This is a genomic window from Microcoleus sp. CAWBG58 (assembly GCF_020883045.1).
Lineage (GTDB): Bacteria > Cyanobacteriota > Cyanobacteriia > Cyanobacteriales > Microcoleaceae > Microcoleus.
In genome coordinates this window covers 42630-141880 of record NZ_JAHRFA010000008.1, presented here as the reverse complement: position 1 = coordinate 141880, position 99251 = coordinate 42630, and the positions used below count along the sequence as shown (strand labels likewise).

The 99251-nt window shown below is 46.3% G+C and carries 94 protein-coding genes, 4 tRNA genes and 2 pseudogenes; 56 read left to right on the top strand and 44 right to left on the bottom strand.

Annotation, left to right across the window (positions count from 1 at the left end):
• On the top strand, positions 1-1665 hold a 1665-nt coding region (locus tag QZ918_RS05540; protein ID WP_293332087.1), incomplete at its 5' end, for a CHAT domain-containing protein.
• On the opposite strand, the gene QZ918_RS05535 is transcribed toward QZ918_RS05540, so the two are convergent.
• The 5 genes from QZ918_RS05535 to QZ918_RS05515 all read right to left on the bottom strand — a co-directional run bounded on the left by QZ918_RS05535 (position 1597) and on the right by QZ918_RS05515 (position 7809).
• On the bottom strand, positions 1597-1791 hold the full coding sequence (locus QZ918_RS05535) for a hypothetical protein (protein ID WP_293332084.1): 195 nt from the start codon (positions 1789-1791) through the stop codon (positions 1597-1599). The two genes, QZ918_RS05540 and QZ918_RS05535, sit on opposite strands and share 69 nt — an antisense overlap.
• Positions 1792-2118: 327 nt before the next feature.
• Positions 2119-2541: a hypothetical protein gene (locus QZ918_RS05530; protein ID WP_293332081.1), complete on the bottom strand. Its 423-nt coding sequence runs from the start codon at positions 2539-2541 to the stop codon at positions 2119-2121.
• A gap of 339 nt (positions 2542-2880) precedes the next feature.
• Positions 2881-5151 carry an NAD-dependent DNA ligase LigA gene (gene ligA / locus QZ918_RS05525; protein ID WP_293332078.1) on the bottom strand — a complete coding sequence of 757 codons (2271 nt, stop codon included), beginning with the start codon at positions 5149-5151 and terminating at the stop codon, positions 2881-2883.
• A gap of 299 nt (positions 5152-5450) precedes the next feature.
• The gene (locus tag QZ918_RS05520; protein ID WP_293332075.1) at positions 5451-6515 is read right to left on the bottom strand and encodes a vWA domain-containing protein; all 1065 of its coding nucleotides are present in this window, start codon (positions 6513-6515) and stop codon (positions 5451-5453) included.
• Between the two features lie 307 nt (positions 6516-6822).
• The gene (locus tag QZ918_RS05515; RefSeq protein WP_293332072.1) at positions 6823-7809 is read right to left on the bottom strand and encodes an Npun_R2479 family HD domain-containing metalloprotein; all 987 of its coding nucleotides are present in this window, start codon (positions 7807-7809) and stop codon (positions 6823-6825) included.
• A 412-nt stretch (positions 7810-8221) separates the two neighbouring features.
• Between QZ918_RS05515 and QZ918_RS05510 the strand changes: the two genes are divergently transcribed.
• From QZ918_RS05510 to QZ918_RS05500, 3 genes are all read left to right on the top strand, one after another.
• Positions 8222-9979 (top strand): alpha/beta hydrolase, encoded by a 1758-nt coding sequence (locus QZ918_RS05510; RefSeq protein WP_293332069.1) that lies wholly within the window; start codon positions 8222-8224, stop codon positions 9977-9979.
• 174 nt (positions 9980-10153) lie between these two features.
• Positions 10154-11236 carry a photosystem II reaction center subunit D1 gene (gene psbA / locus QZ918_RS05505; RefSeq protein WP_293332066.1) on the top strand — a complete coding sequence of 361 codons (1083 nt, stop codon included), beginning with the start codon at positions 10154-10156 and terminating at the stop codon, positions 11234-11236.
• A gap of 325 nt (positions 11237-11561) precedes the next feature.
• Positions 11562-12143 carry a Uma2 family endonuclease gene (locus tag QZ918_RS05500; protein ID WP_293332063.1) on the top strand — a complete coding sequence of 194 codons (582 nt, stop codon included), beginning with the start codon at positions 11562-11564 and terminating at the stop codon, positions 12141-12143.
• Between the two features lie 92 nt (positions 12144-12235).
• Here the strand turns inward: QZ918_RS05500 and QZ918_RS05495 are convergent, their stop codons facing one another.
• The 9 genes from QZ918_RS05495 to QZ918_RS05455 all read right to left on the bottom strand — a co-directional run bounded on the left by QZ918_RS05495 (position 12236) and on the right by QZ918_RS05455 (position 17253).
• Positions 12236-12415: a hypothetical protein gene (locus QZ918_RS05495; protein ID WP_293332059.1), complete on the bottom strand. Its 180-nt coding sequence runs from the start codon at positions 12413-12415 to the stop codon at positions 12236-12238.
• A gap of 66 nt (positions 12416-12481) precedes the next feature.
• Positions 12482-13375: a pentapeptide repeat-containing protein gene (locus QZ918_RS05490; protein WP_293332056.1), complete on the bottom strand. Its 894-nt coding sequence runs from the start codon at positions 13373-13375 to the stop codon at positions 12482-12484.
• Between the two features lie 144 nt (positions 13376-13519).
• Positions 13520-14503, bottom strand: coding sequence for a hypothetical protein (locus QZ918_RS05485; RefSeq protein WP_293332053.1), 984 nt, complete (start codon positions 14501-14503; stop codon positions 13520-13522).
• Positions 14504-14649: 146 nt separating this feature from the next.
• Positions 14650-14946 carry a type II toxin-antitoxin system RelE/ParE family toxin gene (locus QZ918_RS05480; RefSeq protein WP_293332050.1) on the bottom strand — a complete coding sequence of 99 codons (297 nt, stop codon included), beginning with the start codon at positions 14944-14946 and terminating at the stop codon, positions 14650-14652.
• Entirely contained in the window at positions 14943-15173 is a 231-nt protein-coding gene (locus QZ918_RS05475; protein WP_293332047.1) for an addiction module protein, read from the bottom strand. The genes QZ918_RS05480 and QZ918_RS05475 overlap by 4 nt, the downstream gene beginning before the upstream one ends.
• 46 nt (positions 15174-15219) lie before the next feature.
• Positions 15220-15477 carry a type II toxin-antitoxin system HicB family antitoxin gene (locus QZ918_RS05470; protein WP_293332044.1) on the bottom strand — a complete coding sequence of 86 codons (258 nt, stop codon included), beginning with the start codon at positions 15475-15477 and terminating at the stop codon, positions 15220-15222.
• Positions 15478-15598: 121 nt separating this feature from the next.
• On the bottom strand, positions 15599-15973 hold the full coding sequence (locus QZ918_RS05465) for a DUF433 domain-containing protein (protein WP_293332041.1): 375 nt from the start codon (positions 15971-15973) through the stop codon (positions 15599-15601).
• 25 nt (positions 15974-15998) lie between these two features.
• Complete coding sequence (locus tag QZ918_RS05460; protein WP_293332038.1) at positions 15999-16520, bottom strand: hypothetical protein; 522 nt, start codon at positions 16518-16520, stop codon at positions 15999-16001.
• Positions 16521-16911: 391 nt separating this feature from the next.
• Positions 16912-17253, bottom strand: a complete 342-nt coding sequence (locus tag QZ918_RS05455; protein ID WP_293332035.1) for a hypothetical protein — start codon at positions 17251-17253, stop codon at positions 16912-16914.
• 176 nt (positions 17254-17429) lie between these two features.
• On the opposite strand from QZ918_RS05455, the gene QZ918_RS05450 reads away from it, so the two are divergent.
• The 6 genes from QZ918_RS05450 (at position 17430) to QZ918_RS05425 (ending at position 23229) form a co-directional block, all read left to right on the top strand.
• A complete protein-coding gene (locus QZ918_RS05450) occupies positions 17430-18164 on the top strand; it encodes a calcium-binding protein (protein ID WP_293332032.1) in 735 nt (244 codons plus the stop codon).
• Between the two features lie 589 nt (positions 18165-18753).
• The gene (gene truB / locus QZ918_RS05445) at positions 18754-19692 is read left to right on the top strand and encodes a tRNA pseudouridine(55) synthase TruB (RefSeq protein ID WP_293332029.1); all 939 of its coding nucleotides are present in this window, start codon (positions 18754-18756) and stop codon (positions 19690-19692) included.
• Between the two features lie 11 nt (positions 19693-19703).
• On the top strand, positions 19704-20351 hold the full coding sequence (locus QZ918_RS05440) for an NADPH-dependent F420 reductase (protein WP_527250387.1): 648 nt from the start codon (positions 19704-19706) through the stop codon (positions 20349-20351).
• 10 nt (positions 20352-20361) lie between these two features.
• Positions 20362-20592, top strand: coding sequence for a membrane protein insertion efficiency factor YidD (gene yidD / locus QZ918_RS05435; protein ID WP_293332023.1), 231 nt, complete (start codon positions 20362-20364; stop codon positions 20590-20592).
• A 220-nt stretch (positions 20593-20812) separates the two neighbouring features.
• A complete protein-coding gene (locus tag QZ918_RS05430) occupies positions 20813-22027 on the top strand; it encodes a response regulator (protein WP_293332020.1) in 1215 nt (404 codons plus the stop codon).
• Between the two features lie 203 nt (positions 22028-22230).
• A complete protein-coding gene (locus tag QZ918_RS05425; protein ID WP_293150609.1) occupies positions 22231-23229 on the top strand; it encodes a glycosyltransferase family 2 protein in 999 nt (332 codons plus the stop codon).
• Between the two features lie 125 nt (positions 23230-23354).
• On the opposite strand, the gene QZ918_RS05420 is transcribed toward QZ918_RS05425, so the two are convergent.
• The 5 genes from QZ918_RS05420 to QZ918_RS05400 all read right to left on the bottom strand — a co-directional run bounded on the left by QZ918_RS05420 (position 23355) and on the right by QZ918_RS05400 (position 26213).
• Complete coding sequence (locus QZ918_RS05420) at positions 23355-24200, bottom strand: class I SAM-dependent methyltransferase (protein ID WP_293332017.1); 846 nt, start codon at positions 24198-24200, stop codon at positions 23355-23357.
• A gap of 90 nt (positions 24201-24290) precedes the next feature.
• Positions 24291-24857 carry a Uma2 family endonuclease gene (locus QZ918_RS05415; RefSeq protein WP_363318802.1) on the bottom strand — a complete coding sequence of 189 codons (567 nt, stop codon included), beginning with the start codon at positions 24855-24857 and terminating at the stop codon, positions 24291-24293.
• Between the two features lie 11 nt (positions 24858-24868).
• Positions 24869-25195: a HesB/IscA family protein gene (locus QZ918_RS05410; protein WP_293150543.1), complete on the bottom strand. Its 327-nt coding sequence runs from the start codon at positions 25193-25195 to the stop codon at positions 24869-24871.
• A 142-nt stretch (positions 25196-25337) separates the two neighbouring features.
• Complete coding sequence (locus tag QZ918_RS05405) at positions 25338-25760, bottom strand: phosphomannose isomerase type II C-terminal cupin domain (RefSeq protein WP_293150540.1); 423 nt, start codon at positions 25758-25760, stop codon at positions 25338-25340.
• Between the two features lie 303 nt (positions 25761-26063).
• A complete protein-coding gene (locus QZ918_RS05400) occupies positions 26064-26213 on the bottom strand; it encodes a hypothetical protein (protein WP_293332014.1) in 150 nt (49 codons plus the stop codon).
• A 312-nt stretch (positions 26214-26525) separates the two neighbouring features.
• On the opposite strand from QZ918_RS05400, the gene gltB reads away from it, so the two are divergent.
• The 7 genes from gltB (at position 26526) to QZ918_RS05365 (ending at position 33883) form a co-directional block, all read left to right on the top strand.
• The gene (gene gltB / locus QZ918_RS05395) at positions 26526-31109 is read left to right on the top strand and encodes a glutamate synthase large subunit (RefSeq protein WP_293332011.1); all 4584 of its coding nucleotides are present in this window, start codon (positions 26526-26528) and stop codon (positions 31107-31109) included.
• 78 nt (positions 31110-31187) lie between these two features.
• Positions 31188-31415 (top strand): hypothetical protein, encoded by a 228-nt coding sequence (locus QZ918_RS05390; protein ID WP_293332007.1) that lies wholly within the window; start codon positions 31188-31190, stop codon positions 31413-31415.
• A 21-nt stretch (positions 31416-31436) separates the two neighbouring features.
• The gene (locus QZ918_RS05385) at positions 31437-31640 is read left to right on the top strand and encodes a hypothetical protein (protein WP_293332005.1); all 204 of its coding nucleotides are present in this window, start codon (positions 31437-31439) and stop codon (positions 31638-31640) included.
• Positions 31640-32005, top strand: a complete 366-nt coding sequence (locus tag QZ918_RS05380) for a hypothetical protein (RefSeq protein ID WP_293332002.1) — start codon at positions 31640-31642, stop codon at positions 32003-32005. Before QZ918_RS05385 ends, QZ918_RS05380 begins: the two co-directional genes overlap by 1 nt.
• 1076 nt (positions 32006-33081) lie before the next feature.
• A complete protein-coding gene (locus QZ918_RS05375) occupies positions 33082-33366 on the top strand; it encodes a hypothetical protein (RefSeq protein WP_293331999.1) in 285 nt (94 codons plus the stop codon).
• Positions 33356-33724, top strand: coding sequence for a type II toxin-antitoxin system RelE/ParE family toxin (locus QZ918_RS05370; RefSeq protein ID WP_293331996.1), 369 nt, complete (start codon positions 33356-33358; stop codon positions 33722-33724). Before QZ918_RS05375 ends, QZ918_RS05370 begins: the two co-directional genes overlap by 11 nt.
• A gap of 24 nt (positions 33725-33748) precedes the next feature.
• Entirely contained in the window at positions 33749-33883 is a 135-nt protein-coding gene (locus QZ918_RS05365; protein ID WP_293332099.1) for a DUF4926 domain-containing protein, read from the top strand.
• A gap of 61 nt (positions 33884-33944) precedes the next feature.
• Here QZ918_RS05365 and QZ918_RS05360 read toward each other — a convergent pair whose 3' ends face one another.
• A complete protein-coding gene (locus tag QZ918_RS05360; RefSeq protein ID WP_293331993.1) occupies positions 33945-34658 on the bottom strand; it encodes an aspartate/glutamate racemase family protein in 714 nt (237 codons plus the stop codon).
• Positions 34659-34912: 254 nt separating this feature from the next.
• On the opposite strand from QZ918_RS05360, the gene QZ918_RS05355 reads away from it, so the two are divergent.
• The 4 genes from QZ918_RS05355 to QZ918_RS33060 all read left to right on the top strand — a co-directional run bounded on the left by QZ918_RS05355 (position 34913) and on the right by QZ918_RS33060 (position 36602).
• Positions 34913-35161, top strand: a complete 249-nt coding sequence (locus QZ918_RS05355) for an AbrB/MazE/SpoVT family DNA-binding domain-containing protein (protein ID WP_293190694.1) — start codon at positions 34913-34915, stop codon at positions 35159-35161.
• Positions 35155-35433, top strand: coding sequence for a type II toxin-antitoxin system PemK/MazF family toxin (locus QZ918_RS05350; protein ID WP_293331990.1), 279 nt, complete (start codon positions 35155-35157; stop codon positions 35431-35433). The genes QZ918_RS05355 and QZ918_RS05350 overlap by 7 nt, the downstream gene beginning before the upstream one ends.
• Before the next feature lie 136 nt (positions 35434-35569).
• Entirely contained in the window at positions 35570-36427 is an 858-nt protein-coding gene (locus tag QZ918_RS05345; protein WP_293331987.1) for a hypothetical protein, read from the top strand.
• Between the two features lie 115 nt (positions 36428-36542).
• Positions 36543-36602, top strand: a complete 60-nt coding sequence (locus QZ918_RS33060) for a hypothetical protein (protein ID WP_367275251.1) — start codon at positions 36543-36545, stop codon at positions 36600-36602.
• A gap of 7 nt (positions 36603-36609) precedes the next feature.
• Here the strand turns inward: QZ918_RS33060 and QZ918_RS05340 are convergent, their stop codons facing one another.
• Positions 36610-37398: a class II glutamine amidotransferase gene (locus tag QZ918_RS05340; protein ID WP_293331984.1), complete on the bottom strand. Its 789-nt coding sequence runs from the start codon at positions 37396-37398 to the stop codon at positions 36610-36612.
• 308 nt (positions 37399-37706) lie between these two features.
• On the opposite strand from QZ918_RS05340, the gene QZ918_RS05335 reads away from it, so the two are divergent.
• Together QZ918_RS05335 and QZ918_RS05330 are read left to right on the top strand one after the other, a co-directional pair.
• A complete protein-coding gene (locus tag QZ918_RS05335; protein ID WP_293331981.1) occupies positions 37707-38264 on the top strand; it encodes an O-acetyl-ADP-ribose deacetylase in 558 nt (185 codons plus the stop codon).
• Positions 38239-38844, top strand: coding sequence for a transglutaminase-like domain-containing protein (locus tag QZ918_RS05330; RefSeq protein WP_293331978.1), 606 nt, complete (start codon positions 38239-38241; stop codon positions 38842-38844). The genes QZ918_RS05335 and QZ918_RS05330 overlap by 26 nt, the downstream gene beginning before the upstream one ends.
• Positions 38845-38995: 151 nt before the next feature.
• Here the strand turns inward: QZ918_RS05330 and QZ918_RS05325 are convergent, their stop codons facing one another.
• Positions 38996-40207, bottom strand: coding sequence for a class I SAM-dependent methyltransferase (locus QZ918_RS05325; protein WP_293331973.1), 1212 nt, complete (start codon positions 40205-40207; stop codon positions 38996-38998).
• Between the two features lie 248 nt (positions 40208-40455).
• Here QZ918_RS05325 and QZ918_RS05320 point away from each other — a divergent pair, with 248 nt between their 5' ends.
• Positions 40456-41121: a hypothetical protein gene (locus QZ918_RS05320; protein ID WP_293331970.1), complete on the top strand. Its 666-nt coding sequence runs from the start codon at positions 40456-40458 to the stop codon at positions 41119-41121.
• A 188-nt stretch (positions 41122-41309) separates the two neighbouring features.
• Here the strand turns inward: QZ918_RS05320 and QZ918_RS05315 are convergent, their stop codons facing one another.
• Positions 41310-42494, bottom strand: coding sequence for an NAD(P)H-quinone oxidoreductase subunit H (locus tag QZ918_RS05315; RefSeq protein ID WP_293331967.1), 1185 nt, complete (start codon positions 42492-42494; stop codon positions 41310-41312).
• Between the two features lie 58 nt (positions 42495-42552).
• Here QZ918_RS05315 and rsmH point away from each other — a divergent pair, with 58 nt between their 5' ends.
• The 3 genes from rsmH to QZ918_RS05300 all read left to right on the top strand — a co-directional run bounded on the left by rsmH (position 42553) and on the right by QZ918_RS05300 (position 45503).
• On the top strand, positions 42553-43455 hold the full coding sequence (rsmH, locus tag QZ918_RS05310) for a 16S rRNA (cytosine(1402)-N(4))-methyltransferase RsmH (RefSeq protein ID WP_293331964.1): 903 nt from the start codon (positions 42553-42555) through the stop codon (positions 43453-43455).
• Positions 43456-43675: 220 nt separating this feature from the next.
• Positions 43676-45349 (top strand): SpoIIE family protein phosphatase, encoded by a 1674-nt coding sequence (locus QZ918_RS05305; RefSeq protein ID WP_293331961.1) that lies wholly within the window; start codon positions 43676-43678, stop codon positions 45347-45349.
• Positions 45315-45503, top strand: a complete 189-nt coding sequence (locus QZ918_RS05300) for a hypothetical protein (protein ID WP_293331958.1) — start codon at positions 45315-45317, stop codon at positions 45501-45503. Before QZ918_RS05305 ends, QZ918_RS05300 begins: the two co-directional genes overlap by 35 nt.
• 167 nt (positions 45504-45670) lie before the next feature.
• Here the strand turns inward: QZ918_RS05300 and QZ918_RS05295 are convergent, their stop codons facing one another.
• Positions 45671-45799: a hypothetical protein gene (locus QZ918_RS05295; RefSeq protein WP_293331955.1), complete on the bottom strand. Its 129-nt coding sequence runs from the start codon at positions 45797-45799 to the stop codon at positions 45671-45673.
• 465 nt (positions 45800-46264) lie between these two features.
• On the opposite strand from QZ918_RS05295, the gene QZ918_RS05290 reads away from it, so the two are divergent.
• Positions 46265-46687, top strand: coding sequence for an ATP-binding protein (locus QZ918_RS05290; RefSeq protein ID WP_293150468.1), 423 nt, complete (start codon positions 46265-46267; stop codon positions 46685-46687).
• Between the two features lie 731 nt (positions 46688-47418).
• Here QZ918_RS05290 and QZ918_RS05285 read toward each other — a convergent pair.
• Both QZ918_RS05285 and QZ918_RS05280 read right to left on the bottom strand, forming a co-directional pair.
• Complete coding sequence (locus QZ918_RS05285) at positions 47419-47850, bottom strand: nuclear transport factor 2 family protein (RefSeq protein ID WP_293331952.1); 432 nt, start codon at positions 47848-47850, stop codon at positions 47419-47421.
• A 338-nt stretch (positions 47851-48188) separates the two neighbouring features.
• The gene (locus tag QZ918_RS05280; RefSeq protein ID WP_293331949.1) at positions 48189-49151 is read right to left on the bottom strand and encodes an orange carotenoid protein N-terminal domain-containing protein; all 963 of its coding nucleotides are present in this window, start codon (positions 49149-49151) and stop codon (positions 48189-48191) included.
• Between the two features lie 218 nt (positions 49152-49369).
• On the opposite strand from QZ918_RS05280, the gene queG reads away from it, so the two are divergent.
• The 7 genes and pseudogenes from queG to QZ918_RS33055 all read left to right on the top strand — a co-directional run.
• Complete coding sequence (gene queG, locus QZ918_RS05275) at positions 49370-50335, top strand: tRNA epoxyqueuosine(34) reductase QueG (protein ID WP_293331946.1); 966 nt, start codon at positions 49370-49372, stop codon at positions 50333-50335.
• A gap of 183 nt (positions 50336-50518) precedes the next feature.
• Positions 50519-51646, top strand: coding sequence for a pentapeptide repeat-containing protein (locus QZ918_RS05270; RefSeq protein ID WP_293331943.1), 1128 nt, complete (start codon positions 50519-50521; stop codon positions 51644-51646).
• A 36-nt stretch (positions 51647-51682) separates the two neighbouring features.
• Positions 51683-52858, top strand: coding sequence for an SDR family NAD(P)-dependent oxidoreductase (locus QZ918_RS05265; protein ID WP_293331940.1), 1176 nt, complete (start codon positions 51683-51685; stop codon positions 52856-52858).
• A 330-nt stretch (positions 52859-53188) separates the two neighbouring features.
• A tRNA-Glu gene (locus QZ918_RS05260) sits at positions 53189-53264 on the top strand.
• Positions 53264-53335: transfer RNA gene (locus QZ918_RS05255), tRNA-OTHER, on the top strand. Before QZ918_RS05260 ends, QZ918_RS05255 begins: the two co-directional genes overlap by 1 nt.
• Positions 53336-53411: 76 nt before the next feature.
• Positions 53412-54050: an HAD-IA family hydrolase gene (locus QZ918_RS05250; RefSeq protein WP_293331937.1), complete on the top strand. Its 639-nt coding sequence runs from the start codon at positions 53412-53414 to the stop codon at positions 54048-54050.
• 270 nt (positions 54051-54320) lie between these two features.
• Positions 54321-54459, top strand: a pseudogene (locus QZ918_RS33055) (RNA-guided endonuclease TnpB family protein); the annotation flags it as partial.
• 249 nt (positions 54460-54708) lie between these two features.
• On the opposite strand, the gene QZ918_RS05245 reads toward QZ918_RS33055, so the two are convergent.
• Positions 54709-55536 carry an SWIM zinc finger family protein gene (locus QZ918_RS05245; RefSeq protein ID WP_293331934.1) on the bottom strand — a complete coding sequence of 276 codons (828 nt, stop codon included), beginning with the start codon at positions 55534-55536 and terminating at the stop codon, positions 54709-54711.
• Between QZ918_RS05245 and QZ918_RS05240 the strand changes: the two genes are divergently transcribed.
• Positions 55510-55686, top strand: a complete 177-nt coding sequence (locus QZ918_RS05240) for a hypothetical protein (protein WP_293331931.1) — start codon at positions 55510-55512, stop codon at positions 55684-55686. The two genes, QZ918_RS05245 and QZ918_RS05240, sit on opposite strands and share 27 nt — an antisense overlap.
• Positions 55687-55813: 127 nt before the next feature.
• On the opposite strand, the gene QZ918_RS33050 is transcribed toward QZ918_RS05240, so the two are convergent.
• Together QZ918_RS33050 and QZ918_RS05225 are read right to left on the bottom strand one after the other, a co-directional pair.
• Positions 55814-60571 (bottom strand): sll1366 family intein-prone helicase, encoded by a 4758-nt coding sequence (locus tag QZ918_RS33050; RefSeq protein ID WP_367275247.1) that lies wholly within the window; start codon positions 60569-60571, stop codon positions 55814-55816.
• A 129-nt stretch (positions 60572-60700) separates the two neighbouring features.
• A complete protein-coding gene (locus QZ918_RS05225) occupies positions 60701-60856 on the bottom strand; it encodes a hypothetical protein (protein WP_293331928.1) in 156 nt (51 codons plus the stop codon).
• 80 nt (positions 60857-60936) lie between these two features.
• Here QZ918_RS05225 and QZ918_RS05220 point away from each other — a divergent pair, with 80 nt between their 5' ends.
• From QZ918_RS05220 to QZ918_RS05200, 5 genes are all read left to right on the top strand, one after another.
• On the top strand, positions 60937-61104 hold the full coding sequence (locus QZ918_RS05220; RefSeq protein ID WP_293331925.1) for a hypothetical protein: 168 nt from the start codon (positions 60937-60939) through the stop codon (positions 61102-61104).
• Positions 61073-63226: a polyribonucleotide nucleotidyltransferase gene (locus QZ918_RS05215; RefSeq protein WP_293150437.1), complete on the top strand. Its 2154-nt coding sequence runs from the start codon at positions 61073-61075 to the stop codon at positions 63224-63226. Before QZ918_RS05220 ends, QZ918_RS05215 begins: the two co-directional genes overlap by 32 nt.
• Positions 63227-63327: 101 nt before the next feature.
• Positions 63328-63459, top strand: a complete 132-nt coding sequence (locus QZ918_RS05210; RefSeq protein ID WP_293331922.1) for a hypothetical protein — start codon at positions 63328-63330, stop codon at positions 63457-63459.
• A 223-nt stretch (positions 63460-63682) separates the two neighbouring features.
• Positions 63683-63910 carry a hypothetical protein gene (locus tag QZ918_RS05205; protein ID WP_293331919.1) on the top strand — a complete coding sequence of 76 codons (228 nt, stop codon included), beginning with the start codon at positions 63683-63685 and terminating at the stop codon, positions 63908-63910.
• A gap of 4 nt (positions 63911-63914) precedes the next feature.
• Positions 63915-64292 carry a hypothetical protein gene (locus QZ918_RS05200; protein ID WP_293150431.1) on the top strand — a complete coding sequence of 126 codons (378 nt, stop codon included), beginning with the start codon at positions 63915-63917 and terminating at the stop codon, positions 64290-64292.
• A gap of 64 nt (positions 64293-64356) precedes the next feature.
• On the opposite strand, the gene QZ918_RS05195 is transcribed toward QZ918_RS05200, so the two are convergent.
• The 7 genes and pseudogenes from QZ918_RS05195 to QZ918_RS05165 all read right to left on the bottom strand — a co-directional run.
• Complete coding sequence (locus tag QZ918_RS05195) at positions 64357-65667, bottom strand: Rid family detoxifying hydrolase (RefSeq protein ID WP_293331916.1); 1311 nt, start codon at positions 65665-65667, stop codon at positions 64357-64359.
• A gap of 135 nt (positions 65668-65802) precedes the next feature.
• Positions 65803-66297, bottom strand: coding sequence for a peptide-methionine (R)-S-oxide reductase MsrB (gene msrB / locus QZ918_RS05190; RefSeq protein ID WP_367275246.1), 495 nt, complete (start codon positions 66295-66297; stop codon positions 65803-65805).
• A 324-nt stretch (positions 66298-66621) separates the two neighbouring features.
• Complete coding sequence (locus QZ918_RS05185) at positions 66622-71919, bottom strand: hybrid sensor histidine kinase/response regulator (protein ID WP_293331913.1); 5298 nt, start codon at positions 71917-71919, stop codon at positions 66622-66624.
• 51 nt (positions 71920-71970) lie between these two features.
• Positions 71971-72789 carry an HNH endonuclease gene (locus tag QZ918_RS05180; protein WP_293331910.1) on the bottom strand — a complete coding sequence of 273 codons (819 nt, stop codon included), beginning with the start codon at positions 72787-72789 and terminating at the stop codon, positions 71971-71973.
• Between the two features lie 140 nt (positions 72790-72929).
• Positions 72930-76010, bottom strand: coding sequence for a methyl-accepting chemotaxis protein (locus tag QZ918_RS05175; RefSeq protein ID WP_293331907.1), 3081 nt, complete (start codon positions 76008-76010; stop codon positions 72930-72932).
• Between the two features lie 145 nt (positions 76011-76155).
• The gene (locus QZ918_RS05170) at positions 76156-76689 is read right to left on the bottom strand and encodes a chemotaxis protein CheW (RefSeq protein WP_293150599.1); all 534 of its coding nucleotides are present in this window, start codon (positions 76687-76689) and stop codon (positions 76156-76158) included.
• 221 nt (positions 76690-76910) lie between these two features.
• A pseudogene (locus QZ918_RS05165) lies at positions 76911-77072 on the bottom strand (transposase); the annotation flags it as partial.
• 338 nt (positions 77073-77410) lie between these two features.
• Between QZ918_RS05165 and QZ918_RS05160 the strand changes: the two are divergent.
• Both QZ918_RS05160 and QZ918_RS05155 read left to right on the top strand, forming a co-directional pair.
• Complete coding sequence (locus QZ918_RS05160) at positions 77411-77650, top strand: hypothetical protein (protein WP_293331904.1); 240 nt, start codon at positions 77411-77413, stop codon at positions 77648-77650.
• 24 nt (positions 77651-77674) lie between these two features.
• Complete coding sequence (locus QZ918_RS05155) at positions 77675-78886, top strand: RNA-guided endonuclease InsQ/TnpB family protein (protein WP_293331901.1); 1212 nt, start codon at positions 77675-77677, stop codon at positions 78884-78886.
• An 11-nt stretch (positions 78887-78897) separates the two neighbouring features.
• Here QZ918_RS05155 and QZ918_RS05150 read toward each other — a convergent pair whose 3' ends face one another.
• Both QZ918_RS05150 and iscB read right to left on the bottom strand, forming a co-directional pair.
• A complete protein-coding gene (locus QZ918_RS05150) occupies positions 78898-80124 on the bottom strand; it encodes a response regulator (RefSeq protein WP_293331898.1) in 1227 nt (408 codons plus the stop codon).
• Between the two features lie 150 nt (positions 80125-80274).
• Positions 80275-81546, bottom strand: coding sequence for an RNA-guided endonuclease IscB (iscB, locus tag QZ918_RS05145; protein WP_293331895.1), 1272 nt, complete (start codon positions 81544-81546; stop codon positions 80275-80277).
• A 773-nt stretch (positions 81547-82319) separates the two neighbouring features.
• Between iscB and hmpF the strand changes: the two genes are divergently transcribed.
• Positions 82320-84125 carry a pilus motility taxis protein HmpF gene (gene hmpF / locus QZ918_RS05140; RefSeq protein WP_366665039.1) on the top strand — a complete coding sequence of 602 codons (1806 nt, stop codon included), beginning with the start codon at positions 82320-82322 and terminating at the stop codon, positions 84123-84125.
• Positions 84126-84127: 2 nt separating this feature from the next.
• On the opposite strand, the gene tilS is transcribed toward hmpF, so the two are convergent.
• The 3 genes from tilS to ccsB form a co-directional block, all read right to left on the bottom strand.
• Positions 84128-85246 (bottom strand): tRNA lysidine(34) synthetase TilS, encoded by a 1119-nt coding sequence (gene tilS / locus QZ918_RS05135; RefSeq protein WP_293331892.1) that lies wholly within the window; start codon positions 85244-85246, stop codon positions 84128-84130.
• A 245-nt stretch (positions 85247-85491) separates the two neighbouring features.
• On the bottom strand, positions 85492-85923 hold the full coding sequence (locus QZ918_RS05130) for a KGK domain-containing protein (protein WP_293331889.1): 432 nt from the start codon (positions 85921-85923) through the stop codon (positions 85492-85494).
• Between the two features lie 358 nt (positions 85924-86281).
• Positions 86282-87352 carry a c-type cytochrome biogenesis protein CcsB gene (ccsB, locus tag QZ918_RS05125; RefSeq protein WP_293331886.1) on the bottom strand — a complete coding sequence of 357 codons (1071 nt, stop codon included), beginning with the start codon at positions 87350-87352 and terminating at the stop codon, positions 86282-86284.
• 211 nt (positions 87353-87563) lie between these two features.
• Here ccsB and QZ918_RS05120 point away from each other — a divergent pair.
• From QZ918_RS05120 to QZ918_RS05105, 4 genes are all read left to right on the top strand, one after another.
• Positions 87564-87645 (top strand) — tRNA-Leu (locus QZ918_RS05120).
• Between the two features lie 74 nt (positions 87646-87719).
• Positions 87720-88496: a TrmH family RNA methyltransferase gene (locus QZ918_RS05115; RefSeq protein WP_293150398.1), complete on the top strand. Its 777-nt coding sequence runs from the start codon at positions 87720-87722 to the stop codon at positions 88494-88496.
• Positions 88497-88506: 10 nt separating this feature from the next.
• Positions 88507-88845, top strand: a complete 339-nt coding sequence (locus QZ918_RS05110; protein ID WP_293331883.1) for a hypothetical protein — start codon at positions 88507-88509, stop codon at positions 88843-88845.
• Positions 88846-89092: 247 nt separating this feature from the next.
• Entirely contained in the window at positions 89093-90052 is a 960-nt protein-coding gene (locus QZ918_RS05105) for an RNA polymerase sigma factor, RpoD/SigA family (RefSeq protein ID WP_293331880.1), read from the top strand.
• A 64-nt stretch (positions 90053-90116) separates the two neighbouring features.
• On the opposite strand, the gene QZ918_RS05100 is transcribed toward QZ918_RS05105, so the two are convergent.
• The gene (locus QZ918_RS05100) at positions 90117-90359 is read right to left on the bottom strand and encodes a hypothetical protein (RefSeq protein WP_293331877.1); all 243 of its coding nucleotides are present in this window, start codon (positions 90357-90359) and stop codon (positions 90117-90119) included.
• A gap of 36 nt (positions 90360-90395) precedes the next feature.
• Between QZ918_RS05100 and QZ918_RS05095 the strand changes: the two genes are divergently transcribed.
• Positions 90396-90737 (top strand): DUF760 domain-containing protein, encoded by a 342-nt coding sequence (locus QZ918_RS05095; protein ID WP_172187001.1) that lies wholly within the window; start codon positions 90396-90398, stop codon positions 90735-90737.
• A 187-nt stretch (positions 90738-90924) separates the two neighbouring features.
• Positions 90925-91329, top strand: coding sequence for an 8-oxo-dGTP diphosphatase MutT (gene mutT / locus QZ918_RS05090; RefSeq protein WP_293150390.1), 405 nt, complete (start codon positions 90925-90927; stop codon positions 91327-91329).
• A 204-nt stretch (positions 91330-91533) separates the two neighbouring features.
• Here the strand turns inward: mutT and QZ918_RS05085 are convergent, their stop codons facing one another.
• Complete coding sequence (locus QZ918_RS05085; RefSeq protein ID WP_293331874.1) at positions 91534-92772, bottom strand: histidine kinase; 1239 nt, start codon at positions 92770-92772, stop codon at positions 91534-91536.
• 89 nt (positions 92773-92861) lie between these two features.
• Here QZ918_RS05085 and QZ918_RS05080 point away from each other — a divergent pair, with 89 nt between their 5' ends.
• The 3 genes from QZ918_RS05080 (at position 92862) to QZ918_RS05070 (ending at position 97459) form a co-directional block, all read left to right on the top strand.
• Positions 92862-94550, top strand: coding sequence for a DUF2079 domain-containing protein (locus QZ918_RS05080; RefSeq protein ID WP_293331871.1), 1689 nt, complete (start codon positions 92862-92864; stop codon positions 94548-94550).
• A 234-nt stretch (positions 94551-94784) separates the two neighbouring features.
• Entirely contained in the window at positions 94785-95972 is a 1188-nt protein-coding gene (locus tag QZ918_RS05075) for a glycosyltransferase family 4 protein (protein ID WP_293331868.1), read from the top strand.
• Positions 95973-96214: 242 nt separating this feature from the next.
• Positions 96215-97459: an MFS transporter gene (locus tag QZ918_RS05070; protein ID WP_293331865.1), complete on the top strand. Its 1245-nt coding sequence runs from the start codon at positions 96215-96217 to the stop codon at positions 97457-97459.
• 216 nt (positions 97460-97675) lie between these two features.
• Here QZ918_RS05070 and QZ918_RS05065 read toward each other — a convergent pair.
• Positions 97676-97749 (bottom strand) — tRNA-Arg (locus tag QZ918_RS05065).
• A 117-nt stretch (positions 97750-97866) separates the two neighbouring features.
• Between QZ918_RS05065 and moaC the strand changes: the two genes are divergently transcribed.
• The 3 genes from moaC (at position 97867) to QZ918_RS05050 (ending at position 99098) form a co-directional block, all read left to right on the top strand.
• A complete protein-coding gene (gene moaC, locus QZ918_RS05060; protein ID WP_293331862.1) occupies positions 97867-98388 on the top strand; it encodes a cyclic pyranopterin monophosphate synthase MoaC in 522 nt (173 codons plus the stop codon).
• Positions 98389-98475: 87 nt separating this feature from the next.
• Entirely contained in the window at positions 98476-98733 is a 258-nt protein-coding gene (locus QZ918_RS05055) for a 2TM domain-containing protein (protein ID WP_293157023.1), read from the top strand.
• A 62-nt stretch (positions 98734-98795) separates the two neighbouring features.
• A complete protein-coding gene (locus QZ918_RS05050; protein ID WP_293331859.1) occupies positions 98796-99098 on the top strand; it encodes a DUF3181 family protein in 303 nt (100 codons plus the stop codon).
• The last annotated feature ends 153 nt before the right edge of the window (positions 99099-99251 follow it).

Sequence of the window (99251 nt, the reverse complement as noted above, 5' to 3'; positions counted from 1 at the left end):
GTAACCCCAACTCCAAGTGCAACTCCGACTCCGATCGCAACTCCAACTCCGATCGCAACTCCAACTCCAATTGCAACTCCAACTCCGATCGCAACTCCAACTCCGATCGCAACTCCAACTCCAATTGCAACTCCAACTCCAAGTGCAACTCCAACTCCGATCGCAACTCCCACTCCAAGTACAACTCCCACTCCAAGTGCAACTCCCACGCCCGCACCTATCGCCTCAACCCCCGACGATCCAGAAGATCCAAATCGCCGCAAAATTCCACCGTTAGACACTCCGGGCGCTGCTGCGGGTCAAATTTTAACGCTCGATTCAAGCATCACCAGTCAGCTACCCCCCAACCAATCGTCAGTAGCTCCCCGCCGCGAAACACCGCCAGAAGTCAACCGTAGTGCTAATTTAGTGCTGGGATACTTTCCGCCTCCCGATCGACTTTTTGAAGGTAACGACATCGAAAAAGCAGTCTGGGGAATCGAACAAATTAGGAATCAAGAGTTTGGAGAATACCTAGGCGTCAAAGCCAACCTTCCCAACCAAAAAGTGATGGTGGCGCAATTCCAACAAACATTGAAAAATATAGAACAGGAAACTCGCAAGCGGTCTGGTATTATCTATATAATCTCGCGAGTCGATCGACTGGAATTAATTTTAGTTCCTCCTGTAGGGCAGCCGATTCACTACAGCGTTCCCGAAGCCAACCGTCAAGCTCTCGAACCAATTGTTAAGGAGTTCCGCGAACAAGTCACCAATCTCGGAAAAGTCGGCACTATCAGTTATCTTCCCTCGGCCCAAAAACTGTATCAATGGGCGATCGCACCTCTAGAAAAAGACTTGCAAAACTTAGGAATTCAGACTTTGTTGCTGTCAGTCGATCCCGGATTGCGGAGTTTACCCTTTGCCGCTTTGCACGACGGTAAAGGCTTCTTGATTCAAAAATACAGTTTCAGCCTAATTCCGAGTTTTAGCTTGACTAATCGCGAATTTAAGACCGTTAGAGACGCCACAGTGCTAGCAATGGGACGGTCAGAATTTGTTGATAATAAGCCTTTGCCCAACGTGCCTCTAGAATTAGAAACAATTTCTACCCAGTGGCAAGGGCCATCTTTCCTCAATTCGAGTTTCACTATTAACAATCTCCAATCGCAACACGCCAACAAAGGATTTCGGATTGTTCACCTAGCAACCCATGCTAACTTCATCTCGGGACAAGCGAGCAATTCTTACATTCAACTCTGGAATTACAAATTGCAGCTCAGTGACATGGAGAGTTTAAATTGGCGCAATCCGCAGGTAGACTTGTTAGTGTTGAGTGCTTGTAGAACTGCTTTGGGCGATCGCGAAGCAGAATTAGGTTTTGGAGGTTTAGCGGTCAAATCCGGCGCCAAATCTGCCCTGGGGAGTTTGTGGTATGTTGATGACGGAGGCACTTTGGGACTGATGAGCGAATTTTACCAGCAGCTTCGAGGAGGCAAAACCAAGGCAGAAACTCTGCAACTTACTCAACAGGCGATGATTGCTCGTCAAGTTCGGATTGAAAATCGGCAATTAGTAACAACAGCGGGCAAATTAAATTTACCAAATAACATCAAACTACAAACCAACGATTTTTCTCATCCTTACTACTGGAGCAGTTTCACCCTCATCGGAAATCCGTGGTAAGAAGAGTTGACAGTTGACAGTTGACAGTTGACAGTTGACAGTTGACAGTTGACAGTTGACAGTTGACAGTTGACAGTTGACAGTTGATATCAAATCCGGTTGCATAGGAATTATTAATCTCTGCATTCCCTCTCTGTGTCCTCTGTGCCCTCTGCGGTTAAATCATTCCGATACAGAAACGGTATGCCAGTTGAGAGTTGACAGTTGACAGTTGACAGTTGACAGTTGATATCAAATCCGGTTGCATAGGAATTATTAATCTCTGCATTCCCTCTCTGTGTCCTCTGTGCCCTCTGCGGTTAAATAATTCCGATACAGAAACGGTATGCCAGTTGACAGTTGACAGAGTAGGGTGCGTCAGGAAAGGTAAATTTAAATCACCCCCAATCTAATTCTGACGCACCATTTATGCTTGACATCAGCATCATATTTTTCGGCAAAGCTAATCAAAAATTATCTCAAAGCAGCTCTAGGCCCAAGCTGTTTCAAATTAGGTGCCGCAGTTCCATAATTGACACGACAACCGATATTTAACAAACTAGAACTGCATTCAAGAGGGACAATTTGCTGGTCGAGGAGAGCGCTGCAACTTACATACTGGTCATCATTAGTATCTCTTACCATACATTCGATCGCTCTAGCGCCCGATCGACTCGCCCAACTGTTCATACCTACAACTGCAATCATGTGCTGCCAGAAAAACGACAACACTAAAACTCCCAACAATGCAGCCACTCCCAATCCTGCTTTCAACTTCCAACTGCTCAGGATGTTTCCCACGCTACTTTTTACATTTTCCGTCCAAGAAATAGAGCTTTCGGAAGTTGTTTCTGGAGCCGATAAATTTGTTTGTGTTTGTTCTGGGATTTCCGACATTACGTATCTCCTCTGATTGCTGGAACTTTGTTCGGTTGGCAGTTACGCGCGATCGCAAATGCCAGCTATATCAAATTTTAGCAAAACTAGCCTGTGCCGACAACCGATTCGGGGGCCCAGGGTAGGGAAGTATGTATATTGACGAATTGCGAGCGCGTTTTCTATGCCTTTTGAGGTATTGTGCGATTTGCGATCGGCTATTTTGCACCTACGGCATTAAAATTGTTGTCGGTATATTTTGAAAACTGCTTAACTGAATAAGGTTTTTTTTTGAACCACAGAGGGCACAGAGAGCACAGAGAAAGAGTATAGAGAGAGATGTTGAGTTTTACCAATATTTTATGGTTTGGATAGTAGTTCTAACAACTCAGCTTCCGACAGTAGTTTGACACCTAAAGATTGAGCTTTTTCTAATTTGGAACCTGCATCTTCGCCCACAACGACATAATCGGTTTTAGCACTTACAGAACCTGTGACTTTTCCTCCAGCTTTGACAATCAAATCCTTAGCTTCATCTCGTTTTAGAGTCGGCAAAGTTCCCGTAAGTACAAAAGTTTTGCCTGCAAGTTGTAGATTTTGGGCTGCTAAGTTCTGACTTTTTACTTCTGAATGCAATTGCAATCCCGCAGTTTGCAACCGTGCAATTAAACTTTGATTTGCCGGAACTCGAAACCACTGATAAACCGCTTGTGCAATTTCCGGGCCGATGCCGTAAACTCCCTCAATCGATGCCGCCGATGCCGCTGCTAACTCTTCCACATTGGCAAACCTTTCAGTCAGCAATTGAGCGTTGACACTGCCGACGTGGCGGATGCCCAAGCCGTAAAGTACCCGCGCATAAGGTTGATTTTTCGATCGCGCGATCGCACTTACCAACTTTTCTGCTAACTTTGTACCCATGCGTTCCAAACCCATCAATCTGTCAGCAGTCAAATCAAACAAATCCGCCGCCGACTGCACCAGATTGCTATCCACCATCTGCTGCACCAATTTTTCCCCAACACCATTAATATCCAGAGCATCCCGGCTGCAAAAATGAATCAGGGAACCCCTCAAAATCGCCGGACAAGACGTGTTGATGCAGCGAGTCACGGCCTCCCCTTTTTCGCGAACCACAGGCTGCGTGCATTCGGGACAGCAGCTAGGCATTTGAAAAAGTTGAGCATTTTCGGGACGAAGTTCTGCTAAAACTCGGACAACTTCTGGTATAATTTCTCCAGCTTTTCTGACAATTACAGTATCGCCGATATGGAGATTGAGATCGGAAAGTCGATCGCTATTGTGGAGAGAAGCCCGCGAAACCGTCGTTCCAGCCAACTGCACCGGTTTGAGTTCCGCTACGGGAGTCAGAGCCCCGGTTCTCCCGACTTGTACAGTTATTGCTTCTACAATTGTAGGGACTTCGGCGGCCGGATACTTAAGTGCGATCGCCCAACGCGGAAACCTCTGAGTAAAACCCAACTGTCGTTGCAGTGCGATCGAATTAATCTTAACAACAACCCCATCAGTCATGTAAGGTAAATTTCGCCGTTCAGTATCCCAATATTCGTAATACTCCCGCACCTCATCCAACGAAGAGCAAACTTTCCGATTGGGATTCACTTTAAATCCCATCCTTCGCAACAATTCCAAAGATTCCCCTTGCGTCTTTTCCTCATTACCCTCATCTAAATGTAGAGTATAAGCAAAGAAATCCAACCGTCGCTTATCGACTATCTTAGAATCCAACTGTCGCAGCGTACCAGCCGCAGCATTGCGAGGATTAGCAAACAATTGTTCCCCCGCTTTTTCCCGTTCCCGATTAATTTCCTCAAACACAGCCAAAGACAAAAAAGCCTCACCCCGCACTTCCACCACAGGCGGCGGATTATCTAAATTAAGTTTGAGAGGAATCGATCGAATAGTCTTAACATTTTGAGTGATATCCTCTCCCGCAATCCCATCTCCCCGCGTTGCACCGCGAACCAAAACCCCATTTTCATAGGTTAACGCTAAAGCAGAACCATCAATTTTTAACTCGCAAACATAGGAAACCCCCCCCAGCCAGGGCGGGCACGGGGGCACCGCCCCTACCATGGGGGGAGTAATTTCTTGGTTAGAAACCCCCCCCAGCCCCCCCTTGCTAAGGGGGGGAGTAATTTCGCTGTTTTCTTCATTGCTAAGGGGAGGTGCATTTCCCTCTTGTCCCCCCCCTTGATAAGGGGGGGTTAGGGGGGGTGCATTTCCCTGTTGATAAGGGGAGTTTAGGGGAGGTGCATTTCCATCTTGTCCCCCCCCTTGATAAAGGGGGGTTAGGGGAGGTGCTATTCGCTGCCAGCGTTCCTGCCATTTGGTCAATTCCTCAAAATTAAAAGCATTTTCCAAACTGTAGAGAGGAATATTGTGCTTGACGCTAAAAAATTGAGTAGCTGGCTTTTCTCCAACACGCTGAGTCGGACTTTCAGCAACAATCAAGTCAGGATAATCTGATTCTAACTCTTGCAACTGTCGGTAAAGGCGATCGTACACCTCATCAGCCATAATCGGCGCATCAAGAACATAATAAGCATAGCTAGCTTCCTGTAGCTGCTGCCTCAATTGTTTAACTCGCTGCTGAATTTCTGGTTGCATATTAATTTAAAAGCGTATATTGTCTAACCGCAAAAAGCTCTGGTACGTAGTTGGGCTTTAGCCCCCCTAATTTAAGCAATTCTCCAAAAGTCAGGTACGTAGTTGGGCTTTAGCCCCCCTAATTTAAGCAATTCTCCAAAAGTCAGGTACGTAGTTGGGCTTTAGCCCCCCTAATTTAGTAGTTATATTAAACTATCAGTCATACCTCATTTTTTCGAGAAATGCTACAAACACAAACCATAAAAATCTTAGCATTATCTGTCCTGCTCTGCGGTTGTAGTTAGAACATTTAAAATCGATTAACGATCCCAATCTTCAACTTCATAAAGGAAACGAGTTCCCCCCATCAGCTTGCGATTGGCCGAAGTACTTTGCACAAAAACCGCATACTTTTCTAGATTGCTCGGCTTGATGCGAACTGTCTCACCCATTGGCAAACCCAACATTTCTCGCGCCGCTTCTCCCTCAAATAAATCGCCTGTTGAACGGTTCATCAGCACAATTTCTTTCTTGCCTTGAATAGTTTCTGTTTTGGTAAATTCATAAAACCCGCGCCCGGTTTTAAAAGCCAAACCATTTTCCAGAACAAAAGCTTTAATCGATATCTCGTTGTCTACTTCGAGAATCTGAAATCTCCCAGATTTGACAGCGCGTAATTCTGCTGACTCATAAACAGCAGTCCCTTCCCGCTGCATCATGGTATCAAACATCTTGTTTAAGCCGCGACTCATGCGACCTTGACTGACAACTTCTTGTTCGTAAGCTTGTAGTTGTTCGTCAGATGATTGTTGGTAACAAACTGCTAAAAACAAATCTGTGATGTATGAAAACTGGTCAAGATTGAGGTGAAAACCGCCAGATTTTTCCGCTAGTTCTTTGTAGAATAAAGTAGCATGGGGACGGTTGAGAGCTTGGATGCCATAAACGGCAATTCCCATCTGTGCTAACTTATCTACTTCTTGACGCCAGTTAAGTTTTTGGGGAGTTTGAGCGGGTGCGTGGGGGATGTCGTCGCCAATTAGTACGAATGTTTTGGAATTAGTAGCAGTCCAGGAAAGTGATTGAGCTTCGTGCAAGACTAATTCATAACATTCTGGAGCATCGCCGCCACCAGTAGGTTCGACATTTTCTACAAAATTGCAAATCTTGCCGACATCGCCGGATAAATCGAGGTGTTTAGTCACGTAGGTACTCCCGGCATCGCAATAGTCTCCGTGAGCAATAATGCCAATGCGAATGCCAGGAATTTCATCAAGCAATCTTGTTACCGTTTCTTTGATTTTTCGACGAACTTGCGTCAAGCAAGGGTACATACTGCCAGTTGTATCAAAGCTAAAAACGACTTCAATGTTGTTGGTTGCCATGACCTGAATTTCCCTAAGGGACAACGATTTCTTTATATTATTATAGCTCAATTTATAGCTCAATACATTTTACTTAAGATTGTCCTACAATAGCAAGAAAGCAGATGAGGTATGTTGTTGGGCTTTAGCCCTCTTAATCTATATGCGTAAAGAGGGCTAAAGCCCAACAACGTACCTAATTTGTATTACAAATCAAGTAAACATTATCGTATTATAGCTCAAACAAAAAGGAGCCAGCAAGTAGAAAATCTTAAAACTTTCTAATGATGACTCGCGTCGATAAATCATGAATTATGCGAAAACACTCTCACAAATTCAGGTCGGAAAAATCGCTAAACTTCTTGTTGTTATCTCCCCCGGACATGGAAGGTTGAAGATTATCACCATTTTTTTCGCCATTCGAGTTGCCGTTGGTGCGGGACTTGAGTGAATCTTGAGAGTTCGGTTTGGTGAAAGCAAGCGGTTCAGCGTGTTCTACTTGAAACACGTTAGCGTATAGGTTGGCAATAATCTGTTTGCCACCCTGGGTCAATTCCAAGTAGTTCAAAGCTGCTGGAATGTATGGGAAAACTCCGTTCCAATAAAACTTGGCGTAATTTTGGCGCAAATCTCCTGGGGATTTATAACCCAAGATTTTATTAGTGCCGACTTCCTCAAATTCGTAGAATAGGGCGCTGATTTTGCGGAGGTAATTTGGGTCACTCAACTGACCGATCAAATCGGCTGCCCTGGCGAGTCCAGAATAGTTGTTTCTGTCTTGATGGGTTTCGCTAGCAGGAACTGGGAAGCGTGTCAACTCAATATTGCGCTTGATTTGTTCGGCATCAATTAATGTGTGGCCGCCGAAGCGTTCGTCAATTACGAGTTTTCCTCGATCGACATGATAAGGAGTTAGACTAGCAGAAGTGGCACCGATCGCCACAGAAACCATGCCTCCATCAATACCAGTAGCATAGAGTCCCACAGATTCTTGGTCTTGGCGGCAAACACCTTTGACGTAGCCAATATCGTGGCACAGCAGCGAGATGAGGTAGTGCAGCCAATCTTCCGGTGACACACCTCCTTCGCGAATATGCTTGCCCCGGAGAATCTCTTGTCCCACCAAGGCCACGAGCATTGTGTGTTCCACGTTGTGGTAAAGAGCATCGCAGTTAGCGATGTTTTCCAGAGCCATAGTCCCCGCCCAGGCGATAATTTCAGGGTAGTCAGGCTTGTACTTGCCGTAGGTGCGGCGGTAGCCGGCCTGTAGCTCTTGTACAAAAGCGTCAATCAGGATGGCAGTTGCATTGAACATGATAAATTCTCTCACTCAGGCTATAGTTGCAAACTCGATCGCAAATATCTGGGATAGCTGAAACAATAATCAATGGGCATTAGAATAGGTTTGACCCCTCACCCAAAGACGGATACAAGCGTCGGCTTAAGTCCTAGATGCTCCCCAAATTTTAGACCCAAGTTTCAGCCTCCAGATTCATCTGCCGAGTAAATCTCAAATCTCAACTCTCAACTCTCAAATCCACTTACCCCTCGGTGTTGAATTGTCAAGTTTAGCTAGTCTTGTTAGGTCAGAAAATTGCTCTTTTGGATATACTTCCCACGATAACCTAATTTCCCATGTAAAAGATCGATTTTTTGGTATTAAATATTAGTGAAACAATTTAGATCGTTTCACCGACTAATGATTAGAAGTCCTAGGTGTTAAAGTTATGAACTGTCTGTTTCCGAGTCTCCACACTGCGGCAATTCGCGCTCGGCGGTCGATCGCCCCAAAATACCTAGGATTGTTTGCATTCACGGCTGTTTGCACCGCTGCACCGGCCCTGGGAGCAGAACGAATCTATATAACCTACGGGCCGCTAGAAGTGTCAGTGCCGATCGAGTCCCTGACACTCTTCGCCAAAGAAGGCAAAATCGATTCAAACTTGGACGGCTTTGCTCAGTACGCCAAAGAATCACAGCTAGCGGAGATTCGCAACGGGCTGCAAGCGAAAGCAGAAATCAGCCACGTGACGATCGCCCAATTCCTCTACACGCCTCAAGGAGAAGTGCTGCTGGAACGCTTGGGGCGAGTAATTCAAACCAAAGCTCGGCAGCCCGGATTTTATGCGATCCGAGCGGCCCTAATTTTAGCTGCCTCAGATCCAGAAGGCATGACAATTCTCAACGTGCTGCGGAAGTTCCCGACTTACGGCATCAGGATTGACATTGCGCGCGGCTTGGGCATTGCCAACGAACTGACATCGCTGATCAACCGTTCCAATCGGACGATCGCCGGAGTCGCCAAGTTGTCGGAAACACTAGCAGCCGAGGAGCCTGGGATACCGCCCGCTGAAATGCTACAGATCCAGGAAAAGGGCCCCTATAATTGGAAAAAATCATCGGTAACTCTGACAAGTCCAAATCGCGATCGTACCTTTGATATCGACATTTACCTGCCGCTCAAAAGTCCGCAACCGGCTCCTGTGGTAGTCATTTCTCACGGTTTAGGTTCCGATCGCATTTCCTACGAGTATTTAGCCAAACACCTAGCCTCCTACGGCTTTGCCGTCGCCGTCCCCGAACACCCCGGCAGCAACGCCCAACAAATCCAAGATCTAGTAACAGGCAGAGCCAGCGAAGTAGCAGAACCAGCAGAATTTGTCAACCGCCCCCTCGACATCAAAGAGCTGCTCGATTATTTAACCAAACTTTCGACAACCAATCCGGTGTACCGAGGACAGCTAGACTTGCAGCGAGTCGGCATCATCGGCCAATCTTTCGGAGGCTATACGGCTTTAACATTAGCGGGAGCCGAGATTAACTTTGCACAGCTAGACAAAGACTGCAAGCTAGAAAACGAAACTTGGAACCTCTCGCTGCTATTGCAGTGCCGCGCCCGCAGCCTAGAGCGCAACCAGTACAATTTCGGCGATCCGCGCGTCAAAGCTGCGATCGCCATTAACCCGATCGCCAGCAGCATTTTAGGAGAAACAAACCTCAGCAAAATCCAAATCCCAGTCATGGTAATCGCAGGCACCGCCGATACCGTCGCCCCCGCTTTGCTGGAACAAATTCAACCCTTCACATGGCTGACATCGCCCAACAAATATCTGGTACTGATGAACAACGGGACTCACTTTTCCACGATCGACCAATCCCCTCAAAGCGTATTTTTGCCACCCTCACAGGCGATCGGGCCCGAACCCGCCTTAGCCCGCCGCTACCTCAACGGACTTAGCCTAGCCTTCATGGAAAGCTATTTGAACAACAAATCAAAGTTCCGCCCGTATTTAGAGCCAAACTACGCCCTAAGCATTTCCCGAAACACTCTGGGACTGAGAATTTTGCGATCGCTCACCCCCCAGCAACTGCAACAGTTCAGCAGTGCTCCACCTCCTCGCAGCCCTGTCCCTGCACCTGCGATCGCTCCAGTTGCTCCACCTTCTCCAGTTGCTCCACCTCCAGTAACTCCAGTTCCCCGTTAGGGTTAAGTGCGATCGAAGCGGTGCACTCTTTTTTCGGCTCTCGATCGTTTCATCAGCTTTCCTGATGACCCTCATCAGTTAAGCTGTCGTTACACCCCTTTACAAACCTTAACGATACCGTTAATAATAGAGACATCATCCGAACATTGAAAAACCAATAGCAATCATAAACACATGACGGCAACCTTACAACAGCGCGAAAGCGCCAATATCTGGTCGCAATTCTGCAACTGGGTAACATCAACCGACAACCGCATTTATGTAGGTTGGTTCGGAGTCTTGATGATTCCTACCTTGCTGACTGCAACAATCTGCTACGTAATCGCCTTCATCGCTGCTCCTCCAGTGGACATCGACGGCATCCGCGAACCAGTTGCTGGTTCCTTGATGCTGGGTAACAACATCATCTCCGGTGCTGTTGTTCCTTCTTCAAACGCGATCGGTTTGCACTTCTACCCAATCTGGGAAGCTGCTTCCTTGGATGAGTGGTTGTACAACGGCGGCCCTTACCAATTGGTAATTTTCCACTTCTTGATCGGTGTATTTTGCTACATGGGTCGCGAATGGGAATTGTCCTACCGCTTAGGTATGCGTCCTTGGATCTGCGTAGCATACTCTGCTCCAGTAGCAGCAGCTACCGCAGTATTCTTGATCTACCCGATCGGTCAAGGTTCGTTCTCCGACGGTATGCCCTTGGGTATCTCCGGTACATTTAACTTCATGATCGTGTTCCAAGCCGAGCACAACATCCTGATGCACCCCTTCCACATGTTGGGAGTTGCTGGTGTATTCGGTGGTAGCTTGTTCTCCGCCATGCACGGTTCTTTAGTTACATCTTCTTTGGTTCGCGAAACAACTGAAACCGAGTCACAAAACTACGGTTACAAATTCGGTCAAGAAGAAGAAACCTACAACATCGTTGCAGCCCACGGCTACTTCGGTCGTTTGATTTTCCAATACGCTTCCTTCAACAACAGCCGTTCCTTGCACTTCTTGTTAGGTGCATGGCCAGTAGTTGGCATTTGGTTTACCGCTTTGGGTATTTCCACAATGGCATTCAACTTGAACGGTTTCAACTTCAACCAATCGATTATCGACTCACAAGGTCGCGTCATCAACACCTGGGCTGATGTTATCAACCGCGCTAACTTGGGTATGGAAGTAATGCACGAGCGCAACGCTCACAACTTCCCACTTGACTTGGCCGCTGGTGATACAACTCCAGTTGCTTTGGTTGCTCCTTCTATCAACGGTTAATTTTTAACTTGAGATAATCAAAAAGCGCTCCTAGAAATAGGGGCGCTTTTTGTTTGGGCTTTTGCTAAAATCCAAGAAACCGGGTTTCTGCGACAATCTTCGCATCCCCACCAAGGTTTAGGAAGAAACCCGGTTTCTGACTCCCCACCCAAATTCCCAAATCCAAGAAACCAGGTTTCTGCAACAATCTCGGAATTCCCACCGAGATTTTAGAAAGAAACCGGGTTTCTGACTCCCACGCGAGACTAAAGAATAGAATATTAGGATAGGCTCCAAGTTTTGGAAGTCGTATATTATGGAAGAGCGATCGTAAAAGGTAAGTCAAATGGTTGTCGCAATTTCTAAAGCAGGATTGGGTACAGGTGCGGCTTTCCTGTCAAACGTGACATGGGAGACTCTGGAAAAGTTGGATGCAGATTTGGCGGAAACTGGGGCGCGTTTAACTTATTTGGATGGGTGTTTAGAAATTATCGGTTCTTTTTCTGAGGAACATGAAGAATCTAGAAACACTTTAGACCAGCTTTTAGAAATGTATATGCGGACAAAAGACATTCGTTTCTACGGGCGCGGTAGTACAACTATCGGGATGAAGGAGTTGGGTGCACGGAAAGAACCAGATGAGTCTTATTGTTTGGGTACGCGCAAGTCAATTCCAGATTTGGCAATTGAAGTGACAGTGACGAGTGGTGGAATTGATACGCTGGAAATCTATCGTCGGGTGGGTGTGCGGGAGGTTTGGTTCTGGGAGGATAGTGTAATTTCGGTTTATTGTTTGCGTTCGACGGGGTATGAGTTGGTGAGTAAGAGCGAACTGTTGCCGGAGTTGGATTTGCGATCGATCGAGTTTTATTCGCGGATGGCGGATCAATATGATGCGGTGAATGCTTTTATGCGATCGATGATTTAGTTGAAACTGCTACTATATAAACCCGGCGGTTGAAACCGCGTCTACAAAAACAAAGTCTGCCTCCGCAGACTAAGAAATAAATGGGTGGAATGTTACTTGGATTGAATATATTTTTTAAATACAGGATTAATCTGAAATTGCGATCGCCCTCCTACTAACACTTTTTCCACTAAGCCGCGTCGGGCTAAAGATTGTATGGCTTGCCAGAATTGCGATCGGGATAATTCGCGATCGGTTGATTGTAAAGAATAACCAGTATTAGTAGAGTACATCACCTTTATAGGAATTTGCGATCGAACAGATACATTTGAGCAGGTGACACACTCTACCAAGTAAAACTAACGTCGATAGAGAGTGCCATCAGGCATTTTTGCCCCATTTAGATTTGCTTGTCTCAAGTCTGCACCACTCAGGTTAGCTTGCTGTAAGTTGCTACCAGTAAAGTTGGCTTTTTGTAAGTCAACCCCACTTAAGTCTACTGCACTCAACTTGTTTGCTAGTAAATTTAGTAAGTCTTGGCTATTTAGCGTGGAACTTCGCCATAAAGCGCTGTTATTTAGATGTAGCTGAATTAACCCTAGTAATTCGTCCTTACTAAGATTTACCTGATTAGGATCGCTTTTGATTAAGTTAATTAAATCATGCTGATTTAGCTTAGAGTTGACTAGCTTCTGTACATCTTGCTGGCTTAAGTTAACTTTATTCCAGTCTAACCCGCTGAAATCCAAGTTACTAGCGTCAGCTTTGATGAAATTGACTAAATCTTGCTTGCTCAAGTTAACTGTCAATATTTTGATGGAATCTTCCTTACTCAATCTAATTTTACTCCAGTCAAATCCCTGGAAATCTAAGTTGCCAGGGTTTTTAACTTTGCTGATTTTGACTTCACTCAAGTCAGCACCTGTTAAGTCTACGCCAGTCAAATTTGCACCACTCAAATCGGATCTTCTCAAATCAGCATTATGCAGGTTAACACCTTGTAGATTCTTCCCACTGAGGTTAGCACCTGGTTTGATTTCGGTTTCAGTGGCTACTGCATTGCTTGTAGAGTCTTTACTGCCACAAGTTCCTTGTCCGAAAACTAAAAAGCAATCAGTTTTTTTAGTGACATTAGGTGGACTTCCTTCTGCTCTGACTTGAGCCGGGTGCATTAGGAGGATTCCAAAACATAAAAATGCGACAATTAAAAACTTGCTAATCAACTTGTTAGCGATTGTAATTTGAGGTAGCATCGTAAACTTTATCCTACAGTGAGTTTGACAGAGATTGAGACAGATATAATATTTGCTAGTCTAACAGCAAAATAGGGAAACGGCGCGATCAAGCGCGCTACTTTTTTAAAGTATAGTTTCCCTAACTGTTATCTCCACTTTTAGCTAGCGAGGCCCAGCTTCAATTGCAGAATTGGCTATCTGAACGAGCATTTTCTCTTGCCCATTCTTCATCGTTACTCGGTACAAAACACCTTGATACTGCCATTCAACTAAAGCCGTGCAGTAAGCACCACAACCATTAGAAAAAACTCCTTGTGTTCTGCCAGCTAATTGAATAGTTTTGAATTCACCCCTAAATCCTCTAGGCGCTGGTGTTGCTGCTTGTCCACCTCTTTCTGCTGAGATACTCCCGATGTAGCACGGCGTACCGCTGCAATTAGGTATGGAGCTCATTACAACGCTATAGCTCTGCGTTTCGACTCGGCTTTCCAAGTAAATTTGTTTTGGGAATGGAAGCTGACTGGGTAGAAAAATTGGGACTCTCGTCTTACCTTCCATGTGCGAAAGAATTTCACGAACTGGAAAAGAAATACTCGATTGAGAATTACCAGCTTCAGAATTAGCAGACTGAGGGCGAAACCCTTGCACAAAATTAGTCCACCGCTGAATTTTATTACCAGTAATATCTAAAATTGGAATAGAACGAGTCCTTGATATTGGCCGCCCAGCCTCCTCCTGAGAATATTCGATCGCAGTACGCTCTGGTTTCCCTAAACCATAAGTATTAGCAATCTCGCTAGCCAACTGACAGTTGATTCTAAATTGCCCCATGTCAATTTTACCATTTCCAGCGAAGTAATACCAAGTCCTACCGCCAGCGTTGGGTATCTCCTGACAGTCCGAATATGTCACCTCAAACATCTTGGCAATATGCACGTCATAGAGGCGCAATTGACCCCCATAAGCAGATTTTGTGGTATTGGTTTCTGACACCGTAAGGGTATAGGTTCCTTCTGCGTGTTGTAATCTCATTGGAACTTGTGTTTGAGCGATCGCCTCTGGTATCCTCTGAATGGGAGTTACAGCTCCCCAACTTAAAGTAATAGCACCTAAACTTGTTAGCAATAATTCTTTTGTGCCTCTCATTTGTCCCTTGAAAACTATTGGATAGTTGTATTATAGAGCTTTAGTTTAGCTAAAGAAAAAAGTTTTGCTTCTTCCTTGGTTACACACGCTATATTTGTTGGTAATCAAATAGCGATCGCACCTCATTAACATCTGATTTTAGATTGCTACTTTCGATCAACCCAGTATTGTGTTCTACGCTTGTGATGTGCAACCGCTAAAATGCGAATCAGATCGCCTTCTAAAATACGATAAAGCAGAGAGTAGGAGAACTTTGGTAAAATCACCCGACGAACAGAACTTTTAACCTTTGAACCAGCTTCAGGATATAGCATGAGGAAGTTTACTGCGTCTTCTACTTCTCCCAAAAACTCTAACCCAAGCCCAGGTTTTTGTTCTTCGTGATAGGCAGTGGCATCAATTAATTCTTGTTCGGCTAGTGGATGAAATATCACGTTTTTCATTGCAGAAGCCCACGAATCTTCTCAAACACTTGTTCAGCCGGAATACCAGTGACTTGGCCGCCATCCATTTCTCGATCGCGCCTTTGGGCTTCTTCGACCCAGACAGATGCCACTTCTGGATCGATTTCACTACTTTGTCCCAAGTGCTTTAGGAGTCGCGATAGCAATATTGCTTGAGAATCCCTTGGCAATGCCATAACCTCAGCTTCAAGATTTTCAATGGTCATAATATTTAAGGGTTTTATGATACATTAATTCTATCATACTTTGGAATCAAAGGGGGCATCTGGCAACATCTTTGGTGATTGTAAGATCGATATTATCGAGGATCGGTAAAGGAAGATTCATGGTGAGACCGAGTAAAATCCAGTCTTCCAATACCTCTTGCAATTCTTCACGGGCAACTTCGAGACTTACAGCATTTGCATAGACTCCTTCACAGATAGGAATTTCTCCGTAGAAAGTCCCATCATCAGGGAAAATTTCATACTTAGCTTGCTTCATGGCAGCTTGGATGTATTTAGTTAACATATTAAAGCAATCTCCTTTAAGGTGACAAAACGAATTGGGATGATATCAAGCCAACATTGATTAGCAATAGAAAGAAAGAAACTTATAGTGTGTCTTTTGAGATTACGATCGCCCAAAAAATTCATGACTGAGACTTAAGCTTGGCCTTGGCCGCTCGCAGCTTTTCCCAAGCAGCTTCGGTTCCTGGTCTTGGTGGTAGGGCGGCAATTCGAGCAATCAGATCGCGATTTTTTTCTTCGTAGTACAGCCGCAGTTCCTCAGCTTCCTTAAGCACCATTTGATACTCGGCTTCAACATCAGCGCGATTTGCCTCAATGTAAGCTAAAGCTGCATTAATTTGTTCCTCTGTCAGATCGAACAATCCCCTGATAAACTTGGGCGGATATTGAGCCGTCACGTAGTCCATGATGTCGTAGATCGTGATGCGCGTACCTGCGATCGACAGTCCTCTTTCTGTACGGATGATAGCTGTTTGTTCGTTGGATACGGTTGTCATTTTTATAGCCTCCTAGAAGTTATTTTTAAATTGGTCGAAAACTCTGCACAAAATTCAGCCAGCGATCGACTTTATTGCCAGTAATGTCTAAAATTGGGATAGAACGAGTTCTGGATATTGGCGGCCCTGCTTCTTCCTGAGAATATTCGATCGCACTACGCTCTGGTTTGCCTAAACCGTAAGTTCTCGCAATATCTCCCGCCAACTGACAGGTTATTCGGAATGTTCCCATGCTAATTCTGCCATTTCCGGCCCTGTACTCCCAATCTCTAAAGCCAGCCCTAGGTATCTCCTGGCAATCGGCATACGTCACTTCAAACATCTTAGCGATGTGCACGTCGTAGAGGCGCAACTGACCCCCAAAGACAGATTTTGTGGTGTCCGTTTCTGGCACCGTCAGGGTATAGGTTCCTTCCCCGTGTTGCAGTCTCATCGGAACCTTTGTCTGGGCGATCGCCCCCGGTATCCCCTCAATGACGCTGACAGAGCCCCAACTCATAGTAATAGCGATCGAGCTGGTGAGGAATAATTCTTTCGCGCTTCTCATTTATCTCTTAAAAGCTATAGCCTATTTGTAGCATATATTTAATTTTACTATAACTGTAATTTTTAAGAATAATTTTACGGTTATACCTCAATAGGGTTTACTTAACGCTTTTGATGAATTTCATCTGACGATTTTTGGATTATAAAGAGGTGAAGTAGATATTAAGAAGATTTTACCGCAGAGAACACAGAGAACACAGAGAGGGGAGGGATAAAAGGTTTTTTACGACATCCAAAACCCTCGCAATACTCTTCCCTCTGCGCCAAGAACGCCCCAATACGGTTCAAAACTCTTCTCTTGATGGAGTGGATTGTATTTCAATACGGTTTACTTAATGCTTTTGATGAATTTCATCTGACGATTTTCTGGCAATATAGCCATTTTTGGCAAGTCAGATTTTTCTTAAGTCCACTGAATGAAGGTTATACCTAAATTTTATGTATTGAACCAACTGCCAAACTATACGATCGTAAATAGTGATGGGCAGATTTATTTCGTCAAAGGCGATCGGCTCGCTCGGCACTGAAATTGGACATCCAGAAATAATCAAACCAGGAGTAAGCAGTTCCTCAGACGCCGCTCCAAATAGGCAATTTAGATGCACAATAGTTTGCCAGCCAAGGCTACTTGAATTTATCCTCAAACAAGCAATGCTGCTGACAGATTTTTTACCACAAATAATTAGTTGAAAGCCTTGCTTGTTTAGCGTAGAAATTAAAATCAGACGATTCATTAATCCAATCATCGGACTTCCAGGTAGAGGTTGCCCTCAACTGTCAATTGTCAACTGTCAATTGTCAACTGAATGAACACTTCCCCGCCTGAAGACACCTGGTGTTCGTGGTACTTTCTGTAACTTACGCTTTTAGGCTAAGTTAGAATGGCAAATTTCTACCACTATTCAAAACCATGCCATCAGCAGTACCAGTTAAGATCGTAATCACAACCCCAACCCCAACCAGCGCGGGTACTAGGCCCGGAAGCTCTGCTACCGCTCGCAATGGCACCAGCGGCCCTGATTCCCTCAGCGGTACTGCCGGCGCTGACTTGATCTTCGGTTTGGGAAGCGGTGACAGCATTTTAGGTTTGGGGGGAGACGATAGCCTTTACGGCGGTGACGGCGACGACTCAATACAGGGCGACGCTGGTAATGATTTGCTTTTCGGCGGTGCAAGCCGCGATAGCGTTTTGGGCGGCGCAGGCGACGATACTTTCTACGGAGGCAAAGGTGCTGATTCGGTAAGCGGGGATGATGGCAATGATTTGTTGTTTGGCAACCAAGACAACGATACTTTGTTGGGTGGTGCGGGCAATGATACGTTTTTTGGCGGTGCCGGCGATGACTCGCTGTTTGGTGGCGTGGGCGATGATTGTTTGTCGGGCGATCGCGGCAGAGATACTTTAACTGGTGGCGCAGGGAATGATATTTTTTCGATCGGGCGATCGGCAGATGGCGATGTGATTACCGATTTTACTGTTGGTACGGATAAAATTCGCTTGAGAGCTGACCTCACTTTTGCCGAACTCACCATTTCTGCTGGGCCCGGAACCGTGCCGAGTACAATTGTTCAGTTTACAAGTACCAAGGAAACTCTGGCTACTGTATTGGGAGTTACTATCTCTCGGACGGACTTTATTTTTTAATTGGGAATGGTTCAACAGTTGACAGTTGACAGTTGACAGTTGACAGTTGACAGTTGACAGTTGACAGTTGACAGTTGACAGTTGACAGTTGACAGTTGACAGTTGACAGTTTGAGAGGAACCTCTACTTATAAGTCCGAGGATTGCATTAATGAATCGTCTGATTTTAATTTCCCCCTATAACGGAGAGGCTTTCAACCAATTATTTCTGGTAATGGGGATTGAGAATTTGGTAATTGGTAATTGGTAATTGGGTTTGCGGGTAGTTTTGAGTTTTAAATTTTTAACGTTGAACTTTTTAACTCAAAACTGGGAAGCGTTGCGACCAACAAAGCAATGTCAAAACTTTTCTTTTTCCTTTTTTCTTTTCCCTTGTTCCATCTTCTATTGAACTGATTTCCATTAAATCCGTTACATCTGAGAACTTGCACCAATGTCAATAAGTCCTTGATGAACAGGCAAGATGCCTGTTCCACAAGAAAATTTATCTTTTGTGGAACAGGCATCTTGCCTGTTATTGAGAATGGTACAAGATGTAAGTTACATCCGTTATACAATGCCTTGCCAAACTTTTCTCTTCCTTCCTACTAATGACTATTGACGGTTTTCTCAATCTCAACAAACCTGCGGGAATGACTTCTCACGACTGCGTGGGGCGAGTGCGCCGAATGTTGAAACTCAAACGAGTGGGACACGGAGGAACCCTCGATCCGGCTGTGACTGGCGTTTTGCCGATCGCCCTGGGAAGAGCAACCAGACTGCTGCAATTCCTCCAACACCACAAAGCTTACCGAGGTACGATTCGGTTTGGCTTAACTACCGCTACGGACGATTTAGAAGGAGAAATCCTGAATTCTCAACCTGTTCCGGAGTTGAGTTTAGAACAAGTGCAAGCTGCACTGCCGAATTTTATCGGCAAAATCGAGCAATTTCCGCCGAGTTTTAGTGCAGTGCAGGTGGGAGGAAAACGGCTTTATGAGTTAGCTAGAAAAGGCGAAACTGTGGAAGTTGCGGCTAGGAATGTTGAGGTGTTTCGGCTGGATATCTTGGATTGGCGGCCTGGGGATTTTCCAGAATTGGATTTGTCGATCGCCTGCGGGGCGGGTACTTACATTCGGGCGATCGCCCGGGACTTGGGCGCACTCTTGAATGCAGGCGGTACTTTGGCCCGTTTGACTCGCACCGAAAGCAGCGGTTTCTCGATCGACCAAAGTCTCACTTTTGAAGAATTAGAAGTGCAATTGCAGGAGAATACATTCAGCCCGATTTTGCCATCGGCGGTTTTGGGACACTTAGGTGCGATCGTCCTTTCTCCTGAATATACCAAACGCTGGTTTCAAGGACAGCGCCTCCCGATTCCCGAAACGGCAATAGAAGCCGAGAAAAGTAGCAACAATCCCCCTGAAAACTTAATACCCGAACCTCCCTATCCCTTGCAAGTTTACGATCGAGATGGTAATTTTTTAGGTATCGGTCAAGTAGCAAACTCAGATACAACTACCATATTATCTCCTCAAATTGTCTTTTAGCTATCCAAGAGGTGAAAATGAAAATAGGTATAATTGGTGCTGGAAATGTTGGCGGAACTCTGGGACGCATTTTAACTCAAAAAGGTCACTCCATCGTATTTGGCGTTAGAGATCCGCAGAGTGCAAAAGTGCAGTCGGCGGTGGAAGCGACAGGAGGAAATGCGGGAGCAGCTAGCGTTGGGGAAGCTGCAAGTCACGGTCAAGTTTTGATCTTAGCTACGCCTTGGAATGGCACGCAAGAGGCGATCGCCGCTGCGGGAGATTTGACTGGCAAAATTATAATTGACGCCACTAACCCGATCGAGCTGACACCCGCTGGACTAGCTGCTGGACTGACAATCGGACACACTACCTCCGCAGCCGAAGAAATTGCTAAATGGGCGATCGGATCGCAAGTTGTGAAAGCGTTTAACAACATTGGTGCAAGCTGTTTTCAAAACTTGCAGTTCGGTTCGCAAACAGCAACTGCTTTTATTTGCGGAGACAGTGCAGATGCGAAGAAAATTGTCACCAATCTTGCCGAAGATATCGGATTTGAAGTTGTAGATGCAGGGACACTCAAACAAGCTAGATTGTTGGAACCTTTGGGGATGCTATGGATTAATCTAGCTTTCAGTGGTATGGGACAAGATTTTGCGATTAATTTAATCAAACGCTGAGGTTAAGATTGTGAAAATATTGCTAATCGGATTAATTCGAGGCTACAAAATGGGGATTTCTCCTTATTTGCCTAACGCCTGTAGATTTCAGCCAACTTGTTCCCAATACGCGATCGAAGCCATAGAAAGATTTGGGGCAGCCCGCGGTGGCTCGATGGCAGTTAAGCGGATTTTGCGCTGTCATCCTTTTCATCCAGGCGGTTACGATCCCGTACCTCCCAAAGATAGTCAGGGAAATTAGTCATTAGTCATTAGTCATTAGTCGTTAGTTATTAGTCATTAGTCGTTAGTCAACTGTCAACTGATTAAGACTGTCAACTGTCAACTGTCAACTGTCAACTGTTTAAACTAGCATCAGGTAATTTGTTATTTTGAACGCAATTCAGTAATATTACTGTTTTTTTCCCAAACTCAGCAGCGATATAATAGGGAAAACAGGAGTACAGGGAATGCGAGTTGATATGTCTGCTACCGCAATCGGGTACAAAATGCTTTCTCATACTTTGGCAGTCCTCAGCCAGAAACAAGCAACGGGAAAACTGCTATTAGAGCAAGGTGAGCAACAGTGGCAACTATACTTTTTTCAGGGTAGTTTGGTTTATGCCACAGGAGGAGCGCACAGAGCGAGGCGCTGGTACAGGGCTATTGGACAACACTGTCCCAACTTTCAAGTGGATCTTAGAGATCTGGAGGCTCGGGAACTGTGGGAATATCAACTGATTCAGCAAGGGCTAGCTGCCAGCGAAATGAGTTTGCAACAAGCTAAGGCGATCGTCCACAGCAGCATTTCCGAAGTTTTGTTTGCTCTGATCGGTCAATCGGGTTTGCGTCGGGAGTGGCGTCCGTCGGAAAAATATTTTTCTAAAATAATATCTTCTTTGCTGCTGTCTGTAACGGAAGTAGAACAAATTCTGTACTCTACAGAACTAATTTGGCAGAAGTGGAAAGGCATGGGTTTGTGGCTGGTAGAACCAGAACAAGCACCCCTTTTAAAAGCGTCTGCCCAGTTGCAGGAAAATCGATTTAGTTCTAACTCTTTGATAGCTTTGGCTAACGTATTTAACGGCGAGAATACTCTTTGGGATATTGCATTGAAGAAAAAGCAGTGCGTGACAGTCGCAACTCGCGCTTTAGTTAATTACATGAAGCAGGGTTTAGTAAATTTCCGCACAGTACCAGACTTACCGTCGCCTATAGAACAGTGGCGCCTTGCTGCTTCGATGGCTGGGCTGGTTCGCCCTTTGATTGCCTGTATTGATGACAGTCCGACAGTATGCGAATTTTTACAACAAATTTTATTGCCGGCGGGGTATCGAGTTCTAAAAATTCAAGATCCGATGGATGGAGTGGGCATCATTGCCAAACAAAAGCCTGCTTTAATTTTTATGGACGTGGTAATGCCGAAGACAAACGGCTTTGCTTTGTGCAATTTTTTGCGACAAACACCTAGTTTTCGGGAAACTCCGATCGTATTTTTGACTGGTAGAGACAGTATAATCGATCGCACGCGAGCCAAACTTACAGGTGCTTCCGATTTTTTGAGCAAGCCGCCCAATCCGGAACAGGTTTTGCAAATAGCTCAGAAGTATTTAAAGGTAAAAGGCGATCGCAACCCTTTAGGAATTCGCCCCGACAATTTACTGAATTCGCGGCAACTTACTTTGGCAAATTCTTGAACCAAATTTATGCTCAAAAAGCATCCCTTATCCGGTGCGTCAGTCTCTGTCGCACCTTAAACGTATTATAATAAAGACGCAACTAGATTTGATAAATAAATCTTTGAGGGGCGAGTGTATAATTTTTCTGGATTTCACAGCCAGCATTTTAGTAAATCCGCCCAGCCTATATAGATTCTAATGCTTCGGACTTGATATTCATGATGAGCGATCGAACTCCGCAGGTAAGCGTGGTGATTCCGGCTTACAACTGTGCTGCTTACGTCGGCCAAGCCGTAGATAGCGTGCTGCGCCAAACCTATACTGACTGGGAAATTATTGTAGTAGACGACGGTTCCCGAGACGACACCAAATTAGTTTTAGAGCAATATGGCGATCGCATTCGCTACATTTACCAACAAAATCAAGGAGTTTCCATTGCCCGAAATCGCGGCATCGAACTAGCGCAAGGAGAATTCATCGCCTTTCTCGATGCAGATGACTACTTTTTACCCGAGAAATTAGCAGCACAAATTGCTGTATTCAGAGCGCAACCAAATCTAGGAATAGTCCACAGTGGCTGGCGTCAAGTCAACAGTATAGGCGAACGGATTAAAGATGTCAAACCCTGGAAAAACGTCCCTAAATTAGACCTAGAAATGTGGCTGCGGTGGAAACCAGTATTGCCCAGCGCAATGATGTTTCGCCGCGAATGGTTAGAGCGCGCTGGCGGTTTCGATCCTCGATTTCCCCCGGCTGAAGATACAGATTTAGCGCTGCGTTTAGCATTAATGGGATGCGAAACAGAATGGCTGCGGCAAATAACAGTTTGCTACCGCCAGCACGAACAAAGTGCCATGTACAAAGGTTTACCGCAGGCTAAATCCTTGGCGGCGGTAATGGACAATTTTTTTGCGCGGCCCGAAGTGCCGGATAAAATACGTTTGTTGGAAAAGCAAATCAAGTACAGTACGTTGGTTTGGATTGCTTGGTATTTGCACCGCACCGGTCATCCTGTTGAGATGGCAGAATTTTTGCAGCGTTCTTGGAATTATACGCCTTATTTGCCAGTGGAAACAGTAATTAATTGGGCGGAGTGTTTTACGGAATTTTCGCAGGATGCGGGCAATGAATTGGATGCAGATTTATTAACTCAATCTCCAGAATGGCAGCAGTTAATGCAGTGGGTTATTCTCAGCAGCTATACTACAATAGGTTTGTAGTGAGGACTTTAGTCCTTCTTAGAGGACTAAAGTCCTCACTACGAACCTTCTTAGATTGGTAAATAAGGTTTTTTTAACGAACCGCGAAGGCGCAAAGGACACGAAGGAAGAGAAGAGAAAAAGTGCTAAAGTTTTTTGGCAATGTGAAATGCTGAAATATAGGAAGCTTTGATGATATTTACGCAGTTTTTTGCGAGCGCTTCCCCCAAATTTGTTAACAATGATTTTCTTTTTTGCTCGTCTAGCGCGATGTACTCCGAGTAAGTCTGCAAAAGATTCAGATAATCCTCAATACTGTAGGTAATTTCACATACTAACTGTTCGTAAATTAAATCTTCGTACAGGCCTGAGTCGATGATATTTTGTCCGATTTCTTTGATACTTTCTGCTTGATTGACTCTTTCTTTGGCATGATATACTGCTAGAGATGGAGCTTGAGTTTGACAAACTTCATTTAAAACTCGGTAAACTTCATCTTCTGGCAAAACTCCGGCATTCCAGAGCAAAATCAATGAACCTTTATCTTTTAATGCGGCGGCCGTTTTTTGATAGCGAATCTCTGGTGACACCCAATGAAAAGAAGTCGCCGCCAGCACAGCATTGAATTTATCAGTTTCTAATTCCCACTCTTCCAAAGTTTGATTTTTAATCTTTACAAATGGATAAGTTGCACAGTTTTGTTGTGCTAGCTGACAAGCTGGCTGACTGGGTTCGAGACAAAGCATTGCAAAACCTAATTCCGCAAACGGAACAGTGGCTATTCCGGGGCCGCATCCGATTTCAAGAATGTTGGCGTTTGAGGGAAGTTCGGCTAATTCGACAACGCGATTAATTAGTTGTTGAGGATAGCGCGGTCTAGTTTTGTTGTAGAAGCCTGCGATTTCGCTGTACCAATTTTTTCGCTGTTCGTAACTGTAGGTAGTGGTATATTCACTATACCAATCTTGAGTTTCTTCTGATTTATTAGCCATTGTTAAATCTTTCTTTTCTCTTCTCCTCTCTTCCTTCGCGTCCTTTGCGCCTTCGCGGTTCGTTCAAACTACTTATATTAAAATGCGAGATTATCCTTCAGTTTCAGCTTCAGTATAAATTGGCGGCCAAAGTTCAGCAATGGGCAATTCCCAACCAGGAAAAAGTTCGGATACCGTCAAAATATCTCCATTACCCAGCACAATTGGTTCGCCTTCGGGACGGTAAACTGTAACAGTTTCTTCATCCGGGTCGATCAGAATGCCTACTTGTGCACCGAGTTGGATAAAATTGAGAATCTTTTTTTCGAGCGGTTTAATACGATCGCTCTGTGATTTAATTTCTACTACCAAGTCTGGGACTAATTCTGCGAAATAACGGGTACTTTGCCGGATCCGGGCGGCCCGCACAAAGGAAACATCGGGTGCTGTGAGCGTCGCGTCAGGCAAAATAAAGCCACCTGCGGAGTCAAAAATTCGGCCCAAACGCCGGGGATAAACCCAATTGGCAAGCAGCCAAATGAAAAGTACACCAATTTCACTTGATACAATATCTGAGGGGCCCACAATGATAATTTTCCCGCTTTCTAGTTCAAGTTGGTAGTCTTGACCGGCTTCTTTGAAGGTTTTTTGGACTTTTTCTAAGTCTTTGAGTGTCATCATATTAATTTTTACCTCGTAGAAAAGGAGTTACCGCAGCTACAGCTTTGGGCTGCATTGGGATTGTGGAACCGGAAACCTCCGCCCATCAAGTCTTCTGAATAATCCAAGGTTAGCTCATTGAGATATTTTAAGTGCTGGGGGTCGATCGCAACTTGAACTCCCTCGGACTCGCAGAGAGTGTCTTCTGGGACGGGTGCATCGTCAAATGCCATTGTATAGGACAAACCGGAACAGCCGCTCGATTCTACGCCCAGACGAAACAAAGCATTGGGATTGGGATACTTTGACTTGAGGCGCTTTACTTCTGTGGCTGCTGTTTTGCTTAGATGAATCATTAATTTTATTGGTTATTGGTTATTGGTTACTGGTTATTGGTTACTGGTTATTGGTTACTGGTTACTGGTTATTGGTTACTGGTTACTGATTGGTGCGAATAACAAATAACAAACAACAAATAACAAATAACCAGTTTATAGGTTATTTAGCCTTAGATTCTGTCCGCGCGTAATCGTCTTGAAAGCGCACAATATCATCTTCTCCTAGATATTCACCATTCTGCACTTCAATTAAAATCAGGGGAATCACTCCCGGATTTTCCAGACGGTGAGAAATGCACTGTGGAACATAGGTAGACTGATTTGTAAATAGAACTTCTTCGGTTTCGCCACAAGTAACTTTAGCAGTACCGGAAACTACGATCCAGTGTTCGCTGCGGTGGTGGTGCATTTGCAGGCTGAGGCGGTGTCCCGGCTTGACTTCGATCCGCTTAATTTTGTATCCCGGGCCTTCTTCAAGTGTTGTAAAAGAACCCCACGGGCGTGATTCTGTAGCGGAAATTCCGTTGGGTGCAGCAGATGCAAGCAGAGTTAATGTTTGAGAAAGTTCTTGAGTTTGAACCATGATTTTTTACTCCTTCGGGATTGCTTGTTGAAGCCTTTAGTAAACGATGTTGGTTTTTGAGGTGAGCTAATTTGTTGTTAAAATCTAACCTCACCTGCGCGGAAGGGTTAGCGAACTGTACATTTTACTGTGAAATCTGCTCTTCCCGATCGACCAGCCTTAACAACCATAGCAAAATCACTATAGTAGTTGTCACCTGTGATGGGTGCGATCGACCAAATCTACATCAAATCTTCATCTGGGGCGGCTGGTTCTTTATTTAATGGGAACATTTTATAAGATTTATGGTTGTTTTGGATTTTTTTAACCGCAGAGGGCGCAGAGGGCGCAGAGGAAGAGCGGATGTAGCGATTTTATCCTATCACTGTTCAGATCCCGATCGTGTCCAGCTTCATTCGGCGCGATCGCAGCTTGAATATCCTCTAGATGTGAGTCGCTATCACAATTACTCATCTCTCTTCTCTTCCTCTGCGCTCTCTGTGGCCTCTGCGGTTAAAAAAAAATCCAAATATCTAATTTATCAATTAATTACCAACAAACTATTTTTTACTTATTTATGAACAGGCAAGATGCCTATTGCTGACAATGGCGTAACATCTCAGCTTTAACTATTTTTTCACCGTCACTCGATCGCACAAGCCTTGATTTTTTGATGGATCTACCCAATGCAGTAGATCCACATATAATACATGATACTAGGTCGATCGCCATCCCACGCTCAACTCTAGATCAAAATCTTTTCGTCACTTTGAGAGACACATCAAAATGAACAACCACGGACTGCCACAAAAGCAAGGCCTGTACGATCCCCAGTTCGAGCACGACGCTTGCGGAGTCGGATTCATTGTACACGTCAAGGGTAACAAATCTCACGAAATAGTCGAACAGGCACTGACAATTCTACTGAATCTCGATCACCGAGGTGCGTGTGGCTGCGAGCCCAATACCGGAGATGGCGCGGGCATTTTGATGCAAGTGCCCCACAAGTTTCTCAAAAAAGTCGCAGCAGCCCAAAACATCGAACTTCCAGAAGCGGGCGAGTACGGGGTTGGTGCAATTTACTCATCGCGAAATCAGACTCAACGGGAAAATGGGCAACGCATTTTTGCCGAAATCGCCGCCGAAGAAGGTTGTCCCGTGCTCGGTTGGCGTCATGTGCCCACTGATAACTCATCCCTGGGCGATACCGCCAAAGCCAGCGAACCTTTCATGCAGCAAGTGTTCCTGGAACGCGCCGCAGGTATGGACGAGGCGGCTTTTGAGCGCAAACTCTATGTCATCCGCAAACGAGCTCACAATGCGATCCGCAGGCAGAAAGTAGACCCGTACTGGTATAATTCTACGCTGTCATGCCGGACGATCGTCTACAAGGGAATGCTGATGCCGGTGCAAGTCGGAGATTATTATCCCGAACTGCATGACCCCGACATGGAAAGCGCTTTAGCACTGGTTCACTCGCGCTTCAGCACGAATACTTTCCCAAGTTGGGAACGATCGCACCCTTACCGCTACATCGCCCACAATGGCGAAATTAACACGATGCGCGGCAACATCAATTGGATGAACGCGCGGCAATCGATGTTCGAGTCGGAATTGTTCGGCGATGATTTAAAGAAAATCCCCAATTTAATCAATGTCGAAGGTAGCGACTCAACTATTTTTGATAATGCTTTAGAATTGCTGACTTTGGCCGGGCGTTCTTTACCCCACGCCGTAATGATGATGATTCCCGAACCGTGGACGGCCCACGAGTCGATGAGTGATGAGAAAAAGGCTTTCTACGAATACCATTCTTGCTTGATGGAACCTTGGGACGGGCCTGCTTCGATCGCCTTTACAGATGGTACATCGATCGGCGCTGTTCTCGATCGCAATGGTTTGCGTCCTTCTCGCTATTGCATCACTAAAGATGACTTAGTAATTATGGCATCGGAAGCGGGAGTTTTGCCGATCGCACCGGAAAGAATTGCATCCAAAGGCCGTTTGCAACCGGGCCGGATGTTTTTAGTTAATACCGCCGAAGGCCGGATTATTTCTGACGAGGAAATCAAACATCAAATCACTTCGGAACATCCGTATCGCGAGTGGATTGACAAGCACATGGTCGAGATTGCCAAACTGCCAGATGGGGAAGTAGCAGAATCCAAACCCGAAACATTATTGCAGCGGCAAATGGCTTTTGGCTACACCTTTGAAGAACTGCGGTTGCTGTTAGCACCAATGGCACGCGACGGAGTGGAAGCTGTCGGTGCAATGGGCGCGGATACGCCACTTGCTGTTTTGTCGAACAGACAAAAGTTGCTTTACGAATATTTCCAGCAACTGTTTGCCCAAGTTACAAATCCACCCATTGATTCGATCCGCGAAGAGATTGTTACTTCTGCGGAAACAACAATTGGTTCAGAACGCAATTTGCTGAAGCCGGAACCAGAAAGCTGTCATTTAATCGAACTGAAAACGCCGATTATTACCGATGAAGAATTGGCAAAACTCAAACAGGTAAAAACTGGCAATTTCCGCTCTACTACAATACCGATTTTGTTCGACCCCAAAACTGGTGTAAAAGGTTTGGAACAAGCCTTAGAAGATGTGTTCGCAGCAGCCGATCGCGCGATCGCCTCTGGGGTGAATATCCTGATTTTGTGCGATCGGGGAATCGATGCCGAAAACGCTCCAATTCCGGCATTGCTAGCAGTTGCAGGCCTGCATCACCACCTGATCCGCAAAGGTACGCGCACGCGGGCGGGATTGGTGCTCGAATCCGGGGAACCGCGCGAAGTCCATCACTTTGCGACTTTAATCGGCTACGGTTGCGGTGCGATCAATCCCTATTTGGCTTTTGAGACGATCGCCGATTCGATCCGCGAAGGTTTGCTGGTAAATGTTGATACTAAAACAGCTTGCAAAAACTACGTGAAAGCCGCAACCAAAGGCGTGACGAAGGTTGCGTCGAAAATTGGGATTTCCACAATCCAAAGTTACCGTGGTGCCCAGATATTTGAGGCGATCGGCTTAAACAAATCCGTAGTCGATAAATACTTCACTTGGACTGCATCGCGAATTGCCGGAGTTGACCTCGAAGTCATCGCCCAAGAAGCGATTTTACGCCATACTCACGCCTTCCCCGATCGCCCATCCAGCGGCAACACCCTCGATGTCGGCGGCGAGTATCAATGGCGCAAGGAAGGCGAAGCCCACTTGTTCAGCCCGCAAACCATTCACGCCCTGCAAAAAGCCGTCCGCGAAGGAAGTTACCCGCTTTTCAAACAGTATTCCGGCCTGGTTAACGAACAAAATCAACAGCATTTTACCCTGCGCGGTTTGCTGCAATTCAAGCAGCGGGAATCGATTCCCCTTGAAGAAGTTGAACCAGTGGAAGCTATTCTCAAACGCTTCAAAACTGGGGCGATGAGTTACGGTTCGATTTCCCAAGAAGCCCACGAATCTCTAGCCGTCGCCATGAACCGCATCGGTGGCAAATCGAACACTGGTGAAGGCGGCGAAGATCCAGAAAGATATACTTGGACGAACGATCGCGGTGACTCGAAAAACAGTGCGATCAAACAAGTTGCTTCCGGGCGTTTCGGTGTCACCAGCTTGTACCTTTCCCAAGCGCGGGAATTGCAAATCAAGATGGCGCAAGGGGCAAAACCCGGAGAAGGCGGGCAGTTGCCCGGTAAAAAAGTATACCCGTGGATTGCCAAAGTCCGGCACTCAACTCCCGGTGTCGGATTGATTTCACCTCCTCCCCACCACGACATTTATTCGATCGAAGATTTGGCCGAATTGATTCACGACTTGAAAAATTCCAACCGGGAAGCGCGAATTAGCGTCAAACTCGTGTCGGAAGTCGGAGTCGGGACGATCGCGGCTGGTGTCGCCAAAGCCCACGCCGATGTCGTGCTCATCTCCGGGTACGACGGCGGTACGGGCGCGTCGCCGCAAACTTCGATCAAACACGCCGGTTTACCTTGGGAGTTGGGATTGGCCGAAACTCACCAAACCCTGGTACTCAACAATCTCCGCAGCCGCATTGCGGTGGAAACCGACGGACAACTGAAAACCGGCCGCGATGTAGCAATTGCTGCACTGCTTGGCGCAGAGGAATTCGGTTTCGCTACCGCACCGCTGGTAACATTGGGCTGCATCATGATGCGCGTCTGCCATCAGAATACTTGCCCCGTAGGCGTTGCCACCCAAGATCCCCTGTTGCGGAAAAACTTCACAGGAGATCCCCAACACACGGTAAACTTTATGACATTCATCGCCCAAGAAGTCCGGGAAATCATGGCGCAATTGGGCTTCCGCACGCTGAATGAAATGGTCGGGCGCACCGATGTTTTGGAAGCGCAACAAGCGGTAGAACACTGGAAGGCTAAGGGTTTGGACTTTTCCAACATCCTGTATCAGCCGGAAGTTGGGGCGGATGTCGGGCGCTACTGTCAGATGCCGCAGGATCACGGTTTGGAAAAGTCGATCGACCTTAGTGTACTGCTGGATTTGTGCAAAAGTGCGATCGAAAACGGCGAACCAGTCAAAGCCACTCTCCCTATTACCAACGTCAACCGCGTTGTGGGCACAATTCTCGGCAACGAAATCACCAAACGCCACTGGGAAGGCTTGCCAGATGATACCGTGCGCCTGCGCTTCCTAGGCAGCGCCGGACAAAGCTTTGGCGCATTCGTACCCAAGGGAGTCACCCTGGAGCTCGAAGGCGAAGCCAACGACTATTTAGGCAAAGGCCTCAGCGGCGGCAAAATCGTCCTGTACCCGTCCCCAGCTTCCACCTTCGTCGCAGAAGAAAACGTGATTGCAGGCAACGTGGCGCTTTACGGAGCCACATCTGGCGAGGTTTTCATCCGGGGGATGGCCGGCGAACGCTTCGGAGTGCGGAACTCCGGCGTGAATGCAGTAGTCGAAGGCGTCGGCGATCACGGTTGCGAGTACATGACAGGCGGCAAAGTTGTAGTTTTGGGTGCCACCGGGCGCAATTTTGCTGCGGGAATGAGTGGCGGCGTCGCTTACATTTTGGATGAAGCCGGAGATTTTGCTACTCGCTGCAATAAGTCGATGGTGGCGCTGGAAAAACTGGAGGATGCGGAGGAAATTGCTGATTTGCGGCAGTTAATTCAGACTCATTTCGATTTGACTAGAAGTGCGAAAGCGGCGAAAGTCTTGGCAAATTGGGATGCGATGTTGTCCGTGTTTGTGAAGGTGATGCCGATGGATTATAAGCGGGTGTTGCAGGCCATTGAAAGGGCGATCGCTGCGGGTTTAAGCGGTGATGATGCGCTGACGGCGGCATTTGAAGAAAACGCTCGCGATGTGGCCCGGATTGGGGGTAGCTAGGGTTCTGCGTTAGAATTGTACTCAAGTAGCAAGGGGCTTTAAGCCCCTTGCTAGGTGACAGAGAAAGAGGATTATTGAATGGTAGACAAAGAATGGGAAACCGATGAAGATGAACTAATTTATCATTTAGAAGCTCACAAAAATTTGATTGGATGGGTTATGGATAAATTGCAAGCAGCAGGAATTCCCTGCGAAAGAACCAGAGGACGTAACCCGCATGGAGATATTCTTTACTATAGAGCAGAAGATGAAGCACAAGTCAAGGAAATAGTTCGCGAAATCAATGCCAAGTACAATCAATTGTAAATACCAGACAAAAATACAGGGATGCCATACATTGAAGTCAAAACTCGTAAAAAGATCGGTCTGACTTTAGCGAGAAAAATAGTGAATAAAGGCAATGTATCTGCTGTTTTGACTACGGGAAAAATTACAGACAGAGCTAAAAAAATGTTTAATGAAAATGACATCGCCTATGCCGAAAATATTCCAGACACCGAATTTATGAGCTGTGAAGCTGAGGAGGACTAATGTTAGATATTGCATTTTACTCACAGGATAAAGAAGAAGCCGAAGCTATTGAGGTTTCAAACGATTTTTACGAATGGCTAGCTCGTTCCGAGTTTGCTAGAATTGGCAAATCTGAAGTAAAGGAAATGAAAATTGACGGAGAACCCGTAGAAGTTCCTGTCATCGTATTAGAAGGAATCAATCGCCGCCAGCTTAGCGACTTCTTTCGCAATGCAATTGTTGAGGAAAGCGATGCAATGTTGGAGCAATTAAGTAGCTGTTTATCTAAGGAGGAATACCAAGACGTTACCCACAGATTGTTCCTGCTGCAACAGTTGCGAAAGCAAATAGAAAACGAGCAGTACAAGTATCTACAACGCTATTGAACGCCATCTATTATGAGGTAATTTAGCAAACTATGACTACAGCAGCTATAACAACAAAACAGTACGTTGAATAACGGGAAAGTTGCTACCGATTGTAATGTCACTGGTTAAAAACAGATGAGTGTGTTAAAATAGAAACTATACTTCTCTCTTTAGAGGTAAAAGCTATAGTGTACAGGGCTTTAAAGCTTTTTTACCTTAGTTTTTCGTCCAAGTCCCGTCAAGTGTAAAGTAAGGAGGTTTCAATAATGCAAAAGATATTGCTTAGAACCTTAATGTTCGGAGCATTCCTTGTACCGGCGCTCTTTGACATTCCAGGCGTTCACGCTCAAAACGTCCAATGTGATCCTTATGGGAGATGTTTCGCATTGCGAGTAGTTTGTGACCCTTTTGGTCGTTGTTGGCAACAGTGGCAACAGATTTCTGCTCCTCAGACTAATTATCCCCGGCAGGGTTATCCCCAACAACAAACAACTCAACTGCGTTGTAATCAAGTTGGTAGTACATGCGATTATCTTCGCAACCCCAATCAATACCAGCAATTGCGTAATAATCTAAGAAACCTAAATTAGATTGAGTAGCTTCTTTTTCAAGTTGCGATCGCGCAAAACTAAGGGTTTAACAGTACAACACGCGAACCCATCAGAACCAATAAACCCCCGGCACAAAACTGGGGGTTTTAATTTGCCCAGTCCAAGAAACCGGGTTTCTGCGACAATCTTCGCATCCTCACCAAGATTTACGAAGAAACCCGGTTTCTCACTCCCCACCAATCGCCCCAAAATCCCAGAAACCGGGTTTCTGCGACAATCTTCGCATCCCCACCAAGATTTTAGGAAGAAACCCGGTTTCTCACTCCCCACCAAGAATGACTAGAAACAGGTTATAGCGTTGAGTTCTTCGATTTGTTGGGAAACACTGTAGCAGTTGCGACGCTACCTGGAAGTTATGTGCGATTTAATTGAGCGTTCCACAACCGATCGTAATTGCACTCACCCTCAAATTGCTGTTGCCCCACCCGTTTGATATAATCTAGTTACTAGATTGTAAAACAACAATCAAAAAAAGGGATAATTATGACCGTCGAACAAACCATTTTGGAAAATGTTAAGGTCTTATCGCCAGACCAACAACAAGAAGTCTTAGCTTTCATCAAACTCTTGCAGTCCGAGAAATGGGAAGATATCTATAAAGGACGGTTCAAAGAACTGCAACAAAAAATTCGTCAAAACACTGACATCGATCCCGATGATGACCCCATTGAAACTGTCATCGAAGGGATTCAGCAAGGCTTCCACGAAGCCATTACCGGACAAACTCTCCCCTTATCTCAAATGTGGGACGGAATCGATGACAATTGACCCCCAACCGATCGCCATTGAACTCACCCCCCGATTTCAACGAGATCTGCGAACTTTAGCCAAACGCTATCGCAACATTCGCAAAGACATTGAGCCTGTAATCGCACAACTTCAAGCGGGGGAACTTCCGGGCGATCGCATTCCGGGAATGGAGTACGAAATTTTCAAAGTCAGAATTAAGAACAGCGACATTCAAAAAGGCAAAAGCGCTGGCTACCGTGCTATTTATTACCTCAAAACTAGCGATTCGATCGTTTTGGTGACTATCTATTCTAAATCAGACCTATCAGACATCGCGGCCGAAACAGTTCGAGAAATTCTAGGCCAATACGAGCAACAATTTCCAGAATCAGAATAAGGAACTGCGAGGACTGGTAAATCAATAGCACTTGTTGAAAAACTAAAAACAGGTTATAGCGTTGAGTTCTTCGATTTGTTGGGAAACACTGTAGCAGTTGCGACGCTACCTGGAAGTTATTTGCGATCGCAAATAAGGAATGGCAATTTAATAACTTAAGCAATCTCGATCTTTCAATCCTTGCCTGCAAAGCTAGCGGGCGTAAAGATGCTGAAATTATTTAATTTTCATTCCTAAGTACGGCAGTTGTTGCTTTTTCTACTGCTGCTTCTGCATGAATCCTCGTTGTCGGAAACAATCCAACCGTAGCATCTCCAGTATGAATTAGTAACTCAATTTCTGTGCAGCCTAAAATAATGCCTTCTGCACCGGATTCAACTAAGCTATTCATAATCTCGATATATTGCTTCCTCGATTCTGGATTAATAATTCCCAGACACAATTCTTGATAAATGACTCGATGCACTACCTCTCGCTCATCATCATTTGGAATGAGCACCTCTAGCCCATGTTTATCTACCAGTCGCCCTCGATAAAAATCCTGCTCCATCGTAAAACGAGTACCCAACAAGCCGATCTTTTGAATGCCACTGGACTGAATCTTCTCAGCCGTCGTATCCGCAATATGTAGAAATGGAACTTGAATATTTGCCTCAATCTCATCCGCAAGTTTATGCATTGTGTTAGTACAGAGAACGATAAAATCGGCTCCTGCCCGTTCAAGGCTTTGTGCTGCTGCAACCATCAAACCTGCTGCTTCTTGCCAACGACTTTGATGTTGCAAAGCCTCGATTTCTGCAAAATCAACTGAGTACATTACGCTTTTAGCAGAATGCAATCCCCCAAGCTTGCTCTTGGTGACCTCGTTAATGATGCGGTAATACTCAATAGAAGACTCCCAACTCATTCCCCCAATTAGCCCAATTGTTTTCATGGTGGCTCCTCAAATGACTAAGACGATCGGCTACAATCATTATAGATTGCCGCAACTTAAGGTTAAGGGAAAGATTGTAGCAATTGCGACGCTACCTGGAAGTTATTTGTGATCGCCCACAAGTGCAGACCAACCTACAGTCATAATATTGTCCGAAGGCGATCGCCCTTAAAATATTTACAAAACTAAACCTGGTATACGATTTATATCTAGCTGTTATAATAGATAAACCTGAGCATTAAAATCGCAAATGTATGACAGCAAAAATACACCTCAGTAACTTGGGTAATTCCTTAGCTTTGCCAATACCGGACTATATTGTAAAATTGTTCAACCTGAAAGCAGATGATTCCGTAATTTGCAGTATAGAAAATGGAAAAATGGTCATAGAACCTGTCAATCAGAAAATTTCAAAATATACCCTAGATGAATTATTGGCAGGCGAAATAGAACCCAGCGAAGAAATCTCTTGGGGAAAACCAGAAGGAGAAGAAGTTTGGTAAATTATATCCCCGAACGAGGTCATTTCATTCGCCTCAATTTCGATCATCAAGCCGGACACGAACAAATGGGTACTCGACCTGCACTGGTTGTGAGTCAAACTAAATTTAACCGAAAAATGGGGTTTGTATTTGTCTGTCCGATTAGCACCACACAACGCAAAAATCCGTTTTATGTTCCCATTCCAGAAGGTGAAGCGGTGACAGGTGTAATTATGACAGATCAACTGCGTTATGCAAGATTACCGCGCAAGGCAAGCAAGTTTGATTGGTGAATGTCCAAAAGATTTGCTTGAGGAAGTATTGAAACGAATTGAACCTATTTTGTTTGAAGATATGACTGTTGATGAGTAGTTAATCATCATAAAAAACCTAACTCAATTTATAAAATTCTGAAAGTCAACAAGCAAAATGATTCAATTCATACCGCAAATATCCATCAAACCTGGATACCGTGCCCAGTCAGAAGATAAAACCCCTGAAGCTGATGCAATTGATTTCTACCTACTGCGGCAACTCACTAATTCCCAACGATCGCAAATGGCGGCAAAATTAAATCGTTGGGCAAAGACTGTTAGCTTGCGCGGCATGAAAAAAGCTTGTCCCTCAACCTATCAAGAGCGATTTGCCCGATCGATCTTACGCAGCAAATGGTTGCCAATTTTAACCCCTACCAGTGACCCATCTATGTGGACGCAAGACCCCAGCGAAATTGCTAGACTGTTGCACCCTATTTTTGAAACATTATCTATCCCTTATTATATTACAGGAGGCGTTGCCGCTTCTGTCTATGGCGACCCTAGAACAACACGCGATTTAGATTTAGTAATTGAATTGCTGCGGGACAATATCTTTCAATTAGTTGAAGCACTAGAAACGGCAGGTTTTTACTGCCCTCCGGGCTCAGTAGAAGATATTCAAGAGGGCAGAGGAATGGTGTTGAGCGTCACTCACATGACTTCAGTATTAAACGCCGATATTGTGCTGAATTCTGATACTGAATTCGATCGCTCAAAAATGGCAAGACGGCGATTAGAAGCCCTTGATGAAGCTGGTGTAGAACAATTTTGGATTGCTTCTCCTGAAGATATTGTGTTGGCAAAACTGCTCTGGCGACAACAGTCTCAGTCTCAAAAACAATGGACTGATGTTTTGGGAATTCTGAAAGTCCAAGCTGAGATTTTGGAGCGGAGTTACTTAACAGAGTGGGCACAACAATTGGGGTTGATTGATGATTTGAATTTAGCTTTTACTGAAGCAGGCATTTGATGCGATCGCACCGCGCAAATTCCCCTCTAAAAAAAGGTCGATCGATAGTAGAGGAAGACTGGACAGAAGATGTAATTGCAACGGATTTGGTGCAGGGGTTCCCAAGGAAGATATTGTGTTGGCATTTCACGAGCCTGGAATGCGGCAATGCACAGATTTTCCAGGCATTTCGTAGCATTCATTTAAGTTAAATCCAGCCGTTCAAAATTGATTGGCAAACCCTCCTGAAATACCAGCAATTCTCCCGGCTGAATCTTCTGCCAAACTTCGTTATCTGTAAGTGGAAAAGTAGCAATCACAGCCACGCGATCGCCTTCTTTGGTCAATTCCCTAAAATCGACAGTCACATCCTCATCGATTGAGTGAGCGCTAGCAAAAGGTGCTTGGCGTACAATGTAATGTAGATTAGTAGAACAATGCACGAACAAGTGTTCTCCATCCGAAAGTAAATAATTAAAAATTCCGTACTCTGCTAAACTTTTAGTTATTTCATTCAATACCGTGTAAAGTTCCGTCAAATCAGGCTTATTTTGAGGAAAACTTTCTCGGAACTTTTCCAATATCAAACAAAAGGCTTTTTCGCTGTCAGTTTTGCCTACAGCTTTGTAACATCCCGTACTTTCAGGATTAAAATTTTCCAGATTTCCGTTGTGAGCAAACACCCAATAGCGCCCCCAAAGCTCTCGAATGAAGGGATGGCAGTTTTCCAGAGCAATTTCGCCTTGAGTAGCTTTGCGGATATGAGCGATGACGTTAGTTGAGTGGATGGGATAGCGCCGCACCAAATCAGCAACTGTCGAATCAACCGCAGGTTTGGAGTCTATAAAAATACGGCATCCCAAGCCCTCAAAGAAAGCAATTCCCCAACCGTCTTGATGAATATCTGTTTTACCGCCCCTTGCAGAAAAACCTTCAAAAGAAAAGCAAATATCTGTTGGCACATTGCAGTTCATTCCTAGTAATTGGCACATAATTTTTAGTTTTATAAAGTTTTGACTTCGGATTCATGTAACATACTATAGCAATCCTAAATCATTTTCAAGATCGGGGAATTCTGAAATCCTTGCTATAAAAAGAGTCTAGGAAAACGAGATGTAGTTATACCTTGAAACTCAGATAGGATTGCTATAGATCCAACAATTGGGGTTGATTGATGATTTGAATCTAGCTTTTACTGAATCTGGGATTTGATACGATCGCAAATTGTTCATTTCGTGGCGATCGCACGCAATCCATCTGTATCATTATAAGTATGGGCTTTTAAAGCTGAATTATTTTTATGCAAGTTATTTTAGGCAACATCACACAACTGAAAGTAGATGCGATCGTCAATGCTGCAAATACCAGTTTGCTGGGAGGTGGTGGAGTAGATGGCGCCATCCACAAAGCAGCGGGCCCGGAACTTCTAGACGAATGTCGATCGCTCCGAGGATGCAAAACCGGGGATGCTAAACTCACAAAAGGATATCGCTTACCTGCGCGCTTCATCATCCACACCGTAGGCCCCGTATGGCAGGGAGGCGATTGCGGAGAAGCCGAACTCTTAGCCCAATGTTACCGCAAGTGTATGCAAATCGCGATCGAGCAAAAGTTCGAGAGTATCGCATTTCCTTGCATTAGCACCGGCATTTACAAATATCCCAAGGATTTAGCAGGTGAGATTGCAGTCAAAATCTGCTACGAACAAATGCAAAAAAATGGCGCTCCTCAAAACATAACTTTTTGCTGCTTCGATTGGGAGAATCATCAGGTTTATGAGAATATTGTAGCAGTTCTCAGGCAGAAAGGCTATCAGAAAAATCATTCCAGAAATGAAAACCTATTTAGCAGCGACTGACATTATCGATTGCGATCATCCCGCAATTTTAGCACTCGCGAACAAGATAGCATCACAACATCATACATCAGAGGCGATCGCCCAATCTAGTTTTGAGTGGGTTCGAGACGAAATTCGCCACAGCTACGACTATCAGATGAATCCCGTCACCTGTCGAGCATCCGATGTACTAAACTACAAAACAGGTTATTGTTTTGCCAAAAGTCACCTATTAGCAGCATTGCTGAGGGCTAACAACATTCCCGCAGGTTTTTGCTATCAAAGATTGAGCTTTGACGAGAAAGGTGCGCCCTATACCTTGCACGGTTTCAATGCCATTTACTTACCCAAAGTAGGCTGGTATCGCGTTGACGCAAGAGGAAATCGCGATAATGTTAATGCTCAATTCACACCTCCTCAAGAGCAATTAGCATTTAAAATTCAGTTTCCTGAAGAAGCAGACTTTCAAACCATTTTATCTGAGCCGCTGCAAGTAGTTGTAGATGCTTTACAAAATCACATTACATGGGATGAACTGCTGCTCAACCTTCCAGACGTTTCTCTAGATTCAGCACATAAATACGGCCTTGCCATTCACTAGAAATCACTCAGGAAGTTAAATTACATTAATTCTCAGAAAGATGAGGTACGTTGTTGGGCTTGGGCCCTTTTACTCTATTAGTTGACTGTAAATCAAGATTTTTGGAACCAAATTAAGTCCAAATATCAACTTAAAAAACTAATCTAGATAACTAATCTGGCACTTTCAAGCCTTTAAGCTTTTCCCCTTTCTCCTCCTCACTCAACCCCTTACACTGCACCAAAACCCCAAACCCCCCCAAACCAATCGGATCGATCAATTGATACAGCGCTTCCCGCCTGCGTAAAAAGGTTGCCAAATCCAATACTTGTGCATCATTTGCAGATAGAGAAGCAATTCTATCGCCCACACCCAGCACCATCAAAAACCAAGCCTGCTGAGTAAAACCCATCATCTCCAAACCGCACAATTCACCTTGTTTTTCCAGCGCCGTAAAATCAGCGTGGGCCGTTAAATCCTGCCACCCCACATTAATATAAGGATTGCTGTGATAGCGGTGGCGGTAATAACATTGCAGCGTTCCTTCCGTGCGTCTTGGATTGTAATAGCGGTGCGCCGGATGGCCGTAATCAATTGTCAACACATAACCGCGCTGCAATTTTTCGGCAACTGTTTTTATCCAGTCTAAAGCTGCTAAATTAACTTCGCTGCGATAACCATCCGCATAGACACTAGCCGATAAATCAATTCCTACTAAATCAAAATATTCGGCAATCTTATGATTTGAAAGTTCGCCTACTACCTCAACAAACTGGCTCCCAGATTGTTTGTTTTTTTTGGCGGCTGCGGTAACGTAAATTTCCCGAAGTTGCCCTTGTTCGACGATAAATTGATGAACTGGAAAAGCATCTACTAACTCGTTAGAAAAGAAGCAGCCGACAATCGAGTTATTAGCTATTTCATCCCACTTGCACCACTTGACTTTGAATTCAGCTAAGTTTTGCTGCTGCACCGCTTGCTGTACAGGGGAAATTTCAACAATAATGTATTCTAAAACTTTAAATAAATCGGGATATTGTCGTTGCAGGTATTGCAGTAAATGTGTGGCAAATGTTCCTCGCCCCGCACCCATTTCTACGATAGTAAAAGCATTAGGTTTGCCGAGAATTTGCCACATTTCCAGAAATTGCTCGCCCAAAACCTCAGCAAAATCTGCACTCCAATGAGGGGATGTGATAAAATCGCCTTGTTTGCCGATGTTGGGGCGATCGCCATTATAGTAACCATACTGCGGGTGATATAGTGCCAAATCCATATATTCCGCAAAGGTAATGCGCTGCTGGGGACTTGCGGCAATTCTTTCGCTGATTAAATCGCAGAGTTCTGGGTTGCTGTCGTTAATATCTAATTGCTGCACTGTCATAGTTTATAGTTGATGTTATTTTATTGAGGAAATAAAGATTTTTTTAACCGCAGAGGGCGCAGAGGGCACAGAGGAAGAGAAAAGAGAGAAATTTTGATGTTCATAAATTTGGCATTCATTCTATAACATCTCTGTTTTTCAAAATTTATTATATCATTTTGGAGCCGATCGCAAAATTGAGATTTGAGATTGGCAATTTTCTATCGCTGTGATAAGCTAGCCTTAGCTTTTAAATATAATGCTTCTGTATGTCGAGAGAGTCATTTTTAGAAGAGTTCAAAAAATCGAGCGAGTTATTATTACCAGCTTATTTAGTTATCTTCGATCTTGCAGACACAAAAAGACGCAATAATTACTTAGGTCACGATGAAGTAGACAAAGATATCATCGCCTTCGATAATTTGTTGAAAAGTTGCGTTTGTTTAGAAAGATGCAAAAGAATTGCCGGCGATATATGGGTGGCTTGTTTTACAGAACAGCAACTAAACGATATCCCGGCTTTGATAGTGAATTACGCACAAGAAGTTCCTATAGTATTAACATTGTGGAAATGCGAGGCGATCGACCCCAAGGGAAATTCTATATTTATTGAAGAAGAGAGAAACGTTTCGATCTGTCGTGCTGTCCGCTGCGGCTATTTGTGGGTTGAAAATGTTAATGAATTAAGTTTCAAAGTCAATGAATTACTAGATAGGGTATGGAGTTTACCTGTTAATACGTTAACTTCTCTAGAGTCAGAGGTAGCTGTTAATTTACCAAAATGGCAGTGTATCCCCACTGAAAGTTTATCTGTCACTCAGTATTGCCCCTACTGCAACAGCACAAACTTGCGCTGGTTAAGAGTAGATGAGGATATTACTGAGTATATTTGCACGCAGTGCAAAACTGAGCTCATTTTTAGCTGCGATTATTAACCTTCTTTTGTCCAACTGAGGTGAAACCTCGATCTTCAGTGGATTGTATCCTCACAAAATCGTTAATTTTCCCAATAGTGACAAAACAGAGATTAATATACTGCTAACAAGTAGCGATCGCACTTTTGAGCAAATAGCCCAAAAATACGATCCTCTTCGAGGGCTTCGCTAACGCCCTTTTCCTCTACCTACCTATCCACCGAACCCATGATAATGTCGATACTGCCCAGAATTGCCACCAAGTCCGCAATCTTTACGCCGCGCACGATGTGGGGCAAAATCTGCAAATTATTGAAATCAGCAGCGCGAATCTTCCAGCGCCAAGGAAACACGCTGTCATCGCCGATAATATAGATTCCCAACTCACCCTTGCCGCTTTCAACACGCACGTAATGTTCGCCCTTAGGAATCTTGAAAGTTGGCGCTACTTTTTTGCCAATAAACTGATAGTCGAAACTGTTCCACTCAGATTTTGGCCCGCTTTCTAAGCGCTTGGCTTCCAAGTTTTCGTAAGGGCCGCCGGGGAGTCCTTTTAAGGCTTGATAGAGGATCTTAACTGACTCGCGCATCTCGCGAATTCGGACTAAGTAGCGGGCCAAACAATCGCCCGCAGCTTCTGTACAAACTTCCCAGTCGAATTCGTCGTAACATTCGTAATTGTCAACTTTCCGCAAATCCCAATTTACGCCGGAACCGCGCAACATGGGCCCGGAGAGTCCCCAGTTAATCGCTTCGGCGCGAGAAATCGTACCCAGTCCTTCAATCCGGCGGCGGAAGATAGGGTTGTTGGTGATTAAACGTTCGTATTCGTCAATTTTGGGAACGAAATAATCGCAGAAATCTTGGCACTTGTCTACCCAACCGTAGGGTAAATCTGCTGCGACTCCGCCGATGCGGAAGTAGTTGTTGTTTACCATGCGGTAGCCGGTGGCTGCTTCCCACAAGTCGAGAATTGGTTCGCGATCGCGCATAGTGTAGAAAAAGGGAGTTTGCGCGCCCACGTCTGCCAAAAACGGCCCCACCCACATCAAGTGGTTGGCAATCCGGTTCAACTCCAGCATAATTACCCGGATATAGCTAGCCCGTTTGGGGACAGCAATATTCGCCAATTTTTCCGGTGCATTGACTGTCACCGCTTCATTAAACATCCCCGCAGCGTAGTCCCAGCGGCTCACGTAGGGGACGTACATCACGTTGGTGCGGTTTTCGGCAATTTTTTCCATGCCGCGGTGTAGATAGCCCAAAACAGGCTCGCAGTCCACTACGTCTTCGCCGTCGAGGGTGACAATCAACCTCAGTACGCCGTGCATGGATGGGTGGTGCGGGCCCATGTTGAGCACCATTGGTTCGGTTCTAGTCTCGATTCTTGACATAATTAAATGACTTAATGATTACTGACTATTGTTGATTTTTGTTTCACTTTTATTGATTATGAAGGATATCGAGCTCTCTGAGAAGGACACCCCTGGATCGGATGTCTGCGCTGACACCTATCACGTTCCAGTTTTAGGTAATGAATTAATTACGGGTTTGGGTGTACGTGCCGGCGGGCGCTATTTGGATGCGACGCTTGGGGGCGGCGGACACACGAGTTTGATTTTGGCAGCCGCCCCTGATGTGACGGTGGTGGCGATCGATCGCGATGAAGAAGCCATCCGTTTTTGCCAAGCCCGATTTGCTAACTCGCCCGTCGAGTTTTGGCACGGCAATTTTGCCCAATATCAGTCTCCTGATGCCAAATTTGATGGTATTATAGCAGATTTGGGTGTTAGCTCGGCTCAGTTCGATACACCGGAACGAGGCTTTAGTTTTCGCCACCCCGCTCAACTAGATATGCGTATGAACCAGCAGCAATCTTTGACCGCAGAAGAGATTATCAATCACTGGGAAGAAGTTAAACTAGCAGATATTATTTACAAGTACGGCGAGGAACGACTGTCCCGGCGCATTGCGAGGCGGATTGTGCAATCGCGTCCTTTTGAAACTACTACAGAGCTCGCAGGTGCGATCGCGTCTACCTTCCCACCCAAGCAGCGCAACGGTAGAATCCATCCCGCCACCCGCACTTTCCAAGCTTTAAGGATAGCTGTCAACTCCGAACTTGCGTCTTTAGATACTTTCCTCAACCAAGCGCCTAAATGGCTAAAACCCGGTGGGAGAATTGGAATAATTACTTTTCACAGTCTCGAAGACAGGCCGGTCAAGCACCAGTTGAGAGCAACCGAGTGTTTGCAGGTACTGACAAAAAAGCCGATCGTCCCCCAATCCGACGAACTAGCTAGAAATCCCCGCTCTCGTTCTGCTAAGCTCAGACTGGCAGAAAAATTAACTTGATTCGGCAGTAAGCGGAATAAAGGACGAGCTCTCAAAGGCGGCGAGGTCTGGCAAGGCCGCGACCGGATGCAAGTTCCGAACTTCCTTGTAGTATCACGCGTCATGGCACTGACCTATGAAACCCAAACCCCTCACGCAGATTCGGCTCCGCTGAATCCGCCAAGGGTACTTGACAAGCTAGTTTTAGACCTGATTAATTCGCCCAGGAGTAGGGAATAGCATGAGTCGGGGAGATGGAAGCAAACTGAAACTAATGGTAGTCGATGACGAACCCGACAACTTGGATTTGCTGTACCGGACGTTTCGACGCGATTTTCAGGTTTACAAAGCAGATAGCGCCCTCAGCGCCCTGGAAGTTCTAGACGAACAGGGCGAGATGGCGGTGATTATATCTGACCAGCGGATGCCAGAAATGAATGGTACCGAGTTCTTGGGGAAAACAGTCGAACGTTATCCGGATACAATTCGGATTCTGCTGACGGGATATACCGATGTTGAAGACTTGGTAGAGGCAATTAATGCAGGTCAAGTTTTCAAATACATCACCAAACCGTGGAATCCTGAAGAACTGAAATCAGTTATCAATCAAGCGTCAGAAACTTACAAATACTACAAGCAGCGCAGCGTTGCACTGCGTCGCGCTTTACGTAAGGAATCTCTGTTTAATGAGGTGATGAGCGTGATTCGCGGGTCGCTAGATTACTCTAGTATGGTACAAACTATTGTTCAAACCGTAGGTCAAACTTTTGAGGCCAACTATTGTATGCTGCGGCCGGTAGAGGTCGATCGACTATTACCCAGTACCTTTCCCTACCAAGCCCAAAACGCCGAACCTAGCAGCTTTTCTTTTGATGAAAATTTGCTGGTTCAAGCCGTAGCCAGCCGCCAAACTCAAGTCAGCGCCAACAGTGGGGCTGACGGTAACTCGGTTGAGATTGCTGTGCCCCTAACTTATCAGCAAGACTTGTTGGCGGTACTAGCCCTGTGTCAGCAAGGTGGCACTAACCCTTGGTCGGGAGAAGAGATAGAGTTAATAGAAGGTGTAGCAGCTCAAGCTGCTCTCGCCCTGTCTCAAGCTAAGCTCTATCAGCGCACTCTGGATTTAGCCAATCAGATGCAAAACGAGTTGGAGGTGGCCCGCCAAATCCAAACAAACTTGTTGCGCCAAAGTTGGCCGGATTTTGAAACTGTCAGGGTGCAAGCTTGTTGCTATCCCGCACGGGAAGTTGGCGGTGACTTTTTTGAGGTCTACGTCCACTCTCAAGGGGATATTTGGATAGCTGTGGGAGATGTTTCCGGTAAGGGTGTTCCGGCTGCTCTATTTATGGCTAGCGCGATTTCGGTGATGCGGCGCGAACTTTCTCAAGAAGTTTCTCCCGAACCCGAGAGAGTGATGCAGAATATGAACAGCAGTATGGCTGACGATCTGATCGGCAACAACCATTTTATTACCATGGTTGTAGCTCGTTACACTCCGTCAACGGGACACCTGGCTTTTGCTAATGCCGGTCACATTTATCCCATCGTTTGGTCTAACTCAGAGGTGAAAGCTCAAGCAGCTAGCGGTGGAACACCAGCAGAGCCGAATTTCCTCAAAGCTCGCGGTATTCCCTTGGGGATATTGCCAGTCTGGAAAGGTAAAGCTGGTGCGATCGAATTAAAGTCAGGAGATGTATTTCTGCTGACAAGTGACGGGATTACTGAAGCTAGCGTGACCACTAAGGCGGTCGCAGGGGGCGAAGAAACCCGTTCTATGCTACAACAAGAAGGGCTTTGGCAACTTTTGATTCAAGAGCCTGGTTCCTTCAACTTGGACAATTTGTTGGCTTACATCCGAGCTGACAATCCTGTTCAGGAAGATGACCAAACCATACTCTCTCTGGAGGTTCTCTGAATCTGTCAGTCATCCCGACGCAGAGTCGGGGGCTTTGGATCTCAAAAACTCCAGCCGTCAGTTGAGGGCCTACAGATTAATACAGAGAACGCGGGCGATCGTCTTCGTTGGCGTAGCCCCCGTAGGGGCGGGCTTCGCTAACGGCAAAAGTTAGAGAACTAGCACGTCAGTCGATTTTAGATTTTAGATTTTAGATTTTAGATTTTAGATTTTAGATTTGACTCTCGCATTGAATCTGGGAGCTTGAACTTTCCTCTAAAATTTGGATCTCTCCACGACTGAAGTAGGTGGCACGGTATCCGTTTTTGGGCGGGTCAATGCCTAACTTTTAACTGATGCTTTGCGATCGACGCTTTCAAAAAAGTCTATTGCATCGATCGCCCGCCATTGAGTATCCTCTATGTAGTGGCAAATATTAACGCCAGATAAATTTGGTGCGTCATGTTTCATAAAACTAATACGGGATGCGGGAAACGAGCGAGACTTTAGTCCTTCCTAGGAAAGCGACGCGGAGGACTTTAGTCCCCGTGTTCTTCGTAGTATGATACAATTTAGATTGTGAGTAAGAACAAAAACATCTACGTGTTGAAACATCCTAGTATCGGAGAAATCCCTGCAACTTAGTACGCAAGAGTGAGAGGCAACACAAAAAGAGCTAATAATGGCAGGATGTCGAGCGTACCGCGTCTTGGCAAGCGTGATGGATTCTGAAAGCATTAGAAACAACAATCATTAGCTAGTAACTATCGCTTGACGATGAGTGACTAAGTAGACGGCGCTTGACGGTCGTAACGAGATTAGATTTAGGTCACACCCTTTGTCTAATTCTGTCAGTAGAATCTCAGCGGCTTTAGCCCGCTTGAGTGTCAAACCTGGTCTGAAGACACAGGGTTTTCAAACTTACGGGATTTTTTTATGAATACTGAGCTTCATGTGCCAAGCGACTTGCGGTTTTTAACAATAGTTGAAAATTGGTTGCTGAGCAGTTTGGAAGTTGAGCTAGGAGAGCACGTCGATTGGCCGCGTCAGTCGAATCGTTTGCGCTTGGTGTTAGCAGAAGCCTATTCTAACGTGATCCGCCATGCTCACAAAGATCAACCCAATCTGCCAGTTTTAATTCGCTTGAATTTAAAAAATCGGGATATTGGTTTAGAAATTTGGGATTACGGTAAAGGTTACGAAATGGATACTTACAGTCCCCCGAGGCCGGAAGCTAAACAAGAAAGTGGCTATGGCTGGCTGATTATGAGCCGACTTATGGATCGGGTGGACTACACTTTGCAATTAGACGGTCGTAACTGTCTGAAGTTGGAAGCGAGTTTGCCGGAAAAATCTTAATTAGTCATTAGTCATTAGTCATTAGTCATTAGTGATTGACAATGTTTTTGATTCTAGTGGTTGTCTGTCGCACCGTTTAGTCATTAGTCATTAGTCATTAGTCATTAGTGATTGACAATGTTTTTGATTCTAGTGGTTGTCTGTCGCACCGTGCGGTGACAGCCACTTTTTCTTGCAATCTCGTCCCTCTCTAACCAGACTCTAAGATTGTAGAGCCGAAGGAAGAAGAAAGAATTAAGAAGAAACAAGCAACAGTAGCTGTAGGGTGCGTCGCTATTAAAAATCCGTAAAGAAAAGCGACTTTTAGAGTAGCGACGCACCTCTATCGCGAGTTAAGCAAACAACTCCTCGTTTTACTCATCCCCAACAATTATGTACCAATACTTTTTATAAATCGTATAACATAACAACGTTTTAGCTGTCGGCTGCGGTTGCTCTAGGTACTGTTGCGGGCTGATAAATACTGAAAAAATCGGCTTTCTATAGCGTTGGCTATGCTTAGATAGATGGGAGCCTCTTAGTTTGGATTTTATAGTGCTGTCCCCGAAGAGCGATATATTCAACACTCGCTTTTCGGGGATAGCACTGTAAAAAAATTGCTTTTTTGCATTCATTGGGATGCTCCCTCTGGAGATGAGGTTATTCCTCACTATCAAACAATTTCATTGCGGTCGCTTTCTTGGCAATTACCAATTACCAATTTGTGCCTCACTCCCTGGATAATTCCTATATTAAGAACCGAATTTCTTAGGTCGCAGAGTCAGCAATTCTTGGGGAGATGCTAAGAGTTTGACGGTAACAGAAACAATTTCTTGCTGAAAATTGAGCAAAAAAAACCATCCGACATTAATACCAAATGCGGGAGTTTGCACCCGACCGCTGACCTGAATTTCAACTGTTCCATCTTCTAAAATTTTGCTTACACTTTGCTGGGGTTCGAGATGCATTCCTGGCGCTTCTGTTTTTAGATAACTGGCGATCGAGCTTTTGCCGATAATTGGCTCTTCAAAGGGCGCGTGCAGAACTCCGTCCTCAGCAAACAGATTAGCGGTGGATTCAAAATCACCCGCGTTAAAAGTTTCAAAATATTGCTGTACCGCAGGCTTTGTGACACCGACGATATTTATAGAGCGAGTTAAAATAGGTCGAGTTGTGGCGGTCATATAAGAAGTGATTTGAGATGAATAAATCTAATGTAATCATTCTCTCGGTCGCAGGAAATCCATCAAAAGATATAACTAGGGTCATAAATTTTATCTAAAAAATCAATAATGCTATGCGCCTCCTGGAGCTTTGAGGCCGATCGACCGAAATTGTACCAATTACCAAAAATAATGCAACTGTAGGCAAGTCGCAAACCCTTATGCCATCAGCCATTCCCAATCCTTGAATCCTTCAAATCTCAAATCAAAAATCGAAAAATCTCAAATCTCAAATCAACTAAACCCAGACACCTCGTGGCATCTGGGTTGCTGTAGAGTCTTTGTTAAACAAGAAGATGCTATTTCCGCATCAAATTCATCAATTCCTTAGGAGAAGCCAACAAGTCGATCGCCACAAAGAAAATTTGACCTTGAGGATCGAGCATAAACCGCCACGCGATGTTCATACCCACATTGGCGCCGAACCAAGGAGTTTCGACTTTACCCGTGACTTTGACTTGGCGGTAGCCATCTTCAGCCGGCTCCGACACACCTCGCTCGGGCAGCATTTTCAGGCCGATGCACTCTTCCCGCATATAGTTGAGGATAGCTTCGCGACCGACGATCGGCTTTTGGAAAGGCGGTTGGAGAGCACCATCTTCAGCAAATAAACCGACGGCTGGGGTGAAGTCGAAGGCGTTCATGTTGTCGATGTAGCTGAGCACAGTTTTCTCGCTGATACCCTCAATCTGGGTTTTCACCCGCTCTGCTACAGCGGTAGGAGTGCTGCGAGGAGCAGAGCGTTTGCCGTATTCTTGGCTGAAATCGGGATCGTAGCCCATGTGAACTACAGTGTTGCGAAGTACAGTAATTTGTTGACCCGGATCGAGCTTCTTGATGTTTTCAAGGACTTGGGTTGCTTCGGGAGACATTTGATAGCCAGCAGGGATGGGAGCGACAACGCCCTGTTTCATCAACTGTCCCAATTCGTACCAGAAACCGAGTTTAGTGTTGACGCGCAAGGAAGTGTAAATCCGGCCGATGGTGGTGTCGGCATTGCTTGCTAGGTCAAACATGGTTTTGCTTTGAGCAGCCGGCGACATCTGTTTGATTTCGCCCAGCACGCCTTCGACAAGCGCCATGCTGGCTACTCCGGGGGCTGCTGCGGTGATAGAAATGCCCATTTCGGTGTAAGCATACCAGAGCAGTGCTAGTTGGTCTTCGACGCTGAGTTTGTAGAAAGCGTCGGTAGTAGCCGGAACAGCACTAGCAATCTCGGTGTTGGAGAAGATAGATTGAGCGGATTGAATACTAACTGCCATGTGTATACTATGCGATTCGCTGTGGGTTTTACTTGCGTACTTGAATAGGCGAATCGAATTCTCCCTTGATTACATTATGTAACGTTATGTGAAATTTTTAACATTTTAGAGTTCAAATTTATAAATATAAAGGTTGCAAAAGTATTATCAATGCTGTCCGAAATTAAGCTGAAGATTGCTAGACTTATGGCGCATTTTGTGCATTAGATTCTAATCCTATGAAAATATCAATTAATAGCGATCGCATTAAGCAAAAAGCCCTAGAGTTAGGATTTCACAAGATTGGGATCGCCTCAGCACAAACCCAAACCCAGGTAGATGCACAAAGATTGCAGGCTTGGCTGGACAACGGTTATCAGGCGGATATGGCATGGATGACCAACCCGAAACGGCTGGATATTCGATCGCTCGTGCCAGACGTGCAGTCATTAATATGTGTCGCCCTCAATTACTACACGCCTCACCAACGCCCCGAGAATCCCTCGTTGGAGGGAGACGATGCAGTCAGAGAGTATGCTAAAATCTCCCGCTACGGTTGGGGGCGGGATTACCACAAAATTCTGCACAAAAAACTGAAGCTGTTAGCAAATTGGGTGCGATCGCAAGGCGAAGGAATTGAAGCACGGTATTATGCTGATACCGGGCCTGTTCAGGATAAAATATGGGCCCAGCGTGCGGGGATTGGCTGGATTGCTAAAAATGGTAATGTAATTTCGCGGGAATACGGTTCTTGGATGTTTTTGGGCGAAATTTTGACTAATATCGAGTTAGAGCCGGATGCGCCACACACTCAACATTGCGGTACCTGCACTCGCTGCATTGAGGCGTGTCCGACGGCAGCTATTACTGAGCCTTTTGTCGTGAATGCCGATCGGTGCATAGCTTATCATACGATCGAGAATCGGGCCGAAAAACTGCCCGACGAAATAGCATCTAATTTACAAGGTTGGGTAGCAGGTTGCGATATTTGTCAAGATGTTTGTCCTTGGAATCAGCGATTTGCCAAACCAACGGATGTTGCAGAATTTGAGCCTTATCCTGAAAACATAGCACCAACGCTTGCAGAATTAGCCACAATTTCCGATGAAGAGTGGAACCGCCGATTTACAGCTTCGGCACTGCGGCGAATTAAACCCGAAATGCTACGCAGAAATGCCAAAGCAAATCAAATAAAAGGTTCGTAGTGAGGACTTTAGTCCGCATCCAAGAAAGGACTAAAGTCAAAAGGTTCGTAGTGAGGACTTTAGTCCGCATCCAAGAAAGGACTAAAGTCCTCACTACGAACCAATATTATTATAGGAATTATCGAAGGACATACTATCATTAGTAGTTACCGTATTTTTTTCTTATTCCTGCTTCTCAAATTTATGTCGGCCCATGAACCCACACAATACGATGCAATTTTGGGCGGTAAAAATCCACCTCCAATTAATGCTGCTGTCTTGGGCGGCATAGCAGGAGTCAAGCAACGCTTAGCCAGCCCCCTAGCTGAAGCAAGGTTAGCAGCACTTTCGGATGCTTTCAACTACCCAGAAGCAGGTTTAGAAGCAGCAATTACAGTTTTTGACGATGCTGACGAGCGGGTGCGAGCTGCCGCCGCTGCGATGTTTTGTCGGGAAGAACAAATTAGCTTGCTTGAAAAAGGTACAACAATCTGGAATAAATGGAGAGTGCAAAATTTACTTTTATTGGGCGGATTTTTAGATTTGAGTTGGGCAAATTTGAGCGGATATAATTTGAGTCGAGCCAACTTGAGAGAGTCTAATTTAGCAGGAGCAAGTTTTGAAGGCTGTAATTTACAAAATGCTAAAATTTTTCAGAGCAACTTAGAAGTAAGCAATCTGAAAAATGCCGATTTGAGTCGAGCCAACCTGAATCGCTCGAATCTCAGCGGGGCTGATTTGCAGGGAGCAAATCTGAGTCAAGCAAACCTCCGTTTAGTTAATTTGCGGGAAGCTAATTTATGTCAAACTATCCTGAAAAAAGCTAAACTCGGTGGGGCTGATTTGAGCGGCGCGGATTTGACTGGTGCTGATTTGACTGGTGCTGATTTGAGTCTGGCAAATTTGGAGGGAGCAAAATTGACAGGAGCAAATCTGGCGGGGATTAAATTAATTCGCTCTAACTTGAATGGCTGGAATTTTAAAGGATTTGTTTTTGCAGGAGCTAATCTGCGGTGGAGTACCTTCGCAGGTGCTTGTTTTGCAGGAGCTAATTTGCGCGGTGCTAATTTGGAGAAAACTGATTTGACAAATGCTGATTTTTCTCAAGCAGATTTTACGGGAGCTAACCTGTGCGATGCTGATTTTAATAAAGCTAATTTAGCTGGTGCTAATCTCAGCGGTGCTATTGCCAAAAGAGCAAATTTCCTGAAAGCAAATCTCAGCGGGGCTAATTTCACACAGGCTAATCTGAGCGGTGCTATTTTGAAAAAAGCTAATATTGATGGGGTGATTTTTGATCGAGCTAATCTTTGGCGATGTGCTTGGAGATGATAATTAGTCTTGTTTGATTTCTATGAGGGATTGAATATGGATAAACTGCAACGCTGTTTTGTCTGCAAGAATAGTTTTCAACAGCCGCATTTTTTTTATAGCGGTTTGTGTTGTGATTGTGGCGAAGTGAATTATGTAAAACGCAACGAAACGGCTAATTTGCACGGGATGTTTGCTTTGGTGACGGGAGCGAGGGTAAAAATTGGCTATGCTGTAACTTTGAGGTTGCTGAGGGCTGGTGCTTCGGTAATTGTGACTACTCGTTTTCCTCGCGATGCTGCTAAAAGGTATGCTGGAGAATTGGATTTTGGCGATTGGGGCGATCGCCTGCACGTTTACGAGTTAGACTTGCGGTATATTGCGAAGGTTGAGCGTTTTGCAGAATACCTCACCTGTTCCTATCCCCGACTCGATATTATTGTCAACAATGCGGCTCAAACCGTTCGTCGTCCTCCGGCATTTTACCAGCATTTGAGGGATTTAGAGGCTCTGCCCTTCGAGGTTTTGCCTGCGGAAATTAAGCCGCTGTTAGCGCTAACGCACTTTTTGGCTGATAATATTGGTGGCGATATGTCAAAAAAGTCGATCGCACCCGAAGATTCAGACAGTAAAACTCTCAGCACTTTAGCTGTCTCTTTGGATGGAGAAAACTTGATATCAGAGGAAGATAACCCTAGTTGGTTTCCGGTGGGGATGTACGATAGCGACGGACAGCAAATAGATTTGCGCCCTTTCAACAGTTGGCTGATGAAAGACGATGAGGTGAGTATTTTGGAGTTATTAGAAGTTCATGTAATCAATGCAATCGCTCCTTTTGCAATCAACAGCAGGCTCAAGCGACTAATGAACAATCTTCCAGACAACTGCAAATATATTATCAATATTTCTTCAAAAGAAGGGCAGTTTGACGGTAATAAATCTTGGCGTCACCCGCATACTAACATGGCAAAAGCCTCACTGAACATGATGACTCGCACCTGCGCCAAAGAGTACGCCAAACACAAAATTTTTATGAATGCAGTCGATCCGGGATGGGTGAGTTTTCTACACCCTCATCCTCAAGTTTTAACGATGCAAGCACGGGGCGTTCAACCTCCTTTTGATGCGATAGATGCGGCGGCACGAATTTGCGCCCCGATTTATGCGGGCATAAATGAGAAACGCTATGTTTATGGTAAATTATTTAAAGATTATGCTGATTCTCCCTGGTGATAAGTAGAAGGAAGAAGAAAGTTCGGCAACGGATTATGTAGCGGATGTAGCGGATGTCACGAATTCTGTTGGATGAAAGTCGCAAGAAGGAAAAAGGAAGAAGTTGTGATTTATGATTTATTTGTGGGGTGCGTCAGCTAGAAAAAATTTGAGATAAATGAAATATTTGAAAACTGACGCATCGGGAAAAATTGGTGCGTCAGTTTTGAGATTGTTAGCAGGAAATAACAATTATCGCAACTGACGCACCCTACTTTATAGTTATTTATGTCTAGGTGCATCAGTTTTACGATTCTCAAATTGTGGCATTTAAAATGTATAATGCAATGGGGCAGTGTAGCTTAGTGGTAGAGCGATCGCCTCTTCAAGGCGAGAGACAACCGTTTGATTCGGTTCGCTGCCACCAGCAACGTAGTTTAAATGGTAGAATTCCCTGGAGTATACCGGGAGATGCGGGTGCGATTCCCGCCGTTGCTATCTTTTTTTGCGTTAACAATCAAAAGGCAATGAGTAATATAGAAGAGATTTCCCCCTCGTGATTTAATCTTCCCCAATGACGAAAGTAATTATTTTTGATTTTGACGGTACTTTAGCAGATACAATCGATATTCTCCTGAATATCACCAACCGTTTGTCAGTAGAATTCGGCTTTAAGTCTGCGACAAAAGATGAACTGGCTCAATTGAGCAACTTAACTTCTTGGCAAATCCTCCGGTATTCTGGAATTTCTCTCTTCAAATTCCCGCTGCTGATTAGAAAATTGAAAGCAGAGTTGCACAGCGAAATGCCTAATATTGAATTATTTGCGGGAATTAAAGAAGTTTTGCTGGAGTTAAAGAACCTTGGCTTTCAACTAGGCATTATCACCTCTAATTCCCAAGAGAATGTCTTAGCCTTGCTAGAAATCAACGGGTTGCAAAACACTTTCAGCTTTATTTACTCTGGTTCAACTTTTGGCAAACATAAAGTTATTAATAAATGGCTGAAAAAAGAGCATATAAATCCTGAAGAAGTCGTGTATGTAGGAGATGAAATCCGAGATATAGATGCTGCCAGAAAAACTGGTATTAAGGTAATTTCGGTAAGTTGGGGTTTTAATTCTCAGGAAGTTTTGGCTGCACACAATCCCGATTTTTTGATTGAACGGCCTCAGGAATTGCTCGATATTATGAGTAATCTGGGAAGACTGTAACTTTTTGTAAAGAAATATTTTACATTGTAAAGTAGTAAATACTTTATGTCCGGACAGGTTGAAGAAATTGATTGAGGCTGATATAAAGAAAAAGGAAAAGATTTACTCGATCGCTCAAAATAAAGAGGAACAGTATTATGTCTGCCTTTGAAACTTTCTTGACGTTCGGCTTTGCTTCAGTTTTCGCCGTAGCTACTTTAGCAACTTGGTTGCGTTTCACCAACCCGCCTTCTGCCAAGCGCAATTAGTTCTCTTATTTTTTGAATTTGGTATAATATTTTGAGAAAAGCAATCCCAAATGCTTTTAGCGATGGGATAGGTCGTGGGCGTAGCTCAGCCGAGGCGGGTCAATCCGCTCGAAGTGAAAGCGAAAGGGGAGGGACTTGATGCCTCCCACGTCATGTCATAGATGACTATACTTTTACCAGCTATTAGAGTCGGGTTTCTTAACCTGATGGATAATTCGCCGAAACCATGTTTCTCGGGAAATGTTTTGCCATCCAATAGATATTTTCTCAGAAACCGGGTTTCTCAGACTTTGCATAATTCCCAGAAACCGGGTTTCTCTCGAAATGTTTTGCTACCCAGCAGATATTTTCTCAGAAACCGGGTTTCTTAGACTTTGCGTAATTCCCAGAAACAAAGAAAGAATAATCTTTTAGTCTGCTTCACTTCGTTTCAGTGCGGCTAAAACTGCTTGCTGGCTAACTGTTTGGTAGATTTTACTCAAATGCTGTTTGATGGCGTCTGATGCGGGGGAGGATTTGGTAGTTGTGAGTTTGCCGTCGGTTGCGAGGGGAATGGGGCCTAAAATATCTAATACTGTTTCGCTGCTGGGCGGTGGCACAATCACGACTAGAGATGATTCTAGCTGCTGGTTGTATTCCCAAAAGCGATCGACCTTTGGCACTTTAGCATTCGCGGCGGGGGAATTGTCATCGGCGTTTGGCTGGGAATTTTCCTCTGCTTGGGTACCCCGTCTCTGACGGAGTGCGGTTAAAATTTGTTCTTTGGTTCTACCGCGCAGTTGAAACAGTACAAAGGGGTCTTCGCCGAAGCGATCGCCCAATAAGTAGTATACTGCACTGATGTGTTTGCAAGGATTTTTCGGGTCAGGACAGCTACAGCGCGATCGAATATCTGACAAACTTAACGGAAATAGGGTTTTTCCGGCCGCGGCAAATACATCTTCAATATTGTGAGGCATTTCTCCTGCTAATAGTTTAGCTGAAAAAACCGCTCTTTGCGACATATTTTCAATCACGTATTCCCAATCTTCATCGCTCAAGGTATCGAGTCCCAAAGAAACTTGATAGGGTTTTGGTTCGCTACCTTGAACTATGGCAATTACTTCTTGATTGGGAAATTTAATACTGAGAACCTTACCTTCGCGAGCATATTGCCACCCACGTTCTAATCGCTTTTTGAAGCGGTAGGTATTGATTAAATCGAGCCACTGTTGCGTCCACCATTCTCTGTCAATCATAAGCCGAAGGAAGAAGGAAGAAGGAAGAAGGAAGAAGGAAGAAGGAAGAAGGAAGAAGGAAGAAGGAAGAAGGAAGAAGAAGAAGGAAGAAGGAAGAAGAAGAAGAAGAAGAAGAAGGTTTGTAGTGAGGACTTTAGTCCGCAAAAATAAGGAAGAAGGAAGAAGATTTGTAGTGAGGACTTTAGTCCGCAAAAATAAGAAAAAAATAATAAGGTTTGTAGTGAGGACTTTAGTCCGCGTTTAAGAAGGACTGAAGTCCTCACTACGAACCTAAAAATTATTCTTCTTCTGTTTCTATGATAGCATTGCGATCGAGAATTAGTAAATTGCGAAGTTGGTCAGTATCGAGTTCAGTCAGCCAGTTTTCGCCCGCGCTGACTACTTGTTCGGCGAGAGCTTTTTTGCTTTCGATCATATCGTGAATTTTCTCCTCTAAGGTGCCAGTACAGACAAATTTGTGAACTTGCACATTTCTCGTTTGACCAATGCGAAATACCCGGTCAGTTGCCTGATTTTCTACTGCGGGATTCCACCATCTATCGTAGTGGAAAACGTGAGTAGCTCTAGTTAAATTTAAGCCTGTACCGCCAGCTTTCAACGATAATATCATAATCGGCGGGCCTTGCGGATCGTGCTGGAAGCGATCGATCATTTCTTCCCGCTGCTGCTGCTTAATGCTGCCGTACAAAAACAAAACTTCTCGCCCCAAATGCTGTTCTAGATACGGTTTCAGAAGTTTTCCCCATTCAGCAAATTGAGTAAAAATCAAAGCCCTATCGCCCTCAGCGACAACCTCTTCCAACATTTCCACCAACCGCTGCAATTTTCCCGATTCTTGGCTGTTAATGCTCAATTCTTTCGGCTTACCTTCTGCTTTTACCAGGGCAGGGTGGTTGCAAAGTTGCTTCAGTTTTACCAGCAAAGCCAGAATCATGCCCCGGCGCTGAATGCCTTCGGCTGATTCTAAATTAGCGATTGACTCTTCAACTACTTTCTGATATAGTGCAGCCTGTTCTGACGCGAGCCCGCAAAATACAGTCATTTCCTGTTTTTCCGGCAAATCTTGGATGATTGATTTGTCGGTTTTGAGGCGGCGGAGGATGAAAGGCTGCACGAGCGATCGCAAAGCGTGCAATGATTCTCTATCGCCATATTTCTCGATCGGAATTGCAAACCGGCGCTGAAAGAAATTGCGCGGGCCCAAATAGCCTGGATTGAGAAACTCCAAAATTGACCACAATTCTTGCAGTCTGTTTTCCACCGGAGTTCCTGTCAGCGCAATTCTAAAAGATGCCTCGATTTGCCGCACCGCCTGCGACTGTTTCGCCTCAGAATTCTTAATATTTTGCGCTTCATCTAAAACCAATCCCTGCCATTTAGTGCTTTGAATTTCTTTAGCATCGCGAAACACCAGGGAGTAACTGGTAACTATTAAATCTTTTCCCTTAATTGCGGCCGCAAATGCTTTGCCTTTAGCGCGTTGGTCTCCATAATGTAGTAATACTTTCAACGTCGGGCCAAACTTCTTGACTTCGCGTTCCCAATTCCCCAAGACTGATGTCGGACAAACCAGTAATGTCGGCGCTTTTAGGGCATCTTGTTCTTGCAAGTGCAGGAGAAAAGCAATTAGCTGAATAGTATTGTGGCACAAGATATTGTTGGCAACAAAATTGTGATGTTCGCTTACCTCGAAGTCATAAACCCAGCCACTGTACTCAAAATCCTCAATTTCCTCTATTCGGCAATAAAATACTTCGCGATCGAGTATCAGTTGCAAATTTTCTCGAACAGTATCTAGTTGTGGTACATTGAGATTTGCATAGGCATCTAACGTCTGATTCGTCCATTTAGAAGGCTTGAGCTGACGGTATTCCTGTTCTGCCGAACCAGCCAGCACATTTTCCATACCTGCGATTACCTTTCCCAGACTGATGCGCGAAAACTGTTGAGAACCGTTAATATAAACAGGATTGTGCATCCCGAAATGTCGCAGCGGTAGTTTTGTCATCTCTACTGCATCAGCAACAAGATCCGAAACCGGAATTCCTTCGACATTTGTATTGGCAGTAACTTCGCAAATCTTCTCTAATTTTTGCTGTTTGTCTGGATAGCCAAAGCCGATTTCCTGCAAAAATATCCGCGCTGAGTTACTGCCAAAAGTTCCGATATAATAAGTGCGAAAAATTCCGCTACCATTAGTAGCACGTTTCTGTTTTGTGCAGATTCGCAGCCAAATTCCAAAACGGCGCAGTAGTGTAGAAAGTTGTTGGATAATTAAAGGTGAAGCGGTGCTGATTTCGACCCTCCGCACTTTCGTATCTACAGAACTTTCAGCATCAAAGTAATTTTTTAGGAAAATTCGTATGCTATCCAGATTGGCTTGCATGATGAATTTTGGGAAACTTTTCTCGGCTGACAATTTCCCCCACTGATAGCCCTTAGATTCTAGAAAGCTTTGGTATTCTCGACTAGATATAATCAAGTCTGATGCTGCTTGCTTAGCACGAGCACGAACCACAGGATTATTGATTTTTATCCCATACTTTTTGCTAATTCGGTGGACTGCAACACGTAACTCTTCCAGAACAGTCGCATCTTTTTGTGCTATTTTGAGCGCAGCTTGATTCCGCTGCTCGTATCCCTCTGCAATCTGCCAAGCCAGAAACTTAACTAAATCGGGATCTTCGGGTTGTCCTTCCCAATACAATTTTGCAGGTACACAAACATAATCTCCAACTTTGAGCTCATTTGTCCAGCCATCGCGTCCTAACAATTTGTGGCGGCGGGTAATTGTGATGCTGCTACCGTCTTGCAGTTTGATTGTTCGCAACTTTTCTTGTACTTGCTGACGGTAAAGCCGTCGAACATTCCCTTGTACAATCTTGCCCGTTTCCCGATGGATGGAATTTACAATTAATTGCTCGGTAGGTTCAGACCAAAACCCCTCACCGTCGAAGTCTATTTTGTTAGAATAAGCTTCCCAGATTTTTTCAGCTTCTTGTAAAAAACCATTGACAAAAAGCAAGCTCTGCGGTAGCGCGCATTTACCGGCTCCCATATCGTCCGCGAGACAAGCACCTAAACCCCAGCGTTCTAAAAATGCTAACCAGCCTGCACCTAGGGCTTGATAAGGCCGCAATTCTCCTCGGAAAGTGGCTGGAGTTACGATCGCACTTACTGCCTCATTATTATTTAAAGTATTCAACAATTCCTGAAGTTGACCAGTTGCTTCAAAATTCACCACCGGCAACTTTTCAATCATCTGAGAATCGCCCGAAGCAAGCCGCAAAGCATCTTCCAAAGAAAGAGTCATTTGCTCTTTGCGACTAGCAAAGAAACTTTGAGCAGCCCTGACATCGGTTGCGCGCAACTCCACCCACTCGCCGTTAATTTCCACCAAAGGCGAATTCAACGCGATCAATCGGTCAAATTCTGCCTTAGAAATGCGCTGTCCGCCGATCGACAATTCCCACTTAAAACTTAACAGACTTTGCAACCCCAGCCCGCCGCCACTTTCTCCTGCTCCCCCCCTTGTAGGGGCGGTGCCCCCGCGCCCGCCCTGGTTGGGGGGGGGTGTTTCCGCTTGAATGCTCAAACCCAAACGACTCGCCCAACCATCAGCCTTTGTCAAACTCGGCGGCAAAACCACGCCCAACCCGCTATCAGCAAACCGCCAAGCCACAGACTTAATAAACTCGTAAGCTTGCAGTGGATTTAGTTGACAAGATTGCGGTCGTTGTGCTTGCAAACTCGGTTCAATTAACGGATAAAGTTTCGAGGCTAAGCCCAAACCGCTGAGTAAAGTTTCTTGAGGCAATTCAATTGTCCGCCCCGCATAATTCAAACGTTCGACTGAGTTGTTCCAAACAGTTGTCGCATCTACCAAAAAATCGGTTTCATCTACTGCTTGCAAGCAATAATTTAAACTCCAGTTAACTTTCCCTGGGGACGGCGGTATTAGTTGAAAACAAGTGTGAAATTGATTTTGCTGAGATAGTTGATTTTGCAGCGGTGCAGCCCAAGCAGTCAGCTTGGTTGCCAACTTTTCCAAAGCGGCTGATTCTGCTTGTACAATCCCAGATTCCTGCTGCAAAGCTTGCAACCATTCGCGGGTTGGAGAAACTGTTTTGATATCTAAAGTTGAGCCAGCAGCCGTTAGCGCAGCCCTCGAAGCCGATCGCACTTCACAATCTACCACACTACTCAAAAACCCCAACACCAAATCCTCCGCCCCCACCGGCAAATCCACCGCAACATCCCGTACCTTTATTACATCCGTTACATCCGCTACAAAATCCGCTGCCGAACCTTCCTTCTTCTGATATATTCGACAAGCCGCCGGCATTTGCTTGGCAAAAGTAGCGAGGCGGAGTGTATCTGTAGAACTATCTAACAAAGGTTGCCATTTAGCAATAGCCGAACCGTCGGATTGTGTCTCCAATGCTGGCAAAAATTTGCACCTCGCCAACAAATCCAAACTCCACCTAGCAATATGAGACCAAAAACGCAAATCCGATCCGACAAAAGAGTCTGGTTCTGTGCTATTGAGTGGCAGTGATTGCAAAAAAACAAAAGCTGCTTGAGGGTTGAGCAAATAACCTTCGACTTGCCAGGGATAAAGATAAATTTCCTCAGTTTTAGCTGGTTCATCCAGTGCTGCCGCTGCTGAGTGCTGCGGGATTAGTGTGATGTTGTCTGCCGAAATTTGGGTGGGAAGTGCGATCGCCCGCCCTTGCTTCTGAATCGATAAATCCCCGGTGGGAGGGGCTGCGGTGGTCGTTTTGGGCGATCGTCTAGTTTTCTTGCTTTTCTCCTGAATATCTGCGGTTTCGGGTAATTGCCAGTTGAGTTTGCCCGACTGCTGCAAGGAAGTTAGAAAAGTCTTCAGTTCAGCTTCCGTCATTGCCAAAGGATGCTGTAGAGTTATCCCCGATTTAACGGTATCTATCGCCCCAATTTTTCGCCAAGTTTCTCCCCAAATAAATAAGCCACTTTTGTTATGTTCTAATAACCAACTACCGTGTAAAATTCCCATTTATTCAATCCTGATAATTTATTTAATTGCGAGACTTCTTAAAACAGTTCTATTTGATTTATGAATGATATTTTTTTAACAAGCCGCATAAAAGTGAGTCATCAGTCATCAGTCATCAGTCATTAGTCATCAGTTATTAGAAACAATTCCCAATTCCCAATTCCCAATTCCCAATTCCCAATTCCCAATTCCCAATTCCCAATTCCCAATTCCCAATTCCCAATTCCCAATTCCCAATTCCCAATTCCCAATTCCCAATTCCCAATTCCCCAATCGAAAATTCATAGTACCATCTATGACAGGTGTTTGGCGGGCGATCGACCGGAGAATCGACTGGAGAACATGAAAAAAATTAAAGAGTATAAATGCTTACAATCAAGACACTGACAGTCGATCGCCCGCCGATTATCTCTGTCTTTTGGCTGGTTCCTCTCAAACCTCCTGTGGTAATGTTACGATCCCGACAGAGAAAGAATGTGGTAGATAAGGAAGCAGTGCTACATGGTAGAGATAGACAAGTCAATATCTTTTGATGGACGGGATATTAGACTGAAGATCGGTTTACTGGCGCCTCAAGCAGGCGGTGCAGTGTTGATTCAGTCAGGTGACACGGCGGTTTTAGTGACAGCGACTCGATCGCAGGGGAGAGAGGGAATAGATTTCCTGCCCCTGTTGGTGGATTACGAAGAGAGACTCTACGCTGGCGGTAAAATTCCCGGTGGATTTTTGCGCCGGGAAGGGCGTCCCCCAGAAAAAGTGACTTTGACTGGGCGTTTGATCGATCGACCGCTGCGTCCGCTATTCCCTAGCTGGTTGCGAGATGACATCCAAGTTGTAGCCACAACGCTGTCGATGGACGAACAAGTGCCCCCAGATGTGTTGGCCGTGACGGGCGCTTCCGTAGCGATTCTGCTAGGAAAAATGCCGTTTTACGGGCCGATGGCGGCCGTGCGAGTTGGTTTGGTAGGGGACGATTTCATTATCAATCCCACCTACAGCGAAATCAAAGAAGGTGAGTTGGATCTCGTGGTAGCCGGTTCTCCAGACGGAGTAATCATGGTGGAAGCCAGCGCCAACCAATTGCCGGAACAGGATATCATCGAGGCGATCGACTTCGGCTACGAAGCAACCTGTGACTTGATTCAAGCCCAGCGCGAAATCATGGCCGAATTGGGCATTGATTTAGTGGTAGAGGAACGGCCATCCCAAGATTCCATCCTCGAAAACTTTATTCGCGATCGCGCCCAAGAACCCATCCGCATCATTTTGTCAAGATTTGAAAAAGACAAAACAATACGGAATGCAGCTTTGGACGAAGTTAAGGCAAATGAAGTCGAAGCTGCGATCGCCGAATTGGCCGAAGACGATCCGGTAAAACTAGCCGCCACCGCCAACAGCAAGACAATTGGCAACGTTTTCAAAGACGTTACCAAGAAAATGATGCGGAAGCAAATCATCGAAGATGGCGTCCGTGTAGACGGCCGCAAGCTAGACGAGGTGCGACACGTTTCTTGTCGTGTAGGGGTGCTGCCGTCGCGAGTACACGGCTGTGCGCTGTTCAATCGCGGCTTAACCCAAGTCTTGTCCGCAGCAACTCTGGGAACCCCAGGAGACGCCCAAGATTTGGCAGACGACTTGCACCCGCAGCAAGACAAACGCTACCTGCATCATTACAATTTCCCCCCATTTTCCGTGGGAGAAACCAAGCCGATGCGATCGCCCGGACGCCGAGAAATCGGTCATGGAGCCCTTGCAGAACGCGCTTTGCTGCCAGTTTTGCCATCCAAAGAAGATTTCCCCTACGTCATTCGCGTAGTTTCCGAAATCCTCTCCTCCGACGGTTCAACCTCAATGGGTTCAGTTTGCGCCTCAACGCTAGCGTTAATGGATGCAGGCGTTCCCCTTTCCCAACCCGTCAGCGGCGCCGCCATGGGATTAATCAAAGAAGGCGATGAAGTCCGAATCTTGACTGACATTCAAGCAATTGAAGACTTCTTAGGCGACATGGACTTCAAAGTAGCCGGTACCGACACCGGAATTACTGCTTTGCAAATGGACATGAAAATCAAAGGTTTGCCATTAGATGTAATCGCAAATGCCATCCGTCAAGCCAAACCTGCGAGACTGCACATTTTAGAAAGAATGCTAGCAACCATCGACACTCCCCGCAAGGAAATGTCGCCGTTTGCACCGCGCTTGCTAACGCTGAAAATCGATCCCGAATTTATCGGTTTGGTCATTGGGCCAGGTGGCAAAACAATCAAAGCCATCACCGAAGAAACCGGTGTCAAGATTGACATCGAAGATGACGGAACCGTGACAATTGCTGGTAACGACAGCGAAAAAGCTCAGCGGGCGTACAACATTGTCCAAGGCATGACGCGCAAGTTGAATGCTGGAGACGTGTATGTCGGCCGCGTAACTCGAATTATTCCGATCGGCGCTTTCGTCGAGATTCTCCCCGGCAAAGAAGGAATGATTCACATTTCTCAGTTAGCGGACTACCGCGTTGGGAAAGTAGAAGACGAGTTAGCAGTGAACGATGAAGTGATTGTCAAAGTGCGAGAAATTGACAATAAAGGTCGAATTAATTTGACCCGTTTGAACATTCATCCCGACGAAGCGGTAGCCGCCCGCGAAGCGTTGAATAAATAGTTGACAGTTGGTAATTGGTAATTGCTTGTGGAGTAATTGCTAATTGCTGATTGGTAACTGGTAATTAGTAATTCCTAATTGCTAATTGAGATTAAATCTGATTGTTTCAGATTGATTTGGGAGTAGGTGCGCGACAGCGACAGATCGACAAAAGTGCGATCGGCTGTGGAAGTTCATACAGTCGCGCACTTTCCCCTCGGCACTTAAACTATCTGCGATCGATCGGCGGTTGAAACCGCTACTATACAAACGAAGTCCGCCTGTGCGGACTGAATAAAATATAAAGTATGCTTAGCTGTAGGGTGTGTCGCCATTAAAAATCCCTCAAAAAAATCGACAATCGAGCGATCGACGCACCTTGCAAACAGTCTTTCTGGAAACAAGCTTAACACTCAGGATTGTTGCAAGATGAGGCGATAATTGGTATAAATACTAATGACCAATGACCAATGACCAATGACTATCGAGATGACATCAAAACCTCGCTACGATCCCGACGAGAATATTAGCCGTCATAGTGCAACCGATCCAGAGAAATGCCAGCAAATGGCAAAGCGTCAGGGATGGGAATTAATTCGATGGGAAAAAACAAGTGATTCGATACTGAAGGTTGATTGTGTCTTTGAAGGGTTGACAGAGTTTCCACCGAGTCCATATGAACCCCAACACGAGAGAGAGGAATAAATCAATGCCAAAACGGTTGATAATTTTCAAAACAGAATCGCTTTCTTCCCCTGGATGGGAGGATAGATTGCTTTCCCATACAGGTGCTCTCACGAGTATCCTAGCAGAACACTATGACTACTCAGACAAACCTCTGCCTAAAACGGGCGATCGCCTGCGAAACTTTGCCCAATTTAAGGAGAGTGCAGATCCCAAATTCCCTTCTACCAGCACTCACGTTCGTTGGGGAGATTGGGAAGTTTCCCGTTTAGAGGAGTACACGCCTGAAATTCCGAATGCTGAATATGACTGTTTAGCGGTATGCTACTGTTGCTATTCACCCATTGAACCCGAATGGAAAGAACTGCCTAAAATTCAAGTTTCTGAACTGCAAAAACATTAAACAAACAAAATATTGAAATCCCCGACTTTGCAGAAGTTGTCGGGGATCTCAAACGAAGCTCGAATCAAATCACAGCAATACAATCAATCTCTACCAAAACATCTTTCGGCAAACGAGCAACTTCCACACAAGCGCGCGCCGGTGCAGTTTTCTCATCAAAATATTTCCCATAAACCGCATTCACAGCGGCAAAATCATTCATGTTTTTGAGAAAAACCGTAGTTTTTACGACATCCAACCAAGTAGCGCCGGCTTCTGTGAGAATCGCTTCGAGATTGGCCATCACTTGTTCGGTTTGTTTGGCCACGTCGTCGGTGTAGACGATATCGTTTAGTCTAGTGTCGATCGCAATTTGACCGGCTACAAACAGCATAGTGCCCGTTGCGGCGATCGCTTGATTGTAAGGGCCCACAGGTGCGGGGGCTTTGTCAGTACGAATAATTTTGCGCGTCATAGATGTCACTTTTTGGGATAATTTTTCCGAAGTTTCTGGCTGATAGAGTTCTCCGTCAGAGGTTTCGGGATCGTAGAGTTCTCCATCGGGCATTATAGCACCAGTGAAGTCGGCATTTTTAATATTCCAGCCGTAGGTCTGAGCACCAGTCAAGTCTGTCATTCTTAAGTTTGCTCCTGTCAAATTCACTCCTATTAAATTAGAGCATCGCAGTTTGACTTTTTCTAAATTTGCTCCTTGAAAACAAGCTTTTTGTAGATCTGCATTTTGAATGCTAGCTTCTTTGAGATCTACTTCAGCCAAATTCCTACCTGACAAATCAACTTCATACAGATTTGCTTTTTGGAATTTAGAGCCTTGTAATTTTGCCTCTTGAAGTGTTGCTTCCGTTAGATTTGCCAAAGTCAAGTCTGCTTCAACCAAGTATGCCTCATTCAGGTTAGCCTTCTCCAAATTAGTTCTAGTTAAGCTTGTCCGATGTAAAGAAGCTGCCCTCAAATCAGCGCTACTTAGATTTGTTCCATTCAAGTTTGCATCGTCTAGTCTGGTATAAATCAATTTGGCGCTAGTTAGGTTTGCTCCTGTTAACTTTGCCTTCTCAAGATTGGCATTACTCAAATTCGCATTACTAAAATTAGACCAACTCAAATCTGCACCACTTAAATCAGCCCAAGTCAGATTTACGGAACCAGCTACTACACTACTTAAATTAGCACCAGTCAGTGATGCCTTCGTGAGATTTGTACTCTGAAGGTAAGCCCCAGTTAAAATAGCCTCACTCAAGTCTGCACCTGAAAGATTTGCATTGTCTAAATTTATGCCACTCAAATCAGCACCTTTGAGATTTTCTTCACTGAGATTGACAGAATTAAATTTTCGTTCGCCTTTAGCGTATCTTTCTAAAAGTTCTTTAGCGTACATTCATAACCTCGATCGCCCTTTCGCCCTCACATCCCAAAAATCAATATACCATCCGCACGAATCAGGAGTGCACCTGCGATTTGGCGCGCGGATGATTGTGGGATTCCACACCACAGAATTACCCGTGAAACAATATCAGCCAGCAATAAACTTCATCGCCACACCATTCATGCAATAACGTTTGCCAGTAGGTGCAGGGCCGTCATCAAATACGTGACCCAAATGCCCGCCGCAGCGACGGCAATGCACCTCAATTCTAGTCCCAAACAGCGAATTATCGATCGATGTGGCGATCGCCCCTTTGATGGGTTCGTAAAAACTTGGCCAACCAGTACCGCTATCAAATTTAGTTTTGGATGTAAAAAGTGGCAAATCACACCCAGCACACGCATAAATTCCCGAACCGTATTGCTTGTCGAGAATGCTAGTATGAGAGCGTTCTGTAGCGTGTTTTCGCAACACGTTAAACTGTGCCGGAGTCAAAAGTTTGCGCCACTCTGCCTCAGTTTTAGTAACTTCAAAAACACCATTGCTAGCAGCCATAACATCTAACTTTCCAGGCAAACAAGACGACAACCATGCCATGCTGACTGTTGCTACACCAGCTTTCAAAAATAATCGTTTCTTCATAATCCATCATCCACTTACTAATTAATCTAAACTACCAACAGTCACATTCAAAACTTTTTGCTTGATTTGTACCTTGCAAAAATCGTTCGTAGTGTGGACTTTAGTCCGCAGTATTTTGCGGACTAAAGTCCACACTACGAACCTTACTTATTGCATCATAAATTATTCATCTCTATCTTCTCTCTCTGTGCCCTCTGCGCTCTCTGTGGTTAAAAAAATCCGATATTGCTCTACAAGTATGACAGTTAATTAACCCGATCGCACAAAAGTCCTGCGAGGACTTTAGCCCTCACAGAACTCATACCCATTCACACGTTACCCAACCTAGACAACAGCCGGAGCACCAACAACTTCACCCTTCAGCATCCGAGCAGCAGCATCCATCAACTGTTCCTCCAAATAAGGCTTAGTGAAATAACCCTTCGCGCCCAAACTGTAAGCCATTTGGCGGTGTCTGTCAGCACCGCGAGAAGTTAGCATCGCGATCGGCAATTCGCACAAAACCGCATCCTTCTGCATCCGAGAAAGCAGTTCTAAACCATCCATTCTCGGCATCTCAATATCGCAGAACACGATATCGCAAGGCAGGCCAGATTTCATCTTTTCCCAAGCTTCCTTACCGTCGCGAGCTTCCTCAACTCGGTAGCCAGCTTTCTCAAAAGTAATCGACAAGAGCGATCGCACTGTAATCGAATCGTCCACAATCAGCACAGTAGGCTCAGTCTTCTCCTCAGCAGCCTCCGCAGCAGCCCGATCGCCACTTTCATCCCAAAGTGTACCGCCAGCTTCCTTCCGCAGCCTGCCAGTAGCCAAATCAATCAATTCCAGAACGTCGGCAATCGCCACAATTTTGCCGTCCCCGAGTACCGTAGCACCCGCAATCCCGATCGGCTTTGGCACAGGCCCCTCCAACTGCTTGATCACAATTTCCTGTTCCGTCGAAACCTGATCCACCTGCACCGCCAAGAAATTCCCAGCAGACCGCAGCACGATCACCGAAATCATGTCATCGTCAGTATTAAACCCGTAAACGCTGCCCCGGCCCAAATGGCGGTTGTAACCCAGCAAATCCCGCAGCGGGCGGAACGGCAAAATCGAACCGCGCCACTCAATGCAAGGCAAACCGTCTGCCCCAGTCGTTACCTGATCGCGAGGTACATCGATCATGTCCTCCACCCCGTCCATCGGGAAAGCAATCCGAGCTCGATCGCTAATGCAAGTCAGAGCCTTAGAAATACTCAACACCAGAGGCAAACGGATGGTAAATACTGTGCCTTTGCCGATCGTCGAATCAATCCCCACAGTCCCCCGAATTTCGTGCAAGGAGGTCTCCACAACGTTCATGCCGACCCCCCGGCCGGCGTACTCCGTCGCCTGTTCCTGAGTGCTGAAACCGGGCATAAACAGCAAATTGTAAACTTCCGAGCGAGACATCCTCTGAGCCTGAGCTGCCGTCAACAAATTCTGCTTGATCGCCTTCGCCTTCACCTTTTGCGGGTCAATTCCAGCCCCATCGTCAGAAACCGAAACCACCGTTTGATTCCCTTGGTGGAAAGCCCGAATCGTAATCCTGCCCATCGCAGGCTTCCCGGCGGCCAAACGCACCTCCGGCGGTTCGATCCCGTGGGTAATCGCATTGTTCACCAAGTGAGTCATCGGGTCATAAAGTTGATCCACAATCATCTTGTCGATCAAAATATCCTTACCCTCAACTTGTAACTGAGCCTGCTTGCCACACTTAATCCCAATTTCCCGCACCGCCCGGAACAACCTGTCCGTTGTCTCCGCAAACGGCTTCATCCGGGCGCGAGTCAAACCTTCTTGCAGTTGAGTCGTGACTTGGCGCAGTTGGCGAGTCACCTGATCCGCCTCATCCACCAAAAACTCAATGTCCGCCGCCGACTCCCGCACCCGCACGATCAGCTCGATAATCTCCTGAGCCAAACTGTGGAAAGGAGTAAACCTGTCCATTTCTTCTGGTCTCCAAGCGCTTTCGCGTTGGTGGGACGACTCCTCTGAGCGCCATGCCGATCGATGTCCCTGGCGGTTTGCCAGCAAAGCAATCTCCAAAAGACTCCGCTCGTAGAAATCCTGAGTCCGTTGGCTGACATCGCTCAGCAGCGTCACTTGGTGCAGCAAATTGTCCAAAAACTGCCGCATCCGTTCTTGGTCTTGCTCCAAACTGTTGCGGTTGACTACCAGTTCCCCCATCAAGTTGCTGAGGTTGTCCAGTTGCTTGACCGGTACGCGCATGGTTTGGTCGCCGAACCCGCCCGCCCGGGCATTCCGCCTGGGTCTGTTGTTGACCGACGACTGTCCGATATTGGTTTCGCCTTGACGGCCGCTGTCCTTTGGATCTTCCAGCAGTTTTTCTAAGTCGCCAAATTCGTCGTCGCTCTCGGCAGCAGGAGCGGGTGGTGCTTTGCGGGCAGTTTTCGCCGGTGCTGGAATTTCCGGCATAGTTGCGCTCTCGCTCAGCAGATCTTCAAGATCGGAGAAAACTTCCGTCGTTACCGGACTCGGATTTGCTCCCCCAGAGGCTGCCATTGCCACCCCAGCACCGCCTGCGAGTAACAGTGCTTCTAAATCGTCAAAATTGCCTTCGGAATCCTCAGTGCCTGATTGAATGTCGCTAAAAAAGTCCGCCAGCGACTCATCTTCCAACTCTGCTGCACCGGCTGCGCTCAATTCTTCTTCATCGTCGCCAAAGCCCGTCAGTTCCGAAGTCACCAGAGGCCCAGCATCGAGCGAATCCAACAAATCATCAAAAGCATCCAACTCTTCGGTGTTGAGAGTCGCCCCGGTTTCGAGAGCTGCCAGCAAATCAGCATCGCCCTCAAACATCCCATCGAGAGATTCTGACGAAATCACCTCTAAATCGCCAGCCGCAAAATCCGTTTCCAGCGCGCCAAACAAATCATCTTCCTCCTCGTCGGATTCACTAGCCGCATCTGTTTGAGCTCGATCGAACAAATCCGCACCTTCAGAGTCGAACAAACTCTCAGGAACTTCGGCCGACAACTCCTGCAAATCAAAACCAGCTTCGGCATCCACCGACGGTGGAGGCGCTTCGCCAAACATATCCTCCAACAAATCGAAACTGCCCTCATCAGACTCGACACTGGCAATTTCCGCATCAGGACGATCGGACAATAGCCCCAATTCAGCTGCTGCCAAATCTGTCAAGCCTGCCTCCGAAACAGTAGCCTCCGAGTCCGAGAACAAACTCGCCAAGTCCCCCTCATCCGCTGCCGTACCAGCACTGGGCAATTGAGAATCCCCATTTAAATTCAACCAATCCCCATCGACTTCTTCCGAAGCTTCCCCGTCATACTCAGTACCCGTAGGTACAGAACCGAACAGATCTGCCAAATTCGCCGCTTCTTGGGAATGAACCGCCTGCCGATCGCGCCCAGTCTCCTCATCCTCAGAAATCGAGTCCGACGTAATCTCCCCAAACAGCGCATCTAAATCGGTATCCTCCAGATCCAGGTTGGTCGATTGTGCAGACTCGTCTTCCAGGCCAAAAGCATCTTCTAGCCAATCTCCATCCGCAGAAATATCTAAATCAGAATCAGAATCAGAATTTGATGTCATATTAAAAACGCTGCCACTTTCCTCATTTGGTGTGCTGCCTGTAGCTAAAGATCGATCGCCCCTGCTCTCCCCACCTTCACCTTCAGAAGAAAGGAAATCAGAAGTAATGCTCAACAGCTCGCTGAAATCCGAGTCTTCCTCCACCCCAGAGAGCAACTCGAAATCATCTATTTCGGCTACAGTCAGTTTTTCTACATCCCCTGAATCATTGCCACCACCTGCTAGTAGATTCGAGAATTCTGCGTCGAAAGCATCCGGGTTGAGAGCATACTCCTCGGAAACTGCCGGTACAGTCGCTTCCTCAGATGAGCCTAAATTGCCGAACAAGTTATCCAAATCAGCATCTGCCGTCACAACAGAAGTTTGGGCTGCCACTTCGTCCAAAAGCGTACCGAGAGCATCTTCATCAGCTTGCCTCCTGGTAATGCCGACCCTGCCCTCTCCCCGATCCAAACCCTGCCTGTTTGTTTCAAGCTGTTTGCGAGTTGGCGGCTGCTTTAAACCCGCATTTTCGCGATCGGCTGCCACCGCCGAACCATCAGCCTCACCTCCAAACAGCAAATCGTCCCCAAACAAACTCGTGAGATCCTCTAAAGGAGTCCTCGCATTCGTTTCCGAATTTTCCTCACCGTATTCGTCAAACAACAAATCAGTAAAATCGCCGGAATTGTCATCATCATCTAATTCCATGATTCCCCCCGTCGGCATCCTAGAAGCAGATTGTACGTAGTCCAGATCTTCTTCTTCTTCCCAAGCGCCGTCGAGATCCGGAGATTCGCCTTCAAACAAGTCTGCTAAGGTGTTGAGTTCGGCCGCGCCCACTTCCGGGCCCGTGCGCGTCGAGATTCTAAAAGAACCAGTCTCTACATCTGATTCTCCGAACCCTGGGGCATTGTCCAACGGCGATCGACCTCCGGCGCAATCGTCACTTTCGTCGCCGTCGAGTTGCTCGAACAGCTCGTCTATGCTGAGCCCAGAAATTGTTGGCAGCAACTTGTTCGATCCATCCGGGGAATCGCCGCCCAAAGCCAGATCCCAGGCCGCATCTTCAACAGAGACCGCATTTGAACCCAACGTACTCGGTTGAGCGAATGCCAGCAAGTCTTCAAAATCTGTTTCCGGAACCACAACCGCCGGCACCAGCGCCAGAAGTTTGGCGCTGGGTGCGATCGACCCAGATTGACCCAAAAGTACCTGTTCTTGCGCTTGTTTGATGTCTTTGATGACCGTTGGGGCTAAGGTGCGGTAGGTATTTTCTGAGTTGGCGATCGCCTTTTCTACCACAGCGATCAATTCTATCCACTCGGGCAGTTCAAATTCCTCCCCCGCCAGTTTCAAGTTCCGACAAATATTCCTAAGTTGTCGCCTGCTGTCAGAGCCCTCAGGCTGTTTGAACTCTTGCAGCATTTCCCGCATCCTCGCCGGCACATCCGAGTCAAATACCAGATGCAGCGCGGTTTCTTCCGTTTCTGTGAGATCGGATGTGTAAGCTGAATCCGAGTCCGCAAAACTCATCGATGAGTTAAACGTCCCGGCTCCCATGCGGGCCATAACTGTTTGTGGTATTGGCAGCGGGCTGCTTTCGTCTGAATCGTTAGCGCAGTGTCCGACGAGTCCCCCCAAGTGCCCGTTGAGTTCTTCAAATACAGGTTCTAATTCTCGAACCATCTGCTCTCCCAATTCCTCTGTCAGCCCAAAAGGCCCCGACAGTTGCTCTAACAGCCCTTGTAACGTGTCAAAAATTCGCAAAAACAGCGACTCTAGCTGTTGGTCTACTTTAACGCTGCACTCTTTTAAAATTTTAAAACTATCTTCCAGTCGGTGAGATGTTTGCTGAATGCTAGTCAGACCTAGCATTGCGGCTCCTCCTTTGACAGAGTGAGCCGCCCTAAATACTTCGTTAACCAGTTCTGGGTCTTCGATCGTCGCTTGTAGGTTGAGCAAGCCTTGTTCGATCGTATTGAGGTGGTCTTTTGCCTCCTCAATAAAGTAGCCCATGATCCTCTGTTGTTGCTCCGGCAGCATAGTTTTATTCCTGATTTTAAGCGTTCTTGTATTGGGTCTATGTTAGTAGTTTTAGAGAATGTCTCTGTATATCTCGCCCCTTGACAACAGAATAATCTGACTGCGAGATATGGCAAATGTCCTGGCTATTTCTGCTTTCGACATCCCTTCGCTTAAAAGATAGCGAATCTGCTGTACCTGTTCGGTTTTTAGTTTCCGAGTAGGACATATATTGCCGGGCACGAAAGGAAAGCGGTTTTTTTCTATGGCATCGCGGGAGTTATCGGCGGGAGTTCCTTCCCACAAATGGTCTGGATTGACACAACCGCGATCGTCACAACTGTGACACGCAAAATAACCCGGTTTAACAGGCCGTCCCAGTTTGTGTTCGAGTACCAGCCTGTGAGCGTAGAAACTTTGAGTTTTGCCCTTAACTTTAGTACCTTTAATTGCGTAACCATCACTTCTTTTAGCCAAGGTGCAAATCATGCACCCATTCGGCTGTATTTCGGCGCGAATGCCGGGAATTACTTCTATGCCTCGCACTTTTTTTTGAGGTTTGGGAGCTGATGTACTTCCTACATCTTTAATTCGTCCTTTTTTAAACCTGTCTTGAGAATTTTCTAGTCTTGAACCTTCCCATAAATGGTTGGGATTAATGCAGTTTCGGACATCGCAAGTATGGCAAGCAAAGTATTCCGATCTAATCGGACGACCTAAGGTATTTTCTAATACTAAACGGTGAACATTAAACGTTTTCCATTCACCGTTAATCCGAAGCCTTTTGTTCGCATAGCCGCTGCTAGATTTGGCTAGGTTAGAAATAATACATCCCGTCGGCTGAACTTCGCCAAATATGCCAGGAATTACCTCTATTATGTTATCGTCCATCTGTGCAACTCCTATTCTTTTAGGTGCTGGATTGGCATCCCCGCAGCCGTTTCAAGACTGCGAGGTTGCTTTTTGTCTGCCATTATTGCCACACTAAAGTGCTTGTAAATCAGACCGCAAAAAAAGCATTAAACAATTAATTATTGTCTTTCTGCTGTTTCTACTCGGAATCTTTCTACCGATGTCAAAAGGTCGCGAGCAACGCCCACCAAATTTTGCAAAGCACCCGAAACTCGCTGCGCTTCTTGCGATGTTTCCTGGGCGGTCAGCTCTACTGCTTGCATCACAGCGGCCACCGAACGAGCTGTTTCGTTCTGCTCCACAGTATCGGCTGTAATCGATCGCACCAGCACGTCAATTCGATTAGTAACTTGAATGATATCTTCAAGCGATCGCTTCGCCTGTTCTGCCAATCTTGTACCCTCAATAACCTGCTGCGTACCTTCTTCCATCGCCGTCATTACCGCGCCGGTTTCACTTTGAATTTGCATCACGATCTGCTCGATTTCTTTCAAAGATTTCGCCGATCGATCTGCCAACTGCCGCACCTCATCCGCTACGATCGCAAAACCCCTACCCGATTCCCCAGCCCTCGCCGCCTCAATACTAGCGTTGAGAGCCAACAAATTCGTCCGAGAGGCGATCGCCGCAATCAAACCGACAATCTTAGAAATTTCTTGAGAAGCTTCCGCCAACCGCTTGACTTTTCTCGTGGTTTCTGCTACGGTTTCTCGAATTTCCAAAATCCCGGCCACCGTCCGCTCCACAGCCTCACCGCCTTTCAGAGCCGTTGCCGCCGCGCCCCGGGCCACTTCTTCCGCCTCTCTAGCACTCTCTGCGACCCGCTGAATCGCATCGGTGAGGACTTGCACCGAATTCAGCGTCGCCGCCAGTTCCTCAGCCTGCCGCAGCGCATCAGAAGACAAATCGCCCGCAAACTTCGCACTATCCGTAGCGCCTTTGCTAACTTCCCGAGCCGCCTGCTTCACCTGATGGACGATTTCGCGCAGGTTTTGAATTGTCAAGTTAAACGAGTCAGCAACAGCACCCAAAACGTCTGCCGTCACTTCCGCCGTCACCGTCAAGTCACCCCGAGCCGCTCCTTCCACGTCATCTAGCAAGCGAATCACTTGGCGCTGCAAGTCTTCTTTCGCCTGTTCCTGCTCGTCAGACTTGCGTCTGGTATCGCTAATCGTAGTTTGGATCACCTTCGCCATGTGGTTGAATTTAGCAGCCATTTTGCCAAATTCATCTTCCGAGTAAATCGTCGCCCGAGCGTCCAAAGTTCCTTGAGATACAGCATCGAACTGAGCTTGCAAATTGTCCGAGGACTTGCGTACCTGCTTGGCGATCAACTGGCCGATACCCCAAGAAGTCAAAAAGCTCGTAAAGCCTGCGGCTGCCGTCATTACCCAGCCTGTTTGGCGCAAGTAAACGATCGCCTCCGGCTTGTCTTGCTTCAGAGCTTGATAGGAGGCAATGTTAGTCACGAAAGCCACAGCTACCAGAGAAACCAATCCAGCCCCGATCGCCGTGTACAACTGTTTGGTAAACAGAGGGGCATTTTCCAAGAAAGCCAGTCCGCCCTGTTCCACAGTCACCGAAGCATCGATCGCTTCACTTTCTGTCGGAGCAAAAGTCGGCACCGACGCATCAGCAGGGCCCGAAATGCTAAAAATCTCATCGTCTCGAATTGCCGAGCCGTCGCTGTTGTCAAAGTCCAGACCGCTGCCGCTCGTACCCATCATGCCGCTGGTCGAGTTGCCGAAATTGGTGTTACCCCTAGTCAGGATTGAACTGTTGGCATCTTCTGAGATATCAAAATCCGGCAAATTGCCCAAATCATCAAAATCGTCAAATTCGTCTAAAAAGCCGCTGTGTTCTTGAGTGCTCCCTGTTCTTGACGACCAGTCGCTGCTGTTCTTGGTGGCAGCCCCGAAAGCAGTCGCTTGCTCGTTTTCGTCGAGAGAAAAAGAATCGCTGAAAGCGTCGTCATCAAAAGCATCTAGCTCAAAGCTGTCCATGGAGCCAAAGGCCGGTGGTTCCGAGTCGCCGTAACCGTTGCTGTTAGAGTTTGAGCGATCGGCAGAATTAAATTGTCCCCGGCTCGACCTTTGACTCTGAGAATTGGGGACAGCACCTCCCATCAACAGCGTTTCGTCTTCCGCCAGCGAATAATTTGACGAGTATTCCGAGTCAATATTCGGCTGCTTGCTTTGCGATCGAGAAGACCCAAAACCCGAGGACATCGGCTGAGCAAAAGGGTCTGCCTCTTCTGACAGGGGTGGCTTCTGACCTTGATTTTGCCCGGTCACGGGCGGGGATTGATAGTCGTAGTCGTCATCATTCAAGTCAAGTTCGTCTGGCAAATCGAGCGGTGCAAAAGGTTCGCCAAAATTGTCAGACGGCCCAGTGGGGGAGTCTAATTGCTCCGAGTCGAAGGCATTCCCGCTTTCGGAGCCAGCAAAACTTTGACCGTTGAGTACCTGAGTAGGAGCTTCTGAAAACAACTCTCCTGAATAAGGCGCCCTCGAACCAGAAACTTTGCTATCAGACAAGTCACCAGCATCAAACCCTGGGTCATCTAAGCCAAAAGGATCTCCCAAGTCCGAGCCGAATTCGTCCATGTCTAGCGGCTCGGACGCATCAGCATAAGCGGCCATTCCGCCGCTGTCGCCAGCAAAGGGGTTGGTTGAATCTTCGATAGAAGTTGCAGCACTGCTGTCTTGTGGTTCCCACTCCAACCCGCTCATGCCCAAATCTGCCAAGTCCTCGTTTTCCATGTCCTGTGGCGATTGACTCCCATAGGACATGGATGGAGAATTCCCTTGGAAAAGTGCTAAATCCGGGTCTTCCAACCCTTCCTCCATAGACAAGTCTGGGTAGAATTCCAATTCAGTTTCCGCAGACAAAGCCTCGAAACTTTCCGTGTGCAGTTCTCCGGATAAAAATTGGTCTGTGTGGCTAATACCGCCGTGAGCGTGTTCGACCAAACTCGGGTCGTCACTCAGGCTCAGCACCACCATGTACTGTTCCCGTGCCACCTCATACTGTTGCAGTCCGTAGCAGTAGATGTGCCCGCATAGCAAGCGAGCGCTGGGGTCTTCGGGAAAATCTTCTACTAATTGATAAACTAGGGCCGCAGCTTCTGAATAGTTGCCATCCATGTAGGCCGCTTCTGCCCGTTGGTAGTCCTGCTGAAAGTTGGTACTTGTTGCCATTTGCCGCCCTCTTTTGATTTTAGATTTTAGATTTGAGATTTTAGATTTTTATCTTGCTTGAATGTTTAGATGCGTGCCTCAAGTCCTGTGACTGTTGATATTAGACCCCAATCGAAAATCGCAAATCGCAAATCTAAAATCGATTTCACGCTGCCCACCGCGCAGAGCGCAGAATTTTCACTTGATCTAGCAGTCGGAGCACTTTCTGAGCTGGTGCACCTAACATCCATTCTCCCCTCAGAAATGGAATCATGCCGTCTGGTGCATTGTTCTGAGAGTGCAGTTGGTCTACGTCGAGCCAGTCCATCCCCACAATTCGATCGACTGCCAGCCCCAAAATCGTATCTTGGTCTTCCACAGCCACGATCGGGATTTCGGGTCGATCGGTGTTCAGAGGTGTTTGGTCCCCCAGAAATTGGCCCAGATCTGCCACCCAAATCACTCGTCCTCTCATGTTTAGCGTACCTAAAAGCAAAGAAGAAACGTTGGGAATGGGTGTCATCCGGTCTGGGGAGGGGGATAGCACCTCTCTAATCCCTGTCGCCGGCAGTGCGAACTCGTTCCCCGAAGGAACGTAGAACCGCAGGTGCAGCTCGCCTTCGGGAGTTTCTAGTTCTTGGAATTCCGGAGCCTGATCTATGCCTTGTCCTGGTAATATAAAGTCTGGGCTGCCACTAATCATAATTCTTCTCTCTGGGAAACCCACATCGTACCCGTACTCAAGTCGGTGTTGGGAGGAATATTGGAGCTCGGTCTATGAAACATAACTATAACCGTCCTTTTTTTAAGATGCTCCGGGGGCGTAAACGCGCGGCGATTCTAAGATCGAACAGCAATTGCAGGTTTTGGCCTGTCTCACATCGCCTAGCTTAGCGGTCGATGCCAAGAAAAACCAGCAAGTTAGTTATTTTTAGCTGCGTTTTCATCTCGTCCATTTACTGACTGACAAGATGGACAACGCCATTCTCTTATCGACAAATCTAATTCTGTTAGGACATGACCACAATTTGAACAAGTCTTACTGGATGGATACCATCGATCAATAAAAATCACCTGCTTATCTTTTTTCTGAGCAACCTATTTCACAATTTTCAGAAACTCCCCACAAGCTAAATCAGAGATTTTGCGTTCCCAAAGGCGTTGCATTCCTTTAAGATTTAACGTCTCAAAACAAAGCACATCAAAAAATGCAAAACTGAGATGCTCCCATGATTTGTACTTGAGAACCTTCTTGAAGTTCGGCGGTCTAACTGCCCATCTGTTTTGGCGATCGGCTGCAAGTGGAGAACAAGTCTATTATATTTGCACTTTGAGCGACTTCGGCCCGACAGAGATCGAGAAATTGAACTGAGTTTTACAGACGCCGGACGGCCAGCGCGCGAATTTATATATTCTAGTTTATGGCGCGATCGCCCGCAGACAGAAAGCTTTCTCTCTCTGACTGTCCCGACAGCGAGCGGGTTACTTCGGTACAAAAAAGCTCCAATCGTGCCATCAGTGCGGAATTTATTGGCTTATCCCGAACTTGGGCTTTAAACCCCGTCCTTCTAGGACGGCTTTCTCCTAATTTAGGCCACAGCACATACTTGTCAAGTTTTGTGAACAAAGTCGATCGTATTAAGCTGGCGCTGCTAGCATAAGAATATCGTGATGACCTCGAAGTCATGCTAGTTTTTGAATTCAAAGCATACGGTAAAAAGCAGCAGTTTGACGCTGTAGACGAAGCAATTAGAACAGCGCAGTTCATCCGTAACAAAGCATTGCGCTTTTGGATGGATAACTCAAAAGTTAATAAATATGACTTGAATAAGTACAGTGCTGTTTTAGCCAAAGAATTTCCGTTTTGCGATGAGTTGAACAGCATGGCTCGGCAATCTAGCGCAGAAAGAGCGTGGTCGGCAATCGCCCGATTCTACGACAACTGTAAAAAGAAAAATCCTGGAAAAAAGGGATTTCCGCAATTCCAGAAAGACAACCGCTCAGTCGAATACAAAACGACCGGGTGGCGTCTGACAACAGACCGAAAATCCATCACTTTTACCGACAAGAAGGGAATCGGGAAACTCAAATTAAAAGGAACGCGGGACTTACATTTATATCAGCTTACTCAAATCAAGCGAGTACGCTTAATGAGACGAGCAGACGGGTATTACGTCCAGTTTTGCATTCAAATTGACCGAAATGAAAGGATTGAAGTCACAGGAAATTCCATTGGATTAGACGTAGGACTAAAAGAGTTCTATACAGACTCTAATGGTGTTACAGTCGAAAATCCGCGTTTTATCCACAAGGGAGAGCGCAAACTAAAAAAAGCCCAAAGACGAGTTTCAAAACGAGTCAAGGGTTCACAGAACAGAAAAAAAGCTACAGTGACTCTATCCAAGCGCCACCTCAAAATAAGTAGACAGCGCAAAGATTTTGCCGTGAAATTGGCAAGATGCGTTATCCAGTCTAACGACTGTGTAGCCTACGAAGATTTGAGGATTAAAAATATGGTGAAGAATCACTGTCTAGCTAAATGCATTAACGACGCATCTTGGTATATGTTCCGAACATGGATAGAGTATTTCGGTAAAGTATTCGGAAGAATTACAGTTGCCGTGCCAGCCAATGGAACAAGTCAAGAATGCTCTAGCTGTGGGACAATTGTTAAGAAGAGTCTATCAACGCGAACGCACGTTTGTCAGTGTGGATGCGTGCTAGACCGTGACTATAACGCAGCTAGAAACATCCTGAGTCGGGGATTAAGTACGACGGGGCACGTCGGAACTTGGATCTTAGATCCGAACGCTTGTGGAGAATTGACCGCTACTGATGTTGAAGTAATTCTGCATCGGCAAGTTGAGTCTATGAATCAAGAATCCCCTCGGCTTTAGCCAGGGGAATGTCAAAATTCGTGTTCTAGCGATCGGCTTAATAATTTTTCCGAGAGATTGGCCGGAGGATAGCCCGGGCCTACATATTTTTCTACCAGCATTAATAACTCGCTTTCGCCAAAAGGTTTGGTGAAGTAGTCAGTCGCCCCTGCCATGCGGGCTTGAACGCGATCGATAAATCCGTCGATCCCTGTCAACATGACAATGGGCGTGTGCCGGAAAGCACTAGAACTTCGCAGCATCGCGCAAATTTCGTAGCCGTCGAGTTCGGGCATGGCGATGTCGCACAAAATTAAATCGGGTTTGAGTTTAAAAACCAAACTCAGGGCTTCGAGGGGATTGCTGATACCAGTAGCTTCGTAACCCTGTTCGTTTAAAATTGACTCAACTGTTTTGCGAATCACATTGTCATCGTCTATACAGACAACTCTCTTGACCTTGGTTTCCGGAGAAGACCATTCTATTTTGTTGTTGACCGGGGCAACAGAAGGCTGGAAAAATACTTGCACCAATCCCTGCTGCACGAAAGGGTAAATCGCCTTAGCGACAGTCAGCACGTCTCGGTTGAGGTAGCGCGCCATTTGGCGGATCGAAGTGTGACCGTCAGCCCAGCGTCTGAGAGTATTAAAGGTATTGGCAGGCAGCGCGACTCGGAGCTGGGCGGGATCTGAAATTATCGGGCATTGGTTGGGCGACTGAATGTGAGGGTGAAACTGCTTCCACTGCTGCACCTGTTGGACAATCTTCGCCAGCAACAAGCTAATTTCTAAGCTGGTGAGTTGAGGAGCCAATGCCGATCCCATTTCAAAAGTGAAGGAACCCTGGTGGAGGCTGAGCAAGTCAAACAGGGTTTCGTGGATCATGCTGTGGATGATGTTGCGCCCTTGAGCTGGGGTGAGAATGTGGTTTTCTAGCAAAGCCCACAGGTACGCGTATTCTGGGGCATTGGTAGATGCCATATAGGGAACTTGGATTTTGTCGAGGGCGGTGTCTGCTTTGTAGCGGCGCAGGTAGTCGCGCAAGCGAAACAAACTGCCCGCACTCTGGGTAGCATAAATAATCTGACCGTTGAAGCAGAAAACATACCAGGATTGTCCCGCAGGGGAGCGCTGGGTAGGTAGATTACCCGAGTTGCCGATGAAGCTGTAGGCCTCTACGAACAGTTCTCCGGTGCGCTGACCTAACTCAATTAATTGCAGGATGCTGCGGATGTCAATTTCACTCAAATTTCCCTGCATGCAGCTAAAGTATCCTCCTTAAAACCGTTGGCGTTTGAAATCGGAAAGACTGTGCGATCGCGCTCATAAAAATTAATACGGGATGCGGGAAACTCAATGGCTTTAGCCTTGAGAGGGAAGCTATAAGGGGGACTTCAGTCCCCGTCAATCCTAATATGCGTAACTGTAGCCATCTTTTCTGTGAACTATTTTGCAGTATTTATGGCTAATTCCTTGCACCAATTCTGATGCTGAGATGTTGAACGAACCTGTCGTTCTAACTGCAACCCGACCAACATATTCACCTATTTTATTGCCACTGATGACGATTGCTTTTACGATGTCACCAGTTTGAAAGCCTTTAACAAACTTGTTTCGAGGAATGTACCGAGATGGAAAGCCAAATTTGTCTGTGCGACACATTTGACGGGTTCCGTGTCCAGTTGCCTTGATTAGCAGTGGCTTATTTGTTAATAATTCTAGCGCTTCAACTTGACCGACACAAGCAGCATCAAGCCAATGAGTTTTAGGTAGTTGCAGCCGACTACGATTGAACTTGGTCAGTCCACCTGAGCCAGTTAAAACAGGCAACCCCGTTTCTTTTAAGTGACCAAATAACGTCCATTGAGTCGAATTTACCGCAGCAGCATCCTTTAGGGGGCGCTTGGATTGTGTAAGAATTCGACTCAGAATGTCAGGTTTCTTTGCTAAGAATTGTTCAATCTTCTGAGTACCTTTCTTCTGGTTGCATTTCTGACAAGCAAGGCAAAGATTAGAAATTCGATTGCTTCCGCCTTGAGATTTGGGATGAATATGCTCAACTTGCAATGGTACATTTTCGGCGTCGCAGTAAGCACATTTTCGGTTCCATTTGTTAAGCAAATATTGCCTAACTTCGTAACCCTGTAGTTCGCCTTGGTGGTATTCAATGGCTGAAATTTCAGGATTTTCTAATTGTTGCAAGTCAAATCTGACCAGCTCTTGAACAATTAAACCGATAGGTGCAAGCCTGCGTAATTTTTCAACCCAAGTCAGGGTGGTTTCTACCCGGTGCTGCAAGGATGGTGCCAACCAACCTTTTTTGCGGGTACGGTTTAAAAACCTTGCTTGGCGGTAACGAGTATTACGGTTTCGCCTTCCTCGACGCAGTGAACGACGGGACTCAAGACTTGCTTTGATAGTTTGACCGCGATGAGTTAATTCAGCACCAAAAATTACTTTTTCACCTTGCAATAATGCAATGCCAGTAGTTTTGGAACCTGGATCTAATTTGAGAGTAATTGATTCAATGGTTGCTGTTACTGCCTTTTTGAGGATAATGGTACACGGGAATCTTCTGAAGATAGCCGCTTTACCAGCCGTCAGCAACTTACGAGCCATTGACGACTTGCAAGGTGTGAGTGGTTTTTTGTTGGTGTCAACTACGAAAATAAAATTGGACATTGTTGTGTCCCTCCACTTGCGTGTAATGTTCGCTTCGACCTGGTTATAAAGGCTTGTTAAGTTTGCAGCACTAACGAGAGTGACTTTAAGTTTGTTTGACTGCAAACGATAGAGCGGAAAACTAGCGTCGCATTCTCCGGTATCGTGACCTAAATAACGTCTCCTTGTAACAGGGGTCTGGTCAGCACAGCTTGCAATTTCTTACAAGCTCAGTCTATGAGAGAGCTGAGTTACTGACATTGACTTTAGTTTCTGCCAATAATTGACGGGCTTGATGCCACTGGCACAATTAGGAATTGACGAAAGGGCGATTTTCTGTTTTTGACGTACTGCAACGCTGGCAGGGACGACTGGTTCAAGTCTTCGATCGCCAAAATTTTGACGTTTATCGTGCGCTGCTACTCTTGGCGGTTGAGTTCTGTTTTAAACCATTGACCTTTTTGCTCGCCTGTGGCTCAGTCACCGGCTCGCGTGATTCCACTATTCTAAGGCAGTGCGGTTCAAATCCCTAGTCTGCCTGCGGAGGAGACCCGCTTTGGGTAATTAAAGGACGAGATGGCGATCGACCCGCACCGAAAGCCTGATACAATCAATGAAAGTTTTTGACTGACTGATCTTTTTCGGCTTTGGGCTATGGCAGTCCCCCCAGTTTTGCTAGTCTTGAATCAAGCGGCATTGATACTGCTCTCCCATTGGTTCAGAAAGCAGGCGGCGGCAGTGCTTTCTAGACGCAGTGCCAGAGAAGCAGTGCTGTGCGCGAGTGCTGAAGACAGTTGGAAAACGATGCTATTCCCGATCGGGCAAACGACACCAAAGAGAGGACTATTAGTGTGCTGTATCTAGCAGAAGTACAAAAACAGAGAAGCGGCTTTGGTCTCGGTGGCGGTAAGGCTGAACTGAAACTGCTAGCTTGTCAGCGGGGCGAACACAACTGGAGCGCCGTACCGGGCGATGACGCGATCCCAGTTGAGGAAGCTAATAAGTTTAACGACGGCACGCTGGTGCTGGTGGAGTTGAGCGCTAGCAAGCAAGTGCAGCGGATTCAGGAGGCTGCCCGCCAGTTGGTGAGCATTCTGCAAAATTTCTCCCGCTTGCAGGACAAGTTTAAGGATAAGGAAGAGGAAATTGAGCAGTGGAAGGCTTCTCTGACGTTTTCGAGTCAGGAGCTCAATCGCCGGGAAATGGAAATGCAAGCCCGGGAAGAGCAGTTGGCTCAAATGGAGGAGGAGTTGGAGCGCCTGGAGGCTCAACGCTCGGAAATTGAAAATACTCGAGATGAAGCTAACCGACTGCGAGAAGAGGTCGATCGCAGCCGCACGGAGATGGAGACGGCTTGGGAACAGTTGCGGGGCGAACAGCAGCAGGTGACCCAGCAGCAGTCTCAGGCTCCTCAGGGGGCAGTTGTTGACGAGCAACAGGCACGGAGGATTCAGGAGTTGATGAACAAGCTGGGAGGAGCAATTTCTGCGACCCAAGGAGTTCGGGAGCAACTGAATCAGTCTTTTGGTGTTGTGGGCGCTCAGCAGGCAATTCTGGATTTGCACTGGCAGCAGTTGGAGCAAAAACGGGCAAACGCTCAGCAACAGCAGGAAGAGGTCGATCGACAAAATCAGAGCCTCCAAAGCCGCTGGCAGGAGTGGTATCAATCCCAAGATGCTTTGGCGCAAGCTCGGGCCCAACTCAAAGGGCAGCAGTGTACCCTCAGCGCTAAGCAAGAGCAGGCTCAGTCTATGTCTGTGCAGGTGAAGGCTGTTGAGGCTATGTACCAGCAAATCTCCGGGTTGGCGTCTGGTTCGGGTGCTGGGGCTGTGGAGCAGGTAGTAGATGTGTCTGCTCTGGAGCAGATGCCGGTTGAGGAATTACAGGGGCTGGTGCAACACCTGCAAGAGGATTTGGAAAAGGTGTTCCGGTTTGTTAACGATCAAGAGGAGGAGTTGACTCTCCAGCGGGAGACAATCGAGGAGCTGCAAGCCAAAATTCAAGCGGCTTCCGAGTACGATCGCATGGCTTTGGAAAATGAAATGGCCGATGAACTCGAAAGTTATCAGATGTTGAATGAAACTTTGGTGGGACAGCGCCTCCGCTTGCAGGAACGGGAAAATGTTTTGAAGCAGCATCAGGCAGTGCTTTGGCGTCGCTTGGGTACTGCTAATCCTCAAAAAACAGCACCCGGTGAGATTGATTTGGGGCCGATCGTCACACAGCTCAATACTCAACGCCAGCAGCAAAGCCAAGAATTGCAACGGCTGGAAACCGAAATTCAGCAGGTACGGGAAGGAATATCTCAAATTGAGGGAAATTTCAACCGCCTTCAGGGGGAAAGTGAAGCGAAACGCAATGAACTTAAGCAGTTAGAGCAGAATTTGTTCAACCAGAAAGGTGCTATGGCGGAACTCTGGGGCCGGGTGAATGTTTATCAAGAAATGTTGCAACCGGTGCAGGACAATTTGAGCGGGCTGCGCCAAAAGCTGGAAGCGGTGGGGGGAGAACTCGATCGCGTACAGCAAACTGGAGAGCAGCAAGATCGGGTTGTTTCGGATCTGCGGCAAGCTGTTTCGAGTTTTCTGCCAAGCGCCTAAAATTAAATATCGATCGCGATCCAAGAATTTTCAACTCTGGCGATTGCTCCTCCAGGAAATGGATCGGTTTGCGATCGGTTGGGCGCTAGGATTAAGCTGGTGAGTTTTTCTACGCTGTCAAAACTGGGTGCACAGGGCAATATTTGTAGCAATACCTGTCGCATTGCTCGCCGCTGCAATGACAGTGGTGCTGTTTGCAAAATTGGGCGATTTAACTTGACGGGGAGTTGAATTTGCAACTGCGGGTTATCTGTAATTGGAGAGATGGCTCGCTGTAGTAATTCACTGGCTGCTATTTCGAGATATTCGACATCGGCGCGCAGCAGCTCGGCTGTTTGGGCGAGGGCTTGTTGGGCTTTTGGGTTGAAATGAGTTTCTAAATAAGGCAATAATTGCGATCGAATTCGGTTGCGCGCATATTGCAAATCTTGATTGGTGGAATCTTCCCAAATTGGTAGTTTTTGCTCTTGACAAAATTGACCGGTTTGCGATCGAGTTATTTCCAGCAAAGGACGAACCAAGTAGATTTTAGACTTGGGATTTTCGATTTTTGATTTGGGAGTTGTATCTAGATTGTGCGATCGCAAATCGGCAGATATTTGGGAGTTATGATTTTCCTCAGAATCCCCCAATCGAAAATCGGCAAGGGGGCGCGTCCAAGTCAGGGCAGAAAGTCCGTCGGCGCCGCTGCCGCGAATTAGGTTGTAGAGGAGTGTTTCCGCGCGATCGCTGGCTGTGTGGCCTGTGACAATGTAGGGGTAGTTGTGGGCGATCGCAACTTCGGTTAAAGCTTGATACCGCCACTGTCTGGCGGCTGCTTCGGTTTTAGGAATGTCCGATGCCGTTTGCAAATAGTAGGATATTCCGAAATTTTTAGCTAAATTTTCTACATGATTTGCATTAGATTGGGAATCAGAACGCCAGCAATGATCGCAGTGAGCAATGGCTAGATTCCACCCCCATTTGGGCTGCAAATCCCTCAGTAATTTGAGCGTACACAGAGAATCTTGCCCGCCGGATACTGCTACTAACAATCGCTGATTTGAGGGCAAGATTTGTCGTTTCAGCAGTGTCCGGTGCAGTTGAGCGTGGAGGTGCGTCCAATTGGAAGATTCAACCATGAAAGCAGTTTGTCATGAACAAGGAAAACGGAAGATATAGCTTTTCGAGTTCCCATATGAGGTACTCATGGGAATAGGGGATAGGGCATTGGGCATTGGGCATTGGGCATACCTCACTTTTGGAGAACCGCTATAGAAAAAAGACGAAGACTCGCTTCGGCTGCGCCAGCGGATAAAAAGAAGGATTCGGGAAAAGCGAAGATTTCTCCGCGTCTCCCCGTCTCCCCCTCTCCCCCTCTACCTTCTTAGCTCCACATTCCTCGACTGTGGGGGTTGCTGTCTGGATACCTAGAAATAGGAAAATCATTACTTATTTCTGTTGAGTCGGTGACATCTAATGGCTCATTTGTATCAATTTGCTCTGAGTCTGAGCTATCTTCGGCGTTATTTTGGGCGATGTTAGATTCTTCCGGGGCGGCGGGAAGGGCTTTTTGTTTTTTCACCTCAGGTTCGATGGGAATGAACTCCAGGCGCAATCTAACTTTTCCTTGTGTCCAGCCTTTTCCTGAACTTAACAGCTCGCAATCCATGCCGTCTGACAATAATCTTTCTTCTAGCAATCTTGAATTCAGAATGGTCATATATTCGTTGACTTTGAACGTACATTGATACATCAAAGCGCTGGTAGGAGCCGACAAAACATCGTCTTCTTTGAGAAATATTTGTGAATCGTCCATATCAATTGTCATTTTAATGAAGGAAGAAGGAAGAGGGAGTAAACTTTTACAGTCTTAGTAGTTTAACAAAGTGGGCATTGCCTTTGTGTCAACTTAATATCAAACGTAGTAACGGTCTAAGGTACGTAGTTGGGCTTTAGCCCTCTTTCTTTATACGAATAAAGAGGGCTAAAGCCCAACTACGTACCTATCTGTAACCTTGCCTAGCCATTAAGAAGGAGGGAGAGGAATAGATACAAAGGATTTTAGGCTTAAGTTGACACACTTTGGTGAAAATAGCTGCCTACAACTGGAGATTATATTAATCCCTATTCGGTAATTTATTCCGTTTCTCTGGGACTGATTTGTCGTTCAGAAATTAGAAAAACCAACCGTAGGAATGTAAACCTTTACCTAACAGATTGACGCCTAGATAGCAAATCCAAACTACTACAAAACCTGTGGCGGCTAAAATTGCTGGGCGTCTTCCCTGCCAGCCGCGAGTGATGCGGGCGTGCAGGTAGGCTGCAAATACTAACCAAGTAATCAGCGCCCAAGTTTCTTTCGGATCCCAACTCCAGTATGAACCCCAAGCTTCGTTAGCCCAAACGGCACCGGCAATAATCCCAACTGTCAGTAAGGGAAATCCTAAACCGATGATGCGATAGCTAATATTATCAAGAGTTTCTGCTAGATTCAAGCGCTGGGGCGAGAGAAGTTCTGAGGTTTGGGTTGCGGCAGTTGATGCGGTTTGAACTGTTGCTGATTCTAGGACTGCGGTGGCGCCAAAACCGTTATTGTTGGAGTTGAAAGAGGGTTCGCTGAAAGCTAAGGCGCTGTCGCCTACGGTTTCGAGGGTTTGAGGTTCGGGATTTTGCGGGCGTTGCAGGCGGTAGTTGCCGTTGCGGTTGCCGTTGGTGCCGAAGGAACTACCTGTGAGTTCGATTTTTTGGCCGCGGGTGACGATTAAAAATGCGATCGCCAGCAATGCTCCTACCATTAAAGTTGAGTAACTCAGCATCATGACGCTAACGTGCATCATCAGCCAGTTGGATTTGAGGGCGGGTACTAGGGGCTCTGCCGATTGCATGGTGTCGGGCAGAGTCAGGGCTGCAAAGGCGGATATTGCCATTGCTACGGGGGATGTGGCTGCTCCAACTAGGCGGGAACGGCTCATGTTTTCCGCGACTAGGTGGATGGCGGTGATTCCCCAAACTAGGAAAAATAGGGATTCGTAAAGGTTGCTGAGCGGGAAGTAGCCGGCTTCTATCCACCTAGAACCGAGTAAAGCGGCGATGGAGAGGTTGGCGACAGCCATCCCTGCGGTGCCCAAGGCCCAGAGGTAGGGAATGCCGGGGAATGCTGTTCCCACCCAGTAAATGAGCATTGTTGCGAACAAGATGGCAAAGGAGATGTTGTCCAGCCAGTTCTGGAGTACGACCAGATCCATATAATTTACTCCGGTAGTCTTTTTACTTATTTTTTGCTAACTAGATCGATCGTACTGGGGTTAGGCAGTTTTGGGTTTGAGATTTTGAATTTTTGTGGCAATTCTGAGTTTTTGGCGGTGGTTGAGGTGGCGGGCCCTGAATTAAAATTTAATTGCAAAAAACACTTGACAGACGCACAAACATAGTGCACAGTAGTAATTCGTGACCAATGCGGAACTGGCGGAATTGGTAGACGCGCATGATTCAGGTTCATGTGGTGCAAGCCTTCCGGGTTCAAGTCCCGGGTTCCGCATTCCCAAGGCAGAAAAAAGTTTGGGGTTAATCCCGATACAGGTAATAACCCCATTCGCTCTGCTGAATTAAACAATGCTGACAAGTATTCAAAACCCCTTAGTCAAAGAAATCCGCAAGCTGCACAGCTCTAAGGGACGCAGGGAACAACAATTATTTCTACTCGAAGGTACGCATTTGCTAGAAGAAGCTTGTGCTGCCAAATATCCGTTAGCAACGGTTTGCTGCACTCCCGAATGGCTCGATCGCCACGCCGAAGTGTGGGAGCAAATTGTTAGTTTAGCCGATCGCACAGAATTAGTCAGTGCCAAGGTCTTAGAGTCGATCGCCACTACAGTCCAACCCGACGGCATTATCGCCACCGCACCCCGTACCGCAACACAACCCGCAGAAATCTCAACTTTAGGAATAGCCTTAGAAACAATCCAAGATCCTGGCAACTTGGGGGCGATCGTCCGCACCGCCGCTGCTGCTAATGCCGACGGCTTGCTGCTGAGTTCAGACAGCGCTGATTTAGACCATCCCAAGGTGCTGCGCGCCTCAGCAGGAGCTTGGTTTAAGCTGCCAGTAGCAGTCACTCCCGATCTAACCACGGAAGTATCCGGGTATAAAAATCGGGGAATGCAAATTTTAGCAACCGTTGCCGGCGCCAGTTTAACTTATTGGGAAGTTGATTTGCGAGTGCCGACTCTGATCGTTTTGGGCAACGAAGGTTCTGGATTGTCCCCAGAATTGAGAAGTTTAGCCGATCGACAAATCCAAATCCCCCTAAGCCGCGGCGTAGAATCTCTAAATGTGTCGATCGCCGGAGCCCTCATCTTGTACGAAGCTCAACGGCAAAGAAGTCATTAGTGATTAGTCATTGGTCATTAGTCATTGGTCATTAATCATTGGTTATTGGTCGGTGTTGCTGCTGCAACGGTATGAACGACTCAATGTAAAAAATGAAATCAGCCAGTCAGTCAATGTTCTGAATTTTCAAGCGATCCATTTTCATACCCCAATTAAGCAACGCCCATCAGTCAACCCTTGTCTTTTGCCACCTGTTGGCTGTCAACTGTCAACTGTCAACTGTCAACTGTCAACTGTCAACTGTCAACTCTCCCTCTCTGAGATTTGCCCGATTTTGTTTACCATGATGCAACTACAAAGCTTGTTTCCGGGTACTCTCGTAGCAAGAGTGCAGGCTTCCCTGAAATAAATGTAAAGAAATGTAGTCAACTGCTCTCAGAAATGTTAAGATTCTTAACATAAGTAGCATTGTGTACCTCCAACCAAAACCTAACCTGAGACGGTTCTGACTGGGAGTAACAGCTAGCTACCATAAAATTAAGCCTCTTTAAATGGAAGGAAAGCGCAAGTCCCCGCCCGCTTTCCTTCCCAGCTAAAGCTAGGGGTTTGCTACGCCGCAAACCTTTAGAGGCACAGATCCTCAGCGGGAAAAGCTCATGAAAACTCTTAAGTCCTCAGATACAGATTCTGTTCGCGCTTACTTGCGGGAAATCGGTCGCGTTCCGCTGTTGACCCATGAGCAAGAAATACTCTACGGGAAACAGGTACAGCGCTCAGCCGCACTGCATCAGGAAAAAAATATTTTAGCCGAAGAGTTAGGCCGCGACCCGACGGCGGCTGAATGGGCACAGACAGTCGGGCTGTCTGAGGCACAGTTGCAGCGGACGATCGAGAACGGGGAAAGGGCCAAGCGCCAAATGGTGGAAGCCAATCTCCGCCTGGTAGTGTCTGTTGCCAAGAAATACATCAAGCGCAACGTAGATTTGCTCGATCTCATTCAGGAAGGTACGATCGGGATGCAGCGGGGAGTAGAAAAATTTGACCCGACTAAGGGCTACAGATTTTCAACTTATGCTTATTGGTGGATTCGTCAAGCAATTACTCGGGCGATCGCCGAAAAAGGTCGCACCATCCGCTTGCCGATCCACATTACCGAAAAGCTCAACAAAATTAAAAAAGCTCAGCGCCTGCTAGCTCAACAGCTCGGCCGCGCGGCTACTGCTGCTGAATTGGCGTCAGAGTTAGATTTGACTCCCAAGCAAATTCGCGAATATCTCGATCGCGCGCGCCTGCCACTTTCACTGGACTTGCGCGTGGGAGACAATCAAGATACTGAGTTGGGCGATTTGTTGGAAGATACGGGTACTACTCCAGAAGATTTTGCCCTGCAATCTTCCCTGCGGACTGACTTAGACCACCTAATGGCGGAACTGACTCAGCAACAGCGAGAAGTCCTGGCATTGCGGTTCGGTTTAGAAGACGGGCAAACTTTAACTTTGGCAAAAATAGGCGATCGTCTGAATATCAGTCGGGAACGGGTGCGTCAAATTGAACGGGAAGCTTTAACCAAACTCCGCAAGCGCAAGCAAGATATCAACGATTATCTTGCCAGCTAGGTCAACAGTTGACAGTTGACAGTTGACAGTTGACAGTTGAGGGCGAAGTGATAAGAACGGAGATTTAAACTTTGTTCTTATCACAATCTGCTTTCATGAGTAAGGGTTTCAAACCCCTGCTATTCGGGGAAGGGCGATCGGGCATTTGGTCGCGATCGCCATTCTCCAATCTAAAATCGTAAAAACCGCCGCCTTTAATTCGGTTGTACCCACTTGGTTGCTGCGACTGTCCTGCTACATTAGTAATTACTTGGTAATAAATATCAGCAGCGATCGAATAACGGTTATTTAATTTAACCGCCCGCATCTAAAATAACAAGCTGTCTCTGAAACGGAGGTACTCGTGAGCAACTCATCTAATAAATCCCCTGAATTCTTTGAAGAAGACGGAGAAAATGCTAATTTATTATGGCAATACGTGCAGTCAATGGCTCCCGACACTGTTTCTCAGTTGTCCAAGCCGACTTCTCACGAAGTGTTTCAAGTAATGGAGCGAAATATTGTCGGGCTTTTGGGGAATTTACCTTCGGAACATTTCGGGGTGACAGTGACTACCAGTCGCGAACATTTGGGTAGATTGCTCGCCTCGGCTATGATTAGCGGCTATTTTCTCAAAAATGCCGAACAGCGAATGACTTTTGAAAAGTCGATTCAAGCTAGCGAAAGACACGGTTCGGATGATTAGTTGATTATTAACATTTAAGTTGTACAAGTGTCAAGCCCCCTTCGGAAGATGGGGGCTTAAAATTTTAGATTTTAGATTTTAGATTATGGAATTGTTGACTTTAGATGAAATAATAAAATAATTATTGATATTATTTTCCAATTCCCAATTCCCAATTCCCAATTCCCCATTCCCATTCCTAATTAATATGTCTCTTACTCCTTTGGCCCACAAAGTTATCGGCGTTGCTGCGATCTGGAATGACCGACAACAAATTTTGATTGACAAGCGCCGACAACACGGACTGCATGGCGGTTTTTGGGAGTTTCCGGGCGGTAAAATAGAGCCGGGAGAAACGATCGAAGCTTGCATACAAAGGGAAATTATGGAGGAGTTGGGGATTGTCGTGGAAGTGGGCGATCGCTTGATTACAATTGACCACGACTATACTAAATTTACAGTGAGGCTCTACGTCCACCACTGCCGCTACATCAGCGGGGAACCGCAAACGATCGAATGCGATGAAATTCGCTGGGTGACACTCGACGAAATTGACCAGTTTACTTTTCCCAAGGCAAACGAACAGATTATCGCTGCACTGCGATCGAGTTAAACTTTAGGGAATGGGGCATAGGGCATAGGGAATGGGGCATAGGGCATAGGGCATAGGGCATAGGGCATAGGGCATGAATCACAACTAACAACTAAGGAATGAAAAATAAATAAGGTGACTAATTGAGGAATACTCTATCTCGCATCAAGGCTTCTGGGCTTTAATTGTGCAAGTTATATATTTTTCATTCCTAACAACTAATTATTACTTTTGAATGGGCAAGGTAAAGTGAAAACAACTGCCTCGATCGGGTACTGAGTCTACCCAAATTTGACCGTAGTGGGCGCGGATGATGCCTTGACACAAAGACAGCCCAATGCCGTAACCGTCTGTTGATTTATCTCGCTGCAAGCGATAGCTGTCTTCAAAAATGCTCGCACAATCTTTTTCGGGAATTCCCGGGCCGCTGTTGCAAATGCTGACTTGAACTTTGTAAGCGGTGCGGTGAAGAATAGAAAGATTAACAGTTCCTTGTTCTGGGGTGTACTTGCTGGCGTTGTCCAGCAGGTTGACTATGACTTGTTTGATGCGATCGGGATCGGCATAAACCAAGGGCAAATCTGCGGGAATGTCTGTTTCTAAATTCAGACTTTTAGCCTGAAATTTGTCTTGAAATTGCAGGATTACATCTTGACAAATCGCCCTCAGTTCGATTTTTTTGGGTTCAATGTGGAGTTGAGCGTTAGTACCCCGTGCTGCTTCCAGGATATCTGTAATCATGCGATCGACAATTCGGATTTGGCGGCGGGCTTGTTTCATCAAATGAGCCGCCAGAGTCGGTGTCAAACGGGACTTTTGCCCTTCCTTCACCTTCTGATTTGACTCCAAAGTCTCCAAAGCCAAAGATGCTGCTGTCAAGGGATTTCGCAAGTCGTGAGCCAGCATCGCAATAATCCTGTCTTTCAACTGCAACTGCTCTTGCAGGTGTTCTTTTTCCTGTTTGAGCCGAAAAACTTCATCCGCAAGCTGTACGAGTTCGGTGGCGCAAGCAACGGAATAGATGGGTTTTGGATCTACCAGATTGGCAGCCAGAGCCGAGGCAGACTGCTGCTGAGCTGCACATTCTTCTACAGAACGCTTCCAGCGGGGCCACCAGTGTTCGAGTTGGGCGATCAAATTGCTGCCGGCGAGAGTTTGTCGGGGCTCAGGATGAATTTTGAGCAGCGAGGGAGTGGCTACGAGTTTAAAGTGTTCGGCTAAATCCGGCTGTTCTCCTACGTCGATGACTTGAAGCTCAAAGTCGCACTCTGCCTTCAAATCCTGTAGGGACTTGCGGATGTGTCTGGTCTGTTCCCTGGAAGAGGGACGCTTGTCTACGAACAGCAAAAGCTGTAAAAGCGGTGCAGGATTGGTCGGCTGTTCGGGAGAACAGTCGGTGTCGTCGGTGCCGGATGTTGGATTGACGCTGTTGACTTTTTCGATCGGGTGAAAATAATTGACCATTACGGAGCCGAGTTATTTCACTATCTACTTTAATTTAATACTTACTTTAGATTTATGCTATTGTCCGATGATTTCATTACGGCGGGCCAATGACATTTTTGAGATGGAAGAAAAATGAGTCGCTGCGGGTAGTGGTTCAAGTGGCGGCCGCCTTTTTTGTGCTGTGCCTGCTGCTGACGCTGCACCGCTACTACAGCTTTTACGCTACATACGACCAAGGCATTTTCAATCAACTTTTTTGGAACGGCACTCGGGGTCACTTGTTTGAAAGTTCCCTGTCTTCGGCTTTGTCCACTAACGTGGTTCACCAAAATCAGCTCCCGTCTGTATCTTACTATCGGTTGGGGCAGCATTTCACCCCAGCGCTGATGCTGTGGCTGCCAATTTACTCGCTGTTCCCCTCTCCTGTTACTTTGACGGTGTTGCAGGTGACTTTAATTACGGCGGCTGGTTTAGTTTTGTACGCTCTCGCCAGACACTATCTAGAACCGCGACTGTCGGCGACAATTGTCGTGAGCTATTACGCAGCTAACGCCGTTATCGGCCCGACTTTGGGCAATTTTCACGATGTTTGTCAAATTCCGCTTTATGTCTTCGGCTTGCTGCTGGCGATGGAGAAGCGCTGGTGGCCGATGTTTGGGATGCTCGCCACTCTAATTTTGGCCGTGCGAGAAGATTCGGGAATTGTTTTGTTTGGGGTGGGGGCTTACATGATTTTGAGCCGGCGCTACCCTCGGACTGGTTTGGCTGTCTGCATTCTCAGTTTTGGTTACACGATCGCCCTAACCAATCTGATTATGCCTTTGTTTTCTGCGGATATCTCCCAGCGGTTTATGATGGAACGCTTCGGTCAATATGCCGATGGAGATGAAGCTTCGACGCTGGAAATTCTTTGGGGAATGGTTAGCAATCCCGGGCGGTTGGTGACTGAGCTATTTACGCCACTTTTTGGTAAGATTAGATACCTACTGGGTCAGTGGTTGCCGTTAGCCTTGGTTCCTGCAGTAGCGCCCGCATCTTGGACGATCGCAGGCTTCCCGCTGCTGAAGCTATTTTTAGCTAAAGGAGAATCGGTGCTGGCGATTAATATTCGCTATGCGATGACTGTGGTTCCGGGGCTGTTTTACGGGGCAATCCTGTGGTGGGCTGGCCGTCAACAGGAAGAAGATAGAATTAGGAGGGGAGAACAAACAATCTTACGTTTTCCGAATGCGGTGTTTCCTTTCCCTTCGTCTTCGCAGTTTCGCCGCTTTTGGGGGTTTTGCATCTGCTTGTCGCTATTTTTTACCTTCACGTCTAATCCTAATCGGACTTTTTCGTTTATTTTGCCCGATGCGATCGATCCTTGGGTGCAGGTTCCTCTCATCAGACAGTGGCAGCACGTGTCTCAAGTGCGCCCGCTGTTGGCTAAAATTCCTGCTAATGCTAGCGTGGCTGCAACGAATACTATTGTGCCGATTTTGTCAAGCCGCCGGGAAATTCTCCGGTTTCCAATGTTTGAACTGCGGAATGATGCGGGAGAGGCAGTGAAGATGGAATATGTAATTGCCGATATGTGGCAGTTGCAGCGGTATCAAGCTGCGTTTCGCCGGGAACGCGGACAGTTGCAGCAAATCGTACCGGCGATCGATCGAATGTCCAAATCTGGAGACTACGGAATTGTTGGCTTTGAAGACGGCGCGATTTTAATGCGTCAGGGCGCTGCTTCTAATTCTGCATCGGTGGCTGCTTGGACTCGTTTTCGCCAGGAGTTGGCACCGATTTTGAAGCAAGGGTAATCGGGTATGCGCGATCGCCCGAAACTGTCGGTTTAGGCCAAATATTCCAGAAACCGGGCCAGAGAGCAATTGCTACAAACACCCGGTTTCTGCATAATTTTCCGTCCTTGTTGCTGCCAAAAGTCAGCCCTCGGGCATAGATTTGCGATCGATCAACATTTAAGGCTGTGCATTATACAATAAAGTAGTAAACAATAAACATTAAGATATATAAATTCTTAGGAGGGAAGAAAGATGAAAATTTTGGTATTGGCATGGGAGTTTCCTCCCAGAATAGTCGGCGGTATCGCCCGCCACGTATCGGAACTGTATCCAGAATTGGTGAAGCTAGGCCACTCGATTCATTTAATTACAGTAGAGTTCGGTCACGCGCCGATGTACGAAGTGGTTGAAGGAATAGAGGTGCATCGTGTAGTAGTCGGGCACGCCAAGGACTTTTTTCACTGGGTGGCGAACCTCAACCAAAGCATGGGGCACCAAGGCGGCAAACTAATGCTAGAAGAAGGCCCCTTTGATTTGATTCACGCTCACGATTGGCTGGTGGGAGATGCGGCGATCGCCCTCAAGCATACCTTTAAAGTACCGCTAATTGCCACCATCCACGCCACCGAATACGGGCGCTTCAGCGGCCTCCACAATGACGGGCAGCGCTACATTAACGCCAAGGAAAACGACCTCGCTTATAACGCTTGGCGCGTCATTGTTTGCAGCGACTATATGCGGCGGGAAGCTGAACTGGTACTATCGACTCCGTGGAACAAAATAGAGGTAATTTATAACGGAATTAGACCGGAAAAAAAGCCGCGCAGGGACGAATTTGATGCGATGGATTTCCGCCGCAAGTTTGCAGCAGACCACGAAAAAATAGTTTATTATGTAGGCAGAATTAGCTACGAAAAAGGCATTGCTGTATTTCTCAATGCGGCACCTCAAGTAATTAGGGAAATGGGGGGTAACGCAAAAATTGTTATTGTTGGTGGCGGCAATACAGACCATCTCAAAGTTATGGCTTGGAATTTAGGAATTTGGAATAAGTGTTATTTTACGGGTTTTATGTTTGAGGAACATCTCGACAAATTCCAGACGGTGGCTGACTGCGCCGTTTTCCCCAGTCTTTACGAACCTTTTGGGATTGTAGCATTAGAAAGCTTTGCTGCAAGAGTACCTGTGGTGGTGTCGAATGCGGGCGGCTTGCCGGAGGTAGTGCAGCATACAAAAACTGGTGTTGTTACTGAGGCTAACAATCGCGATTCTTTGGCCTGGGGGATTTTGGAGGTACTGAGAAATCCTGGTTATGGGCGATGGCTGGTTGACAATGCTTATGAGGATTTGGAACGTCGATTTAGTTGGCCGAAGTTGGCAATGGAAACCGAATGGGTTTATCAGCGGGTAGTGGAGGAAAGGGCCGAGGTTGATTGGTAAAATTTGACAGAAATAGATGGGGAAATTCTTAAGTTAGTGAGGTGTAAATTGGTCAGGGCTTACGCAAATGTCAGCTTAAATAAAGGTATGTTGTTGCGCTTCAGCGCTCTTTAATATATGCAAAAGAGCGCTGAAGCGCAACAACATACCTAAAAGTGAGCCTCCCATCAGAGTGCCTGTTTAATCCAGGAGTGTTGGGAATGGGTAATTGGTAATCATAAAATTTAAAGGGAAGTTGCATCTTGAATATTTTTAGGGACATCGAACCCCAACCAAAACGCAGCTTGATAACTTTATTCACAGCAGGCTTGCTATTCTGGTGTAGCTTGGCTTCGCTGCTGCCAACTTTGCCGCTGTACGTTCAATCTGTGGGCGGTAGCAAGCAGCAAATTGGCTTTGTGATGGGTGCATTTGCGATCGGGCTTTTGCTATCGAGGCCGCAGTTGGGTAAAATAGCCGACAGCCGGGGGCGCAAACAAGTTTTGCTGCTAGGCGTGTCTGTGGCTGCACTTGCCCCTATCGGCTACCTGTTAGCTCAATCTGTCCCATTACTGTTAGTTCTGCGTGCTTTTCACGGCATTAGCATCGCTGCTTTTACTACAGCTTACAGCGCTTTGGTCACAGATTTGTCGCCGCCAGGAAAGCGGGGCGAATTAATTGGTTATATGAGTTTGGCCGCCCCTATCGGTTTGGCATTTGGCCCGGCGATGGGCGGATTTGTCCAAGCTGCGGTTGGTTATCCTGCTTTGTTTGCGATGTCGGCGGCTTTCGCCACAACAGCTTTATTTATTACCACCAAAGTTGTGGAACCGAATTTCGCTGAGTTAACAAAGTCTGACTCGCTATCTGAGGACAAAAACAGCCAAAAATACTGGCAAATGCTGTGGAATCCCCGGGTGCGGATTCCGGCTTTGGTGCTATTGCTGGTTGGTTTGGTATTCGGAACTTTGAGCACTTTTATGCCTTTGTTTATCCAAGAAACCAAGGTTAATTTGAATCCGGGATTATTTTATTCTACGGCGGCTATCGCCAGTTTCAGTTTGCGGTTGGTGACGGGGCGGGCTTCGGACAAATACGGCCGCGGCTTGTTTATTTCTGGCGGCTTAATCTGTTATGCCGTGTCTATGTTATTGTTGTATTTTGCTAACAGCAGCGGTGCTTTTTTAATCGCGGCTTTGGTTGAAGGTACGGCTGGCGGTACTGTTATGCCAATGATGGTGACGCTGATGTCGGATAGGTGCGAACCTCAAGAAAGAGGTCGTTTATTTTCGATTTGTATTGGCGGGTTTGATTTGGGGATTGCGCTTGCTGGCCCGACTTTGGGCTTTGTTGCTGAACAAGTTGGCTACAGAAATATGTTTGGTTTGGCGGCTTCACTCGCTGCTTTGGCTTTGTTGATTTTTATTACTTTGTCTAGCAAGGATTTGTCTCATTCGCTGAAATTTGCGATCGGGCGCGGCAAAGATGTTTATGCTTTGAATAGGTGATACCATTTCTCTAAAATCATGCAACACTCTTTGAGTCCCTTTTACCCCCCCTAACCCCCCCTTGCAAAGGGGGGGGACAAGAATACTATTAGATTATTTTTTAAAATGGGTATTACTGTATCGGGACGGGCTCTCCGGCCCATCCCACAAGAAGATTAGCAACTTTAAACAACAACGCACCCTACAAAATACTGTAGGATGCGTTGCTTTTGATAATGGGCTTGGAGGGATTCGAACCCCCGACCTCATGGTTCGTAGCCATGCACTCTATCCAACTAAGCTACAAGCCCTTATTGTTTTTACTGTTGGTTTGAGAGTTGAAATTTCAGATTAAATTTGAGATTTAATTTAAAATTGAACAATCTCTGTCCCGCACAGAATCTAATACTAACACCATTCTCAAAATAATGCAAGACCTTTCTGAAAGTTTTTCTAAATTGCCCGATCGCGCGCAGCTAACTCACCTCGACAACAGCGGGGAAGCCCAAATGGTGGACGTTTCGGCGAAAGTGGCAACTGTGCGGCAGGCTGTGGCTGCGGCGCGGGTGCGGATGCTGCCGGAGACGTTGGCGGCAATTGAAGCGGGGAATGCGCCGAAAGGCGATGTATTGGGCACTGCAAGGCTGGCTGGAATTATGGCGGCAAAGCAAACGGCTAATCTGATTCCTCTGTGTCACCCTCTACCCATTAGCAGCGTGGAAGTGCAGGTGATACCGGATGCTGGGTTGCCGGGGTATCAAATTCGGGCGACGGTGAAAATTAAGGGGGAAACTGGTGTGGAAATGGAGGCGATGACGGCGGTTTCGATCGCAGCGCTGACTCTGTACGATATGGCTAAGGGGTTGTCCAAGTCGATCGCCATTGAATCGATTCGACTGGTAAGCAAAAGCGGCGGCAAATCGGGAGACTATCAAAATTTAGAGGGATAAAGTTCCGGCCTTGGGGGGAGGCAGAATTCAAAAAGTAGCACTTATGCTTAAAATAGGCACAGAACTACTAACATCAAGTGAAAAACTATGCCTCCTCGTTGGCCCCGCAAACCCGATCGCAAAGACCCAGAGTACCGTCAATTAGACGATCGCATGAATTTTGCGATCCACGTCGGTCTTTTTTCTGCTTCCAATTCAGGTTTGTGGTTTGTTCAAAATTTGCAAAAAGCTGATTGGCCTTGGGCTGTTACAGTAACGGGTGTATGGGCTCTAGTAGTTTTGGCCCACGCAATTTTCATTTTTGCGATCGCCGATTATTCGCCTTTAACCAAAGATTCTGGCTGATGGCAGTTGTCGGCGATTTGTTAACTGTTTTAATCCAGCACAAATAATTTGCTTTTTTAGATATGGCTAATACTACAGTTGCGATCGAATCCTTAGCCGCCCAAATCGGCGAAAATGTCTACATTGACATTGCCAAGTGGCATTTGTATCTCCGTGATGCTCACCTGCATACCGTTGTTGCCCAACAACTTTATCCGATGCTGGAAGATGGCACTTTAAATGATGACAAAGTTGCACGAGTTTTGCAAGGAATTCCAGTCAAGTTGGGCGGCGGCAAGCGAGAAGTGCCGCTGGCAGATTTGATTCCGATGCAGTGTCAAGTGCAGTTGATGGATGTGCTTGAGGAATTTCAACGGGATATGTGAACTCATCCATCTTGGCGGATTCTCAATAAGATAAGTTTGTAGTGAGGACTTCAGTCCGCATTTGGAGAGGACTAAAGTCCTCACTACGAACCTTAAGTTTAGTTTGTAGTGAGGACTTCAGTCCGCATTTGGAGAGGACTAAAGTCCTCACTA

What these genes read in the sequence shown, in the direction of transcription:
- QZ918_RS05305 (WP_293331961.1), top strand. Translation starts at nt 43,676, where the DNA reads ATGAGTCGGGGAGATGGAAGCAAACTGAAACTAATGGTAGTCGATGAC.
- QZ918_RS05270 (WP_293331943.1), top strand. Translation starts at nt 50,519, where the DNA reads ATGTCGGCCCATGAACCCACACAATACGATGCAATTTTGGGCGGTAAA.
- QZ918_RS05115 (WP_293150398.1), top strand. Translation starts at nt 87,720, where the DNA reads ATGCTGACAAGTATTCAAAACCCCTTAGTCAAAGAAATCCGCAAGCTG.
- QZ918_RS05480 (WP_293332050.1), bottom strand. Translation starts at nt 14,946, where the DNA reads ATGAAAAACGTGATATTTCATCCACTAGCCGAACAAGAATTAATTGAT.
- ccsB (WP_293331886.1), bottom strand. Translation starts at nt 87,352, where the DNA reads ATGGATCTGGTCGTACTCCAGAACTGGCTGGACAACATCTCCTTTGCC.
- QZ918_RS05460 (WP_293332038.1), bottom strand. Translation starts at nt 16,520, where the DNA reads ATGAGAAGCGCGAAAGAATTATTCCTCACCAGCTCGATCGCTATTACT.
- QZ918_RS05105 (WP_293331880.1), top strand. Translation starts at nt 89,093, where the DNA reads ATGAAAACTCTTAAGTCCTCAGATACAGATTCTGTTCGCGCTTACTTG.
- QZ918_RS05220 (WP_293331925.1), top strand. Translation starts at nt 60,937, where the DNA reads ATGCTTACAATCAAGACACTGACAGTCGATCGCCCGCCGATTATCTCT.
- QZ918_RS05080 (WP_293331871.1), top strand. Translation starts at nt 92,862, where the DNA reads ATGACATTTTTGAGATGGAAGAAAAATGAGTCGCTGCGGGTAGTGGTT.
- QZ918_RS05420 (WP_293332017.1), bottom strand. Translation starts at nt 24,200, where the DNA reads ATGGCTAATAAATCAGAAGAAACTCAAGATTGGTATAGTGAATATACC.
- psbA (WP_293332066.1), top strand. Translation starts at nt 10,154, where the DNA reads ATGACGGCAACCTTACAACAGCGCGAAAGCGCCAATATCTGGTCGCAA.
- QZ918_RS05430 (WP_293332020.1), top strand. Translation starts at nt 20,813, where the DNA reads ATGTCTGCTACCGCAATCGGGTACAAAATGCTTTCTCATACTTTGGCA.
- iscB (WP_293331895.1), bottom strand. Translation starts at nt 81,546, where the DNA reads ATGTCCAATTTTATTTTCGTAGTTGACACCAACAAAAAACCACTCACA.
- QZ918_RS05175 (WP_293331907.1), bottom strand. Translation starts at nt 76,010, where the DNA reads ATGGCAACAAGTACCAACTTTCAGCAGGACTACCAACGGGCAGAAGCG.
- QZ918_RS05340 (WP_293331984.1), bottom strand. Translation starts at nt 37,398, where the DNA reads ATGTGCCAATTACTAGGAATGAACTGCAATGTGCCAACAGATATTTGC.
- QZ918_RS05410 (WP_293150543.1), bottom strand. Translation starts at nt 25,195, where the DNA reads ATGATTCATCTAAGCAAAACAGCAGCCACAGAAGTAAAGCGCCTCAAG.
- QZ918_RS05330 (WP_293331978.1), top strand. Translation starts at nt 38,239, where the DNA reads ATGAAAACCTATTTAGCAGCGACTGACATTATCGATTGCGATCATCCC.
- QZ918_RS05245 (WP_293331934.1), bottom strand. Translation starts at nt 55,536, where the DNA reads ATGATTGACAGAGAATGGTGGACGCAACAGTGGCTCGATTTAATCAAT.
- QZ918_RS05400 (WP_293332014.1), bottom strand. Translation starts at nt 26,213, where the DNA reads ATGAGTAATTGTGATAGCGACTCACATCTAGAGGATATTCAAGCTGCG.
- QZ918_RS33050 (WP_367275247.1), bottom strand. Translation starts at nt 60,571, where the DNA reads ATGGGAATTTTACACGGTAGTTGGTTATTAGAACATAACAAAAGTGGC.
- QZ918_RS05370 (WP_293331996.1), top strand. Translation starts at nt 33,356, where the DNA reads ATGACAATTGACCCCCAACCGATCGCCATTGAACTCACCCCCCGATTT.
- QZ918_RS05265 (WP_293331940.1), top strand. Translation starts at nt 51,683, where the DNA reads ATGGATAAACTGCAACGCTGTTTTGTCTGCAAGAATAGTTTTCAACAG.
- QZ918_RS05530 (WP_293332081.1), bottom strand. Translation starts at nt 2,541, where the DNA reads ATGTCGGAAATCCCAGAACAAACACAAACAAATTTATCGGCTCCAGAA.
- QZ918_RS05380 (WP_293332002.1), top strand. Translation starts at nt 31,640, where the DNA reads ATGTTAGATATTGCATTTTACTCACAGGATAAAGAAGAAGCCGAAGCT.
- QZ918_RS05535 (WP_293332084.1), bottom strand. Translation starts at nt 1,791, where the DNA reads ATGCAGAGATTAATAATTCCTATGCAACCGGATTTGATATCAACTGTC.
- QZ918_RS05510 (WP_293332069.1), top strand. Translation starts at nt 8,222, where the DNA reads ATGAACTGTCTGTTTCCGAGTCTCCACACTGCGGCAATTCGCGCTCGG.
- QZ918_RS05205 (WP_293331919.1), top strand. Translation starts at nt 63,683, where the DNA reads ATGACTATCGAGATGACATCAAAACCTCGCTACGATCCCGACGAGAAT.
- QZ918_RS05385 (WP_293332005.1), top strand. Translation starts at nt 31,437, where the DNA reads ATGCCATACATTGAAGTCAAAACTCGTAAAAAGATCGGTCTGACTTTA.
- QZ918_RS05200 (WP_293150431.1), top strand. Translation starts at nt 63,915, where the DNA reads ATGCCAAAACGGTTGATAATTTTCAAAACAGAATCGCTTTCTTCCCCT.
- QZ918_RS05455 (WP_293332035.1), bottom strand. Translation starts at nt 17,253, where the DNA reads ATGAATCGTCTGATTTTAATTTCTACGCTAAACAAGCAAGGCTTTCAA.
- gltB (WP_293332011.1), top strand. Translation starts at nt 26,526, where the DNA reads ATGAACAACCACGGACTGCCACAAAAGCAAGGCCTGTACGATCCCCAG.
- QZ918_RS05325 (WP_293331973.1), bottom strand. Translation starts at nt 40,207, where the DNA reads ATGACAGTGCAGCAATTAGATATTAACGACAGCAACCCAGAACTCTGC.
- QZ918_RS05490 (WP_293332056.1), bottom strand. Translation starts at nt 13,375, where the DNA reads ATGCTACCTCAAATTACAATCGCTAACAAGTTGATTAGCAAGTTTTTA.
- QZ918_RS05180 (WP_293331910.1), bottom strand. Translation starts at nt 72,789, where the DNA reads ATGGACGATAACATAATAGAGGTAATTCCTGGCATATTTGGCGAAGTT.
- QZ918_RS05100 (WP_293331877.1), bottom strand. Translation starts at nt 90,359, where the DNA reads ATGCGGGCGGTTAAATTAAATAACCGTTATTCGATCGCTGCTGATATT.
- QZ918_RS05320 (WP_293331970.1), top strand. Translation starts at nt 40,456, where the DNA reads ATGTCGAGAGAGTCATTTTTAGAAGAGTTCAAAAAATCGAGCGAGTTA.
- QZ918_RS05290 (WP_293150468.1), top strand. Translation starts at nt 46,265, where the DNA reads ATGAATACTGAGCTTCATGTGCCAAGCGACTTGCGGTTTTTAACAATA.
- QZ918_RS05450 (WP_293332032.1), top strand. Translation starts at nt 17,430, where the DNA reads ATGCCATCAGCAGTACCAGTTAAGATCGTAATCACAACCCCAACCCCA.
- QZ918_RS05150 (WP_293331898.1), bottom strand. Translation starts at nt 80,124, where the DNA reads ATGCAGGGAAATTTGAGTGAAATTGACATCCGCAGCATCCTGCAATTA.
- queG (WP_293331946.1), top strand. Translation starts at nt 49,370, where the DNA reads ATGAAAATATCAATTAATAGCGATCGCATTAAGCAAAAAGCCCTAGAG.
- QZ918_RS05250 (WP_293331937.1), top strand. Translation starts at nt 53,412, where the DNA reads ATGACGAAAGTAATTATTTTTGATTTTGACGGTACTTTAGCAGATACA.
- QZ918_RS05495 (WP_293332059.1), bottom strand. Translation starts at nt 12,415, where the DNA reads ATGTACTCTACTAATACTGGTTATTCTTTACAATCAACCGATCGCGAA.
- QZ918_RS05285 (WP_293331952.1), bottom strand. Translation starts at nt 47,850, where the DNA reads ATGACCGCCACAACTCGACCTATTTTAACTCGCTCTATAAATATCGTC.
- QZ918_RS05375 (WP_293331999.1), top strand. Translation starts at nt 33,082, where the DNA reads ATGACCGTCGAACAAACCATTTTGGAAAATGTTAAGGTCTTATCGCCA.
- QZ918_RS05415 (WP_363318802.1), bottom strand. Translation starts at nt 24,857, where the DNA reads ATGACACTCAAAGACTTAGAAAAAGTCCAAAAAACCTTCAAAGAAGCC.
- truB (WP_293332029.1), top strand. Translation starts at nt 18,754, where the DNA reads ATGACTATTGACGGTTTTCTCAATCTCAACAAACCTGCGGGAATGACT.
- QZ918_RS05465 (WP_293332041.1), bottom strand. Translation starts at nt 15,973, where the DNA reads ATGACAACCGTATCCAACGAACAAACAGCTATCATCCGTACAGAAAGA.
- QZ918_RS05050 (WP_293331859.1), top strand. Translation starts at nt 98,796, where the DNA reads ATGGCTAATACTACAGTTGCGATCGAATCCTTAGCCGCCCAAATCGGC.
- QZ918_RS05295 (WP_293331955.1), bottom strand. Translation starts at nt 45,799, where the DNA reads ATGAAACATGACGCACCAAATTTATCTGGCGTTAATATTTGCCACTAC.
- ligA (WP_293332078.1), bottom strand. Translation starts at nt 5,151, where the DNA reads ATGCAACCAGAAATTCAGCAGCGAGTTAAACAATTGAGGCAGCAGCTA.
- tilS (WP_293331892.1), bottom strand. Translation starts at nt 85,246, where the DNA reads ATGGTTGAATCTTCCAATTGGACGCACCTCCACGCTCAACTGCACCGG.
- QZ918_RS05195 (WP_293331916.1), bottom strand. Translation starts at nt 65,667, where the DNA reads ATGTACGCTAAAGAACTTTTAGAAAGATACGCTAAAGGCGAACGAAAA.
- QZ918_RS05355 (WP_293190694.1), top strand. Translation starts at nt 34,913, where the DNA reads ATGACAGCAAAAATACACCTCAGTAACTTGGGTAATTCCTTAGCTTTG.
- msrB (WP_367275246.1), bottom strand. Translation starts at nt 66,297, where the DNA reads ATGAAGAAACGATTATTTTTGAAAGCTGGTGTAGCAACAGTCAGCATG.
- QZ918_RS05405 (WP_293150540.1), bottom strand. Translation starts at nt 25,760, where the DNA reads ATGGTTCAAACTCAAGAACTTTCTCAAACATTAACTCTGCTTGCATCT.
- QZ918_RS05470 (WP_293332044.1), bottom strand. Translation starts at nt 15,477, where the DNA reads ATGTTAACTAAATACATCCAAGCTGCCATGAAGCAAGCTAAGTATGAA.
- QZ918_RS05360 (WP_293331993.1), bottom strand. Translation starts at nt 34,658, where the DNA reads ATGAAAACAATTGGGCTAATTGGGGGAATGAGTTGGGAGTCTTCTATT.
- QZ918_RS05280 (WP_293331949.1), bottom strand. Translation starts at nt 49,151, where the DNA reads ATGGCAGTTAGTATTCAATCCGCTCAATCTATCTTCTCCAACACCGAG.
- QZ918_RS05160 (WP_293331904.1), top strand. Translation starts at nt 77,411, where the DNA reads ATGGCGCGATCGCCCGCAGACAGAAAGCTTTCTCTCTCTGACTGTCCC.
- QZ918_RS05225 (WP_293331928.1), bottom strand. Translation starts at nt 60,856, where the DNA reads ATGAATTTTCGATTGGGGAATTGGGAATTGGGAATTGGGAATTGGGAA.
- QZ918_RS05500 (WP_293332063.1), top strand. Translation starts at nt 11,562, where the DNA reads ATGGTTGTCGCAATTTCTAAAGCAGGATTGGGTACAGGTGCGGCTTTC.
- moaC (WP_293331862.1), top strand. Translation starts at nt 97,867, where the DNA reads ATGCAAGACCTTTCTGAAAGTTTTTCTAAATTGCCCGATCGCGCGCAG.
- QZ918_RS05155 (WP_293331901.1), top strand. Translation starts at nt 77,675, where the DNA reads ATGCTAGTTTTTGAATTCAAAGCATACGGTAAAAAGCAGCAGTTTGAC.
- QZ918_RS05075 (WP_293331868.1), top strand. Translation starts at nt 94,785, where the DNA reads ATGAAAATTTTGGTATTGGCATGGGAGTTTCCTCCCAGAATAGTCGGC.
- QZ918_RS05345 (WP_293331987.1), top strand. Translation starts at nt 35,570, where the DNA reads ATGATTCAATTCATACCGCAAATATCCATCAAACCTGGATACCGTGCC.
- QZ918_RS05425 (WP_293150609.1), top strand. Translation starts at nt 22,231, where the DNA reads ATGAGCGATCGAACTCCGCAGGTAAGCGTGGTGATTCCGGCTTACAAC.
- QZ918_RS05520 (WP_293332075.1), bottom strand. Translation starts at nt 6,515, where the DNA reads ATGGCAACCAACAACATTGAAGTCGTTTTTAGCTTTGATACAACTGGC.
- QZ918_RS05130 (WP_293331889.1), bottom strand. Translation starts at nt 85,923, where the DNA reads ATGGACGATTCACAAATATTTCTCAAAGAAGACGATGTTTTGTCGGCT.
- QZ918_RS05515 (WP_293332072.1), bottom strand. Translation starts at nt 7,809, where the DNA reads ATGTTCAATGCAACTGCCATCCTGATTGACGCTTTTGTACAAGAGCTA.
- QZ918_RS05300 (WP_293331958.1), top strand. Translation starts at nt 45,315, where the DNA reads ATGACCAAACCATACTCTCTCTGGAGGTTCTCTGAATCTGTCAGTCAT.
- QZ918_RS05085 (WP_293331874.1), bottom strand. Translation starts at nt 92,772, where the DNA reads ATGGTCAATTATTTTCACCCGATCGAAAAAGTCAACAGCGTCAATCCA.
- QZ918_RS05185 (WP_293331913.1), bottom strand. Translation starts at nt 71,919, where the DNA reads ATGCTGCCGGAGCAACAACAGAGGATCATGGGCTACTTTATTGAGGAG.
- QZ918_RS05055 (WP_293157023.1), top strand. Translation starts at nt 98,476, where the DNA reads ATGCCTCCTCGTTGGCCCCGCAAACCCGATCGCAAAGACCCAGAGTAC.
- QZ918_RS05315 (WP_293331967.1), bottom strand. Translation starts at nt 42,494, where the DNA reads ATGTCAAGAATCGAGACTAGAACCGAACCAATGGTGCTCAACATGGGC.
- QZ918_RS05485 (WP_293332053.1), bottom strand. Translation starts at nt 14,503, where the DNA reads ATGAGAGGCACAAAAGAATTATTGCTAACAAGTTTAGGTGCTATTACT.
- mutT (WP_293150390.1), top strand. Translation starts at nt 90,925, where the DNA reads ATGTCTCTTACTCCTTTGGCCCACAAAGTTATCGGCGTTGCTGCGATC.
- QZ918_RS05335 (WP_293331981.1), top strand. Translation starts at nt 37,707, where the DNA reads ATGCAAGTTATTTTAGGCAACATCACACAACTGAAAGTAGATGCGATC.
- QZ918_RS05390 (WP_293332007.1), top strand. Translation starts at nt 31,188, where the DNA reads ATGGTAGACAAAGAATGGGAAACCGATGAAGATGAACTAATTTATCAT.
- QZ918_RS05475 (WP_293332047.1), bottom strand. Translation starts at nt 15,173, where the DNA reads ATGACCATTGAAAATCTTGAAGCTGAGGTTATGGCATTGCCAAGGGAT.
- QZ918_RS05215 (WP_293150437.1), top strand. Translation starts at nt 61,073, where the DNA reads ATGGTAGAGATAGACAAGTCAATATCTTTTGATGGACGGGATATTAGA.
- rsmH (WP_293331964.1), top strand. Translation starts at nt 42,553, where the DNA reads ATGAAGGATATCGAGCTCTCTGAGAAGGACACCCCTGGATCGGATGTC.